This window comes from Cellulomonas sp. zg-ZUI22 (assembly GCF_017353535.1).
GTDB lineage: Bacteria > Actinomycetota > Actinomycetes > Actinomycetales > Cellulomonadaceae > Cellulomonas > Cellulomonas wangleii.
This window is the reverse complement of sequence record NZ_JAFMUZ010000001.1, coordinates 1,264,185-1,378,621: the sequence shown is the minus strand read 5'-3', so window position 1 is coordinate 1,378,621 and position 114,437 is coordinate 1,264,185. Positions and strand designations below refer to the sequence as shown.

The following is a 114,437-nucleotide window of genomic DNA, read 5'->3' as shown; positions in this document are numbered from 1 at the left end:
CCTCCAAGGACCTCGAGGAGCACGAGTACGCGGTCACGTCGGTCGCCCGCGCGCTCGCGCCCTTCTGCTCGTCGTCGAACGTGCCCGACGTGCCGTTCGTGCTGTCGCTGCCCAACGTGCTGCACCTCGCGTCCGACGTGACCGGTGTGCTCTCCGCGCCGCAGGGCGACGGTGCACACCCCTCGTCGCTGGCACTGGCCGCGGCCCTGCACCCCACCGCCGCGGTCTGCGGCACCCCGACGCAGGCGGCGCGCGCGCTCATCACCCGCATCGAGGGCATGGACCGCGGCCGGTACGCCGGTCCCGTGGGCTGGTTCGGCGCCGACGGCGACGGCGAGTGGGGCATCGCCCTGCGCTCCGCCGAGGTGGACCGCGACGACCCGCACCGGCTGCGGCTCTTCGCCGGGTGCGGCGTCGTCGCCGCCTCCGACCCCGCCGCCGAGCTCGCCGAGTCGCGCGCCAAGCTCGACCCGATGCGGTTCGCGCTGTCCTGACCCGCGCTGTCCTGACCCGCGCTGTCCCGACCCCCGCTGTCCTGACCCGCCGCACGGGGCCGCGCCGCCCGCCGGCGGGGACACCGCGGGCCCGCCGCGGGAGGGGGATCGCGGCGGGCCCGGTCGGGGGGGCGCGGCCCGGTGGGGCCGACCCGGGTCAGGGGGTGGGGCGGAGCGTCAGCCCTGGCCCCGCTGCTGCTGCTGCAGCCACTCCCAGAGCTGCTCGGGCGTCAGGCCGCCGGGCAGGGACTGGTCGCCCTGGCCCTGACCGCCCTGACCGCCCTGGCCCTGGTCGTCCTGGCGCGGCTGCGCCGAGCCGAGGTCGTCGGGCCGGGTGGCCAGCGTGACGTCCAGCTCGCGCGTCTCGCCGTCGCGCACCACCGTGACGGTCGCGTCGTCGCCCGACGACAGCGACCGGACGAGGGCCGTGAGCGCCTCCGCGCCGCCCACCGGCTTGTCGTCGACGGCGACGATGACGTCACCGGCCTGCAGGCCGGCCGCGGCGGCCGGCGAGCCCTCGTTGACCGACTCGACGACCGCACCGCGGCGCGTGACGCCGTCGGCCGTCGCGACACCGTCGGACAGCGAGACCCCGAGGAACGCGTGCTCGGCCTGGCCGTCCTCGATGAGCTGCGCGGCGACGCGCCGGGCGAGGTCGGACGGGATGGCGAACCCGAGGCCGATCGAGCCGGACTGCGCGCTCAGCGTGGCGATCGAGGACGTGATGCCGATGACCCGGCCCGTCGCGTCGAACAGCGGACCGCCGGAGTTGCCGGGGTTGACGGCCGCGTCGATCTGGATCGCGCTGGTCACCGCCGCCTCGCTGCCGCCGTCCTCCAGGGTCGAGACCGGACGGTCGACGGCCGAGACGATGCCGGTGGTCACGGTGTTGGCCAGGCCCAGCGGGTTGCCGACCGCCATGACCGGCTCACCGACCCGGACCTCGTCGGAGTTGCCGAAGGCCGCCGGCTGCAGGTCGTCGGGCGCGTCGAGCAGCTGCACGACGGCCAGGTCGGTGCTGGCGTCGGAGCCCACGACCTCACCCTCGAGGATCCGGCCGTCGGTGAGCGTCACCTGCACGTTGCCCTGGGCGCCCGAGACGACGTGGCTGTTGGTCAGCACGTGGCCCTCGTCGTCGATGATGACGCCGGACCCCTGCCCGCCGCCGGACTCCGTCTGGACCTCGATCGCGACGACGGACGCCTGCACGGCGGCCGCCACGGCCTGCCAGTCCGGGTCCTCGGCGTTCGAGCCCGAGACGGGCACCTCGTCGGTCGACGAGCGACCCACGTCGGCGAGCGAGGCGGACCGCGACGACGACCCGTCCTGGTCCAGCAGACCGGCCGCGGCGACGGAGCCGCCGCCCACCAGGAGGCCGACGACCGCTGCCGACGCGATCCACACCCACGCGCGCGACGAGCGCCGCCGCTCCTGGCCGGACCTCTCGCCCGGCTCCCCGGTCGGCGCGGCCCACGGGTCACCCGCGGGAGCGGCGGTGGTCGTCGGGGCGTAGCCGGGCGCGCCCGGGGCACCGCCGGCCTGCGCACGCTGGGCGGCCTCGTAGCGGGCCCACTCCTGCGCGGGCGACAGGCGCGGGGCGCCCTGCGGCGGCGTCGCGCCCTGCGGGGGGACTGCGCCGTGCGGGGGGACGGGCGTCGTCGGGTGGTGCTGGGGGTGGCTGCCGGGCTGCGGCTCGGGCGTAGTGGTCATGGCTGCCTCCTTCTCGACACCCATCACACCGCGTCGTCCTGGGATCGGCCTCCCAGGCGCCTGGGAACTTCCTGTGTGCCCGCCAGGAGGGACGGGGGCGCCTGCTCAGCCGCCGGACGACAGGGCCTTGTCCACCGCCGCCGCGACCTCGGCGGCGAGGCGCTCGGACAGGCCGCGGCGGTGCGTGCGGTCGACGCGGACCTCGACGACGCTCGTCCCGGTGCCGGGCGCCGCGAGCGCCGGCAGCAGGCCCTCGCTGTCGACCACGCGGGTGTGCCGCACGCCGTACGCGGCGCACAGCGCGGCGACGTCCACGCCGTGCGGGGTCGCGAACACGCGCTCGAAGACGTCGGCACGCTCGGGCGCGCCGTGCTCCAGGGTCGTGAAGACCGAGCCGCCGTCGTCGTTCGCCACGACGATCTGCAGGTCGACCGCCGGCTCGGCCGGCCCCCGCAGCAGCCCGCCCACGTCGTGCAGGAACGTGAGGTCGCCCAGGTACGCCCGCACCCGGCGCCGCGGCAGGGCGAGCGCGACACCGGTCGCGGTCGCGACCGTGCCGTCGATGCCCGCCAGCCCACGGTTCGCGAGCACCAGCGGAGCGAGGTCCCAGCGGGCGACGAGGTCGAGGTCCCGCACGGGGCTGGACGACCCGACGACCAGCACGTCGTCCGGCGCGCTGGCGCGCGCGACCGCCCGCGCCAGCGCCCAGCCGCTGACGCGCGGGCCGCTGCGGGAGCGACGGCCGTCCTCCGGGGCGTCGAGCGCACCCGCCAGCACGTCCTGCGCCGCCGCGTCGGCCGTGCGCCAGGCGTCGAGCCACCCGGCGGGCGCCCCGACGCGGCCCTGACGCATGCGCGCCGGCACGTCGAGCAGCACCTGGGAGGCGTTGCGCGCCGCGTCGGGCCAGTCCGCACCGCGGGGGGCGACCACGAGGACGTCGACGTCGGGGCGTGCCAGCAGCGCCTGCACGGGCCGCGACAGCGTGGGGCGGCCGAGCACCACGACGCGCCCCGTGCGCCCGCCGAGCCGCTCGTCGGCGAGCAGCAGGCGGTAGGCGCCGATCGCGGTGGGCCCCTGCCGCGCGCCCGACGACGGCTCGGCCAGCAGCGGCCAGCCGTTGGCCTCCGCGAGGCGGGCCGCCGCGGGACCGGCGCCGTCACCGGCGACGACCACCGTCGGCACCGGTCCGCGCGCACGCCGGGACGACCGACCGTCGCCCGGCTCGTCGAGCACGTCGACGACGACGGGCACCGCCCCCGTCAGCAGCCCGGCCGGCTCGGCGGGCAGCGCCCGTGCGGCCACGTGGGTCAGGCCCGCGTCGGACGGTGCGGGCCACGGCTCGTCACCCGGCACGAGCGGGTCGCGGAAGGCCAGGTCCAGGTGCACCGGCCCGGGGTCCTGCGTCCGCGCACCCGTCGCGGCGGCCACCGCCCGGGACACCGTGCGCCGCAGGTCGCGGTCCTCGCCGGGGCGTCCCACGGGGGCGGGCACGTCGACGGCCAGCCGCACCGCCGCGCCGAAGATCCCGACCTGCTCGGTCGTCTGGTTGGCGCCCGTGCCGCGCAGCTCGTGCGGGCGGTCGGCGGTGAGGACGACCAGGGGCAGCCCAGCATGGTGGGCCTCGAGCACCGCGGGGTGCAGGTTGGCGACCGCCGTGCCGGAGGTCGTCACGACCGCGACCGCCCGCGCCGGCACGGGACCGCGGTCGCCGGTGTGGGCCGACGCCTTGCTCAGCCCGAGCGCGAGGAAGCCCGCGTCGCGCTCGTCGATCCGCACGTGCAGCCGCAGCGCCGGGGCACCCGCGGGCCGCTCGTCGTCGGGGCGTGCGGCGTCGGCCAGCGCGTAGGCCAGCGGCGCGCTGCGGGACCCCGGCGCGAGGACGACGTCGCGCACGCCGAGCGCCGCGAGCGCCTGCACCAGCACCCGCGCGGCGGCCACCGCGGGCGCCGGCACGGCCGGGTCGCCCGCCGGCGCGGCCGCAGCCGTGCCCCGGCGCCGGCGGCGCGGTGCGGTCGGGTCCTGGGTCACGCCGGTCATCATGCCCGACCCGTCACGGCGGCGAGACGTGACTGCCAGTGCGCCACGACCTCCGGCGGCGCGGCCGCCGCCTCCAGCAGCCGCGGCGCGGGCACCGTCCGACGGACCTCGATCATCCCGTCGCGCGGCAGCAGGGGGTCCTCGACGAGGTCCTCGGCCAGCAGGGCGGCGGTCGCGAGCCCGCAGGCGTGCGGCAGGTCGGGCAGCGCGGCCGCGAGCGCCAGACCGGCGGCCAGCCCCACCGAGGACTCGAGCGCGGACGACACCACCACGGGCAGGCCCAGGCGCTCCGCCAGCTCCAGGCACGCCCGCACGCCCCCGAGCGGCTGCACCTTGAGCACCACGACGTCGGCGGCCTGCAGCCGCGCGACCGCGAGCGGGTCGTCCGACCGGCGCACGGCCTCGTCGGCCGCGAGCGGCACGTGCGTGCGACGGCGCAGGGCGGCGAGGTCCTCGACGCCCGGCACGGGCTGCTCGGCGTACTCCAGGCCGCCGGCCGCCCGGTCGAGCGCGGCGAGGCGTGCCACGGCGGTGTCGACGTCCCACGCCGCGTTGGCGTCGACGCGCACGGCCCCGTCGGGACCCAGCGCGTCACGCACCGCCTCGAGCCGGGCCTCGTCGGCACCGGCGGGCTGCCCCGGCTCGGCCACCTTGACCTTGGCCGTGCGGCAGCCGCCCGAGCCGCTGACGATGCGGTGCGCGAGCTCGGGGTCGACGGCAGGGACCGTGACGTTCACCGGGACGTGCGTGCGCACCGGCTCCGGCCAGCCCACGTCCGCGGCCTCGCGCGCCGCACGCCACCACCGGGTCGCGGCCACGTCGTCGTAGTCGCGGAACGGGCTGAACTCCCCCCAGCCGGCGTCACCCCGCACCAGGACGCCGTCGCGTCGGGTCAGCCCGCGGAACCGGGTGCGCAACGGCACGTCCCACACCACGGCCTCCGGCTGCGCGCTCACCGCCCCAGGCTACGGCGCTCGTTAGGGTGGGCCGGTGAACGACAGCGGCACCCCTGCCCCCCTGCCCGTGCGCGTCTCGCAGACGTTCGACCCGACGCGCTGGCGCGACGTCGAGGGCTTCGAGCACCTCACGGACGTGACCTACCACCGGGGACGCGCCCGCCCGACGCCCGAGCAGGCCGCCGCGGGTGCCGCCGAGCGGGACCTCCCGGTGGTGCGGATCGCCTTCCACCGGCCCGAGGTCCGCAACGCGTTCCGGCCCCACACGGTCGACGAGCTGTACGCGGTGCTCGACCACGCCCGGACCACGTCCGACGTGGGCACCGTCCTGCTCACGGGCAACGGCCCGTCGCCCAAGGACGGCGGCTGGGCGTTCTGCTCGGGCGGCGACCAGCGCATCCGGGGCCGTGACGGCTACCGGTACGCGGACGGCGAGACCGCTGCCGCGGTCGACCCGGCGCGCGCGGGACGCCTGCACATCCTGGAGGTGCAGCGGCTGATCCGGACGATGCCGAAGGTCGTCGTCGCGCTGGTGAACGGCTGGGCGGCCGGTGGGGGGCACTCCCTGCACGTGGTGGCGGACCTGACGATCGCCAGCCGGGAGCACGCCCGGTTCATGCAGACCGACGCGAACGTCGGGTCGTTCGACGGCGGGTACGGCTCCGCGCTGCTCGCGCGGCAGGTGGGGCAGAAGCGCGCGCGGGAGATCTTCTTCCTGGCCCGCGAGTACTCGGCGGACGACGCGTACGCGTGGGGTGCGGTCAACGACGTGGTCGACCACGCGGACCTCGAGGACGCCGGGCTGGAGTACGCGCGGATCGTGGCGACCAAGTCGCCCCAGGCGGTGCGGATGCTGAAGTTCGCGTTCAACCTGGCCGACGACGGCCTGGCCGGGCAGCAGGTGTTCGCGGGCGAGGCCACGCGCCTGGCCTACATGACCGACGAGGCGGTCGAGGGCCGCGACGCGTTCCTGCAGCGCCGGGAGCCGGACTGGTCGGGCTTCCCCTACGCGTACTGACGGTCGGGCGAGGGGACGGCGCACCGGGCGCCGTGAGGTGCCGGGCGCGGTGACGCGTCAGGCGCCGCCGACCCACGAGGCGAGGTCGACGAGGGTGGCGAGCATCGCACCACCACCCACGAGCAGGGCGACGAGCACGAGGCCCGAGGCGACGACCGCGACCGCCGACCGCAGGGAACGGTCCTCCGCGGCGGGACGGGGCGCACGCGCCGGACGGACGGTGACGGGGAGCGGGGTCTCTGCGGCCATGCGACCAGCCTGGCCGGGCACCCCGCACCGGCGCGTCGGACCGCAGGACCGCACGGGGCGCGGTCGCCTCGTCCCCGCGGGTGCCGCCGGTCCCCCGCAGGGACGAGGCACGTGCCCGCAGGGTCCACCCGGGGTAGCACAACCGCGGGGCCACCCGGGTGGCCGTGTCGCCCTGCCGGGACCCGGCGGGGACGGCCCGGTCGCGTCAGGAGACGGTGACCGACCCGCTGCCGGCCGGCACCAGCTCGACCCAGGTGTTGCCCGGCGCGAGGGTCGCGTCCGACCCGTCGGGCATCAGCAGCCGCAGCGGCTGGTCCTGCGCGTCCTTCTGCCAGCGCACCGGGACGGTCTTGCCGCCGGTCGCCACGACCGCGTCCCCGGAGCCGACCAGCTCGTACGTCGGGACCGGTGCACCGCCCTGCGCACCGAACCCGGTGGCGGGGTGGCCGGCGGTGATCATGACGACGTTGACCGCCGAGAGCCGGGCGCCGCTCGCCGCGACCGCCGGCTCGGCGCCCTCGGCGCGCAGCCAGGTGCCGGTCGCGGCGTCCCACGTCCACACGGGGTGCGACTGCGCGGACAGGCGCAGGTCGAGCGTGCCGGCCGGCGTGCCCGCCGTCGCGGCGGCGGCCTGCTCGGGCGTGCGGGCGAACGCGAACTGCTCGGGCGGGGCCGTACGACCCGCCTCGGCGGTCCCCCACCACGTGCTGAGCGAGCCGTAGACGTTGTGGGGCGCGCGCCGGCTGCCCACCCGGTACATGCCCGGCGCACCGGCGTCGTGGGACACGACCTGCACGCCGGACTGGTTCACCAGGTCGAGGATGCCGCCCTGCCCGCCCGAGAACGCGAACATGCCGTGCAGGGGCGCCACGATGAGGGGGTCCATCGGCCGCACGGAGCGGATCGGGCCGACCTCCTCGGGTGCCTGCGAGTGGAACACGGCGACGAACCGCGACACCTCGAACTCGACGATCGTCTCCCAGACCACGTCCGCCTGCTCGAGCCCCGACTGCGGGCGGGCCGCGGAGGTGTTCTCCACCTTCACGGCGACCGCGGGGCGCGGGTCGGGGGCGCCGGCGACGCCCGTCAGCGGCCACGTCGGCGGGACGTCCGGTACGGGGACGGCCTGCTTGTCGGCGACGACCTCGGCGCGCTCGGTCACCGTGGGAGCGGGCTCGGCGGCCGGCGACCCGCAGGCTGCCAGCGCGAGCGCGCCGAGCGCCGCCAGCGCGCCGGAGCGTGCCCGCCACCTGGGCGTCGTGCGCGTGCGTCCCACCGTCGATGCCATGCGTCCGTCTCCTGTTCCCCACCGGCGCGGCCCGCCCGTGCGCCCGTGCGCACGCCGGTGCCGGTCGCGCCCCGGGGCCCGACCACCGCGGCCGGACCGCGGGACACTCTACGACGCGCTGCCGGGTGGGCCGGTGAGGCTGTGGTCCCGCCCGTGGTGACGGCGCGTCGCACGGGCGGCCGCCCGACCACCTACGCTGTGCACGTGGACCGGCCGCTGCGCGACGTGCCCGCGCAGGCGCGGGACCTCCTCCCCGCACTGACCGCGGCGATCGAGGGCACGGGCCCCGCCGTGCGGGCGCTCGACGACGCGGAGCCGTCGCCCCGGGCGGGCACGCACGTGCCCGCGGACGTGGCGGTGGTCGTGCGCACGTCGGGATCCACCGGCCGCCCGCGCGACGTGATGCTGTCGGCCGCGGCCCTGCAGGCCTCCGCCGACGCCACCGCGGCACGGCTCGCCGGGCCGGGCAGCTGGCTCCTGGCGCTGCCCGTGCACCACGTCGCCGGCCTGCAGGTGGTGCTGCGCTCGGTGCTCGCGGGCCGGGAGCTCGCCACGCTGCCCGACGGGCCGTTCCGGGCCGCCGTCTTCACGCGTGCGGCGGGCGCCGCCACCGACGGACCGGGACCGCACTACACGTCGCTGGTCCCCACACAGCTCGTGCGGGTCCTCGACGACCCGGGAGCCACCGCCGCGGCGCGGGCCTTCGACGCGATCCTCGTGGGCGGCGCCGCGTGCCCTCCCCCGCTGCTGGCCCGCGCGCGCGCCGCCGGGCTGCGGGTGGTGACCACGTACGGCATGACGGAGACCTGCGGCGGCTGCGTGTACGACGGGCGCCCGCTCGACGGGGTGTCCGTCGCGGTGGACGCCGAGCAGCGGGTGTCGCTCACGGGACCTGTGCTGGCCACCGGCTACCTGCACCGCCCGGACCTGGACGCCACGACCTTCGTCACCACCGGCGGCCGGCGCTGGCTGCGCACGGCCGACCGGGGGCGGCTGGACGACGGCGTGCTGCACGTGCTGGGCCGGCTCGACGACGTGCTGGTCACCGGCGGCGTCAAGGTCGACCCGCTGGCCGTGGAGGAGGTGGTCGCCGGGCTGCCCGGTGTCCGCGACGTCTGCGTGGTCGGCGTGCCCGACCAGCACTGGGGCCAGTCGGTCGTGGCGGTCGTCGTCACCCGCGACGGTGCGGTCCCGCCCCTGACGGCGCTCCGCACGGCCGTCGCGTCGACGCTCGGCCCGGCGAGCGCGCCGCGGCAGGTCCTGGTGGTCGACGAGCTGCCGCTGCGCGGCCCCGGCAAGCCCGACCGACGGGCCGTCGCCCGCCTCGCCGCCCGGCGCATGTCCGAGCACCGCACCACCTGACCCGCACCGACCGACCCCGCGCGACCGGGGCGGTCCTGCCTCCGCGTCACCCGCCCCGCACCCGCCCACGAACAGGAGCACGATGGCCACCGCCTCCGACTGGCTCGCCGGTGCACGCCCCCGCACGCTGCCCGCCGCCGTCGCCCCCGTGCTCGTCGGTACCGGGGCCGCGGCCCAGGTCGACGCCGCGCACACCGGGCGGGCGCTGCTCGCCGCCGGGGTCGCGCTGGCGTTGCAGGTGGCCGTCAACTTCGCCAACGACTACTCCGACGGCGTCCGCGGCACCGACGTGGACCGGGTGGGGCCGATGCGGCTCACGGCCTCGGGTGCCGCGCCGCCGCGGCAGGTGCGCGGTGCGGCGTTCGCGGCCTTCGGGGTGGCCGGGCTGCTCGGCCTCTGGCTCGTCGCCCTGTCCGGCGCGTGGTGGCTGCTGGCCGTCGGGGCGCTGTGCGTCGTCGCCGCGTGGACCTACACCGGCGGGCGGCGGCCCTACGGCTACCTGGGCCTCGGCGAGGTCGGGGTGTTCGTGTTCTTCGGCCTGGTCGCGGTGATGGGCACCACGTACACGCAGGCGGGGACGGTCACGTGGCCGTCCGTGGTCGGGGCTGTCGCGGTGGGGCTGCTGGCGTGCGCGCTGCTCATGGCCAACAACCTGCGCGACGTGCCCACCGACGTCCTGGCCGGCAAGCGGACCCTCGCGGTGCGGCTCGGGGACCACCGGGCGCGCCGGGTGTACGCCGGCATGGTCGTGCTGCCGATCCTGCTGGGCGCGGTGTGCGCCGCCGTGGCGCCGTGGTCGCTGCTGGTGCTGCTGCTGCTCGGCCCCGCGGTGCTGCTCGCGGTGGCCGTGCTGGCCGGCGCCCGCGGCATCGCCCTGGTGCCGGTGCTCGGTGGCACCGGGCTGCTCGAGCTGGGCTTCGGGGTGCTCCTGGGGGTCGGGCTCGCGCTGTGACCCCGCGCGGCGTCAGCGCTCCGCGCCGCCGGTGCCGTGCGGCAGGACCGACGCCTCGGCGTCCTCGTCCTGGGCGTCCCGGGCCACGGTGCCGCCGGACGCCCCGCGGCGCGCGGCACGGTCGGCCAGGTGCCGTGCGGCGGCGTCGCGCTGCCGCGTGAGCAGCACGTACGACAGGGCGAACCCGATCACCGCACCGATCACCGGTGCGAGCCAGGAGCGCATCCCCACGCCCCACAGCACGCCGGTGGCGGCCAGGAAGAGGGCGATGCGCAGCAGGGAGTACGTCACGACGGGCACCCCACCAGGGTAGGCGTCCCACGGCACGCATAGGGTGGACGGGTGCTCAGGTACCTGCCGATCGTGATCGTCGTCGCACTGTCCGTCTACTGCGTCTTCGACGTGCTGGGCAGCGACGAACGCCGCCGACGCGGGCTGTCCCGGCACCTGTGGCTGCTCGTCGTCCTGGTGCCGCTGGTCGGCGCGGTCGCGTGGCTGCTGGCCGGGCGGGGATCGTCGCAGGGTGGCGTCGCACGGCGCGGCACGGGTCCGGTGGCACCGGACGACGACCCGGAGTTCCTGTTCCGGCTCGACCAGGAGCGCCGCCGCCGCCAGCAGGAGCGGGACGCGCGCGGCGACGGCGACGGCGGGAAGGGCGCCGACGACGCCCCCGGTGCGCGGGGCGGTGACGCCCCCGACGACGGCGACGGCACGGCCGACGGCACCGGGCCTGCGGCCAGCGACGACGCACCGTCCGCCTGACGGGTCGGCACGAGCGCCGTCGGTCCCGCGACACGCGAACGCCCCGCCCCGCGGCACGAGGCCGGGCGGGACGGGGCGGTCGGGCTCAGAGCCCGGAGTACGAGTGCTTGCCGTCGATGAACAGGTTGACGACCGTGAAGTTGGCGAGCACGACCGTGTAGGCGACGAACACGAGGTACGCGGCCTTGCGCCCGGACCAGCCGCGCGTGCTCCGCGCGTGCAGGTAGGCGGCGTAGACGACCCACGAGACGAACGTGCCGACCTCCTTGGGGTCCCAGCCCCAGTACCGGCCCCACGCCTCCTCCGCCCAGATGGACCCGCCGATGAGCGTCAGGGTCCACAGCACGAACCCGACGGCGTGCTGACGGAACGACGAGGCCTCGAGCCGCCGGGCGTCCGGCACCTGCTCGAGCCACGCGAACGCCGGACCGGTGACGCGTGCGCCGTGCAGCGCACGACGTACGCCGTCGAGCTGCGACCAGGGGCGGTCCAGGCGGGTGCGCCCGGTCGCCCGCGCGTCGCGCAGCACCTGCAGCGCGGTCGTCGCGAAGGCGACCGTGAAGATGCCCGTGGCGAGGATGGCGACGCCGACGTGCAGGACCAGCCAGTAGTGCTGCAGAGCGGGCTGCACGGCGTCGGCGCGCACGTGCAGGGTGTTGAGCGCGAGCACGAGCGCGAGCACCGAGATGCCGGACACCAGCACCCCGACGAACGCGATCGGGTACCGGCGCTGCACCACGACGAGCGCGGTCACGGCGCAGAACACGCCCACGATCGTGAACTCGTACATGTTGGCGGTCGGCCAGCGGCCCGCCGCGACGCCGCGCAGCACGATGGCCACGAGCAGCAGCAGCGCACCGAGGGTCAGCGTCGAGCGCGCGATGCCGGCCGCCCGGCCGCCGGCCGTGCCCGCAGCCGTGCCGTCACCGGCCACGGTCGTCCCCGCCGGGGGCGTCGCGGGGGCGCCGGCCCCCACCAGGGCGGGGGTGCGGACCTCCCGTGCCGCACGCGCGACCTCCGTGAGCCGCGTGAGGTCGACGGAGTACGCGATCAGCGCGAGCGTCAGCGCGGTCGCGGCCGACCAGACGAAGAGGTCGCTCAGCTCGGCGACGGTCATGACCTGTCCTCCTGCGGGACGTCGGGCCCGGTCGGGGGGTGCGACGGGCGGGGAGCGCCGAGCACGTCCGCGAGGACGCGGTCCAGCTCGGGCTGCAGACCGACGTCGTCGCCACGGGCGAGGCCGGCGGCCGTGACCACTGTAGCCGCGGAACCAGGACCTTCGTCCGTGGCAGCGGCGGGGGCGGCGCGCACCCAGAGCCGTCGGCGCGGGGCGAACAGCGACGCCGTGAGGCCGGCGAGGGCGAGCAGCGAGAACGTCAGCACCCACGTCAGCGACGGGTCGTGGCGCAGGTCGAGCGCGACGAACCGCGGCAGGTCGTCGAACGTGAGGGTGCCCAGCCCGTCCGGGAGCTCGACGGTCTCGCCGGGCCGCACGTAGAGGGTGACCACCTCGCCGTCCGCGTCGACGGCCTGCTCCATGCGCGACTCGTCCAGGCGGTACACGTTCTGCGGCACCCCGGTGTCCAGCCCCAGGTTGCCCGACCACACCGACAGGACCAGCAGCGGGTCGTCGGGCTGCGGGTGGACGGAGCGCCACAGCCCGGGCACGGGCTCCTGCGCGGTGGGCAGCAGGAACCCGACCAGGCCGACCTGCGGCTGGTCGCCCGACACGTCGGGCACCTTGACGACGCCCCGCGACGTGTACACGTCGTCCTGCGGCAGGAACGGCACGGGCCCGGAGAACGCGACCTCCCCCGAGGCGTCGTGCACCGTGACGGCCGGCGCGTAGCCGTTGCCCTGCAGGTACACCTTGGCCCCGCCGGCGACCGTGGGGTGGTTGACCTTGATGGTGCGCTCCTCCGGCTCACCGCCCGGCTCCGTGACCGTGACGTGCGCCGTGAAGTCGCGCGACTGCAGGGTCTCGGGGTCGAACTGCGCCTCGAAGTCGTCGAGCCGCATGGTGAACGGCACGAGGTCCGCGGGGTCGAACGCGGAGCCCCGCTCGAACGTGTCGTACGCGGCCTGCACGTTGGCGAACCCCGTGCCCTGCACGACGATGGCCTGCCCGCGGTAGTGCAGCATCTGGCCCGTCGCGATCGCGATCAGCAGCCCGACGAGCGCGAGGTGGAACACGAGGTTGCCGGTCTCGCGCAGGTACCCGCGCTCGGCGGACACCGACCAGACGCCGGCACCCTCGTCGTGCACGTCGACGCGGAAGCCGGGCACGCCCAGCCGGCGGCGACGCAGCACGGCGGCGGCGCGCGCCACGACGTCCGGCGGCGCGTCGGGGGACGTCCCGCCGCCCTGCGCGGGGAACCGCCCGAGCCGCCGCGGGGTGCGCGGCGGCCGGCCGCGCACGGCGGTCAGGTGCACGCGGGTGCGCGGCAGGATGCAGCCGATGAGGGAGACGAACAGCAGCAGGTAGATCGCCGAGAACCAGACCGACGCGTAGACGTCGAAGAACCCGAGCCGGTCGAGCCAGGGCCCCGCGGTCGGGTGGTCGGTGAGGTACGCCGACACGCCGCCGGGGTCCTGCGGGCGCTGCGGGAACATCGTGCCCGGCACGGCGGCGACGGCCAGCAGCACGAGCAGCAGCAGGGCGACGCGCATGCTCGTGAGCTGCCGCCACGCCCAGCGCAGCCAGCCCCGCAGCCCGAGGGCGGGCAGCGCGTCGGCGCGGGTCGGGGCCGTCGCCTGCTCACCGCCGTCGGTGAAGGCGTCGTCGAGACCCTCGGGCCGGTAGCCCGGGGTCGTGGTGGGGGTCGCGTCGGGGGTCACGGGGCCGCTCACAGCGCCGGCACGAACGGGTCGCCACCGGTCAGGACGCCCTGCAGCCAGGCCGCCCACGTGCCCCACGCGCCGGTGAGCAGCGCGACGCCGAGCACGACGAGGACGGCACCTCCGGTGCGCTGGACGGCGAGCCGGTGCCGCTGCAGCCAGCCCACGGCACGCTGCGAGCGCTGCAGCCCGACGCCCACCAGCACGAACGGCAGGCCCAGGCCCACGCAGAACACGGCAGCCAGCAGCGCGCCGCGCGCCGCGGACCCCCCGGTGAGGGACAGCGTGAGGATCGCGGCGAGCGTCGGGCCGATGCACGGGGTCCACCCCAGCCCGAACGCGACACCGAGCAGCGGCGCGCCCCACACGCCCGCGCGCGGCGCGAGCCGCGGCCGGCGCGCGGCCTGCAGGAAGGGCACGGCCCCGAGGAACGCCAGGCCCAGGACGACGGTGAGCGCGCCGAGCGCGCGGCTCACCGGGTCCTGCCACTGCCACAGCGCGGCGCCGAGCGTGCCGGCGAGGGTGCCGAACGCCACGAACACGAGGGTGAAGCCCGCGACGAAGAGCACCGCGCCGACCAGCAGCGTCCGGCGACCCACCGGCGCGGGCAGCGGCACCGCGGCACCGGCCGCGACGGCGGGGACCGCGGCCCCGCCGGCCGGCGGGGCCGTCGGGCGCACGTCGGCCGCGGCGGTCACGGGCACGGCGGGGGCGGCGCCCAGCCGGACGACGTCCGTGGCGTCCACGAACCCGAGCCGCGCGCCCGGCGCGCGGCGCACCCCACCGACGAGCCCGCCGAGGAGACCCAGGTAGCCCGGCACCAGCGGCAGGACGCACGGGGACGCGAAGGACACGAGGCCGGCGAGCAGCGCGACGGGCACGGCGAGCAGCAGCGAGCCGTCGACGACGGTGGTGCCGAGCCCGGCGGCGAGCGCCCCGCTCATCGCGCACCCTCCGCGGCGGGCGCCCACGCCGACGCGTCCGGCCCGCTCGACGCGCTCCCGGCGCCCTCCGCGAGCAGGTCCTCGACGAGCGCACGCAGCGTGGAGGGCTCGACGAGACCGAGGACGCGGGCGGCCACGCGACCCTCGCGGTCCAGCAGCACGGTGGTGGGGACCGCGTTGACGGGCACGACGCCCTGCAGCGTGGCGATCGCGGCACCGCTGGTGTCGTCGAGCGACGGGTAGGGCACGGCGAGCTGCCGCTGGAAGGCCTGGGCCGTGCCGGCGGCGTCCCGGCTGTTGATGCCCAGCACCCGCAGACCCTGGTCGGCGTAGTCGGTGGCGACGGCCGCGAGGTCGGGTGCCTCCGCGCGGCACGGCGGGCACGCGGCGTACCAGGTGTTGAGCAGCACGACGTCGCCGCGCCACTGCGCCAGGTCGTGCGCACCACCCTCGTAGTCGGTGCCCGTGATCGTCAGCGGCCCGACGCGGTCGTCCGGTGCCCACGTGGTGGTCGACCCGTCGCCGGACTGGTAGCCCTGGTCGACGACGTCGGGCACGTCCCCCGCGGGGTCGTCCGTGCCGCACCCGGCGAGCAGCAGGGCGAGTGCCGTGGCCACGGCCGCGGGGACGAGGGCCGCACGGTGCGGCCGGGCGGGGCGTCGGCGCACGTCAGGCCCCGGCGACGGGGGACGCTCCGGGCAGCAGGGACGCGGCGGGCTCGCCGTAGCCGACGCCTACCAGCACGTCGTCCTCGAACCGGAGGGTCGTGAGGGACGCCAGCGCGCACTGCCGGCGGCGGGGGTCGTGCCACAGGCGGCGGTTCTCGAGAGCCAGGCGCGTCACCCAGATCGGCAGCTGGTGGCTGACGAGCACGGCCTCGTGGCCGCGGGCGGCGACGCGGGCGGCGTCGACCGCGGCGAGCATGCGGTCGACCTGCTCGGCGTAGGGCTCGCCCCACGACGGGCGGAAGGGGTTGCGCAGGTAGGGCCAGTGGGCCGGGTGCCGCAGCGAGCCGTCGCCGACGCCGAACGTCATGCCCTGGAAGTGGTTGTCGGCCTCGATCAGCCGGTCGTCCGTGCCGACCGGGACGCCGAAGGCCGCGGCGAGGGGCGCGGCGGTCTCCTGCGCGCGCTGCAGCGGGGAGGACGTGACCACGACCACGTCGCGCCGTGGTGCGCCCTGCTCGCCGGCCAGCGTGGCGGCGACGAGCTCGGCCATCCGCAGCCCGCGCTCGGACAGCCGGTAGCCGGGCAGCCTGCCGTAGAGCAGACCCTCGGGGTTGTGCACCTCACCGTGCCGCAGCAGGTGGACCGTCGTGGCGACCATGTGCACAGTGTCGCAAAGTCTGCGGCGTCCCCGTGCGCGTCGGCGGGCTCAGCGTGCGGCGTCCCCGTCGGCGTCGGGCAGGCACCCCGGGCCGCGCAGGTGCGCGACGACGACGCGCATCGCCTCACCCAGCGCGGCCAGCTGGGCGTCGTCCAGCACGTCGACGAGGTGCCGCCGCACGGACTCGACGTGACCGGGCGCCGCGGCCACGAGCACCTGCCACCCGTGGTCGGTGAGCACGCAGTTCACGCCCCGGGCGTCGTCGAGCGCGGGCTCGCGGCGCACGATGCCGGCGCGCTCCATGCGGGCGACGGTGTGCGTCAGCCGGCTCCGGGAGTGCGCGAGGTCGTCCGCGAGCTCGGACATGCGCAGGGCGCGGCGCGGCGCCTCGGAGAGCCGCACGAGCACCTCGTACTCCCCGAGCGACAGCCCGCTGCCCTCGTCCAGCTCGCGCCCCAGGACGTCGAACAGCAGCGCGGTCCCGTCGCGGAACGCGCGCCAGTCGCGCTGCTGCGTGGCGGAGAGCCAGCGCACGTCGTCGGGCACGGGTGTCCTCCTCAGGGGTTGCGCTCGGCAGCCCACCGTAGTAGAAAGATCAACAACAGTTACTTGTCGAATCAACGAAATCGTTCGGCACCGAACCGCGGAGGACCCCATGACCGCTCTGCCCACCGGCCTCACCGCCGGCACCTGGAACATCGACCCGACGCACACGGACGCGTCGTTCACGGTCCGTCACGCCGGCATCTCCAAGGTCCGGGGCACGGTCGCCGTGACGTCCGGCACCCTCACGGTCGGCGAGGACCTGGAGTCCTCCGCCGTCTCGGTGACGCTCGACCCGTCCACGGTCACCACCGGTGACGCCAACCGCGACGGCCACCTCAAGAGCGCCGACTTCTTCGACGTCGAGACGTTCGGCGGGTGGACCTTCGCCTCCACCGCGATCCGTACGGACGGCGGCGACAAGCACGTCGTCGTCGGCGACCTGACGATCCACGGCGTCACGCGCGAGGTCGAGCTGGAGACCGAGTTCAACGGCACCGCGGTGGACCCGTTCGGCAACACGCGCGCCGGCTTCGAGGCGACCGTCACCATCTCCCGCAAGGACTTCGGCCTCACGTGGAACGCCGCGCTCGAGGCGGGCGGCGTCCTCGTCGCCGACAAGGTCCGCATCGACCTGGACGTGTCCGCCATCAAGGCCTGACGCTCCCCACCGGGGCACCACGCCCCGACCCCGTCCGTGAGGGCGCGACGTCCCCCGTCGCGCCCTCGCGGCACGTCCGGGCACCGTCGGCACCGACCCCGGGCGTCGCCGTTCACGACGCCCCGCCGCCGGCGCTGCGCGCGCGGTCGTGGAACGCCAGGATCTGCAGCTCGGACGCCACGTCCACCGCCCGCACGTCGACGTGCGGCGGCACGCGCAGCGCGCACGGCGCGAACGTGAGGACGCCGACCACCCCGGCGGCGACCAGCGCGTCGCACACCTGCTGCGCGACGGCGGCCGGCGTCGTCAGCACCGCGATCGTCGCCCCGGTGCGCGCCACCACCGCGGCCAGGTCGTCGGCCGGCTCGACCACGAGCCCGGCCACCGTCGTGCCCACCACCGCCGGGTCCGCGTCGACCAGCCCCACCAGCACGAAGCCCCGCTCGGCGATGCCGGCGTAGTTCGCCAGGGCGTGCCCCAGGTTGCCGACGCCCACCAGCAGCACGCGGCGCACGTCGGCCAGGCCGAGGGCCACCGTGACCTGCTCGCGCAGGTGCGCGACGTCGTAGCCCACCCCGCGACGACCGTACGAGCCGAGGTACGACAGGTCCTTGCGCAGCTGTGCCGGGGTCACGCCCGCGCGCTCCGCCAGCTCGTCGGACGACGTCAGGACGGCACCGGCCGCCGCTGTCGCCTCGAGCGCCCGCAGGTAGCCGGGCAGCCGCCCGACCGTGGCGGACGGCACGGCCTGGCCGTCACGTCCGGCGCGGCCGTCGGCCCCGCGTCGTGCTGCGCTGCGCCGACCGTCCACTGACCCTCCGCACCCGCGTCGCCGGGCACGGCCCCGGCGCCAGGATCACACGCTAGGGCCTGCCGCCCGCCGCCGCGAGAGCCCGCCGCAGGCGCGCCTCGTCGATCCGCCAGTACCCGCGCCGCACCCCGTCGACGTCGACCACCGGCACCAGCTCGCCCAGCTCGTCCGCCGGCAGCCGGCCGTCGGGTCCCGGCACGTCGACGTCGACCTCCGCCCAGGTCGCACCGACCTCGCCGCACACCCGCTCGACGAGCGCCCGCGCGTCGTCGCACAGGTGGCACCCGGTCCGTCCGTACAGCACCACCCGCGGTGCGCTCGTCCCGCTCACGGCGCCCACGCTAGCCGGGCCGCCCCGGCTCCGGGAGGCCCGCGGCGCGTGTGCGCACGTCGCGGCACGCAGCGGACCCTCCGTCGCGCGGGGCCGCGCGCTCGTTACAGTGTCCGGATGCGAACGGGCGACGGCACGGACGAGCCTGCCGTCGTCGCCGCCACCGCGCGGACGCCACGGGCGGCGGAGGTCGCCGACGGCACGCGCGTGGCCGCGTTCTTCGACGTCGACAACACGATCATCCGCGGGGCCAGCGCCTTCCATCTCGCCGTCGGCCTGTACCGGCGCGGGTTCTTCCGCAAGCTGGACCTCGTGCGCTTCGCCGGGCAGCAGGCCCGGTACCGGCTGTTCGGCGAGGACAAGGACCAGATCGACGACGTGCGCGCCCGCGCGCTCGACATCATGCGCGGGCACTCGGTGGCGGAGGTGACCGCGATCGCCGAGGACGTCTACGACGAGGTCCTCAGCCTGCGCATCTACCCGGGCACCCAGGCGCTGCTCGACGCCCACCTCGCCGACGGCCACGCGGTGTGGCTGGTCACCGCCACACCCGTGGAGATCGGCGAGCTCATCGCCCGCCGCCTGGGTGCGTCCGGGGCGCTGGGCACGGTCGCCGAGCACGTGGAGGGCTTCTACACCGGCCGGCTGGTCGGGGACCTGCTGCACGGCGAGGCCAAGGCCGCCGCCGTCCGCGCGCTCGCCGAGCGCGAGGGGTACGACCTGAGCCTCTGCCACGCCTACGGCGACTCCACGAACGACGTGCCGATCCTGTCCACGGTGGGCCGGCCGTGCGCCATCAACCCCGACCGCCGCCTGCGCCGGCACGCAGCCGAGGTCGGGTGGCCCGTGCGCGAGTTCCGCCACCGTCGCCGCCAGGCACGTCGCGGGGCGAACGCCGCGAGCCTGGCGGGTCTGACCTGGGCCGTGGCGGTCGTCGCGCGCGCCGTGCTGCGCTCGGTGCGGCGCCGGATGGGCGCCGAGTGACCGCCGCGACCGCGTGGTCCGTGCGGACGGCCGACGTGCGGGACGCCCCCGCCCTGGCGGCGCTCGCCGCCGTGACGTTCCCCCTGGCGTGCCCGCCCGGCTCGACGCTCGAGGACCAGCGCGCGTTCCTGGCCGCGCACCTGAGCGCCGAGCGGTTCGCGCGCCACGTGGTCGACCCGGCGCGCGTCGTGCTGGTCGCCGCGACCCCGGACGGTGAGCTCCTCGGCTACACCGTGCTCGTCGCCGGCGAGCCCGCGGACGAGGACGCGCGCGCCGCCGTGCACATCCGGCCCACGGTCGAGCTCTCCAAGTGCTACGTGCACCCCGACCACCACGGCGCCGGGGTCGCCTCCACGCTCCTGCGCGCGTCGTTCGACCACGGCCGCGCGCTGGGCGGCTCGGGCATGTGGCTGGGCGTGAACCAGCACAACGCCCGCGCGCAGGCGTTCTACGCCCGTGAGGGGTTCGCCGTCGTCGGCGTCAAGCACTTCCAGGTCGGCGGACGGCTCGAGGACGACTACGTCCTCGAGCGCCCGCTCTGACGACGGCCCGTCGACCCCGCGCCGCTCACCCCCGCGCCGTTCACCCCACCGCTCACCCCCGCGCCGCTCTCCCCCGCGCCGTTCACCCCCGGTCCGCGGCCTGCTCCTCGCGCGTCGTCGCCACCGGCCACCCGTCCGCGTCCCAGGCGAGCTCGCGGATGCCCAGGCGGACGTCGCCGCCGGCCGCCGCGTCGTACCAGTGGAAGGCGAGGAACCCGCGGGAGTACGACTGCCCGCCGGGCCCCACCATGTCCCCGCGGCCGGTCAGCAGGACCTCACCGCCGTCCATGGTCATGTCACGGCCCGCACGGTCGACGTACGGGCCCGTCACGTCGCGGGAGCGCCCGACCGCGATGCTGTACGTCGAGTCCGAGCCCCGGCAGCAGGTGTCCCGGGACACGAGGAGGTAGTACCAGCCGTCACGCCGGACCAGGTACGGCGCCTCGATCGCGTTGGGCGCGCCGACCCGGCTCGCGATGCGCCGCGGCGGGGCGTCGGGGTCGGCACGCAGGCCGTCCGGCCACGCCAGCTCGACCAGCTGGATGCCGCCCCAGAACGACCCGAAGGCCAGCCACGGCGTGCCGTCGACGTCGAGGACGCCGGCGTCGATGGCGTTCCAGCCGTCGCGCCCCGGCTCGGAGGACAGGACCTCCCCCCGGTCGACCCAGCCGTACGCCGGGTCGTCGGGGTCGAGCGTGGGGCTGGTCATGAGGCCGATGAGCGAGCGGTTGGAGCCGAAGGTCGACGCGGCGTAGTAGAGGTACCAGGTGCCGTCGTGCTCGACGACCTCCGGCGCCCAGAAGTTCTCGACGCCCGGGATGCGCTCCTCCACCCAGGCGGGGCGGGTCGCGGCGTCCCACACCGTCCCGACCAGCTCCCAGGTACGCCCGTCGTCCGTGGACCGCCGGACCTGCGGGGCGCCCAGCCCCACCCGCACGTCGCCGGTCGAGAACACGTACCAGGGCTCCCCCGGCTCGCCGACGACGAGGGCGGGGTCGTGCGTCCGCACGTCGCCCGCCGGGTCGAGGGCGGTGGCGGCCGGCGGCGCGGGCAGCAGCGTGCGCGGCAGCAGCACCGCGGCGCCGCCGGCGAGCAGGACCCCGACGACCGCGACGGCCGCCCACGCCCGCCGGCGGCGGACGCTCACGCGACGGGTCCCAGGCGCAGCACCGTCCACGACACGGGCGGCAGCTCGGCGCTCAGCCGACCGTCCGCGACCCGGGCCGTCGCGTTGGCCCGCGGGGCGACCGACGTGTCGTCGTCGGCCGTGGCCGACCAGGTGTGGTCGGGGTTGGCCAGCGTCGAGGCCTCGACCAGACGCAGCCCCGGCAGGGCGCGCAGGTCCACGTCGAGCGCGGCCGGCGCCCCGGTGGAGCGGTTGACCACGAACACGGCGACGTCGCCGGTCTCCTCGTCCCGCGTCGCGACCGCGTCGACGAGCGCGGCGTCGCCGTAGCGGGCCGTCTCGTACGTCGGGGACTCGACGGCCACCTGCAGCACGTCACCGCGGGCCCACCGGGCGGCGGCGGCGAACGGGTGGAAGATCGTCTGCTTCCATACCCGCCCGCCGGGCTCGGTCATGATCGGCGCGATGACGTTGACCAGCTGGGCGAGCGACGCGGCGTGCACCCGGTCGGAATGCCGCAGCAGGCTGATCAGCAGGTTGCCCACGACGACCGCGTCGGCCACGTTGTAACGGTCCTCCAGCAGCACGGGCGCCACCGGCCAGTCGTCACCGCGCGGCGGGCGGGACTCGGCACGCTTCTGGTACCAGACGTTCCACTCGTCGAACGAGATGTGGACCCGCTTGCTCCTGCGCTGGGCGGCGCGCACGGCGTCGGCCGTCGCGGTCACCGACTCCACGAAGTGGTCCATGTCGACCGCGGAGGCGAGGAACGAGCCGAGGTCGCCCTCCTCCTCCCAGTAGTAGGCGTGCGCGGAGATGTAGTCGACCTGGTCGTACGCCTCGGTGAGCACGATGCGCTCCCACTCGCCGAACGTCTCCATCACCGAGCTGGACGAGCCGCAGGCCACCAGCTCGATGCCGGGGTCGACCATGCGCATGGCACGCCCGGTCTCGGCAGCCAGGCGGCCGTACTCGTACGCGGTCTTGTGCCCGGTCTGCCACGGCCCGTCCATCTCGTTGCCGAGGCACCACATCCGCACGCGGTACGGGTCGGGCGCACCGTTGGCCCGCCGCAGGTCGGACAGCGCGGTGCCGCCCGGCACGTTGCAGTACTCCAGCAGGTCCACCGCCTCCTGCACGCCGCGGGTGCCGAGGTTCACCGCCATCATCGGCTCGACCTGCGCACGCTCGGCCCAGCGCATGAACTCGTCGACACCGACCGTGTTGGGCTCGGTGGAGTGCCATGCGAGGTCGAGGCGGCGCGGCCGCTGCTCGACAGGACCGACGCCGTCCTCCCACCGGTACCCGGACACGAAGTTGCCGCCCGGGTAGCGCACCGTGGACACCCCCAGCTCGCGGGTGAGCTCGAGGACGTCCTTGCGGAACCCGTCCTGGTCGGCCGTGGGGTGCTCCGGGTCGTGGATGCCGGTGTAGACGCAGCGCCCGAGGTGCTCGACGAACGAGCCGAACGTGCGGCGGCGGACGGGCGCGACGCGGAACGCCGGGTCGAGGGTGAGTCGGACGGGGATCATCAGGGCTCCTGTCGGTGGTGCGGGTGGTGCAGCTCCACCCACCGCACACCGTGCGGCGGGACGTCGAGGTCGATCGAGCCGAGGGGCTCGGGCGTGGTGACCACGGGGCCGGGAAGGTCGGCGCCGGACCACAGGTCGCGCACCGCCCAGGGCCCGCGGCCGGCGTCGGCGTCGCCGAGCAGCGCGGTCAGCGGCAGCCGCTCGGTGCGCGGGTGGGCTCCGGTCCAGAACACGGCGACGTAGACCGACCCGCTGCCGTCGCCGGCACGCGCGGCCCACACGACCACCTCGCCGCTGTCGTGCTCGTCCCCGGCGGGCTCGCGCAGCAGCTCGCGCCCGTCCGTGCCCGTGCGCAGCACGTGCCCCACGGCCGGTGTCGTGAGCAGGGCGATCGTCGCGGGGTCGGAGGTCGGCAGGTCGCCGCCCATCATCAGCGGCGAGCGCGCCATGACCCACAGCGTGAGCAGGGTGCGCTGCTCGTCGGGCGTGAGCCGGCTGCTGCGGTCCTCGCCCCGCTCGGCGCGGATGCCGATGCGCCCGAGCGGCAGCATGTCCGCGTCGGCCCAGCCCCCGGGCCGCTGGTGCGGCGCCCACCGCGCGAGCCGCGCGAAGTTGGCGTGCACGTCCTCCCAGCGGTCCCAGAGGTCGTCGCAGACGCGCCACATCTGCGCGTGCTCGCGCAGCACCGGCAGGTGCTCGGTGGACAGGCGCGTGCCGGGCGACAGGGACAGCACGATGTCCCGGCCGGACCGGGCGATCGCGGTGCCCCACGCCGCGACGGCGTCGGCGTGGAACGGGGCCAGCATGTCGTCGACCTTGACGAGGTCGACGCCCCAGGACGCGAGCTGCGCGACGAGCCCGTCCAGCCAGTCCTGGGCGCCCGGGTGGGTGTGGTCCAGGCCCACCATGTGCCCGTTCCACGGGCACGTGGACGTGGGGTCCGCGACGTCGGCGGTGGTCCAGCCGCCGTCACCGGGGACCGGCAGCGCGGCGGCCACCGCGCGCCGCGGCACCCCGCGCAGCACGTGGACGCCGAACCGCAGGCCCAGGGCGTGCACCTGCGCGGCGAGCGCCGTGAACCCCGTGCCGTCGGCGGCGGACGGGAACCGGCCGGGTGCCGGCTGGGGGTAGCCGTGCGCGTCGAGCACGAGCCGCGCGTCCTCGACGTAGCCGTGCGGGCGGGCGTCGGGGTCGGACCAGTCGATGTCGACGACGACCGTGTCCCACCCGGACGGCGCCAGGTGCTCGGCCATGAAGCGCGCGTTGGCGAGCACCTCGGCCTCGGTCACGGTCGTGCCGTAGCAGTCCCAGCTGTTCCACCCCATGGGGGGCGTGCGCGCCCACGTCATCGTCAGGCTCCTCGGATCGGCTCTACATCGTTGTAGGCCCACCCTGCCCGACGCCGCCGGGGGCGTCAACGCGCGGTGGCGACCTCGTGCGCGCACCGACCGCCGCGCCGCCCCGCACGCCCTTCACGCCGGCCGCAACGCCGCTCGGGCGTCGTTACGCGATCGTGGCTTGACCGGCGGCGGATCGCGTGGCACGTTGTGCAACGTTGTAGATCAACGTTGTAAGGCGACGTTTCAGACGACGTCGGAGGGTCAACGACGACCAGCAGGGGCGGACGGACGGCACGCAGGACGCAGCCTCCCCGCCCCCACCGCCGTGACCTGACCGACCCATGACAGGGAGGCAGGCAGATGAGGAAGAGCAGGCTGGCCGTCGGCATGACGTGCGCGGCGCTCGTGGGGGCCATGTCGCTCACCGCGTGCAGCGGAGGCAGCGGCGACGACGGGTCGCTGACGTTCATGTTCCGCGGCGGACCCGACGAGAAGGCGGCCTACCAGGCGGCCATCGACAAGTTCACCGAGGACACGGGCGTGAAGGTGGACGTCATCGTCACCGACGCCGACCAGTACGCGACCAAGCTGCAGGCCGCCGTCGCGGGCAACAAGGTGCCGGACGTGTTCTACATCGAGCAGGCGAACCTGCAGTCGTACGTGGCCTCGGGCGTCCTCATGGACATCACCGACCAGGTCGACGAGCTCGGCGTCGACCTCGACAACATCTGGGACTACGGCGTCGACTCCTACCGGTTCGACGGCGAGCTGCAGGGCACGCCCGAGGGACGCCTGTACGGCCTGCCCAAGGACGTCGGCCCGTTCGCGTTCGGCTACAACAAGACGATGTTCGAGGCCGCGGGCATCCCGCTGCCCGACCCCGACGTCCCCCTCACGTGGGACGAGTACGTCGCCATCTGCAAGCAGCTGACGACGGACACCGACGGCGACGGCACGGTCGACCAGTGGGGCACCGGCCCGAACGTCCAGTGGAACCTGCAGTCGCTGGTGTGGAGCAACGGCGGCGACTTCGTCAACGAGGACCGCACCGAGGTCACCGTCGACACCCCGGAGTTCGCCGAGGCGCTCCAGGAGTTCGCCGACCTCACCACGGTCGACGGCGTCACCCCGTCCGCGGCCGACGCCGCGACGCTCGACACGTACCAGCGCTGGATGGCCGGCGAGCTCGGCTTCTTCCCGGTCGGCCCCTGGGACGTCAGCGTCTACAACGACCTGGAGTTCGAGTACGACCTGATCCCCTGGCCCACCCTCGGTGACGGCGGCTCCGGCACCTGGGTGGGCTCGCTCGGCATCGGTGTCTCCGGCACCACGAACATGCCCGACGAGGCCGTGCAGCTGGTGACCTACCTGTCCGCCGACCCGACGGCGCAGCAGACGCTGGTCGACGCGAACATCCAGGTGCCCAACCTGGTCGACATGGCCGAGGAGTGGGCGGCCGAGCCCGACGCGCAGCCCGCCAACCGCAAGGAGTTCCTCGACATCGTGCAGGACTACGGCCGCGCCATGCCGGCCGCCTACACGTACGGCGCGGCCTGGTACGACGAGCTGTGGACCAACATCCAGCCGGTCCTCGACGGCGAGCGGACCGCGGCGGACTACCTCGCCGAGGTGCAGCCGCGCATGCAGGCGCTGCTCGACGAGTCCAACGTCAACGCCGAGCAGGCGTTCGCAGGCTGACCCCCGGCGCCCGGCCGCCGACCACCCGGCGGCCGGGCCCGCCTTCGCACGAGAGGAACCCTGATGTCGCGATCCGCGGCCCCCGAGGCCCCGCCGGCAGTGCCCGGCGCGCAGGGGACGGACGCCGGTGCGTCGCTGCGCACCGCCCGCCAGCGCCGGCAGCTGCACCGCAGCGAGCACCGCTGGGCGATGCTGTTCGTCGCACCACCCGTGCTCGGGTTCCTGCTGTTCACGCTCTACCCCGTGGCGTTCGCCGCCTACGCGTCGCTGACGAGCTGGAACGGGCTGGGACCGATGCGGTTCACCGGCCTGGACAACTACCGACGGCTGCTCGGTGACGAGTACTTCCACCAGTCGCTGTTCAACACGTTCTTCTACATGATCGGGATCCCGATCGGCCTGGCCCTGGCGCTGCTGCTCGCGATCGCCCTGGACCGGCGCATCCCCGGGCGGACCGCGTTCCGCACCATCTACTACGTGCCGGTGATCTCCTCGCTGGCCGCCATCGCGATCGTCTGGCAGTTCGCGTACAACGGCGACTTCGGCCTGGTCAACCAGGTGCTCGCCGTCGTCGGCGTCGACGGGCCCAACTGGCTGCAGGACACCGACACCGTCAAGCCCGCGATCATCCTCATGATGGTCTGGAAGGGCCTGGGCTACTCGATGCTCCTGTACCTGGCGGCCATCCAGTCGGTGCCCGCGTCCCTGCACGAGGCGGCCGCGCTCGACGGTGCCGGATGGTGGCAGCGGCTCTTCCACATCACGATGCCCATGGTGCGACCGGTGACGTTCTTCCTGGTGGTCACCAACATCATCGGCGGCGCGCAGCTGTTCACCGAGATCAACATCATGACGCCGAACGGCGGGCCCGAGTTCAGCTCCGCCTCCGTGGTCTGGTACATCTGGCGCCAGGCCTTCCGCTACCAGCAGATGGGGTACGCGACGGCCATGGCCATGGTCCTCGGCGTCCTCATCCTCGTCATCACCCTGATCCAGTTCCGCCTCAACCGGCGCAACAGCTTCAGCATCGACTGAGGGGCCCGCCATGACCACCATCCCCACCCTGCCCCCGCGCGACCTGGCCACCCGCGGCCGGCGCCCGTCCGGCACCGGTGCGCGCCGCGAGAGCCGCGCCGTCAACGCGCTGCTGCTCGTCGTGCTCTCGGTGTTCGCCCTGGCGATGCTCGCACCGCTGCTGTGGATGTTCACGACCGCCGTGAAGACCAAGCCCGAGGTGTTCGCGCTGCCGCCCGTGCTGTGGCCCGACTCCCCGCAGTGGGCGACGTTCGCGCGGATGTGGACCGAGGCCCCGGTGCTGTCGGGCTTCAAGAACTCGATCATCGTCGCCGGCACCGTCACCGTGATCGGCTCGGTGACGTCCTCGATCGCCGCGTTCGCGCTGTCGAAGATGCGCCTGCCGGGCAAGAACGTCATCTTCCTGGCCCTGCTGTCGGGCCTGATGATCCCCTACCCGACGCTGATGATCCCGCAGTTCGTCATGTTCTCGCGGCTGCAGTGGGTGGACACCCTGCTGCCCCTGATCGTGCCGCTGCTGTTCGGCAACATCATCATGATCTTCTTCCTGCGGCAGTACCTGGAGTCGGTCCCCGACTCGCTCATCGAGGCCGCGAAGATCGACGGCGCGTCCTACCTGACGATCTTCGGGCGGATGATCGTGCCGATGATCCGCCCCGCGATCGCGGCGCAGTTCATCCTGTGGTTCATGACGGTCTGGAACGACTACCTCGGGCCGATCCTCTACCTGAACTCCCCCGGCAAGCAGACGCTCCAGGTCGTGATCGCCAACCTCAACGTGGAGTACGCCACGCAGCGCGACTACCCGCTGATCATGGCCGCGTCCTTCGTCGCGCTGCTGCCGATCCTCGTGGTGTTCCTGGTCTTCCAGCGGCAGATCATCGAGTCCGTGGCGCTCACCGGCTCCAAGGCGTAGCGCCGTGACGACCCTCGACCCGGCCGGCAGCGTCGACACCACCGGCTGGGGGGCCGGGCACGCCCACGACCCGACCGCGGTGCGCGACGACGACGGCACGTACTGGCTGTTCTCGACGGACGCCCACGCGGACGGCCCGGTCCGCGGCGGCGTGCAGGTGCGCCGCTCGGACGACCTGGTGACGTGGACGTTCCACGGCTGGGCGCTCCCGGGCGTGCCGGCCGCCGCGGCGGCCCTCACGGGCGCGACCGGCCTGTGGGCGCCGGAGGTCGTGCGCGTGGGCGGCCGCTGGCGCATGTACTGGTCGGCGTCGTCGTTCGGCTCCCGGTGCTCGGCGATCGGTCTCGCCGAGGCCGATCACCCGGGCGGGCCGTGGCACGACCGCGGGCTGGTCGTGACGAGTGCGGCGGTGCCGCCCGACACGACCGGCTCCCCGCACGGCGACGGGCCGCCCAACGCGATCGACGCGGCCGTCGTGGTCGATGCCACGGGCGCCACCGAGCGGCACTGGATGGTCTACGGGTCGTTCTTCGGCGGGATCCACGCCCTCGAGCTCGATCCGGTCACGGGCCTGGCGCTCGACGCCCCGGCCCCCGGCGTGCCGAGCTCCGGCCCGGGCGTCCTGCTGGCGCGCCGGGCCCCCGAGGTCGAGGGGGCGGTCGAGGGCGCGTACGTCCTGCCCCGCCCCGGCGGCGGGTGGGCGATGCTCGCGTCGTGGGACTCGCTGTTCTCGACGTACCACGTGCGTGCCGCCGTCGCCGACGAGGTCACGGGCCCGTACCGCGACCGCACGGGCCGCGACCTGCGCGACCCGGCGCACGACGCGGGGACGGTGGTGCTCGCCGGGCACCGGCTCGCCGGCGGCCCGGGCCTGCGGGCGCCGGGCCACGGTGCGGTGCTCACCGAACCGGCCCGCGACGGCACGCCCGGCCGCCGGCTGCTCGTGCACCACGTGCGCGACGAGGACGACCCCACGCGCCACCGGGTGCAGGTGCGACGCCTGGTGTGGACGCACGACGGCTGGCCGCTGGTCAGCCCGCAGCCCTGGGCAGGGCAGGCCCGCGAGGTCGACGACGAGTCCCTGTGGCCGACGGACCCCGCGGTCCTCGCCGGCATCTGGGAGGTCCTCGACGTGGGCGCGGACCCGCGGACGGTCCGGCGCACGCACGAGGGCACCCTCGACCTGCTGCACGTGCGCGCGCTCGGCTCCGGGCGCTTCGCGGCGCGGCGGGCCGACGGCACCCCCGTGCAGGCGGTCGTGCTGCCCGCGTGGGACTCCGTGCGGGACGTGGCGGCGCAGGTCGCGGTGCTGCTCGACGACCACGGGCAGGTCACCGCCGCGACCCGCCCCGCCTGACGCACCTGGGAGGATCGGGGACGTGGACGCGCAGGGATGGGCCGGCGGGGTGATGACGGCCCTGCGGTGGGTCGCCCACCTGCTGGCCGTGCAGGCCCTCGTGGTCGTCGGCACCCTGGCCGGGGGCGTCGTCCTGGGACTGTTCCCCGCGCTCGACGCGGGCGGCCGCGTGCTGGCCCGCCTGCCCGCGGGCACGCCCTCGGAGCACGTGTGGCAGGACTTCTGGCACGCGTGGCGGGCAGGGTGGCGCCGGGCCGTGCTCGTCGGCGCGCCGCTGTGGCTGGTCGCGGCGGTGCTCGCGGCGGACGCCTGGGCGCTGTCGGCCGCGCAGGGACCGGTGCGCGCGGCGCTCGGCGCGGGCCTGGGCCTGGTCACGGCCTGGGCGGTCGTGGTCCTCGCGTACGCGGCCCCGGTGCTGCGGCGCTACCGCGCGCCCCTGCCGGCGACGTGGCGGTTCCTCGTCCTGGCGCCCGCCCTGGGCCCGGGCACCGCGGTGGGTGTGCTCGGCGTCGCCGCCGTGTGGGCCGCGACGTGCTGGGTCGCCCCGCCGCTCGCGGTGCTCGGCGGCGTGGCGGTGCCGTTGCTGGCCACCGGGTGGCTCGTCGACGTGCGGCTGGACCGGCTCGACGCCCGCTGACGGCCCCGCCGGCCGGGTGCCGCTCAGACGTGCGCGGCGTCGCCGATCGTGGACTCGCGCGCGACGACCGAGAAGTCGGCGACGACCTGGCGGAACGGCCGGTCGTCCTGCGCGCCGTCGATCCGGTCGACGAGCAGGTCGACCGCGGTGGCGGCGATCTGCTCGCGGCCGGGGTTCACGGTCGACAGGGTGGGTGCCGCGTAGGCCGCCTCGTCGATGTCGTCGAACCCGATGACGGCGATCTCGCCCGGCACCTCGATGCGGCGCAGGTGCAGCGTGTGCAGGGCGCCGAGCGCGAGCGCGTCGTTGAGGCCGAACACCGCGTCGATGCCGAGGTCGGCGTCCAGCAGCCGCGCCATGGTCTCGGCGCCCGTCGCGCGGTGCCACAGCCCTGCCTCGCCGACCAGCGCCGGGTCGTAGGGCAGCCCGTTCTCCTCGAGCGCCGCGACGTAGCCCTGCACGCGCAGCGCCGCCGAGCCGACCGACTCCCCCGCGTGCGCGCCCACGACGGCGATGCGCCGCCGACCCTGGTCGATCAGGTGCTGCGTCGCGGCCTTGGCGGCCTCGACGTTGCGCATCGTCACGTGGTCGGCCGGGCCGCCGAAGATGCGCTCACCGAGCAGCACCATGGGGTAGTCGACGCCCTCGAGCTCGCCCACGTCGTCGGGCCCGAGCGCGAGCGGTGAGTAGATGAGGCCGTCGGTGAACTGCCGGCGCTGACCGCGCAGCACCTCGAGCTCCCGCTCGCGCACCGCGCCGGTCTGCTCGATGAGCACCGTGAGCCCTCGCGCCTCGGCGGCCCGGATGACGGAGTCGGCCAGCTCCGCGAAGTACGGGAGCGACAGCTCGGGCACGGCCAGGCCGACGAGCCCGGTGCGCCCCCGGCGCAGGTTCCGCGCGGTGACGTTGAGCTGGTAGCCGAGCTCCGCGATCGCCTGCTCGACCTTCTCGCGGGTGCTGTCGCGGATGTAGGGGTACCCGTTGACGACGTTGGAGACGGTCTTGATCGACACCCCGGCGCGCGCCGCGACCTCGTGCATCGTCACGGCACCGCTGCGTCGTCCGTTCACCGTGTGCCCTCGCCCTCGTCGCCGCCCGCGGCCCGTGGTGTCGCCTGCCGACCCAGGGTGGCAGACGCCTTGATCCTACATCGTTGTAGATCCCCGGGGTTCCCCGGACACACGTCGGGCCCGGTCGTCCGACCGGGCCCGCGGTGCACTGCTCGCCGCGATGCGGCGTCAGCTCACTTCTTGTTACGACGCTGGTGACGCGTCTTGCGCAGCAGCTTGCGGTGCTTCTTCTTCGCCATGCGCTTGCGGCGCTTCTTGATGACGGAGCCCATGCGGTCCTCACTCTGTTTCCGGTCACGACCCGAGGGCCGTGAGTGGTGGTCGATCGACGCGCGGTGCGCATCGGGCCGACCCGAATCACCCACGCACGCAGAAGTCCGAGCACCCACCTTACGCGATCGGCCGCCGCGTCCGCGAACGGCTGCCCGCGCACCCGCGGCGGGGCGTGCTCAGGAGCTGCGCCGCTCCTCGCCGAGCCCCTCGGGCTCGACTGTCGCCGACGAGCGCAGGTAGGCGTCGAGCGCGTCCTGCGGCACCCGGAACGACCGTCCCACGCGCACCGCCGGCAGCTCACCCGCGTGCACCAGCCGGTACACGGTCATCCGCGAGACGCGCATGAGGTCGGCGACCTCGACGACCGTGAGGTACCGCACGCGGGCCGACCGCCCGCCCTGGTCCTCGCCCATGCCCCGGCCCTCCTGGATGGCCGGGCCGCGCCGGCGTCGCGCACCCGAGGTTCCGGGTGCCAGACCACCTTAGTTGCGCGTGTGACAGGTGGGAAGCACGGGACACCCGCCCGGCCCAGCGTCGCAGTCGGCCGCCGGTCAGTCGAGGTCCGGGTCCAGCCCCATCGCCGGGAAGACCGCCGTCCGGGTCGCCCGGATCGCCCGGTCCACGTCGTTCGCGGGGTCGTACCCGCCCGACCAGGGCCGGAACGTCGCCGGGGCGCCGTCGGTCATCCGCGCCACCGCCTCACGGCCGTACCGCTGCCGGACCACGGCCAGCCACTCCGCCGGCACGGGCGTGCTCGGCTCGACCGGCCGGTGCGAGGCGACGCCCAGCAGGTGCGTCCACGTGCGCGGCACCACGTCGAGGATGGCGTACCCGCCGCCGCCCAGCGCGACCCAGCGCCCGTCGCTCACCTCGTGCGCCAGGTCGTGCAGCAGGTGGGCCGCCACACGCTGGGCGTCGACCGACACCCGCAGCGTGGCCAGCGGGTCCAGGCGGTGCGTGTCGCACCCGTGCTGGGTCACCAGCACGTCGGGCGCGAACTCGCGGACCACGGCGGGCACCACGGCGTCGACGGCCCGCAGCCAGCCCGCGTCGTCCGTGCGCGAGGGCAGCGCCACGTTGACGGCCGTGCCCTCGGCGCCCCGCCCGCCGATCTCCGTCGGGTAGCCCGTGCCGGGGAACAGCGCGTGGCCCGTCTCGTGGATGGAGACCGTCAGCACGCGGGGGTCGTCCCAGAAGACGTCCTGCACGCCGTCGCCGTGGTGCGCGTCGATGTCGACGTACGCGACCCGCTGCGCCCCGGCCCCGAGCACGTCCCGGATGGCGACCGCGGCGTCGTTGTAGACGCAGAACCCCGACGCCGCCCCGGGCTGGGCGTGGTGCAGCCCTCCGCCGACGTTGACGGCGTGCTGCGTGCGCCCCTCCCAGACCGCGCGCACCGCGTCCAGGGTGCCGGCCACCACGCGGGCGGCGGCGTCGTGCATCTGCGGGAACAGCGGGTCGTCGCGCGTGCCCAGCCCGCGCGCCAGGTCCGGGACGCCGTGCTCGGCCGCCGCGTGCACCGCCCGGATGTAGGCCGGGTCGTGCACCGTGGCCAGCACCTCGTCCGACGCGGGCGCCGACCCGACGACCTCCACGTCCGGCCGGTCGAGCAGGCCGAGCTGCGCCGCGAGCGCGATCGCCAGGTCGATGCGGTCCGAGGTCATGGGGTGGCCGAACCCGAAGTCGTACCCCAGCAGCTCCGTCGACCACCCGACCCGCAGGGTCGTGGCCGCGCCGGCACCGCGCGCGGTGGGGTGGGCGTCGGTCGCGACCATGGGCCACACCGTCCCATCGCACGCCCCACGTGTCGACCCGACGTGCCGTAGCGTCCGCACCCGGTCCCGTGCGCGCGTGGGCCCCGTCCGCGCGTGCCAGAGTGTGCTGTCGGCACGATCAGCGGGAGGCGGGATGGCAGCGGGGCCCGGCCTGCTGTGGCGTGCTCGCGAGTACGTCGACCGGTCCGCGCGGCAGTCGCCGGCCCGCCTCGCCCTCGGGGTGTTCGCCCTGGTCATCGCCGGGATCACCGCCCTGCTGCAGATGCCCTTCGCGACGGCCGACGGGGAGCCGGCACCGCTCGTCGACGCCCTGTTCACCGCGACCTCGGCGACCACCGTCACCGGTCTGGTCGTCGTGCCCACGGGTGAGTACTGGTCCGGGTGGGGGCTGGCCGTCATCCTCGTCGCGATCAAGATCGGCGGCCTGGGCGTCATGACCCTGGCCTCCCTGCTGGGCATGGCCGTGTCGCGGCGCATCGGGCTCACGCAGCGCCTGCTGGTCTCCTCGGAGACCAAGGTGACCCGCCTCGGCGAGGTCGGGTCGCTGGTGCGCACGGTCATCATCACGTCCACCGTGCTCGAGGTCGCGATCGCCCTCGTGCTGTTCCCTCGCCTGCTGGTGCACGGCGAGCCCCCGGGCACCGCCGCCTGGCACGCCCTGTTCTACGCGGTCTCGGCGTTCAACAACGCCGGCTTCGTGCCCACCCCGGAGGGCCTCGCCCCGTTCGTCTCGGACTGGTGGATGCTGCTGCCGATCATCGTCGGCGTGTTCATCGGGTCCCTGGGGTTCCCGGTCATCCTCAACGTCGCCCACCACCTGCGCGCCCCCGGGCGCTGGAGCCTGCACTCCAAGCTGACGATCACCACGAGCGTCGGCCTGGTGGTGTTCGGCTCGGTCGTGGTCGCGGCGTTCGAGTGGACCAACCCCGGCACGTTCCAGCCGCTGGACGGCGGCGGGACGATCCTGGCCTCGCTGTTCGCCGGGGTGATGCCGCGCTCGGGCGGGTTCTCGACGGTCGACGTCGGGCAGATGCACGAGGGCACGTGGCTGCTGCTCGACGCCCTGATGTTCGTCGGCGGCGGGTCGGCGTCGACGGCGGGCGGCATCAAGGTGACCACGCTGGCCGTCATGCTCCTCGCGATCGTCGCCGAGGGGCGCGGCGACCGGGACGTCGAGGCGTTCGGACGCCGGATCCCGCGCGAGACGCTGCAGGTCGCCATCGCGGTCGGCTTCATCTCCGCGACCATCGTGCTGATCGCGTCCCTGCTGCTGCTCGCCATGACCGGGCTGACGCTCGACCGCGTCCTGTTCGAGGTCATCTCGGCGTTCGCGACCTGCGGACTGTCGACCGGCATCACCGCCGACCTGCCGACGCCCGCGAAGTACGTCCTCGTCGTTCTCATGTTCATCGGCCGGACCGGCACGATGACGCTTGCGGCCGCGCTCGCGCTGCGCAACCGTCGTCGTGTGATCCGCTACCCGGAGGAGAGGCCCATCATTGGCTGACAGCCTGCGTGCGGGCGGCGGCGAGCCGCGCACCGCACCGCGCACCCCGCGGAAGGGATCCGGTGTCCTGGTCATCGGGCTCGGACGGTTCGGGTCGGCCATCGCCGCGACCCTCGACCGGCTGGGGCAGGACGTGCTGGCGGTCGAGCGCAGCCCCGAGCTGATCGCCCAGTGGGCGGGTCGCGTCCCGCTGGTCGAGGCCGACGCGGTCAACCCCGAGGCGCTCGAGCAGCTCGGCGCCCGGGAGTTCCCCGTGGCCGTGGTCGGCGTCGGCTCGTACCTCGAGGCGTCGGTGCTCATCACGGGCAACCTCGTCGACATCGGCGTGCCGCAGATCTGGGCCAAGGCCATCAGCTCCGAGCACGCGCGGATCCTGCAGCGCATCGGCGCGCACCACGTGGTCCTGCCGGAGGCCGACGCCGGGTCGCGCGTCGCGCACCTCGTCAGCGGCAGGATGCTCGACTACATCGAGGTCGAGGACGGGTTCACGGTCGTCAAGATGCGCCCGCCCAAGGAGACACAGGGCTTCACGCTGGCCCAGTCCCGCGTGCGCGAGCGCTACGGCGTCACCATCATCGGGGTGAAGTCCCCCGGCATCGACTTCCAGTACGCCACCCCCGAGACCCGCATCTCGGCGAACGACCTGGTCATCGTCGGCGGTCACGCCGACCTGCTCGAGCGGTTCGCCGCCCGGCCCTGACCCGCCCACCCGCACGGCCCGCACGCCGCCCCCCGACCAGGAGACCACCATGGCGAAGAAGAAGTCCGGCACGAAGGCCTCTGAGAAGTCGTCCGACGCCAAGGGCTCCGGGAAGCCCGAGGGCAAGGCGGGCCGCAAGGCGCGCAAGAAGGCCGACGAGAAGCTGCAGAAGGCGGCCCGCAAGGTCGAGAAGGCCGAGCGCAAGGCCGCCGAGGCCGAGCAGGAGGCCGCCGCACGCGCCGCCGTCGCCCGCGACGCAGCGGTCGAGGGCCTGACCGCCCAGCGGGACACGGCGATCGAGCTGCTGCGTGCGCATCCCGGGTTCGTCCTGACCGAGCTGGACACCGCCTCCACCCCGGGCTTCGAGGGGTCCCGGGCGCAGTGCAAGGGCGCGCTCGGCGCGATCGGCAGCGACCTCGCCGACCTGCAGGAGCGTCTCTACGCCCACGGACGCACCGGTGGCGACCGGTCGGTGCTGCTGGTGCTGCAGGGCCTGGACACGTCCGGCAAGGGCGGGATGGTGCGCCACGTGCTCGGCCAGGTGGACCCGCAGGGCGTCGCCCTGCACGCGTTCGGCGTCCCGACACCCGAGGAGGCCCGGCACCACTACCTGTGGCGCATCCGGCGGGCGCTGCCCCGGCCGGGGCGGATCGGCGTGTTCGACCGCTCCCACTACGAGGACGTGCTCGTGGCGCGCGTGGACGGGCTCGTCGCGCCCGAGGTCTGGGAGCGCCGGTACGACGAGATCAACCGGTTCGAGGCGCAGGCCGCTGCGGCCGGGACCACGGTCGTCAAGGTGCTGCTGTGGGTCTCCCCCGACGAGCAGCTCCGGCGGCTGCGCAAGCGGCTGGAGCGGCCCGACAAGCACTGGAAGTACTCGCCGTCGGACGTCGACGCCCGGTCGCGGCGACCCGCGTACGAGGCGGCCTACCAGGACGTGCTCGACCGGACCAGCACGGACGCGGCCCCCTGGTACGTCGTGCCGGCCGACGACAAGTGGTACGCCCGGCTCGCGGTCAGCGCGCTGCTGCACCGGGCGCTCACGGACCTCGACCTCGGGTGGCCGGAGGCCGCGTTCGACGTCGCGGCGGAGATGGCCCGGCTCGACGCCACGCGCTGACGCAGGACGCGCGCCCGGGCGACCCGGGCGCGCTGCCGGTGCGTGCGGTCAGGATCCCGCGGAGGGCCGCCGCTGACGGGGCAGCGCGCCGTGCGGCAGCACCCGCAGGTCGGTGGGGGTGCCGGCACCGGGCGGCACCGGCGCGGGACCGTCGTGGCCGGGGCCGAGCGGGTGGGCCGTCCCGGTCCCGGCGACCGCCTGGTGGCCTGCACCCGTCCGCGGCTGCGGCGCGCGGCGCTGGGTCGGCACGAGGGGTGCGCGAGCCGCCGGACCGACGTCCGGGGCCTGCACCCGGCGGGGCCGGTGCAGGTGGACCACGGCGGTCGTCCCGGCCGCGGCCAGCAGGAGCGCACCGGGCAGGAGGTGGCCGCCGGCGCTGAGCAGGGCGCCAGCGGTGACGAGCGCGAGGCCGGCGGCGAGGCGAGCGGTCGGCAGGGTGCTGCGGAGGTAGATGTGCATGATCGACTTCCTTGCCTGGAGAACCGGGACGCCACGGGGGCGTCGGACGTCGCGCGCGGCGCGTCCGTCCGGTCAGGCAGGGATCGGCAGGACGTCGCGCTCGGGATCGGTCGGCGGCACGTCGGACGACGGGGACGTCGTCACGCGTGCGGGGACGACCGGTCGCAGGCCGGGCACCGGACCGCCGGTGGGGCCGGCACGCGGCGTGACGGCACCGGCGCCGGGGGTGCCGCCCCGGGTCGCGAGCGCCACCGGCGCGGGAGTCGTGGGCCGCTGGACCAGCACGGTCGGGACCGTGGGCGTCGTCGCGAGCGCGACCTGGCCGTGCGAGACGTGCGGCGTCGCCGTGACGACCGCCGGGGCCTCGGGCTGCGGGCCGACCGGCCCGGGTGCCGTGGGCCAGGGCGTCCGCAGGCCGGGTGACGTCGCGGTCGCCGGGGCGGGCGCGACGTCGTCGATGAGCGCCGCCGTGGTGCCGACGCTCGACGCGTCCGGCGACGGCACCGAGGGCTCGGGGCGCACCAGGGTCGCGGGACCCTGCTCGCGCGCGGAGGTGCTCAGCTCGCGCATCAGCCGGGCGGCGGCGTCCACCGCCGTGACCTCGTCAAGGGTCGCGACCACGACGACGGGGTCCAGGACGGCACGGTCGGTCGGGACGAGGGTGACCGTGGCAGGCAGCGCCGGGTCGGGGCGCAGCACAGCGGTCTCCCGGTCGATGCCGGCGACGGGTCGCACGTCCTCGAGGCCCTGGTCACCGGTCGCGGGCGGCGCGCTCCCCTCCGTCGCCGGCTCCACGGGCGGGTCGTCCACCGACGGCGCGGGGTCGACGGGCGCGGGGTCCACGGGCGTCGGGTCCACAGGCGCCGGGTCCACGGGCGTCGGGTCCACGGGCGTCGGGTCCACCGGGGTCGGGTCCACCGGGGTCGGGTCCACGGGCGCCGGGTCCGGGGGCTCGACGGCCTCCGGCGGCACGGCGGATCCGTCTGGGACCGTCGACTCCGCAGGGACCGTCGACCCGTCCGGGACCGTCGGCTCGTCCTGGCCCGACGGCTCCGCCGGGACGCCGGGATCCCCCGTGCCGGCGTGCTCGACGGCGGTGCCTCCGAGCGCAGCGACGGTGTCCGTCACCCGTGAGACCGCCACGTCCGGCAGGGCTCGGGCGTCCCCGGGGGTCCGGGCGTGGGCGGCGTCCCCCGCGGCGACCTGGATCAGGACCAGCAGCAGACCGCCCAGCGCAGCGAGCAGGACGCGGAGGACCCACGTCTCCGCTCTCCCGCGTCGCTGCGTGTCCATGCCGAGCCCTCCCCGGTGCGCGCACCGACGCACGTCCTGGACAGTATGCGACCTGAACCACCCGAATCACCATCTTTCACCCACCCCCACCGCCGGTCGCGCGGACGGGTCCGGCAGCGGCCGGGCGCCCGCGGCGGCACCTTCGGGCCGGTCGCTGTCTCCACCGGTCGGGCCGGCCGGCCGGGCCGCACGGCGCGACCGGTGCCGTGCAGGTGTCGCGACGCCGCCCTTCGGGCAGGATCGGCGCGTGCGGAGACGGCCGGGCCTCGTGGCGGTGCTCGTCGTGCTCGTGCTCCTGTCGACGCCGGTCGCGCTCGTCGGCGTCTGGGCACGCACCACGCTGCTCGACACGGACGACTGGCTCCGGCTGGTCGAGCCCCTCGCCGACGACGCCCGGCTGCAGGGTGCGGTGGCCGACCGGGTCGCCGGCGGGGTCACCGCGGCGCTCCCGCTGGACGACGTCGTCGGCCTGCTGCCCGGGACCCTGGGGGACGACGCCGCCGCGGGCGTCGAGCAGCGGGTGGCGGGCGTCGTCCGGGAGCGGTCCCTGGACGCGGTGGGGTCCGACGGGTTCGCCGCCGCGTGGGCGAGCGCGAACCGCACGTTCCACGGCCAGCTGGTCGGCACGCTGCGCGGGGGCCCCGGGGCGGCGGCCCAGGTCGACGCGCAGGGACGGCTCACCCTGGACCTGACCGGCCTGGCCGACACGGTGCGCGGTGCGGTCGTGGCCGTCGGGGTACCGGACAGGCTCGTGCCGCACGTGACCGTCGTCGTCCCGGTCCTCGACGGCGGGACGACCGCCCGGCTGCAGCAGACCGTCGGCACGGCGGAGCGCGCCGCCGGCTGGGCCCCGTGGGTCGCCGCCGCGGCCGCCGCGGGTGCCGTGGGGCTGGCCCGACGCCGGGCCCGGGCCGCCGCGTGGGTCGCCGGCGCGGTGGTGCTCGGCGCGCTCGTGGTGCTGGTGGGCGTGCGCGTGGTGCGGGCGGGGGTGCTGGCGGGTCCCGCCGCGGCGTTCCTCGGTGACCCGGCCGTCGCACTCGTCGCCGACCATGTCGCCGCCGGGCTCGTGACGACGACGTGGTGGGTCGGCGGCGCCGGCCTGGCGGTGCTCGTCGGCGCCGCGCTGGCGGACGCCGTGACCCGGCGCCCGGCTCGCGTCAGGGGTGACTGAGCACCGCGTCGACGATCACGATGAGCATGGCGCCCGTGGTGGCCAGGAGGGCGCGCAGCGCCCAGACCAGCGTGCGTGAGTGCGTCCGCACGACGACGCTCCCTTCTGCGCGTCACCGTTGACGCGCCCAGCACGTCACCGTTGACGCGCGTTCCTCCGACCGTACGTCGCGTCCCGGGCCCGCGCATCGGCAGGTCGGGTGACGTCGCACGTCAGAGGGCGAGGACGAGGCCGAGGCCGAGTCGGACGGCGGGCCTCCGGACGGTCGACGCAGGCTCTGGACACCCCGCCCCGGGGTGCGAGACCGTTCGCACGTTCCCCCACCGGTCCGGCAGCGCCGTGCCACGACGAGGAGTCCTCATGCGGATCGCCAGCACCGCCGCCAGGGTGGCCACGGTGGCTCTCCTGACTCTCACGCTGGTGGCCTGGGGTGCGGACTCCCCCGGCACCCGGGCGACCAGCACCCCGGAAGGCCCGGAAGACCGGCGAGGCGCCACGGCACCGGACGCCACAGCGGTCGGGGATGACGCAGCGTCCGGGGAGGACGCAGCGGGCCGGGTGGGAGCGGAGGGCGACTTCGCCGCGGTGCTCCACGAGTACCGGGCGACGATGGACGTCCTGACACTCCCCGCCGGGGTCACCCTGCCCGAGCCCGTGGACCCCGGGCCCGAGGAGCTTCCCGGTGCCACGTCCGCGGACGGCACGGACGAGCCCGGCCGCTTCGCCGCCGGCGCGTACGAGCCCGGCTACGGCATGACCGTCGCGCACAGGGGGTGGTTCTGCGCCTGGGAGCGGGAGTGGCTCGCCCAGCGGGGCGTCGACCCCGCGGCGGAGGCCGCGGCGCTCGCGACGCTGGAGACGATGCCCGCGACCGAGACCTGGGCCCGGTTCATGGACGAGACGACCCAGGAGAGCATCCGCGTGAACCTCGCGAAGGCCGCGGCGGGCGACCCGACGGGCGTCCAGGCCGACGTCGACAGGAACTGCCGATGACGAACGGCGGGGTCCTCGCCGAGCGGCTCGCCCGCGCCGCCGCGGACGCCGACGCGCGAGCCGGCACGGACTACGTGACGTTCACCGACCCCCGCCCGGCGTTCGAGGGCAAGGGGATCTGCGGGTCGCCGGAGAACATCCACGCGGGCGTGCTGACGCCGACGGACGGCGACATGCTCGCCATCGGGTCGCAGCAGTCCTTCCACCCCAAGGCCGAGGGTTACCTCGACTTCGCGTGGGCGATGAACCTGACGCTCAACCCACCGGTACCGTGAGTGGTCGACTGCGCACCATCGCCCTGGCTGTCGTCCTCTCCCTGGCCGGGACGACCGGGGGATGCGCACCGGGACGCGACCGCGAGGGCGAGGCCCGCGACGCCGCGCTCGACCGCGTCCGCTACCTGCGGTCGCTCCTGGGGGAGCTCCTGGAGGACGCGGGCCCGCTCCCGGACGAGGAGTTCGAGGCCTTCGTCACCACGGAGGTCGGCGACCGCTTCGAGGGATCGCTCGACCCGACCGGCTTCCACGACGGCCGGGCGACCTGGCGAGGTGCCGCGCTCGGCTCGGTCGCGGGACCGCTGAAGTCCCAGGTCGCCGCAGCCGCGTGCTTCGACGTCGAGATCGAACGGGGGACAGCGACGGTGACGTTCGACGACGCACCGTGCTCCGAGCAGGTGCAACGAACGCTCGGTGTCACTGGCAACGAGGACAACGTCGTCAGCGTCGACCTCCTGCCCACGGTCGACGACCCCACGCCATGACCGGCGGGCTCACGACCCCGGCGAGCCGCCGCTGACGGGCGAGGGCGGGCACCGGCCCAGGGCCGGTGCCCGCCCTCGTCGTGCGTGACGCGTCAGAGGCCCTGCGCGACCCGGTAGTACACCTGGTTCCACCGCACCTGGTCGGCGAAGCCGCGACGGGTCGTGGACTCGTCGATGACGAGCAGCTCGGTGCGGGCCAGCTCGGCGAAGATCTCCCACGCCTCGATGCCCACGGCCGTGCTCAGCACGGTGTGGTGCGCACCGCCGGCGGTCAGCCAGCACTCGGACGACGTGGTGAAGTCCGGGCGGGGCTCCCACACGGCACGCGCGACCGGCAGGTTCGGCAGGTCGGCCGTCGGCGGGACGATGTCCACGACGTTCGCCGTGAGGCGGAACCGCTCGCGCATGTCGGCCATCGAGACGACGACACCGGTCCCGGAGTCGGCGTTGAAGACCATGCGGACCGGGTCCTCCTTGCCGCCGATGCCCAGCGGGTGGATCTCCACGCGCGGCTTCGAGGTCGTGAGGGTCGGGCAGATCTCGAGCATGTGCGCGCCGAGGATCTTCTCCGCACCGGGCGTGAGGTCGTAGGTGTAGTCCTCCATGAGCGAGGCACCGCCGGGCAGCCCGGCGCCCATCACCTTGGCGACGCGCACGAGGACGGCCGTCTTCCAGTCGCCCTCGGCGCCGAACCCGTAGCCCTTGGCCATGAGCCGCTGCACGGCCAGGCCGGGCAGCTGGCGCAGGTCGCCCAGGTCCTCGAAGTTCGTCGTGAACGCCATGGCGCCGCGCTCGGTGAGGAAGCGCTCGAGCGCGATCTCCTGGCGGGCGGCGTAGCGCAGCGACTCGTGACGGTCGCCGCCGCGGCGCAGCTCGGGGACGACGTCGTACAGGTCCTCGTACTCCGCGACGAGCGCGTCGACGCTCGCGTCGTCGACGGCCTCGACCGCGGCGACCAGGTCGTTGACGCCCCAGGTGTTCACGGAGACACCGAGCCGGATCTCCGCCTCGGTCTTGTCGCCCTCGGTGACGGCGACGTTGCGCATGTTGTCGCCGAAGCGCACAAGGCGCAGGTCCTGCGCGGCCTGCCAGCCGGCGGCGGCGCGCACCCAGGTGCCGATGCGTGCGGTGACGGCCGGGTTCGACACGTGGCCGGACACGGTGGTGCGGGCGACGCCCAGGCGCGTGGCGATGTACGCGTACTCGCGGTCGCCGTGCGCGGCCTGGTTGAGGTTCATGAAGTCCATGTCGATGCTGTCCCACGGCAGCTCGACGTTGGCCTGCGTGTGCAGGTGCAGCAGCGGCTTGCGCAGCAGGTCCAGGCCCGTGATCCACATCTTGGCGGGGCTGAACGTGTGCATCCACGTGATGACGCCCAGCACCTTGTCGTCGCTGTTGGCGTCGAGCACCGCGCGGCGGATGGCGTCCGAGTCCTTGAGGACCGGCTTCCAGACGACCTTCGCCGGGACGTCGCCGGACGCGTCGAGCGCCGCGGCGACCTCCTGCGACTGCTCGGCGACCTGGCGCAGCGTCTCCTCGCCGTACAGGTCCTGCGAGCCGGTGAGGAACCAGATCTCCTGGTCGGGGTAGGCCTTGCTCATCGTGCATCTCCTCCGTGGGCCGGCATCAGTGCTGGCCGTAGACGTTCTGGTAGCGGGCGTACAGCGAGTCGACGTCGCTCTGCGCGATCGGCAGCGGCTCGCCGAGCTGGCGGCTGATGTGGACGGTCCGCGCGACCTCCTCGACCATGACCGCGGCCTTGACGGCGGCCTTGGCGTCCTTGCCGATCGTGAAGGGGCCGTGGTTGCGCATGAGGACCGCGGGGCTGCGGGACTCGCGCAGGGTCTCGACGATGCCGCGGCCGATGGAGTCGTCGCCGATGAGCGCGAACGGACCGATGGGGATGTCCCCGCCGAACTCGTCGGCCATCATCGTCAGCACGCACGGCACGGGCTCCGCGCGGGCCGCCCAGGCCGTGGCGTACGTCGAGTGCGTGTGCACGACCCCGCCGACGTGGGGCATGTGCGTGTAGACGTACGCGTGCGCGGCGGTGTCGGACGACGGCGCGCGGTCGCCCTCGACGAGGTTCGCCTGCAGGTCGCACACGACCATCGACTCCGGCGTCAGCTCGTCGTACGTCACGCCCGACGGCTTGATGACGAGCAGGTCGCGCTCGCTCGGGCCGGCGGGGTCGACGACGACGCGCTGCGAGACGTTGCCGGCCGTCCACACGACCAGGCCCCAGCGGGGCAGCTCGGCGTGCAGCGCGCTGACCTTCTCGCGGGCGTCCGCGACGGCCTCGCGGACGTCGGGCCCGTAGGCGTCCAGTGCTGTGGTGGTCATCCGGCCTCCTGCGTCGGTGCCCGCGGTGGCGGGCGGTGTGGTCCGGCGCGCGGGCGCCGGTGCGCGGTCGTGCCGCGCGTGGTCCGGGACGGTGCTCAGAGCACCTCGGTCGCGGTGCGCTCGACGGCCAGGCCGGCCTCGTAGCGCTCGAGCCAGGCGGCGTAGCCGGCGACGTCCGCCGGGTCCGGGTGCACGACCTCGATCTCCGCGTCCGCGAAGACGTGCGTCGTCAGGTAGTCGCCCAGGTCCTGCGTCGCGCCGCTCGCGAGGTACCCCGCCAGCACGGCGATGCCCCACGCGCCGCCCTCGCCCGCGGTGCGTCCGACGGCGACCGGGGTGTCGACGGCCGCCGCGAGCAGGCGCTGCGCGACACCGGCCGTGCGGAACAGCCCGCCGTGCGCGTACATCGCGTCGACCTCGACGCCCTCGGCCGCGAGGATCCGCATGCCCAGGCTCAGGGTGCCGAACGCGCCGTAGACCTGGGTGCGCACGAAGTTCGCCAGCGTCAGCCGGCTGTCGGGGGTCCGCACGATCAGCGGACGCCCCTCCTCCAGCCCGGTGACCGGCTCGCCGGCCAGGTAGTTGTACGCCAGCAGCCCGCCGCCGTCGGCCTCGCCCTCGAGCGCCTCACGCAGCAGGACGCCGAAGACCTCGTCCGCGCCGGCGTCGGAGCCCAGCGCGGTGGCGAACCGGCCGAACACGCCGGCCCACTCCCCCAGCTCGCTGGCGCCGTTGTTGCAGTGGACCATCGCGACCAGGTCACCGGCGGGGGTGGTCACCAGGTCGATCTCGTGGTGCACGGTCGCGAGCGGCTTCTCGAGGACGACCATCGCGAAGATGCTGGTCCCGACGCTGGTGTTGGCGGTGCGCGGGGCGACCGAGGCGGTCGCGACCATGCCGGTGCCGGCGTCACCCTCCGGCGGGCAGAGCCGGGTGCCGGCGTGCAGCGTGCCGGACGGGTCGAGCAGCGCGGCGCCCTCGTCGGTGAGGTGGCCCGCCTCCTGCCCGGCGACCAGCACCTGCGGGAGCAGGTCGGCGAGGTGGTCGACCGGCAGCCGGTCGGCCACGTGCGCGTCGAAGCGGGCGAGCAGGTCGGCGTCGTAGTCGCGGGTCGCGGGGTCGACGGGGAACATCCCGGACGCGTCGCCGACACCGATGACCTTGCGGCCCGTCAGACGCCAGTGCACGTAGCCGGCGAGCGTCGTGACGAACCGCACCTGCGGCACGTGCGGCTCCTCGTCGAGGACCGCCTGGTACAGGTGGGCGACGGACCAGCGCTGCGGGATGTTGTACCCGAGCAGCTCGGTCAGCTCGGCCGCCGCAGGCCCGGTCGACGTGTTGCGCCACGTGCGGAACGGCACGAGCAGGTCGTCGTCGGCGTCGAAGGCGAGGTAGCCGTGCATCATCGCCGAGACGCCGATCGCGGCGACGGCCGACGGCCGCACGCCGTGGCGCTGCTCGGTGTCCGCGATCAGGTCGGCGACGGCCGCGCGCAGCCCGTCCCACACCGCGTCCAGCGAGTAGGTCCAGACCCGGTCGACGAGCTGGTTCTCCCACGCGTGCCCGCCGCTGGCCAGCGGGACGTGGTCGTCGCCGACCAGGACCGCCTTGATGCGGGTCGAGCCGAGCTCGATGCCGAGGGTCACCCGCCCCTGCTCGATCGCCTCGCGGGCCCGGCCGTCACGGGTGTCGTCGTCGTGGTGCACCATCGCGCGCTGCTCCCTCTCCGGGCCGCATCGCCCGGGGTCCGTCGTGCCGTCCGGGCGATCGTGCCACGTCCGGCGCCCGATGTTAACGCTCACATGAGTCGGGGCGCCAACCCCGCGGTCAGCGCCCCTGCCACGCGCCCGACGACGCCCGCACCACCAGCTCCGGCGCGATCGACTGGTGGCCCGGGGCCCCGCCCGCCAGCGCGTCCGCGACGGCCTGCACCGCCCGCCGGCCCAGCTCGTCGAACCCCTGACGCACCGTCGTCAGCGGCGGGGTGTAGAACGCCGTGCCCGGCTCGTCGTCGAACCCGACGACCGCGACGTCGTCCGGTACCCGCGCACCGGCCTGTGCGAACGCGGCCAGCAGGCCCAGCGCCAGCTGGTCGTTCGCCGCGAAGACCGCGTCCGGCAGCCCCTCACGCAGCAGGTCCTGCCCCACGGCGAACCCGTCCGCCGCGGACCAGCCACCGCGGCGCTCGTCGGGGACCGCCGCGCCCGCGGCCTCGAGCGCCTCGCGCCAGCCGCGCAACCGGTCCCGCGCGTCGTACCACTCCTGGGGTCCCGCGACGTGGACGACCGTGCGCCGGCCCGTCGCCAGCAGGTGCTCGGTGGCCAGCCGGCCGCCGGCCACCTGGTCGACCGCCACCGTCGGCAGCCCGACGCCCTCGCGACCGGACGACACGAGCACGACCGGCACGGGCAGCCGCACCCCGCCGACGGCGTCCACCGTCCCGCTGCGCGGCGCCACGACGACCACACCGTCGACACCCTGCGCCAGGAAGTGCTCCACCGCGGCGACCACCTCGGCCCCGCTGAACTCCCGCAGCGTCGCGACCGACACGTAGAAGCCCGCGTCGCGCGCGGCCTGCTCGAACGCGACGAGGGTGCTGGTCGGGCCGAAGAGCGCCGAGGCGGGCGTGATGACGCCCAGCGTCCCCGTACGCCGCGTCACCAGGGCCCGGGCCGCGAGGTTGGGCCGGTAGCCCAGCGTGGCGATCGCCTCGAGCACGCGCTCCCGCGTCGCGGGGCGCACGCTCGGGTGGTCGTTGAGGACGCGCGACACGGTCTGGTGGCTGACGCCCGCGAGCGCCGCGACGTCGTTCATCGCCGGCGGGCGCCCGTCGCGCCGCGTGCGCGGGGACGCCGGCCGCCCGGTCGTCGCCGGCCGTGGTTCCGGAGCCACCGCTCAGCCCGCGCCGAGCTCGCGCGACCGTTCCGCCGCCGCGCGCACCCCCGCGACCAGCCCGGCCCGGACCGCGTGCGCGTCGAGCGCCGCGACGCCCGCGACCGTCGTCCCGCCGGGCGACGAGACGCGCTCGCGCAGCACGGCCGGGTGGTCACCGGTCTGCGCGACCATCGCCGCGGACCCCTCGACGGTCGCGACGGCCAGCCGCGACGCGAGGTCGCGCGGCAGCCCCAGCAGCACGCCCGCCTCGGCGAGCGCGTCGATCACGTAGAAGGCGTACGCCGGCCCCGAACCGGACAGCGCGGTGACCGCGTCGAGGTGCTTCTCGGCGACCCGCTCGACCAGGCCCGTGGCGGCGAGCATGCGCTCGACCAGCGCGAGGTGCTCCGCGTCCGCGTCCCGGCCCGGGGCGATCGCGCTCGCGCCCTTGCCGATGAGCGCCGGGGTGTTCGGCATGACCCGCACCACCGGCGTGCCCGCGGGCAGCGCCTCCTCGTACACCCGCAGCGGCACGCCGGCGGCGACGCTGACGACCAGCGCACCGGCGCGCAGGCCGGGCGCGACCTGCGCCAGCACGGCCGGCACGACGTCGGGCTTCACGGCCAGCAGGACGACGTCCGCCCCGGCGACCGCGTCGTCGTTGCCCGCCGTCCGCACGCCGTGCTCCTCGGCGAGCGCGGCCGCCCGCGCGACGTCCTGGTCGGCCACCGTGATGCGGTCCCCCGGCCAGCCGCCCGTGCGCAGCGCGGCCACGAGCGTGCCGCCCATCACCCCGCCGCCGAGCACCGCGACCGTGGGCGTCCCGCCGTGGTCCTGCGTCGTCATCGTGCCTCCTGCACTCCCGGCCGCGCCGCCGCGGCCAGGGCGAGCCTACGACCAGCGGGTACCGCGCCCGGGGCGCAGCGCCCCGGGTGGGACGCACGGTGGTCGCCCGAGGGTGGGGACGACGCGGCCCACGCCCGCGGTCGGGGCGGGCGGGGCCGGTCAGGCGGGCGTGAGCAGCCCGTCGGCGAGCAGGCCGCGGACCGTCGGCAGGACGTCGGCGGCGACGTCCGACGCGGGGACGTCGAGCAGCGCGCCCAGCGCGCCGATGATCTGCCCCGCGGTGAGCTCCCCGTCGCAGGCGCCGACGAACGCGGCCAGGGCGGTGCCGACCTGCACGGTGCGACCGAACCCGCCGCCCTGCCGCAGGAGCACGACGCGCGGGTCGGACGCACCGGGCTGGAGGTAGCGCTCCTCGGTGACGTCGGGGGCGTGCACCAGCCGCAGGTCCGCCAGCGCGGTGTCGGACAGGCCCCTGACGAGGTCGTGCGCGGCGAGACCCGCGGCGATGACGGGACCGAGCGGCTGGCGGACCGAGCCGGTGACCGACTCCAGGCGTCGCAGGGTCGGCGGCCCGTCGACCGGACGACGCAGCGTGACCACGCCGAACCCGACGGCCGCGACGTCCCGCGACGCCAGGTCGTCCAGCCACGCGCCGTAGCGGGAGGTCCACGCGTCCCGGTCGGCCGGTGTCGTGCCGCCGTCGCGGATCCACGTCTCGGCGTACTGCGCCGGGTCCTGCTCGTCACGCTGCACGACCCACGCGTCCAGCCCGGAGGCGTCGACCCAGGCGCCGATGCGCTCGTGCCACTCCTCGCCGTCGCGCACCTCCCAGTTGGCCAGCATCTGCGCGACCCCGCCGGGCGCGAGCACGGCGCCGACGCCGGTGACCAGGTCCCGCACGAGGTCGTCACCCGACCGCCCGCCGTCGCGGTAGTCGTACGCCGGCACGTCGGCGCGCCGCGGGGTGATGACGAACGGCGGGTTGCTGACGACCAGGTCGAACGCGTCGCCTGCGACCGGCTCGAGCATCGACCCGGCGCGCAGCTCGACGCGGTCCGGCCCGAGCCCCGCGAGCGCGGTGGTGAAGCGTGCGAACGCCAGCGCGCGCGCCGACAGGTCGGTGGCGACGACGTGCTGCGCGTGCCGGCTGGCGTGCAGCGCCTGCACGCCGCAGCCGGTGCCCAGGTCCAGCACCCGACGGCGGGGGTCGCGGACCGTGGCCTGGGCGAGGGTCACGGACGCCCCGCCGACGCCCAGCACGTGGTCCGTGCGCAGCGCCGCCCCGGTGGCGAGCTCGCCCAGGTCCGAGGCGACCCACCACGCGGCCTCGCCGGTGCCGTCCGTGGCGGCGTACGGGCGCAGGTCGACCGTGGCGCGCACCTCGTCGGCGGAGCCGTGGCCGGCCGCGTCGACCAGCCCCAGGCGGCGGGCACCCTCGACGCCGAGCGTCGGCAGCGCCCCGGCGAGGGCGTCGGCCCGCACCGGCGCCCCGAGCACGAAGGCCCGGGTCAGCACGGCTGCCGGGTCGCCGCCGGCGGGCGCCCCGGGGGCGGTGGCGCGCAGCGCGGGCAACGACTCGCCGCGGTCGAGGGCGCCGGACGCGACGGGTCCCAGCAGCTCGGCGACGTGCTCGACGGTGTACCCGGCCGTGGTGAGGTCGGCGCGGAGCGCGTCGAGGAGCTCGGGGACGACGACGGGGGTCTGCGGGGTGGCGCTCACGGGCTCCATCGTCCCAGGCGGCCGCACCGCTCAGGGCACGGGCAGGCGCAGGTCCACCACGAGGGGACGGTGGTCGCTGGCCACCCCGGCGCCCGCGTCGTCCGGCACGCGGGCGCCGAGCACCGCGAGCCGGGCGTCGGCCAGGACCACGTCGATGCGCAGCCGCGGGACGTCCGCCGGGTACGTGGGCGTGTCGACGCCCACGACGCTCGCGGCGTCCAGCAGCCCGCCCGCACCGAACGCGCCCCACGACGGGCCGCCGGGTCGCTCGTTGAGGTCGCCGGCGACGACGAGCGGTCCGTCGCCGCCGTGCAGCAGGCGACGCCGGACCAGGTCCACGTGCCGGGCCCGCTCCTCGGCACGCAGCCCGAGGTGCACGACGACGACCCGCACCCCGTCGACGAGCGCGGTGGCCGCGCCCCGCCGGGTGAGCCCCGGCGTCAGCGGCAGCCGCACGGCGGAGGCGCCGCGGACCGCGCGGTGCGGCACCACCAGCAGCGCGGTCGTGCGTGCACCGCGTCCGCCGACCACCACGCGCAGCCCCGTGCGGGACGCGAACCGCCGCAGCAGCCACCGGCCCCGCCACCCCCGCGGCGGCTCCTGGACGGCCAGCACGTCGGGTCGCGCGGCCCGGACGACGTCGACGAGCGCGCGGACGTCACCGCGCAGGCCACGCAGGTTGTAGGTCATCACCCGCAGGGTGCCGACGTCGCTCGCATCCACCGTCCGTCCCTCCGTCGGTCCACGGGTTGCGCGCGAGCGTACCGGCCCGCGGCGTGGCGTACGTTGGGCGCGACCGAGAACCGCTGCGCGTGCGCGCACGACGAGGGGACGGACCGTGCCACGTGCGACAGCGACGGCCCTGACCGCCGCGACCGCGCTGCTGCTGGCGGCCTGCACCGGTGGCGGCGACGCCCCGCCCGCGCCGACGACCGCGGGCGCGACCACGCAGTCCCCCGGCGCCACGGCCGCGCCCACCACCGGCGACGACTCGCCCGTCGCGGGCGACGCCGTCCAGGACTGCCTGCTCGGCACCTGGCGGCTGGACCTCGCGGCGATGCAGGACGACCTGCGCGGGATGCTGACCGCGGCGGGGAACGACCAGGACGCGGTCGAGGTCGTCGTGGGTGGCTCGTCGACGTACGAGTTCGCCGCCGGAGGACGGTTCGGCGCCACCGTGGACTCCACGTCGTCGATGACGATCGCGGCCGACGGTGCCGAGCTGTCGTCGTCGTCACGGTCCGCGGGCGACCTGACGGGCACGTGGTCGCTGGCGGACGACCAGCTGACCATCTCCGACGTCGACACCTCCGGCCTGCGGGTCACGACCACGGGCACCCTGGACGGCGAGGAGCTCGACGTCCCGGACGGCGCCGCCGAGGACGCCATCGAGGCCCTGCCGCCGACCGTGTCGACGGCGACCTGCAGCCCGAGCACGCTGACGCTGGTGTCGACGCTGCAGGCCGACGAGAGCAGCGAGCCGACCACGTTGACCTACACGCTGCGCCGCTGAGCCCGGCACCTCGCCGAGCGCGGCGCCGCCCTCCCCCGCGGCGCGGAGGAGGGCGGCGACCCGGCGCTCAGGGAACCAGCTGGACCTCGTGCTCGAGGCGACCCTCACGGTCGACGCGGGCGGCGCGCAGCCGCGAGGCGATGACCGCGCCGAACGCGATGGCCGTGGCGACCAGCGCGATGGACAGCCGCACCACGTGGTTCGCGTCGTCGCCGACCGACACGGCGACGATGGCCGGTGCGATGAGCACGGACACGAGGTTCATGACCTTGATGAGCGGGTTGATCGCCGGTCCGGCGGTGTCCTTGAACGGGTCACCGACCGTGTCGCCGATGACGGCGGCGGCGTGGGCCGGCGAGCCCTTCCCGCCGTAGCTGCCGTCCTCGATGATCTTCTTCGCGTTGTCCCAGGTGCCGCCGGAGTTGGCGAGGAACACCGCCATCAGCACGCCGGACCCGATGGCACCGGCCAGGAAGCCCGCGAGGGGCCCGACGCCGAGCCCGAAGCCGACGGCGATGGGGGCGAACGCCGCGAGGAGGCCCGGGGTCGCGAGCTCGCGCAGCGAGTCGCGGGTGCAGATGTCGACGACGCGCGCGTACTCGGGCCGCACCTCGCCGGTCATGATCCCCGGGTGCTCGCGGAACTGGCGCCGCACCTCGAACACGATGGCGCCCGCCGCGCGGGTCACGGCGTCGACGGCCAGGCCGGAGAACAGGAACACGGTCGCGCCGCCCAGGATCACCCCGACCAGCGTGATCGGGCTGATGATGTCGTACGACATCATCGCGACGACGAGGTCCCCGCCGACGTCGCCCGTGATCTGCGACAGCGCCTCGCGCACGGCGTCGGCGTAGGAGCCGAACAGCGCCGTGGCGGCCAGCACGGCCGTCGCGATCGCGATGCCCTTGGTCACCGCCTTCGTGGTGTTGCCCACGGCGTCGAGGTCCGTGAGGATCTGTGCCCCCTCGGGCGACACGTCGCCCGACATCTCCGCGATTCCCTGCGCGTTGTCGCTGACCGGGCCGAACGTGTCCATCGCGACGATGACCCCGACAGTCGTCAGCAGGCCGCAGCCCGCGAGCGCGATGAGGAACAGCGCGAGCGGCACCGAGCCGCCGGCCAGCAGGAACACGCCGCAGATGGCGGCCGCGATGATGCCCGCGGTGTACACCGCGGACTCGAAGCCCACGCCGATGCCGGACAGCACGACCGTGGCCGGGCCGGTGAGCGTCGTGCGGGCGACGTGCAGCGTCGGCTTGCTCGTCGTGCCGGTGAAGTAGCCGGTGACCCACAGGATGACGCCGGCCAGCACCACGCCGATGAGCACGGCGGCCGACGCGACGAGCCGCGGGTCGCCCGCGTGCCCCTCGAGCCCCGCGGTGCCGCCGGTGAGCGTGGCGAACGACGCCGGCAGGTACGCGTACGCGGCGACGGCGGCGAGCACGACACCGACGAGCGCCGAGACGTAGAAGCCGCGGTTGATGGCCGTCAGGCCGCTCTCGGCGCCGCGCACCTTCGTGATCGCCACGCCGAGCGCGGCGACGAGCGCCCCGACCGCGGTGACGATCAGGGGGAAGACCATGCCCTCCTCGCCGAACGCCGCACGCCCGAGGATGAGCGCGGCGACGAGCGTGACCGCGTAGGACTCGAACAGGTCGGCGGCCATGCCCGCGCAGTCGCCGACGTTGTCTCCGACGTTGTCGGCGATCGTCGCGGCGTTGCGGGGGTCGTCCTCCGGGATGTTCTGCTCGACCTTGCCGACCAGGTCGGCACCGACGTCGGCGGCCTTGGTGAAGATGCCGCCGCCGACACGCATGAACATGGCGAGCAGGGCGGCGCCGAACCCGAAGCCCTCGAGCACCGCCGGGGCGTCCCCGCGGTAGACCAGCACGACCAGCGCCGCACCGAGCAGACCGAGCCCGACGACGGCCATGCCGACGACGCCGCCGGTGCGGAACGCGATCCGGGCGCCCTCCGCGCGACCGTCCGGCCCCGACGCGGCGGCCGCGACGCGCACGTTGGCGCGCGTGGCCAGCCACATGCCGAGGAACCCGATCGCGGCGGAGAACCCGGCCCCGACGAGGAAGAAGATGGAACGCCCGAGCTTGACCCCACTGTCCCCCGGCAGCAGGAAGAGCAGGGCGCAGACGATCGCGGCGAACAGCGCGAGGGTCCGGAACTGCCGGCTCAGGTAGGCCGACGCACCCTCCTGCACCGCCTGGGCGATCTCCTGCATCGAGGCCGTGCCCTCGCCCGCCGCGAGCACCTGGCGGCGCAGCACGGCGGCGACCACGAGGGCGGCCAGTCCGACGACGGCGATCGCCGCGACGATCGTGATGCTCGTGGTACCGAGCTCCATGCATCCTCCTCGACACACCGGCGCCGCCCCCTGAGCGCGCCGGGCCGCCCGGCCCCGTTGCCGGCGAACCCGGCGAGTCTAGCGACAGGTGTGACGTAGATCGCACCTGTCGAGACGTCCGGGACGCCGGGCCTCAGGACGCGAGCGCGCCCACCAGCGTGTCGTGGATGGTGAACACCTGCGTCAGGCCGGTGATGCGGAAGACCTTGAGCAGCCGCTCGGAGTCCACGACGAGCACGAGCCGGCCGCCGAGCAGGCGCGCGCGCTTGAGGGCGCCCACCAGCAGACCCAGGCCGGTGGAGTCCATGAACGTCACGCCGGTCAGGTCGACGACCAGGTCGGTGCGGCCGTCGGACAGCAGCACGGAGACACGCTCGCGGAGCCGGTCGGCGGAGGCGACGTCGATCTCGCCCGTGACGTGCAGCACCGTGCGCACGCCGAAGTCCTCGGTGGTGACCTGCACGTCCATCGACGTCCTCCCGGCTGTGGCGTCGAGGTGCATTCAAGCACCCGCCGGGGTTCATCCCTCATCGTTCTCGTGATTCGGTGCGCGAGACCCAACGTTTCGGACGCCTCGTCCGTCACCATGGATGACGGGGCGTGCCGTGCGCTGCCGTGCCGACGACGGGAGCACCGTGACGCCCTGGCCGGATGCGCTGGACGAGCTCGTCCGCACGCGCGGCCGCGCGCTCGTCGGGTACGCGTACCTGCTGACGGGTGACGCGCGCGAGGCGGAGGACCTGGTGCAGGACGCCCTGGTCCGCACCTTCACCCGCGGCCGTGGGACGCGGGAGGTCGCGTGCGCCGAGGCGTACGTGCGCCGCGCGATCCTCACGACGTACGTCGACGGGTTCCGCCGCCGGCGGCACTGGGCCACGATCCGGCACCTCGCCGCCGTGCCCGAGCCCACGCCGCCCGACGGGCCGGACGCCGGGCCGGAGCCCGTGGTCACCACGCGCATGGCTGTGCAGCAGGCGCTCGCGCTGCTGCCGCCCCGCGAGCGCGCGTGCATCGTCCTGCGCCACTTCGAGGACATGACGGTCGCCCAGGTGGCCGACGCCCTCTCCCTGTCCGTCGGCACCGTGAAGCGGTACCTGTCGGACGCCACCCGCACGCTGGAGTCGCGCCTGGGCTCGCTCGCCGACGAGGAGCCCGCGCACCACATCGACGAGGTCCTCGTCGACGTCCGGAGGTCACGATGAGCACACGGCTGGGTCTCGCGCTGCACGACGTCGCCGACGCCGCCGCGCACGCGAGCGCCTTCGGGGACCCCGACGACGGCACGACCGTCGCCACCGTCCACCGGCTCGCGAGCCGGGTGCGCCGGCGACGGGCGACCCGCGCGGCCGGCACCGTCACGGTGGCCGCGAGCGCCGCCGGTGCGGTGGTCCTGGTGGGCCCGCAGCTGACGGCCGACCTGTCCCCCGCCGCGGACCCGGACGCCGACCCGGGCACGTGCCGGTCCTCGGTGGCGACGCTGCCGTCCGGCGCGGACGACACGCTGGGGGTCGACCTGGGGTTCGCGGCCGCCGACGGCACGGAGACGGTCGGCGGCCCGGGCAACGACGGCGGCGTCGGCACCTGGCAGGCCGACAGCATCGACCTGGTGGTGGCCGTCTCGGAGCTGCCCGCCGCGACCACGGACCCGTCCCGCCTGCGGTTCCTGGTGACGCGCAAGGAGGTCGTCGTCGCGACGGCGCAGCAGCCGGTCGACCACGCGCCGACACCCTCCGGGCAGCTGCTCGCCGAGATGTACGGCACCGACCGTCCGCCCGTGGACGACCCCGGGACGACCCTGCACGCGCTGCGGGGCAGCAAGACGTTCTGGACGCAGTCCCTGGTGGACGGCGGCCCGGGCCCGATCGCGCAGCGGACCCCGATGGGCCTGGCGGCGTGCGACGGTTCCGGTCCGCTGCTGCCGGGCGAGTACGACGTGTGGGTGACCGCCGTCGACGCCGCCGGCACCGCGCACGGCGCGGCCGGACCGTGGGAGCTGACGGTCGCCCCCGCCGAGCGGCGGCTGGACGCACGGCTGCCCGACGGCTTCCCGCGCGACGTCCCGCTGATCGGTGGGCGCCTGGTGGCCGCCCACCCGCACGGGGCCGGCTGGGCCGCGGAGGTCGCCGCCGACGGCGAGGACCGCGGCCGCGTGGCGTGGGACCTGCTGGCGGACGCGCAGGCGGAGTCGCACGACGAGCCGGTCACCGTGCCGCCCGACCCGTTGTCGGGTGCGATGCCCTGGGCCGGGTACCACGTCGACGACTGGCTGGTCGACGCGATCCCGTCGCGGACCGCCGACGGTGAGCCGTCGGTGGTCTACGTCCTGCGGCCCGGGCCCGACGTCCGACCCTGACACCCGCCTCTCAGGCCCGGTGCAGCCGCTCGCGCGGCAGCGTCGCCAGGGCCCGCCGGTACTCGTCCGTCGTCCCGTCCGGGCGGACCTGCTGCAGCACGTGGTCGCGCACCCCCAGGTCGGCCAGCAGCGTGCTGAGCTCGGCGACGTCCTCGTCCATCAGCACCGTCGGGTCGACCGTGGTGCGGACCTGCACGTCGACGCCGCTGTCGAGGACCAGCCGCAGGGACGCGAACGCCTTGTCGGCGGCCGTCGTCGGGCCGCCCGTGCGGGTGATCGCCCGGTACAGGTGGGCGGGCGCCTTGACGTCCAGCCCGACCCAGTCGACGTACGGGAGCAGCGCGGGCAGCCGCGCCGGGTACGCGCCGGCCGTGTGCAGCCCCACGAGGAACCCGGCGTCCTTGACCTGGCGCGCGGCGGCCACGACCCCCGCCTGGCGCGTGGGCTCCCCACCCGACAGGACCAGCCCGTCGAGCAGGCCGCGTCGCCGGGCCAGCAGGTCGGTGACGTCCGACCACGGCACCACACCGGGCAGGCACGGGTCGAGGATCGCGCTGTTGTGGCAGTAGGTGCAGCGCCAGGGGCAGCCCTGCAGGAACGCCGTGGCGACCAGCCGGCCCGGCCAGTCGACCGTGGACAGCGGCACCAGACCAGCGATCTGCAGGGTGTCGGCACCCGCGTCGGGGGCTGCGTCGGGGGCCGACGGGTGGGGACGCGCCGGTCCGGGCGCACCCCGCACGGTGCGCCCGGACCCGGTGTCGTCGGGTGTCACGCCCGCGCCCCCGCGGGCTCGCGGAACGGCACGCGCTCGGCGTGCTCGCCCTGCTTGCCGATGTTGAAGGAGCTCACGGGCCGGTGGTAGCCCATGACCCGCGTCCACACCTCGCAGGTCGTGGTGACGCCGTCCTCCTCGCACGTGGGACACACGTGGTGCTCACCGGCCAGGTACCCGTGGGCCGGGCAGATCGAGAACGTCGGGGTGACGGTCAGGTACGGCAGCCGGAACCGCGTCAGGGCCCGCCGCACCAGCTCGCGGCACGCCTCCGGCGTGGAGATGCGCTCCGACATGTACAGGTGCAGCACGGTCCCGCCGGTGTACCGCGTCTGCAGCTCGTCCTGACGCTCGAGGGCCTCGAACGGGTCGTCGGTGAAGCCCACCGGCAGCTGCGAGGAGTTGGTGTAGTACGGGTGGTCCGGCGTCCCGGCCTGCAGGATCGTCGGGAAGCGCTTCTTGTCCTCCTTGGCGAAGCGGTACGTCGTGCCCTCCGCCGGGGTCGCCTCCAGGTTGTAGAGGTTGCCCGTCTCCTCCTGGAACTCGACCATGCGCGCGCGCACGTGGTCGAGCACGCGCAGCGCCATGGCGTGGCCGCGCTCGTCGGTGATGTCGTACAGGTCACCGGTGTAGTTGCGGATCATCTCGTTCAGGCCGTTGACGCCGATGGTCGAGAAGTGGCTGTCCAGCGAGCCGAGGTAGCGCCGCGAGTACGGGAACAGGCCGTCGTCCATGAGCCGCTGGATGGTGGTGCGCTTGAGCTCCAGGGAGGTGCGCGCCAGGCCCAGCAGCCGGTCCAGGTCGGCCAGCAGGCCCTCCTCGTCACCGGGGTGCGTGAAGCCCAGGCGCGCGCAGTTGATGGTGACGACGCCGATCGAGCCGGTCTGCTCACCCGACCCGAACAGGCCGTTGCCGCGCTTGAGCAGCTCCCGCAGGTCCAGCTGCAGGCGGCAGCACATCGAGCGCACGTCGCCGGGCTCCATGTCGGAGTTGATGAAGTTCTGGAAGTACGGCAGCCCGTACTTGGCCGTCATCGCCCACAGCCGCTGCGCGTTCTCGGACTCCCAGGGGAAGTCCTTCGTGATGTTGTACGTCGGGATCGGGAAGGTGAAGACCCGGCCCGACGCGTCACCCTCGGTCATGACCTCCATGTAGGCGCGGTTGATCATGTCCATCTCGGCCTGCAGGTCGCCGTACGTGAAGTCGCACGGCTCGTCCGCGACGAACGGCGTCTGGTCGGCCAGGTCCGCCGGGCACGTCCAGTCGAACGTGAGGTTGGTGAACGGCGTCTGCGTGCCCCAGCGCGACGGCACGTTCAGGTTGTAGATCAGCTCCTGGATGCCCTGGCGGACCTCGGTGTAGGTCAGGGCGTCGAGCCGCACGTACGGCGCCATGAACGTGTCGAAGCTGCTGAACGCCTGCGCCCCGGCCCACTCGTTCTGCATCGTCCCGAGGAAGTTGACGATCTGGCCGATCGCGGCGCTGAAGTGCTTCGGCGGGCGCGCCTCGACCTTGCCGGGGACGCCGTTGAGGCCCTCCTGCAGCAGCGTGCGCAGCGACCAGCCGGCGCAGTAGCCGGAGAGCATGTCGAGGTCGTGGATGTGCAGGTCGCCGTCCCGGTGCGCCTGGCCGACCTCCGCCGGGTAGATCTCGCTCAGCCAGTAGTTGGCGACGACCTTCCCCGCGGTGTTGAGGATCATGCCGCCGAGGGAGTACCCCTGGTTGGCGTTCGCGTTCACCCGCCAGTCGCTGCGGTCGAGGTACTCGCCGACGGTCGACCCGACCTCGACGACGACCGGAGTGCCGGTACGGCCCTGCTGCGACATGCGTGCGCTCCTTCGGTGTGCTGCTGCGTCCCTCTGAGTGGAACACCAGCCAACGCCGAACGACACAACATGTTGTGGTCCAACACGCGCGACACGCCCACATGTGCGGTCCTGAGTGGTCTCGCGCGGCCGCTCAGCAGGACGTAGGTCCCGCCGGCGAGGTGATTCCGGCGACGCGCGTCGGGTCGGCGGCGCCGTCGCACGGGTCCGGCGGCAGCAACCGCGTGAGCCCGTCGAGCATCCCCGGCCACCACCACGCCCAGTCGTGCCCGCCCGTGACCTCGACGACGTGCGGCGACCGGCCGTCCGCCACGAGCGCGGCCGCCAGCTCGCGCGTGCCGCGCAGCACCTCCGGCTCGTGGACCCCGGCCTGCAGCGCCACCCGCACGTGCCGGGGAGCGGCACGCAGCACGTCCCGCAGGTCGAACCGCCACAGCGACGGGGACTGCGCCAGCGCCGCGCCCACCCGGTCGCCGCCCAGGGCCACCAGCCACAGCGCGCCCAGCCCGCCGAAGCTCGCGCCGGTCGCCACGACGCGCGTGGGGTCGGCCGGCAGCGCCCAGCGTCCGGCCAGCACGGGCAGCAGGTCGTCGAGGACGAACCGCGTCGTCCCGCCCGGCACCCCCAGCTCGTCCCAGCGCGTGGCCACCGTGCCGGAGTCGACGAGCACCGCCCGCAGGGGCGGCAGGGCGCCGTCCGCGACCGCTGCGTCGAGCGACGCGGCCAGCGGCACGGACCGCGCCCACACCTGGCCGTCGTGGACGACCAGCAGCGGCGCCTCACGGTCGTCCGGCAGGCCCGGCGTGGTGTGCAGCCAGACGCGCCGGGCCCGCCGGTGCGCCGTCGCCGGCAGGACGAGCTCGGCCGGCGGTGTCGGGCGGCCCGGCACCCACCAGCGGTGCGGCGGGGCCGCAGGGCCCTGCGCCACGGACACCGCCGCATCGTGCATGGTCCCCATGACCCGGGGGTTGGCGGGGTCGGGCCGGCCGGCCATCGCGGCCAGCCGGACCGCGCGCCGGTCGTCCGCGGTGCGCCACGGCGGCGGTCCCTCACCCCGGTGCGTCGTCAGCACGTACGACCCGCGCCAGTCGCTCGGCAGCCGGTACGTGATCGTCCAGACGTCGCTGCCCCGCAGGGGCACCAGCTCGCTCGCCCCGACGTCCCGGTGGTCCAGCAGCCCGTTCGCCGCCAGCACCACGGCCCGGGCGTCCCCGTCCTCGTACCACCACGTCAGCGTGCACGTGCCGCCCTCGTCGACGACGACCGGCGAGCCCGCGGCGCGCAGCCGGGCCAGCAGGTCCCGGCGCCCGTCGTGGTCGGCACCGGCCCACGCACGCTCGACCGGGCCCACCACGCGCGGCACCGGCACCCCGGGCGGGGCGACCGGGTGCCGCTCGTCGAACCGCCAGCCGGCGGCCTCGTGCACACGCGGGGCCGGACGCTCAGCGGGGCGGGTCACGGCGTGCGGGGTCACGGCGTCCGGGGTCACGGCGTCACGGCCGGGCCGCCGCGGCCTCGACCTCGAGCTCGCCGTCCACCCGGTCGTGGTCCGACTCCACCGCGTACCCGACCTCGCTCAGCCCGCGGTGCCAGTACCCGATGACGAGCTGGCGTCGCCGGTCGAAGCCCAGGTCACGCAGGTGCCCGCGCGCGAACCGCACCACCTGCGACTCCGCGGACACCCACACCCGCGCACCACCGTCGCCCGGGAGGTCCACGTCAGCCATCGCGTCCTGCAGCAGCGTCGTCGTGCCCGGCTGCGCGCCGTCGCGGTGCAGCCAGCGCACCTGCACACCCGACGGTCCGGCGAGCACCTGCTCCTCGGCGGCGTCGGCGACCTCGAGCAGCGCGACGCCGCGCGTCGTGCCGGGCAGCGCCTCGAGGATGGCCGCAGCGGCCGGCAGCCCCGTCTCGTCCGCCACCAGCAGCAGCCAGTCGCACAGGCCGGGCACCAGGCCGCCGCCGCCCAGCAGCCCCAGCCGGTCACCGACACGCACCCGCTCCACCCACGCGGACGCCACGCCCGCGTCCCCGTGGCGGACCAGGTCCACGTCGATCGCGGACCCGTCGGGGTGCACGCGGCGCACCGTGTAGGTGCGCACCCGCTCGCGCTGCCCCGGCTGCCAGGTGTACCGGTGGCCGGCACGCTCGGGCAGGTCCAGCTCACCGTCCGGCCGGGGGAAGTACAGCTTGACGTTGGGCACCGACCGGCCGGACAGGTAGGCCTCGACCTCCGGCCCGGCGAAGGTGACACGGCGCATGCGCGGCGTGAGGTCGGTGACGGCCACGACACGCGCGGCGACGGGCAGGTGGGAGCGGTCGTGGTCGGTCATGCGGTCCGTCCGGGGAGGCGGGTGGGTGGTCCGTCGGCGAGGGCGCCGGCGGGGACGTCGTCGGGGAGCTCATGGTCCGGGTCGACCGGGACGACGACGGGTCGTCCCGTGACCGGGTCGGGCAGGCACAGGCAGCGGATGTCGTAGACCTCCCCGACCAGCTCGGCGGTCGCGACCTCCTCGACCGGGCCGGAGGCGACCACGCGCCCGTCCTTCATGGCGATGACGTGGTCGGCGTACCGGAACGCCATCGTCAGGTCGTGCAGCACCGCGACGATCGTGTAGCGCCCGGTCGCGTGCAGGCGACGGCACAGGCCGAGGACCTCCATCTGGTGCGCCACGTCGAGGAACGTCGTGGGCTCGTCCAGCAGCAGCAGCGGCGTCTGCTGCGCGAGCACCAGCGCCAGCCAGACCCGCTGCCGCTGGCCGCCGGAGAGCTGGTCGACGGGCACGTCCGCGAGCTCGGCGACACCGGTGGCGGCCATCGCCTCGCGCACGGCCCGCTCGTCGTCGGGCGACCACTGCCGCAGGAAGGACTGGTGCGGGAACCGCCCGCGGCCCACGAGGTCGGCGACCGTGATGCCGTCGGGGGCGAGCGACGACTGCGGCAGCAGACCCAGGCGACGCGCCACGTCCCGCGTCGAGTACTCGCGGATCTCCCGGCCGTCGAGCACGACCCGGCCGGCCGTGGGCGCGAGCAGGCGCGACAGGGCGCGCAGCAGCGTGGACTTGCCGCAGGCGTTGGGGCCGATGATCGCCGTGAACGATCCGTCCGGGATCTCGACGTCGAGGTCGGTCGAGACGGTCCGGCCGTCGTAGCCGAGCGTCACGCCGCGGGCCGCGAGCGTGGTCATGGGGTCCTCTCGTCGGGCGGCACGGGTCAGATCCTCCCCGGCCGGGTCAGCAGCCACAGCAGGTACACGCCGCCGAGCAGGCCGGTCATCAGCCCGATCGGCACGGCGGCCGCGAACGGCAGCCGCTGGGTCACCAGGTCGGTGGCGACGAGCAGGACCGCTCCCAGCAGACCCGCCGAGAGCACGGGCACCCGCGGGGAGCGCGTCAGGCGCAGCACCAGCTGCGGTGCCCCCAGCGCGACGAACGCGATGGGACCGGCCGCAGCGGTCGCGGCCGCCGCGAGGGTCACGGACGCCAGCACCAGCACCAGGCGGGTGCGCTCCACCCGTGCACCGAGCTGCTGGGCGGTGTCGTCGCCCATGGCCAGGAGGTCGAGGTGCCGGGCGTGCGCCAGCACCACGGGCAGCACGAGCACGAGGGCGACGGCCACGGTGGTGACGTGGTCCCAGGTGCGCCCGTTCACCGAGCCGGCGAGCCAGACCTGCGCACCGGCCACGTCGTCGATGTCACCGCGGGACATCACCAGGCTCGTCACGGCCTCGAGGACGGCGCCGACCCCGATGCCCACCAGGACGATGCGCGACGACCCGCTCACGCGACGGCGGACCGACAGCCCGTACACGACGAGCGCGGTGAGCACGCCCGCGCCGACCGCGGCGGCCGCCGTGGCTCCCGGCCCCGCGCCCACCAGGACGATCTGCACGACCGCACCGGTCGCCGCGCCCGCGGTGAACCCGATGACGTCCGGGGAGCCCAGCGGGTTGCGCGACAGCGACTGCAGCACCGCACCGGCGACGCCCAGGCAGGCGCCGACCAGGATCCCGGTCAGCACGCGCGGCGCACGGATGCGGGTGACGACCGTGCTCGCCGTCGTGTCCCCGCGCCCCAGCAGGACGTCCACGACGCGCGCCGGGGACAGCGCGAGCGAGCCGGTGCCCAGGGCCAGGACCGCGACGACCAGCAGCAGCACGCCGAGCAGCACGCACACGGTCACGGTGCGCGGGTGCAGGCGCCAGGACAGAGGGCCGCGGCGCAGGGTGACCGACGGCGCGGCGACGGTGCCCGTGCCGGCCGGGGCGGGCGTGGCGGTCACAGGCGCACGAACCTGCGTCGGCGCGCCAGCGCGACGAACACGGGCCCGCCGACGAGGGCTGCCATGACCCCGGCCCCGACCTCCTGCGGGTGGTCCACCAGGCGCCCGGCGACGTCGGCCACCAGCAGCAGGACCGTGGCCGCCAGGGCCGACGCCGGCAGGACGCGCCGCTGGTCGGGGCCCACGACGAGGCGCGCCGCGTGGGGTGCCGCCAGGCCGAGGAACGCGACCGGGCCCGCCGCTGCCGTCGCCGCCCCGGCGAGCACCAGCACCGCGACGGTGGCGAGCACGACGGTGCGACGCAGGTCGAGCCCGAGCGCGGTCGCGAGGTCCTGGCCCAGGCTCATCGCGTTGAGCCCGGGCGCGACCGCGACGCACACGAGCGCGCCGAGCAGCACGGCCCCGGCGACCACGGGCACCACCTCGGCCCCGCGACCCTGGAACGACCCCGTCATCCACTGCCGCAGCGCCTGCAGCACGCGGTCGCCGGTGTTCAGCACGACGAGCTGGGTCAGCGCGGCCAGGACGATCGACAACGCGGCGCCGGCCAGCACCAGCCGCACCGGGTTGGTGCCGGCGTCGTGCGCGCGGCCCAGCAGGAACACGGCGACCGCCGCGGCGCCGGCGCCGGCGAACCCGAACCAGACGTAGCCCGCGACCGTCGTCGCACCGAAGAAGGCGATGCCCACGACGATCGCGGCCGCGGCGCCGCCGCTCACCCCCAGCAGCCCGGGCTCCGCCAACGGGTTGCGCGTGACCGCCTGCAGGACCGCACCCGACAGCCCCAGGGCCACGCCGACCAGCAGCACCAGCGCGGTGCGCGGCACCCGCAGCTCCCGTACGACCAGGTGCAGGTCGTTGGTCGCGTCGTACGCCGTGAACGCCGTCCACGTCTCGTGCAGCGGGACGGTGCGGGACCCCAGGGCCAGGCTCGCCGCGGTGAGCACCAGCAGGAGGGCACCCGTGAGCACCAGCGCGGCCCGGCGCCGACCGGTGGTCGGCGCCGGGCTCGTGCGCTGCGGTGCGTCGGACGCGACGGGCACGGGTCGGTCAGCCCAGGTGCCCGACGACCGTGTCCACCAGCGCGGTCGCGCTGTAGTAGTCGAGGCGGAACGAGGTCGGACCCAGCTCGAACACCTGGCCGGTGGTCACCGCCTCCAGGTTCTGCAGGGTCGGCTCCGCGGTGAGCTCGGCGACGTCGTCGGGGGTGCCGGACAGCAGCCACACCTGCGTACCCGTGATCGCCGCGGTGAGGTTCTCGAAGGAGACCCACGCGACGTCCTGACGCACCTGCTCCGAGGTGTCGAGCTCGTCGGGGGCGCCGACGACCTCGAGGCCCAGGTCACCCAGGATGCCCGCCCAGGGGGACGTCTCCTTGGCGATCGCCGAGTCGTCGGTGGGGCCGTTGTAGGAGACGACGGACACCGGACCGTCCGGCAGGGTCAGGGATTCGGCCGCCTCGGCGACGTACGCGTCGAAGTCGGCGATCGCGTCGGCCGCGCCGTCCTCGTGACCGGTGATCTCCCCGAGGTCGGTGGCCAGGTCCTGCCACGACTTGTCCGAGTAGTTGACGACGACCGTCGGGAACAGCTCGGCGATCTGCTCGTACTGGTCGAGCACGGAGTCGGCACCCGAGGTGGAGACCACGACCAGGTCGGGCTCCGCGCTGATGATCGCCTCGAGGTCGAGCTCGAGATTCGGGTAGAGCACCTCGACGCCGCGCTCGCGCGCCACGTCGCCCCACTGGCGGAAGAACCCGTCCTCGTCCGCGACGGCCGTGCCCGGCGCTGTCGCGGCGCTCGCCACGACCGGGGCGCCGATCGCCAGGAGCGTGCCGGTCGCCGACGGCGTCGTCGACACGATCCGCTGCGGCGCGGCGTCGAGCGTGAGCTCGCCCTGCTCGTGGGTGACCGTGCGGGGCCACGACGCGTCCTCGGTGGCGTCGCTCGCCGGCGCCGATGCGGCCGGCGCCGCGGAGGACGACGCGCTGCACCCCGACAGGGCGAGCGCGACGGTCGCCGCGAGCGCGGCCAGGACGGTGCGGGGACGGACGTGCTTCACCTGTGCTCCTCGGGAGGGGGACGACGGCGGACGAGCCGCGGCAGGCGAGAACTTAGCACAGCCTTACCTACGCTCCGCGAGCGGTCCGGCGACGTCGTCGCTGGTCACGAGGGATGGATCGGCGGGACGTCAGTTCTGGTCAGGCGCACGCGCTGCCCGGGGCGCAGCTGTGCCGCGCGCGCCCGGCCCTCGCGCGTCAGCACGGCGACCACCGGGTAGCCACCGGTCACGGGGTGGTCCGCGCCGAACACCACCGGCTGACCGTCGGGCGGCACTTGGACCGCCCCGGCGACCAGGCCCTCGGACGGCAGCTCCCCGAGCGCCCGGCGCATCAGCGGCGCGCCCGCCAGCCGCACGGCGACCCGGTTGCTCGCGGGCGACACGTCCCAGACCGTCGCCCACAGGGCCGCGCGGCCGCGGGCGTCGAGGTGGTCCAGCCGAGGACCGTCCGACGCCGGGAGCAGGACGTGGCCGGGGACCTCGACATCAGGGCCCGCGACGCCCGGGACCGCGACGCCCGGGATCGCGACACCGTGGACCTCGACACCGTGGACCTCGACGGCAGGGACGGGACCGTCCGGCAGCGCCGGCTCCGGCAGGCCGTCGACGTCGTCCCCCAGCGGCAGCACGTCCCCCTGTCGCACCGCCGCCGGCCCGAGCCCCGACAGGACGTCGGCGGAGCGCGACCCGAGCACGCTCGGCACGGCGAGGCCCCCACGCACCGCCACCCAGGTGCGCAGGCCCTCCGGCGGCGACCCGAGCCGCAGCACGGCACCCGCGGGGGCGCGGATCGCAGCACCGTGCGGCACCGCCGCACCGTCGAGGTCCGCGGCCACCGGCGCACCGGTCAGGGCGAGGGCCGTGGTCGCCGTGCACCGCAGCACCAGGCCGCCCAGCACGACCTCGAGCCCCGCCGCGGAGGGCCGGTTGCCGACGAGCCGGTTCGCACGCCGCAGCGCGTCCGGGTCGGCGGCGCCGGAGCGCGGCACCCCGACCGCCGCCAGGCCCGGTCTGCCGAGGTCCTGCAGCAACAGCAGCGGCCCGGTGGCGAGCACCGTCACCGCCCGCGCGCCCGCGTGCGGGGCGACGGGTGGGGACGGGGCGACGGGTGAGGGCGGGGCGACGGGTGGGGACGGGGCGACGGGTGAGGGCGGGGCGACGGGTGGGGACGGGGCGACGGGTGAGGGCGGGGCGACGGGGCTGTCCGGGGCGACTTGGCTGTCCGGGTCGATGGGGCTGCCCGGGGCGACGGTGTTGTCCGGGGCGACGGTGCTGTCCTGTGCGACGGTGCGGCCCGGGGCGTGTGGTGCGGCCGACGGTGGCGCTGCGCGTGGCGCCGCGACCGCCCGCGGGACGGCCGGCGCGGGCACGAACCGCACGACGTCACCCGGCCTCAGCAGGGCCGCCGCGTCCCGCCCGCGGCCGACGTCGAACATCGCGACGGACGTCGTGCCCAGCAGCTGCCAGCCGCCGGGTGACGCCGCCGGGTAGACCGCGGTGTAGTCGCCCGCGAGGGCGACCGCGCCCGCCGGCACGCGGGTGCGGGGCGTCGCGAGCCGTGGGACGTGCAACCGCGGGTCGACACCCACCACGTACGCGAACCCGGGGGCGAACCCGCCGAACGCGACGCGGTACCCGCCGGGACCGCCTGCGAGGTGCCGCGCCACCACCTCCTCGACGGACAGGCCCGTCGCACGGGCGACCTGCGCCAGGTCGGGCCCGTCGTAGACGACCGGGATGTCGACGACCCGACCGGTCGGCCGGTCGCCCGCGGCGGGTCCGTCGGCGGCAGGTCCGGCGACGGCGGCGCGGGTCACGGCCGCCAGCCACACCGCGCGACGCCGCACGTCCCCACGCACGAGGACCGTGCGCGCCGCGGGCACGACGTCGACCACGCCGGGCGGAGGGTCGGTCCGGAGCACGTCCGCGAGGGCGGACACCCCGTCGAGGTCCGCGAGCTCGACGAGGACCGCGTCCTCACCGCACGGCAGGACCCGGGGCGTGCGGCCTCTCGCGTCCGTCCCGGGCGCGTCCGTCCCGGCGGCACCGCTCACCGAGCTGGTCCCTCGCCGCGCGCTCCATCACGCGGCGCCCGAGCCTCGCCGGGTCGGTCCGTCGCGGCATCGCCCGCGTCCAGCACGGCGTCGCGCGGGTCGGGCGCCGGGAGGTCGTCGGGACGTACGCGGGGCGCCGGGAGGTCGTCGGGGCGCACGCGGGGCGCGGCGACGTCGTCAGGGCGCACCCGCTGCGCACCGCCGGTGCGGGGTTGCGCCGCGCCGCCCGGCAGCAGCGGCACCTCGCCCGCCGTGCGGAACGGCCGGACCTCGACGCCCGCGGCGTCCAGCGCGGCGCGCACGGCGGTCGCTATGGCCACGGCCCCGGGGGTGTCGGAGTGCAGGCAGAGCGACAGCGCGTCGACCCGGACGACCGTGCCGTCGACGGCCGTGACGGTCCCGTGCACCGCCATCTGCACGGCGCGGGCGGCAGCCGCCTGAGGGTCCGTGACCAGGGCACCGGGCCGGTCACGCGGGACCAGCGTGCCGTCGGGCGCGTAGCCGCGGTCGACGAAGGCCTCGGCGACGATGCGCAGGCCGGCGGCCCGGGCCACCGCGAGCACGCGGGACCCCGGCAGACCCAGCACGGCCAGTGCGGGGTCGACCGCGAGGACCGCCTCGACGACGGCGCGGGCCTGCACCTCGTCGTGCACCACCGCGTTGTAGAGCGCGCCGTGCGGCTTGACGTGCGTCACGCGTGCACCGACCGACCGGGCCACCGCAGCGAGCGCGCCGAGCTGGTGCGCGACCTGGGCGCGCAGCAGCTCGGGTCGGACGTCGAGACGCCGTCGGCCGAACCCCTCGCGGTCGTCGTACGACGGGTGCGCCCCCACGGCGACACCGCGCTGAAGCGCCGCCGCGCAGGTCGCGGCCATCGTCGCGGAGTCACCGCCGTGGAACCCCGCGGCGACGTTCGCGCTCGAGACGAGGGTCAGCAGCGCGTCGTCCGCCGACGGCTCGAGACGCCACGGGCCGTCCCCCTCGCCGAGGTCCGCGTTCAGGTCGATGACACGCACCCCGCGATCCTCCCCCACCTGGCCTCCGACGACGCCCCACCCCACCGGCGGGTGCGCCATCCAGCCGTCACATGCCAGGTCAGGAGGGGCGCGGGCCGGGCCGCACTCTCTCGGGGGACGCGGGTGCGAGGGCGCTGCCGGTGCGGGCGAGGGTGGTGGGAGGATCGGGGGGTGGGGCCGGGCGAGCTGTTCGACGTGCTGCTCGCCGGTGGCCGGCGGGCGGACCGAGCGACCCACGTGCGGCACCTCCCGGCCCGGGAGGGCCGCCGCGCGGACTGGCCCGACTGGGCGGACCCGGACCTGGTGCGTGGCTACCGGGCCCTCGGTGTCGAGCGGCCGTGGGAGCACCAGGTCGACGCGGCGGACGCGGCGTGGTCGGGGCGTCACACGGTCCTGGCGACGTCGACCGGGTCGGGCAAGTCGCTCGCCTTCTGGTTGCCGGGGCTGTCGGCCGTGCGTCGCGGGGCCGCCGGGACGCTCCTCGACCCGGGGCGCATCGAGACGGTCCGTCGCCGACCCACCGTGCTCTACCTCAGCCCCACCAAGGCTCTCGCGGCCGACCAGCTCGCGGGTCTGGAGCGGCTGCTCACCGCTGCCGGGACGCGGGACGTGCGCGTCGCGACGTGCGACGGCGACACGTCGCGCGACGAGCGGCGCTGGGTGCGGGAGCACGCGGACGTCGTCCTCACCAACCCGGACTTCCTGCACTTCGCGATGCTCCCTGCGCACTCGCAGTGGTCGCGCCTGCTGTCGTCGCTCGCGTACGTGGTGGTCGACGAGTGCCACGCGTTCCGTGGTGTGTTCGGTGCGCACGTGGCGCTCGTGCTGCGGCGGCTGCGGCGGCTCGCCGCGGCGTACGGCGCGGCGCCGGTGATGGTCCTCGCGTCGGCGACGACGTCCGACCCCGCCGCGAGCGCCGCACGACTCCTGGGCGTGGCCGCGCAGGACGTCCACGCCGTCACGGTCGACACGTCGCCGGCGGGCCGCAAGACGTTCGTGCTGTGGCAGCCGCCGGAGCTCCCGGGCGGCGGCGGGCCGTGGGCGTCGCTGCTGCCCGACGAGGACCCCTGGGCGACGGTCGTCCCCGTGCCACGGCGCGACCTGCACGCGGCAGACCCCGGGGACGACGACGCCACGGATGACGTCCCGACGTCCGGCGGCGCGACCCCGCCGGACGTCACCGCGGCGCAACCGGCCGCGCCCGAGGCGGGCGAGGGCTCGGGGCCGTTGGGCACCGGTGAGGACCTCGTCGCGCTGCCGCAGGACAACCCGCGGCGGACGGCCACCGCCGAGGTGGCGGACCTGCTCGCCGACCTGGTCGCGGCGGGCGCCCGAGTGCTGGCGTTCACGCGGTCGCGGCGCGGTGCGGAGTCGGTGGCCGCGGCGACCCGCGACCACCTGGCTGCCGTCGACCCGACCCTGCCGTCGTTGGTGTCGTCGTACCGCGGCGGCTACCTGCCGGAGGAGCGCCGCGCCCTCGAGCGGGCCATCCGGGCGGGTCATCTCCGGGCGCTGGCGACCACCAACGCCCTCGAGCTCGGTGTCGACATCTCCGGTCTCGACGCCGTGCTGATCGCCGGCTGGCCGGGCACGCGCGTGTCGCTGTGGCAGCAGGCGGGCCGCGCCGGCCGCGCCGGCGCCGAGGGGCTCGTCGTCCTGGTCGCCCGGGAGGACCCGCTGGACACCTACCTCGTGCACCACCCGGAGGCGGCGCTCGACGCCCCGGTCGAGGCCACCGTGTTCGACCCCGGCAACCCCTACGTCCTCGCGCCGCACCTGTGCGCCGCCGCGGCGGAGCGCCCGTTGCGCACGGAGGAGCTGGAGCTGTTCGGTGACCGCGCCCTCGGGCTGCTCACGGAGCTCACCGAGCGCGGCATCCTGCGTCGACGCGTCTCGGGGTGGTACTGGACGCACGCCGAGCCCGCCAGCCGCATGACCGACCTGCGCGGCGCGGGTGGCCAGCCGGTGCGCGTGGTGGAGACGGCGACGGGACGTCTGCTGGGTACGGTCGACGCGGCCTCGGCCGATGCCACCGTCCACCCCGGCGCGGTGTACGTGCACCTCGGGGCGACCTACGTGGTGGACGAGCTGCACCTCGACGACGGTGTCGCCCTGGCGACCCGGCGGGACGTCGACCACGGCACGTGGGCACGGTGGATCACCTCGACGGCCGTGGTCGACGTCGAGCGCGAGGTCGTCTGGGGGCCCGTCACGTGGTGCTACGGACAGGTCGACGTCACCACGCAGGTCGTGGGCTACCAGCGACGACGGATCCCGGACCTGCAGGTGCTGTCCACGCACGAGCTCGACCTGCCGGCACGGACGCTGCGGACCACGGCGGTGTGGTGGACCGCCCCACCGGAGGTCATGGCTGCCGCGGGGGTGACCCTGGAGGCCGCGCCGGGCGCGCTGCACGCCGCCGAGCACGCGTCGATCGGGCTGCTCCCCCTGCTGGCGACGTGCGACCGCTGGGACCTGGGTGGCCTGTCGACACTGGTGCACCCCGACACCGGCCACGCCACGGTGTTCGTCCACGACGGGCATCCCGGTGGGGCGGGTTTCGCGGAGCGGGGGTTCGGGCTCGGGCCGGTGTGGTTGGCCGCGACGCGTGACGCGATCGCCGCCTGCCCGTGCGCGACCGGCTGCCCGGCCTGCGTGCAGTCGCCCAAGTGCGGCAACGGCAACGAGCCGCTGGACAAGGCCGCGGCCCTCCGCCTGCTCACCACCGTGCTGTCCCACGCCGTGGGCACGCCCTCGTGACCCGCGTCGCCCGGCTGCGGTCGCCCCGCGCGGCCCGGCCCGGGCGACCTGGTGCGCGGACCCGAGCACGGCCGGTACCTGCACCTCGACGGTGACCGCACCGTGCGGTCCGACCGCGCACGCGACCATGCTCGCCCCGTTCCTGCCGGCTGCCTCCGCCGCCCGGTCGCACGCGTCGGTCCCGCCGTCCGCGAGCAGCTGCGCGCCGGCCAGCGCCGCCAGGTCCGCCCCGGCCGCTGCCCGGGCCGCCGCGACGTGGGCCGACCCCACGAGCCCGGCACCCCCGGCCAGCGCGACCGCGACGGCGACCACCGCGAGCAGGAGCACGGACCCCGAGCCCGCGTCGCGGGCGAGGGCGGCTCGCGTGCTCACGGTTCCGCCCGTGCGGTCGCGCTGGCACGCGCCTGCATCCCGCCCGGCCACCCGGTGAACGGGACACTCACGTCGACCGTCACCCACCCGTCCTCCCGAGTCAGGCCCACCCGTCCCTCACGGGCGCCGAGGACGCGGCGCGCTGCGGCACTCACCTCCGCGTCGGACTCACCGAGGGCAGCGACCCGTGCACCCGTGCGGGCGGCGTCCACGCAGGCCATCCGCGTGATCGTCGCCGCACCCGTGGCGAGGACGGCGAGCAGGACCACCGCCACGGCGACCAGACCCACGGCCAGCTCGGCGGTGACGGCGCCGCGGTCACCGCCGACGACCGCGGCACCGGCGGCCGGGCCGGCACCGCGGCGCCGCCGCGTCATCCGCCGAGCGCCTGCCGCACGATCCCCGTGAGCAGGCCCTTCACCTCGTTCCCCTTCAGCACGACCACCAGCACCCCCGCGAACCCGACGGCCGCCAGCGTCGCGATCGCGTACTCGGCGGTCGCCATGCCCGCGTCGCCCGCCCGCGCGTGCACGCCCCGCAGGCGCTCCACGGTCGACACCACCACCGAGCTCCGACCCACCGCGGCCCGTGCCCGCACCGCCGGCGCCCTGCCCGGGTGACCGGGCACCTGCCTCATCGTCCGTCCCATGCCGCACTGCTCCTTCGTCCTGGACCGGGCCCGCGACGCGGGCCGGGAGCCGGTCGGCTCCTGCGGCGAGCGTGCTCGGGCGGCACCTCACCGCGTGCGTCGACCGGGTGCACCGGTGGACGGCGCGCCACCACGGGTGGCTGTGGGTGGGTGAGCGGGGTGCGGCCCGCCCCTCCCGCCCGGCCGTCACCGACCACCGCCGAGCAGGTCACCGGCCAGGCCGACCACCACCGGGACGAGCCCGAGCAGGACGAACGCCGGCAGGAAGCACAGCCCCAGCGGCAGGGTGAGGCGCACGCCCAGCGCACCGGCGGCGACGCGCACGCGCGCACGGCGCTCACGTCGCAGGCGGGCGGCCGCGGCCCGCAGCTGCGGCCCGGGCGACGCACCCACCCCGCGGCCCGCGTCGAGCGCCCTTCCGAGCGCCGCGACGGACGGCGGCACCCCCGCCCACGCGGACTGCCAGGACGCCCCGAGTCCGAGCGCGGTCCCCACGTGCACGAGCGCCTGCCCCTCGGCGCCGGGCAGGTGGCGCCCGGTCGCCACGAGCGCGGTCGGCACGGCCGCACCGCCCCGCACGGCGGCGGCGCACAGGTTGAGGACGAACGCCGGGTCGAGGACGTCCGCGTCGAGCCGGCCGACGCGGCGACGGTGCACGCGACCGGCGGGGTGGGACCGGGCACCGGCCGACCACCGCCGGGCTGCGACGTCGGCGCCCCGCCACGCCGCGGCCCCGCCCGCGACCCGGCGCGGCGCACGCGCGACGACCCACGGCGACCCCGCCAGCAGCACGGCGACCGCGACGACCAGCCCGACCATGGGCGGGCTCACGATGCACCCGCCCGACGCACGAGGGCGGCGACCCAGCCGCGCCCCGCGGCGAGCAGCAGCACGCCGGTCACCGCCAGCCCGCTGCCCAGCCGGCCGTCCAGCAGGACCCGCCACGGCTGCGCGCCCATGGCCGTCCCGACCACCAGGCCGATCACCGGGAGCAGGGTGAGCACCCGGGCGGTGGCACGCGGGCCGGCGAGGGCGGCCTCCAGGTCGCCGGCGAGCTCCGCGTCCGCGGCCACCGCGTCGGCGAGGTCCGCCAGCACGTCGGCCAGCGGCGCGCCGGTCTCGGACGCGACACGGGCCCCGGCGACGACGGCGCGAGCGCGCGATCGCTCCCCGCGCGCACCGGTCGACCCGATCAGCACGTCGACGTCGGGAACCTGCCCGTCGACCGCCGTGCCCAGCACGTGCGCCCAGGCGGCAGAGGGCGGGGCACCGGCACGGAGCTGTGCCGCGACGGCGTGCAGGAGCCCGGCCAGGTCGGTGTCGGGCCCGGACGGTGCGCCGCGTCGGCGCCACGGCCCCCACCCGCCCCGCAGCCGTGCCGTCAGCCGGCCCCGCGGACCGCGGGCACGACCTCGGCGCGCCTCGGGCGGGCGCCGCACGGGCGGGCCCCCCGCGGCGACGACCGCGAGCGCCACGAGCACGGCGACGAGGCCGCTCACGGGCCGGCACCGACGCGGTCGGCACGGACCGCCGGTGTGCCGAGGCACGCCCTCACGGCTCGGACCCGATCCGCTCGGACAGACGCCGCGCGCCCGGGCCCGTCCGGGTGGTCCCGTCCTCCCCCACCACGACGGCCGGTGTGACGCGCAGCCCGCCGTCCGTCCCGCGGTCGACCACCGCCACCTCCGCGAGGTACCGGCGCCCGGCGTCCGCCCCGCGCCGGACGCGTCGCACGTGGAGCACCGCGTCGACCGCGCTGGCGGCCTGCGCGGCCACCGCCGCACGGTCGAGGCCCGCGAGCGCCGCCAGCGCCTCGAGCCGCGCGGGGACGTCCGCCGCGGTGTTGGCGTGCAGCGTGGCGCAGCCTCCCTCGTGGCCGGTGTTGAGCGCGGCGAGGACCTCGCGCACCTCCGCGCCCCGGCACTCGCCCAGCACGATGCGGTCCGGCCGCATGCGCAGCGCCTGTCGCACGAGGTCCGCAAGGCCGACCCCGCCGGCACCGTCGACGTTCGCCGGCCTGCTCGTGAGGCGGACGACGTGCGGGTGGTCGGCGACCAGCTCACCCGCCTCCTCGACCAGCACGATGCGCTCGTCGTGCGGCACCAGGGACAGCAGCGCGGCGAGCAGCGTCGTCTTGCCCGCGCCGGTGGCGCCGGACACGAGCACGTTGCTGCGGGACCGGACCAGCCCTTCGAGCAACGGCACGAGCGGTGGCACGACGGCCCGCGCCGCCACCAGGTCCGGGAGCGTGAAGCCACGCGGCCGCACGACACGCAGGCTCAGCACCGTGCACGCCTCGGCCAGCGGCGGCAGCACCGCGTGCAGCCGGGTGCCGTCGGGCAGCCGGGCGTCGACGGTCGGCGCCGCGTCGTCGAGGCGGCGCCCCGCGGCGGCCGCGAGGCGCACGGCCAACTCCCGGACGTCTGCCGGCGTGCCCAGGTCGACCGGGACGCGCACCAGCGCCCCGGCGCGCTCCACCCACACCTCCTGCGGCGCGTTGACCAGCACGTCGGTGACGAGAGGGTCGTCGAGCCAGGGCTGCAGCGCACCGGCACCGACCAGCTCGTCGGCCACCGCGCGGACCGTCTCCGCGAGCGGCACCGGCCCCAGGAGCGTGCCGTGGGCCCGCAGCGCCTCGTCCACCAGCACCGCGAGGTCCGCGGATCCCGCCGGACGTACCCGCAGGTCGGCGCGGACCCGGTCCAGGACGGCGACGGGCGGGGCACGCCGTGCGGGTGCGCTGCTCCGGGCAGCCGTCGCACCCGCCCCGCGCCCGCTCGGCACCACGCTCATGCGGTGAGCCCGAGCCGACGGACCACGGTGTCGGCGGTCCGCGCGGCGCGACCGCGGCCACCGGGCCCGACTCGCTCGGCCCGCGCCGCGAGGGCACGGTCCGCGCGCCCCAGGTGCCAGACCTCCAACCCGCTCGCCTCGGCCAGGTCCGCGGCACCCAGGCCCGCCGCCCCCTGGACGACGAGCCCGCACCGGGTCCCCGCCGCGTGCAGCCGCGGGCGCAGCGCGAGCGTGCCCGCGACGCTGCGCAGGTCGGGGCGTGCGACCACGACCACCGCGTCGCACGCGGCGAGCGGCGCGTCCCCGTCCACGACGCCCGCGCGGTCGAGGTCGAGCACGAGCGCCCCGACCTCGCACGCGAGCGCGTGCAGGACGTCGAGCCGAACCCCCGCGTCGACGGGTGCCGACCGCGTCCGGTCGCCTGACAGCACGGCGCACGCGCCCCAGCGGGGCAGCAGCGCGACGACGTCGACGCCGACCACGACGTCGAGACCGCCGCCGCCCCGGTCGAGGTCCACGAGCACCGTCGACGTGCTCCGTGACAGCCGCCGCGCGAGCAGCGCCGCGTGCGTCGACGCCCCGACCCCGCCGGCCGCGCCGACCACCCCCACCACCGTCGCCGTGCGTACCCGTTCCACCGTGCCTCCCTCCGCCACCGGTCCCAGGTCGGGCGTCCGTCGAGCCTGCTGCCCGGGGTGTGCCGGCACCGCACCCGGCGGGCACATCCGTGGACGACCCCTCCGACAGCCGGACGTGTGGTCGGGTCGACGCGGGATCAGGTGCCGCCTACCGGCCGGTCCGGGGCCCCGTCCACAGCCCTGTGGCACCGCGCAACATGCCGGACACCGACGCCGCCTACAGTCCGGCGCATGCTGCTCGACCCCGGTACCGGCCCCGTGCGCGCCGCCACCTACCTGCCGTCCACCCCCGAGAACGTGCTGTGGGGCCGGCTGCCGTGCGCGGGCGACGCCCCGGTCCTCACGGTGGACCCCGGCACCGAGGTCACGGTCGACACGCTCAGCCACGAGGGGCTGCTGGAGGACCAGGGCCGCGACCCCCGCGCGTACTTCGGCGCCCACGGGCTCACGGACGTGCTGTCCGACGCCGTCGCGCTCGCCGCGTCCGCGCACCCGCACGACCCCGTGCACGACGGCCCGCACGTCGTGACCGGGCCGATCGCCGTGCGCGGGGCGCGTCCCGGCGACGTCCTGGCCATCACGGTGCTCGAGACGCTGCCCCGCGTGCCCTACGGCGTGATCTCGAACCGGCACGGGCGCGGCGCCCTGCCGGGCGAGATGCCCGAGGGGGGCGCCGACGTCGTCAGCGTCCTCGCCCACCTGGACGCGTCCGGGACCCGCGCCGTCATGCCGCGCGCCGCCGGCAGCCCGCGCACCGTCTCGTTCCCCGTCGCCGCCTTCCCCGGCATCCTCGGGGTCGCGGTCGCGGGCGACGAGCGCCCGCACTCCGTGCCGCCCGGCGCGCACGGCGGCAACCTCGACATCAACCTCCTGCAGGCCGGTGCCACGCTGTACCTGCCGGTGCAGGTGAACGACGCCCTCGCCTACGTCGGCGACCCGCACTTCGCCCAGGGCGACGGCGAGGTCGCCCTCACGGCGCTCGAGGCCTCCCTGCGCGTCACGCTGCGGTTCGACCTGCTGCCGCGCGCGGACGCCGTCGCCGCCTTGGGCCCCCTGAGCGGTCCCCTGGTGCGCACGGCGGACCACCTGGTGCCCACCGGGCTCGACGTCGACCTGGACGAGGCGCTGCGCAAGTGCGTGCGTGCGGCGCTCGACCTCCTGCAGGCCCGGTTCGGCATGGACCGCGCCCACGCCCTGGCGTACCTGTCGGCGGCGACGGACTTCGACGTGTCGCAGGTCGTCGACCGCGTCACCGGGGTGCACGCCCGGATCCGCCTCGCGGACCTGGCGGAGCCCGCGAGCGGGGACACCCCCGAGGGCGGGCCGAGCACCGGGGTCGGCGCATGAGGACGGACCCGCCCGCCGGCCTGCTCGAGGCCTTCCGCGCCTACGAGCGGGCGTTGGGCACCGACGACCTCGACGCCCTCGACCGGCTCTTCGCGCCCGGCCCGGACACGCTGCGCGGCGACCCGACGGGGCTCCTGGTGGGGCACGACAGCATCGCGGCCTTCCGCGGGGCACGCGGCGGCGCCCCGGCGCGCCGCCTGGTGGAGGTGCACGTGCGCACCGTGGACGACGAGCACGCCCTCGTCGTCGCCGTCACCGAGCTGCTGCGTGGCGGGCGCGGTCAGCAGACCCAGCTGTGGGAGCGGGGACCCACCGGCTGGGTGGTCGTCGCCGCGCACGTGCACACGTCCGCGGCGGCTGCCGACACCCGCGTGTGGCGCGTCCTGGGCGACCCGCTGGTCGCGGGAGCCGCGGTCGGCCCCCTGGCGAGGCGGGCGGTCGCGGTGAAGGACCTGTTCGCGGTCGCAGGTCAGCGCGTCGGAGCCGGCAACCCGGAGTGGTTGGCCGACGCGGACGTCGAGGGGTCGCACGCGACGGCGGTCGCACGCCTGCTCGCCGCCGGTGCGGACGTGCGCGGCGTGGCCCGCACCGACGAGCTGGCCTACTCGCTCGCGGGCACGAACGCGCACTCGGGCACACCGCCCAACCCCCGGGCGCCGGGCCGGGTGCCGGGGGGCTCGTCGTCGGGCTCCGGCGCCGCCGTCGCGCTCGGGCAGGCGGACATCGGCCTGGGGACCGACACCGGCGGGTCGATCCGTGTGCCCGCGTCGTACCAGGGCCTGTTCGGGGTGCGGACGACGCACGGCGCCGTCACCACGACGGGTTTGGTACCTCTCGCGCCGACGTTCGACACGGTGGGGTGGCTCACCCGCGACGCGGACCTGCTCGCCGAGGTCGGCGACGTGCTGCTGCCCACCGGGACCACGGGGACCTGGTCGGGGCGGCTCGTCGTGAGCGACGCCCTGCTCGCCGCCGCCCAGGACGACGTGGCCACGCGGGTCGCCGCGTTCGCGGACGCGGCCGGTGCCACCCCGACCGACCGGTGGGACGACGTCGACCTCGGCGCGTGGGCCGAGGTGTTCCGGGTGCTCCAGGCGTGGGAGGCCTGGCGTGCCCACGGTGACTGGGTGCGCGCGCACCCCGGTGCCCTCGGGGCGGACGTCGCCGGTCGGTTCGCCGTCGCGTCCACGGTGACGGACGCCGCGGGCCGGGCCGCGGGTGCGGCGCGCGAGTCCATCCGCGACCGGATCGTCGACCTCGTCGGTGACGACGTGCTGGTCGTCCCCGCGACGCCGTCCGTCGCGCCGCGTCCCGCCCCCGCCGAGCTCGACGCCGTGCGGGCGGCCACGCTGCGGCTGACGTGCGTCGCCGGGCTCGGCGGCCTGCCGGCGGTGGTGCTGCCCGCACGGCGAGGGACGGGACCGGGCGATCTCCCCCCGGTCGGACGGCGGGCGCCGCTGCCCGTCGGCGTGTGCCTCGTCGCGGCACCCGGACGGGACCGCGACCTGCTGGCGCTCGCCCGCGACCTCGCCGGCACCGGCTGACCCGACGGGCACCGGCACCGGCCACACGTATTCACGCTGCTGAAACAACCGTTTCCCTCGGGGACACATCCAGCGCCTACGGTCGGCGCGGGCGAGAGGACACGGGATGCTGCTGCAGGAGTTCAACGCGTTGCCGGTGGCGGACGCGCAGGCCGTCGTGGGCGCCTGCGCCGACGTGCCGTGGTGGGTGGCGACCGTCGTCGCGGCGCGTCCGTACCGATCGGTCGGCGACCTCCGGGCCCACGCCGCCGAGCAGGCACTGGCCTGGGCGCACGTCGACGTCGACGGGGCGCTGGCCGACCACCCCCGCATCGGCGAGCGGCACCGCGGCGACGGCCCGACGGCCGCGATGTCGACGCACGAGCAGTCCGGTGTGGACGCCTCCGACGCGGACGTCGCCGCGCGGCTCGCCGCCGGCAACGCCCGGTACGAGCGGCGCTTCGGGCGCGTCTACCTGGTGCGCGCCGCGGGACGCAGCAGCGCGGAGATCCTCGCGCTGCTCGAGCAGCGTCTCACGCACGACGACCTCACCGAGGCCGAGGTCACCGCGCAGCAGCTCCGCGAGATCGCCCTCCTGCGCCTGACGTCGCTCGTGACGGACGCCCCGGCGCCCCGTGCCCCGCACGACGCCCCGCCGCGCGCCACGTCCGCGGACGCCGCACGCACGGTCCCCGCCGCCCCCGCGGCCGTCCCGGCGGGGGGCCCGGTCGCATGACGACCTGCTCCACGCACGTCCTCGACGCCGTCGCCGGCCGCCCGGCCGTCGGCCTCGCCGTGACCCTGCTGGCGGGCGACGGCACGCCCCTGGAGGCGGCTCGCACCGACGCCGACGGACGGCTGCGCTGGGACACGGTCCTGGGCACCGGCCGGTACGGCCTGCGGTTCGACACGGCGGCGTGGTTCGCGACCGCCGGCGTCCCGACGGTCCACGCCGCCGTCCACCTGGAGGTGCTGGTCGACGCCGACCAGCCGCACTACCACCTGGCTCTGCTGCTGAGCCCGTTCGCCTACACCACGTACCGAGGGAGCTGACGATGGCCGTGGGAGACGTGGTCCTGGGGACCAACCAGTACGGGAAGGCCGAGGTGCGGCTCGTGCGCGTCACGCGCGACACCGCGGTGCACGAGATCGAGGACCTCACGGTCACCACGCAGCTGCGCGGCGACTTCACCGCCTGCCACACCACCGGCGACAACGCCCACGTCGTGGCCACCGACACGCAGAAGAACACCGTGTACGCGTTCGCGAAGGAGCACGGCGTCGGCTCCCCCGAGCAGTTCCTGCTGCGGCTGGGTCGGCACTTCGTCCAGGAGTTCGCGCAGGTCACCGGCGGACGGTTCGCCGCCGACGTGCACGCCTGGGACCGCATCGCTGTCGACGGTGAGCCGCACGACCACGCGTTCGTCCGCACGGGGCGCGAGACCCGGCGCACCGTCGTGCAGCTGGGCGGCGACGGGGCGCACGTCGTCTCCGGGTTCACGGGGGCCACGGTGCTCAAGACGACGGGCTCGGAGTTCTGGGGCTTCCCCCGCGACCGGTACACCACGCTCGGGGAGACGAAGGACCGCGTGCTGGCGACGTCGGTGACCGCCTGGTGGCGGTGGCGGACCGCGGACGTGGACTTCGAGACCCGCTACCCGATCGTGCGCGACCTGCTGCTCTCGACCTTCGCGCAGGTGCACTCCCTCGCGCTGCAGCACACCATCTTCGAGATGGGCCGCGCCGTCCTCGAGGCGTGCGACGACGTGGCCGAGGTGCGGCTGTCGTGCCCCAACAAGCACCACTTCCTGGTCGACCTCGAGCCGTTCGGGCTGGAGAACGACAACGAGGTGTTCTACGCCGCCGACCGCCCGTACGGACTGATCGAGGCGGCCGTGCACCGCGAGGGCGACGCCCCGGTGCCGCACGTGTGGGCCTGCGTCCCCGGGTTCGTCTGAGGGCCGCGCCGTGACGACCACCGCACCCGACGACGACACGCGTCCCGCGACGCCGGGGCCCGGCACCGCCGTCCGCCTGGCCGCACCCGCCCCCGGCGACCTCGTCGCCGGCGTCCGCGGCCGCCAGGTCCTCGTGGACGGGACCCTGCGCGCCGCGACCCTGCACGTCGCGGACGGCCGCATCACAGCGGTCGACGCGTACGACGCCCCGGTCGACGGGCCCGTGCTCACGGCCCCGGACCACGCCTACGTGCTGCCGGGCGTCGTGGACACGCACGTGCACGTCAACGAGCCGGGCCGCACGGCGTGGGAGGGGTTCGCCACGGCGACGCGCGCCGCGGCGCTGGGCGGTGTCACGACCCTCGTGGACATGCCGCTCAACAGCATCCCGCCCACCACCACGACGTCCGGCCTGGCCGCCAAGCGGCGCGCGGCGACGGGTCAGCTCTCGGTCGACGTGGCGCTGTGGGGCGGCGCGGTGCCCGGCAACCTGGACGACCTGCGCCCCCTGTGGGACGCGGGCGTGATGGGCTTCAAGTGCTTCCTGTCACCGTCGGGCGTCGACGAGTTCCCGCCCCTGGGACCGGCGGCGTTCGACGCCGCGCTGCGGACCGTCGCGGCGTTCGACGGGCTCGTCATCGTCCACGCCGAGGACCCGGCGGTGCTGGCGGACGCGCCCGTGCGCCCCGGCGGTGCCTACCGGGACTTCCTCGCGTCGCGTCCGCACGAGGCGGAGACCGCCGCGATCGCGCGGGTCGTCGCGGGCGCCCGGACGACCGGCTGCCGCGTGCACGTGCTGCACCTGTCGAGCGCCCGCGCGCTGGACCTGCTCGCCGACGCCCGCGCCGAGGGGCTGCCCGTGACCGTGGAGACGTGCCCGCACTACCTGACGTTCGACGCCGAGGCGATCCCCGACGCGTCGCCGGCGCACAAGTGCTGCCCGCCGATCCGTGACGCCGGCAACCGGGAGGCCCTGTGGGACGGCCTGCTCGACGGGATCATCGACGTGGTCGTCACGGACCACTCCCCCGCGACGGCGCAGGAGAAGCTGCGTGGTGACGGGGACCTGCAGCAGGCGTGGGGCGGGGTCGCCGGGCTGCAGGTCGGCTTCCAGGCGGTCGCCCACGGCGCCGCGGCCCGGGGCATCGACGTCGCCCGTGTCAGCGGCTGGATGGCCACGGGGACCGCGGACCTCGTCGGGCTGCCCCACAAGGGCCGCCTCGCACCGGGTGCCGATGCGGACGTCCTCGTGCTCGACCCGCGGGTCCCGCTGCACGTGGACGCGCACGCGCTGGCCCACCGCAACCCCATCAGCGCGTACGACGGGGTCGAGCTCTCCGCGTCGGTCACGGGCACGGTCCTGCGCGGGCGCGTCGTGGTGCGCGACGGGGCGGTGACCGCGGGCACGGGCCGCCTCCTGGGGCGTCCGTGACCCGCGGCGCACCTGGCCGAAACCTCGGTGAAACGGCCGTTTCGTAGCGTGCCGCCCATGACCCTGAACCCCCCGCACCGCCTGCTCATGGGGCCGGGCCCGATCAGCGCCGACCCGCGCGTGCTGCGCGCGATGTCCGCCCCGCTGGTCGGGCAGTTCGACCCGGTGATGACGGGGTACATGAACGCGACGCAGTACGTGTACCGCCAGGTGTTCCGCACCGCCAACGACGCGACGCTGCTGGTCGACGGCACGGCCCGCGCGGCGATCGAGGCGGCGGTCGTGTCGCTCGTCGAGCCCAGGGACCGCGTGCTCGTCCCGGTGTTCGGGCGGTTCGGCCACCTGCTCGTCGAGATCGCCCGGCGTGCGGGGGCGGTGGTCGAGACCGTCGAGGCGCCGTGGGGGCAGGTCGTCGACCCGCAGCGCATCGCCGACGCCGTGCGCGCCCACCGGCCACGCCTCGTCGCGGTCGTCCACGGAGACACCTCCACGACGATGCGTCAGCCGTTGGCCGACCTCGGCGCCGTGTGCGCCGAGCACGACGCCCTGCTGTACGTCGACGCGACCGCGTCCCTGGGCGGCAACGACCTGCGCACGGACGACTGGGGCCTCGACGTCGTCACGGCCGGGCTGCAGAAGTGCCTGGGCGGACCGTCGGGCAGTGCACCGGCCACGCTGTCGGACCGCGCGCGGGACGTCGTGCAGGCCCGACGTCACGTCGAGGAGGGCCTGCGCACGGACGACGACGAGCCGCGCGGCGCGGTCATCCGCTCGAACTACCTCGACCTCGCGCAGCTCCTCGACTACTGGGGCCCGCGGCGTCTCAACCACCACACCGAGGCCACGTCGATGCTGTACGCCGCGCACGAGTGCGCGCGCATCGTCGTCGAGGACGGGCTCGACGCGACGATCGAGCGCCACCGCGTCGCCGGGGCGGCGATGCTCGCGGGCGTGCAGGGCCTCGGGCTCGGCGTGTTCGGCGACGTCGCGCACAGGATGCACAACGTCGTCGCGGTGGAGGTCCCGCAGGGCGTCGTCGCCGACGCGGTGCGCGCCTCGATGCTCGACGACTTCGCGATCGAGATCGGCACGTCCTTCGGCCCGCTGCACGGGCGGGTGTGGCGCATCGGGACCATGGGCGTCAACGCGCGCAAGGACGCGGTGCTGACCACGCTCGCGGCGCTCGAGCACGTGCTGCGCACGCAGGGCGTGGCCGTCCCGACGGGTGGCGGCGTGACCGCCGCGCAGGAGGTGTACGCCGCGTGACGTCCGCCGCCGAGGTGCTGCGCCGCTGCGACGCGCTCGCCGCGTGCAGCGAGCACGCGGAGCACCTCGACCGCGCGCACCTGACGCCCGCGCTCGCCGCGGCGCAGGGCCTGGTCGAGGGCTGGATGGCCGCGGCCGGGCTGCGCACGTGGCGCGACCAGGCCGGCAACCTGTGCGGACGCGCCGAGGGACGCGAGCCGGGCCTGCCGGCGCTGCTGCTCGGCTCGCACCTCGACACGGTGCCCGACGCGGGCCGGTACGACGGCATGCTCGGCGTCCTGCTGGCCGTCGCCGCTGCCGAGCGGCTGCGCGACGAGGTCCCCGCGTGGCCGTGCGCGCTGGAGGTCGTCGGGTTCACCGACGAGGAGGGCGCACGCTTCGGCACCGCGCTGCTGGGGTCCCGCGCGCTCGCCGGCACCTGGGACGACGCGTGGTGGGCGCTGCGCGACGCGCACGGCACGACGCTCGAGCAGGCCGCCCGCGACTTCGGGCTCGACCCGGCGCTGGTCGGCACGGCCGCGCGTCGGCCCGACGAGCTGGTGGCCTACCTCGAGGCGCACATCGAGCAGGGCCCGCTGCTGGAGGAGGCGGACCGCTCGCTGGGCGTGGTCACGACCATCGCGGGTGCGCAGCGGTTCCGCGTCGAGGTCGTCGGGGAGGCACGGCACGCGGGTGGGACGCCGTACCCCCGGCGACGCGACGCCCTCGTCGGGGCCGCCGAGGCGATCGTGCTGATCGAGCGGACGGTGCGCGACTCGGGGGCGATCGCGACGGTCGGGCAGGTCGCCGTGGAGCCCGGCGCCGTCAACGTCATCCCGGGCCGCGCCGTGTTCTCCGTCGACCTGCGGGCCGCGACCGACGGTGAGCGCGACGCGATGCGCGCGACCCTGCTGGCCGGGATCGCCGACGTCTGCGCGGCGCGCAGCCTGACGATGCGCGTGACCGACGTGTACGAGGCCCCCGCCACCCCGTGCGCCGGCTGGTTGCGCGACGCCCTGCGCGACGGCGTCGCGACGACCGGTGACACCGACCCCCTCGACGTGTGGAGCCGGGCGGGGCATGACGGCATGGCCGTGTCCGCCGTGACGGACGTCGGCATGCTCTTCCTGCGCTGCGGCGACGGCATCAGCCACCACCCCGATGAGTCGGTGCGCGAGGTCGACGTCGCGGCAGCGCTGGACGCGCTGACGGCCGCGGCGCGGACCGTCGCGACGCGGACCGACGCAGCAGCGGCCCACGCCGCACAGGCGGACGCCGCACAGGCCGACGCCGCCCGGGCCGACGCGGAGGCACCCGCGTGACGACGACGGTCCCCGCCGTCACACCGGCACCACCCGCACCCGCCGTGCCGGCCGCGCCGCCCGCACCCGAGCTCGACGGTCTGCGCCTCGACGAGCGCGTCGTCGCCCGCTACGCGGACCTGCCGCCCCAGGAGCGCAAGGGGGCCGACGTGCTGCTCGAGCACTTCGGCGACCTCGCGACGTACTCGGCCGCCGAGCTCGCGACCCTCGCGGGGGTATCGAAGGCGACCATGAGCCGCCTGTTCCGCAGCCTGGGCTTCGACGACTTCACGCAGGTGCGCGACCACCTGCGGCGCCTGCGCGGCCACGGCCTGCCGGTGACGCTCGGTGCCGCGCCGGACCTCGACGCGCACGCCGACGCCGAGAGCGCCGCCGTGCGCGTGGCCGCGGCGAGCCTCGCGGTGCACGTGGACGCGGTCGCCGACCTGCTCGCGCACGCGCCGCGCGTCGTCGTCGTGGGCCTGCGCAACAGCTACCCCGTCGCGCTGCACCTGCGTCAGCAGCTCACGCAGGTGCGCCCGCACGTCACGCTGCTCCCGCAGCCCGGGCAGTCGTGGTCGGAGGACGTCGTCGACCTGTCCGGGCAGGACGCCGTCGTCCTGGTCGCGTTCCGCCGCCGCCCGCCGGGCGTGCGCGCGCTCGCCGAGCGGCTGCACGCCGCGGGCACCCCCGTGGTGCTGCTCGCCGACCCCACCGCGCGAGCCCTGGCGGCCCACGCGACGTGGTGGCTGGAGTGCCCGGTGCAGGCCCGCGGTGCGTTCGACTCGTACGCGGCCGCGTCGTCCGTCGTCGCCGCGCTCGCCGACGCGGTCCTGGCCCGGCGCGGACGCACGGGTGAGCAGCGCGTCGCCGCGATCGACTCGGCGTACCGCACGCTCGGAGAGGTCGAGGCACGCTGATGGACCTCGCCGTGGAGTCCCTGCGGGCCGCCCGCACGCGTGCCGACCTGCGCCTGGCGCCCGGTGAGCGCCTGCTCGCCGGCGGCACCTGGCTGTTCTCCGAGCCGCAGCCCGGGGTCACGGGCCTCGTCGACCTGACGACGCTCGGGTGGGAGCCGCTGGAGCGCACCGCCGACGGCCTGCGCGTCGCCGCGACGTGCACGGTCGAGCAGCTCGCCGCGCACGTGCCCGACCCCGCGTGGGCCGCGTGGCCGCTCGTCGGTGCCTGCGCGGACGCCCTGCTGATGTCGTTCAAGGTCCAGGGGCAGGCGACGGTCGGCGGCAACGTCGCGATGGCGCTGCCCGCCGGTGCCATGACGGCGCTGCTGGTGGCCCTCGACGCGGTCGCCGTGGTCTGGACGCCGGACGGTGGTGAGCGCCGCTCGGCCGTCGCCGACCTCGTCGTCGGCCCCGGCTGCACGACGCTGGCGCCCGGTGAGGTGCTGCGCGCGTTCGACGTGCCCGGCTACGCGCTGCGGGCGCGGGCGGCGGTGCGGCAGGTGTCGCTGACGGCCGTGGGCCGCTCGGCGTCGCTGGTCGTCGCGCGGCGCGACGCCGACGGTGGCGTGACGCTCACGGTGACCGCCGCGACGCCCCGCCCGGCCCGGTTCCGGTTCCCGTCCGTGCCGACGTCGTCGCAGGTCAGCAGGGTCCTGGAGGGGATCACGTGGTACGACGACGTGCACGGCGCCCCGGACTGGCGGCGCGCCGTGACGACCCTGCTCGCGCACGAGGTCGTCGAGGAGGTGACCGCATGAGGGTCGACGGCCAGGACGTCACCGCGACGCCCGCACCGGGCCAGTGCCTGCGCACGTTCCTGCGCCAGGAGGGGCACGTCGCGGTGAAGAAGGGCTGCGACTCCGGGGACTGCGGCGCGTGCACGGTCCTCGTCGACGGGCAGGCGCGCCACTCCTGCCTCGTGCCGGCGGCCCGCGCGCTCGACTCCGAGGTCACGACGGCCGCCGGCCTCGGCACCCCCGACGCGCTGAGCCCCGTGCAGGAGGCGTTCGTCGAGGCCCAGGGCTTCCAGTGCGGGTTCTGCACGGCCGGCATGGTCGTCACCGCGACGGCGCTGGCCGACGACGCCGGCCACGTGCACCTCGACGAGGACGGGCTGGTCCGCCGGTTCAAGGGCAACCTGTGCCGGTGCACGGGGTACCGGTCGGTGCGCGACGCGCTGGCGGGCAAGGCGAACGTCGTGCGCGACGGCGGCGTCGGGGACCCGGTGGCCGTGCCCGCGGGGCGGCGGATCGTGTGCGGGCGCGAGCCGTTCACGCTCGACGAGGTGCCGACCGGCCTCCTGCACCTGGCCGTGCTGGGCTCACCGCACGTGCACGCGCGCGTCGTCGCGATCGACACGAGCCGCGCCGAGGCGCTGCCGGGCGTGCACCTCGTGCTGACGCACCGCGACTCCCCCGACGTGCTGTTCTCGACCGGCCGCCACCAGCACCGCACGGACGACCCGGACGACACGCGCGTGCTCGACGACGTCGTGCGGTTCCACGGGCAGCGCGTCGCGGCCGTCGTCGCGGACTCGGTGGCGCTCGCCCGGGCGGCCTGCGCGCTGATCGACGTGGAGTACGAGCCGCTGCCCGCCGTCCTCGACCCGGAGGAGGCCCGCCGCCCCGGGGCCCCGCTGGTGCACGGTGACAAGGACGCCGCGGCGTCCCGCATCGCCGACCCGGCCCGCAACGTGGTGGCCGCGAGCCACGGCGAGGTCGGCGACGTGGCGGCCGCGCTGGCGGCGTCGGCGCACGTCGTGCGGGGCACGTGGCGCACGGCCCGCGTGTCGCACACGGCGCTGGAGACGCACGCGGCGGTGGGCTGGCTCGACGACGACGGCCGGCTCGTGGTCCGCACCAGCACGCAGGTGCCGTTCCTGGTGCGCGAGGAGCTGTGCCACGTGTTCGGGCTCGACCGCGAGCGCGTGCGGGTCGTCGCGGCGCGCGTCGGCGGCGGGTTCGGCGGCAAGCAGGAGGTGCTCACCGAGGACCTCGTGACCCTCGCCGTGCTGCGCACCGGACGGCCCGTGCAGTACGAGATGACCCGCGAGGACGAGCTCGCCCTGGCGCCCTGCCGGCACCCGATGCGCGTCGAGGTCACGCTGGGCGCCGACGCCGACGGGCGCCTGACCGCGATGCACCTGGACGTGCTCTCGGACACCGGCGCGTACGGCAACCACGCGCCGGGCGTGCTGTTCCACGGCATCCACGAGTCGGTCGCGCAGTACCGGTGCCCGGCCAAGCGCGTGGACGCCGAGGCCGTGTACACCCACCAGCTGCCGTCCGGCGCGTTCCGCGGGTACGGGCTGGGGCAGGTGATGTTCGGGCTGGAGTCGGCGGTCGACGAGCTGGCGCGCGAGGTGGGGATCGACCCGTTCGAGATGCGGCGGCGCAACGTCGTGCGCCCCGGCGACGTGTTCCTCGTCAACCACGCCGACACGACGACGGACCTGGGGTACGGGCTGGTCGAGCCGGGCGACGACACCCCGTCCTACGGGCTCACGCAGTGCCTCGACCTGGTTGAGGACGCACTGGCGACGACGCGGGCCGGCGACGCCGCGCTGGTGCCCATGGGTGAGCGGTGGCGCGTGGGCGAGGGCATGGCCGTCGCCATGATCGCGACCATCCCGCCGCGCGGTCACCACTCGACAGCGACCGTCTCGGTCGACGCGGACGGGCGCTACGAGGTCGCGGTCGGCACCGCCGAGTTCGGCAACGGCACGTCGACCGTGCACGTGCAGCTCGTCGCCACGGCCCTGGGCACCACGCCGGACAGGGTGCGGCTGCGGCAGTCGGACACCGACCGCGCGGGGTACGACACGGGGGCGTACGGGTCGACGGGATCGGTCGTCGCGGGGCGCGCGGTCGCGCAGGCGGCGGCGCTGCTGCGCGAGGACCTGGTGGCGGCGGCGCGCGGGATCGTCGAGGGCGCCCACGAGGCAGGGGTCGCGGCGGGTCGCGCACCGACGTCGCACGACGCCCCCGTCGTCGGACCGGACGGCGTGCGCGTCGGTGACCGGCTCGTGACGTTCGCCGAGCTCGGCCCACGATCCGCCGAGGGGTCGCACCACGGCAGCCCGCGGTCGGTCGCGTTCAACGTCCACGGGTTCCGCGTCGCCGTCGACACCGCGACGGGCACCGTGCGGGTCCTGCAGTCGGTGCAGGCCGCCGACGCCGGCGTCGTGCTGAATCCCGAGCAGCTGCGCGGCCAGATCGAGGGCGGCGTCGCGCAGGGCATCGGCTCGGCCCTGCTGGAGGAGACGGTGCTGCGCGACGGGGTCGTAATCACGCGCGCGCTCCGCGGCTACCGCGTCCCGCAGATGGCCGACGTCCCCCCGACCCGTGTCCTGCTCGCCCGCACCCGCGACGGGCTCGGCCCGCACGGTGCGAAGTCCATGAGCGAGGCCCCGTACAACCCCGTCGCACCCGCGCTGGCCAACGCGGTGCGCGATGCGCTGGGCGTGCGCCCGCACGAGATCCCGATGACGAAGGACCGGGTCTGGCGGCTGGCGCAGGGGGCATCGGCGAGGTGAGCCCCATCGGCGAGCCGGTGCGCTGAGGTCCACCCGACCTGGGCAATGCCCCTAGTTGCCGGTCCACCCTCTCGACGCGCTCGTTCATCGCGCCGTGCCGGGCCGGCATCGGCGATGGCTGCGTAACATGGCATGCCTGGCACACGGAGGAGGCGGCCATGGAGCGTCGAGTCGTCGACAAGAACGCGGTCAAGCGTTCCGCCGAGCGTTCCACCCGAGCCTCCGCCAAGCTCGAGGGCCGAGTCGTCCCGCAGGAGTTCGTTCGCTCCCCCAAGGTCGAGAAGTTCGTCGCCGCGCGCACCCGCCGCGCTTCGTGACACCGCTCGAACCCGGCTACGGCGAGACACCTCTCGACTGGGACGAGCTTGCGGCCCTCCTCCCGGACGCTCGTGACGCGCTGCCCGACCCCCCGACCAAGGCCGACGTCTACGACCTCGAACAAGCGGTCCAGACAGCCGTCACCGAGGACCTCGTCAGCACTGTCCTCGATGGGACCGTCAGCGTGGCGGACGTCATCACCGATCGCTTCCTTCGAGACCTGCACGCCCGGCTCTACGGAGACATCTGGACGTGGGGCGGCAGGCTTCGGCGATACGAGCTCAACCTTGGTGTCGCCCCGGAACAGATCGCCATGGACCTGCGGGGCTCGCTCGACGGGATCCTGTACCGGTGGCAGCGCACCTCGGACTGGAGCGCCCATCAGCTAGGGATCGCTGTCCACGCGGAGACGGTCCGGATCCACCCCTTCGCGGACGGAAACGGTCGCTCGACCCGTCTGCTGGCGGACCTCACCCTTCTCGCCGCCCAACGTGCCGATGAACCACCGGCAACCTACGACTGGGACGTCGACAAGGAGCGGTACATCGAGGCGTTGCGGCGCTACGACCAGCATCGCGATCCGACCGAACTGGCGACCATCGTCCTGAGCCGACCCATCGGCGGGTAGCCCTCCTCGCCCTCACCACCGGCCTGGGCAAGGCGACTCTGGTACCGCCACCCGACCCCAGCGCGCAGCACGTCACCGTGAAGACCGCACCCTCCGACCCAGTGCCCGCCGACCCGACCGCCCTGGTGACGAGAAGTCGAGACGATCCCGTCTCGCTGCGGCCGTCGTGACGGGCATCTGCGCACGAGAATCGTTCTGAGCATCTGCGCAGGTCAGCGGGGACAGAACTACAGTCTGCCGGGCTCCGGGGCTACGGTTCGTCGGGCTGGACGTGGTCACATGATCCGGTCGCGGACGCGGAGGTGCCCACCGTGAAGGTCGACCTCGTCAAGCAGACGCCCACGTACCGCGCGACGCGCGGCCGGTTCGACGTCGTCACGGTCCCGCCCCTGCGGTACCTCATGGTCGACGGGCACGGCGACCCGAACACGTCCGACGCGTACCGCGACGCCCTGACGTCGATCTACCCGCTCGCGTACACCCTGAAGTTCCTCAGCAAGCGTGAGCTCGACCGCGACTACGGGGTCCCGCCGCTCGAGGGCCTGTGGTGGTCCGACGACATGGCCGCGTTCACCGACCGACGCGACAAGTCCCGGTGGGACTGGACCCTGCTCAGCCTGGTGCCCGACTGGATCACCGCCGAGCACGTCGAGACCGCCCGTGCCGCCGTGGCCCGCAAGGGCAGCGCACCCCTCATCGAGGCGATCCGTGTGGACGCGCTCGACGAGGGGCTCGCGGTGCAGACCCTGCACGTCGGCCCCTACGACGCCGAGGCCCCGGTGCTCGACGCGATGCACCACGAGTTCCTCCCCGCCCACGGCCTACGCCCGACGGGCACGCACCACGAGATCTACCTGAGCGACGCCCGCCGCACCGCACCCGAACGCCTGCGCACGATCCTGCGTCAGCCGGTCGCACCGGTCGAGGCATCGTGACGGAGCCGTCGACGCCCCCGGCGACCGTCCCCCACGTCCGCGACGCCCGGCCCGCGGACGTCGCGGCGATCTGCGCGTTCGGCCAGGAGCACGTCCGCGCGCACTACGCGCCGCTCATCGGCGACGAGGCGGCCGACGCGCAGGTCCGCGACTGGTGGAACCCGAGCTACGTCGCCGCCGGGGTCGAGGCCAGCTGCGTGGTGGTCGCCGACGTCGGCGGTGCGTGCGTGGGCGTCGGCCAGCGCGGGCGGTACGGTGCCGACCACGTCGTGTACAAGCTGTACGTCGACCCGGCGTTCCGGGGCCACGGGCTCGGGCCACGGCTCATCGACGGCCTCGTCCGCCGGCTGCCACCCGAAGTCACCGACCTGTGCGTCGAGCACGTCGCCGCGAACGCCCGGGCGGCGGCCTTCTACGAGCGCGAGGGCTTCACGGTGGAGCGCATCGACCCGAACCCGTCGGGCAACCGGGCCCTCGACGTCGTCTGGCGCCGCCGCCGCCTGACAGCCGACCCCTTGCGCTGAGCCCGGTCCCGCGGGCGGCACGGCGGGTCAGCGGCCGTGGACCGGACCGGTCGTCGTCGACAAGGACCGGCCGGTCGCGCCGTGCCGGGTCATCACGACCTCCGCCAGGATCGACAGCGCCGTCTCTTCCGGCGTCGACCCGCCCAGGTCCAGGCCGATCGGCGAGCGGAGCCGCGCGAGCGCCGCACCGCGCACCCCGGCCGTCCGCAGCGCGTCGACGCGTCGGGCGTGCGTCGTGCGCGAGCCCATCGCCCCGACGTACCGGGCCGGCGAGGCCAACGCCGTCGCCAGCGTCGGGACGTCGACGCGCTGGTCGTGGGTCAGGACGACGACCGCGTGCGTGGACGTCAGCGGGTGCGCCGCGAGCCAGCGGTCGGGCCAGTCGCGGACGACGGCGTACGCGTCGGGGAAGCGTTCCTTGGTCGCGAACAACGGGCGCTGGTCGAGCACGGTCACGGCGTACCCGCACGCCGCGGCGAGGTGCGTGAGCGCGACGGCGTGCTCGCCCGCGCCGACGACGAGGAGCGGCTGCGCGGCCGGCGTCCGCAGCGTGACCAGCGGCTCGGCGGTCGCGGCACGGCCGTCGTCAGCAGGCTCCGGGCACCCCACCTCGGCGGTCCACGCGTCGCCGTCGGCGTCGAGCGCGATCCACGCGTCCAGGCCCTCGGCGGCCCGGCGCACCTGGTGCAGCGCACCGGCCGGCAGCGCGGACACCTCGTGGACCAGCACGGTGATCGTGCCGCCGCACATGATCCCCGGCTCCCCCAGGTCGTCGCCGATCCCGTACGACGTGACGTGGGCGGGTCCGCCGTCGAGCACCGCCCGGCACCGCTCGACGAGGTCCGCCTCCACGCACCCGCCCGACACGCTGCCCGCCACGGTGCCGTCCGACCCGACGACGAACGAGGCGCCCACGGCCCGCGGTGCGCTGCCCTCGACGCGCACGAGCGTCGCCGCCGCGACGCGCTGACCGGCGTCGAGGCGGCGGCAGATCTCCGCGGCCTGGTCGAGCATGCCCGCGACGCTACGAAATGAATGTTTCGAGAACCGGCGCGCGGGGGTAACGGCACCGAAACAGCCGAGTCGGACGATCGGCGCAGGACAACGAGAGGACCTGCCATGTCGATCGTCGTGGACCCCGTCGCCGGCACCGCGCACCACGCCGCCTCTCCTCCGGGAGTCGACGCGCGGACCGACGCCGACGCCCGCTGGCTGGCGCGCGCCGTCGAGCTCGCCACCGCGAACGTCTCCGAGGGCGGTGGCCCGTTCGGTGCTGTCGTCGTGGCCGACGGCGTCGAGGTCGCCGTCGGGCAGAACCGGGTGACCCGGGACCTGGACCCCACCGCGCACGCCGAGGTCCAGGCCATCAGGGCCGCGTGCCGGGCCACGGGGACGTTCGCGCTGGACGGCATGACGCTCTACACGTCGTGCGAGCCGTGCCCCCTGTGCCTGGCGGCGTGCCTGTGGGCCCGGCTCGACCGCGTCGTCTTCAGCGCGGACCGCCAGGACGCCGCCCGGGGCGGGTTCGACGACTCCGCGTTCTACGAGCTGTTCGCCCGCGACCGCGCGACCTGGGACCGCACCCGGGTCGTCGCCCGGCGCGTGCCCGGGTCCACCGACCCCTTCGACGCGTGGCTGGCGCACACGGCACGCACGGCGTACTGAGCGCTGCGTACCGCGCGCCGGGCCGGGGCGAGAGCCCGAGACCGAACCGTGACCCCGGGCGGGTGCACGTTTACACCCGGGACACAGGGCCGCACCCGGCGCGACACGACCCGTCCGTAGCGTCACGGCCCGCAACGTCTGTTTCACAACGTCTGCTTCACGACCTCTGCTTCACGACGTCCGTCCCACGGCGTCGGCTTCACCGCTCGTCCCCCGCCGTGCCGGCGAGCAGCGATCGCACGGTGCCACTGCGCGAACCCCCTCGCGCCCGTTCCCGATGGAGTGCCGATGACCCTCCCCCTGCGCCCCCGCCGCACCCGCGGTGCCCGCCTGGCCGCCGCCGGCGCCGCCCTCGCGCTCGTGCTGGCCGCCTGCTCCTCGGGCGCCGACGCCGAGCCGGCCGACGACGACGAGAGCACCGACCTCGGCGCGATCACGGTCCAGCTCTCCTGGATCAAGAACGCCGAGTTCGCCGGTGAGTTCTTCGCCGACAGCAAGGGCTACTTCGCCGACGCCGGCTTCTCCTCGGTCACGCTCAACGCGGGTCCGGGCGCGACCGAGTCGATCGTGCTGTCGGGCGGGGCGGACTTCGGGCTGTCCAACGCCGTGTCGGTGGGCCAGGTCGTCGCGGAGGAGGACGCACCGCTGAAGATCGTCGGGACGACGTTCCAGAAGAACCCGTTCACGATCCTGTCCCTGAAGGACGGCGGCGACATCGCGACGCCGGACGACCTCAAGGGCAAGCGGATCGGCGTCCAGGCCGGGCCGAACGAGGCGCTGTTCGACGCCCTGCTCGCGATCAACGAGATCGACCCGTCGGAGGTCACCAAGGTCCCCGTCGAGTACGACCCGTCCCCGCTCGTCAACGGGGAGGTCGACGGCTTCCTGGCCTACGTCACCAACGAGTCGATCACGGTCGAGTCCGAGGGCCACCCGGTGACCAACCTGCTCTTCGCGGACAACGGCCTGCCGTTCGTCGCCGAGTCCGTCGTGACGACCGACGAGATGATCGCGAACGAGCCGGAGAAGGTGAAGGCGTTCCTCGAGGCCGAGATCCGGGGCTGGAAGGACGCCGTCGCCGACCCGGAGGAGGGCGCGCGCCTGGCTGTCGAGGAGTACGGCGCCGACCTCGAGCTCGACCTGGAGAAGGAGATCGCGCAGGCGACGATCCAGATCGACCTCATCGTCACCGACGAGACGAAGAAGAACGGGCTCTTCACCATCTCCGACGACCTGATCGCGCAGAACCTCACGACGCTCGCCGCGGCCGGCATCGAGCTGGAGGCCGAGGACCTGTTCGACCTGTCCCTGCTGACGGAGCTGCTCGAGGAGCAGCCCGACCTCGCGAAGTGAGGCGTCCGTGACGGATGTGCAGCACGACGCCGGTGCCCGGCGGACCCCCGCGGGTTCGCTGGGCACCGGTGTGCGCCTCGACGGCCTGGGCAAGACGTTCACGTCCGGCCGTCGCCACGTCACCGCGCTGCAGGACACGACCCTGTTCACCGACAAGGGCAGCTTCCTGTCGCTGCTCGGGCCGTCGGGCTGCGGCAAGTCGACGATCCTGCGGATCCTGGCCGGGCTGGAGGAGCCCACGACGGGCTCCGCGCTCGTCGAGGGGCGCACCCCGGTGGAGCTGCGCGCGGAGCACGCGCTCGGCATCGCGTTCCAGGACTCCGCGCTGCTGCCGTGGCGCAGCGTGGTGGCCAACATCCGGCTGCCGTTCGAGGTCGCCGGCACCCCCGTGGACGACGCCCTGGTCGCCGATCTCGTGCGGCTGGTGGGCCTCGAGGGCTTCGAGAAGGCCAAGCCCGCGCAGCTCTCGGGGGGCATGCGCCAGCGCGTGTCCATCGCCCGGGCGCTGGTGGTGCAGCCCTCGGTGCTGCTGCTCGACGAACCGTTCGGGGCGCTGGACGACATGACCCGCCAGCGCCTCAACCTCGAGCTGCTGCGCATCTGGACCGAGAAGCCTGCGACCACGCTCATGGTCACCCACGGCATCGGCGAGGCGATCTTCCTGTCCGACCAGGTCGCGGTCATGAGCCCGCGACCTGGCCGGGTCAAGGAGGTCCTGCAGGTCGACCTGCCCCGACCGCGCACGCCGGAGATGATGCGGACGCCGGAGTTCCACGCCCTGCACGACCACGCGTCCGAGCTGCTGTTCGGCGGTGCCGCGGCGCCGGAGGGCGCGGCGTGAGCGCCGCCGCGGACGTCGCACCCGGTGACGCGGGGGGCGGCACGACGACCGGCACCGTCCCGGGTGGCGCACCCGCCGCCGGCACCGGTGCGCGGCGGCTCGCGGGCCTCGGCCGCCGGGCCGCCCCCGGCGCGGCCGGCGTCCTCGGCATCGTCGCAGTCTGGTGGCTCGCCGCCGTCACCGTGCTCGCCGACAGCACCCTGCCCACGCCGGTGGGCGTGCTGCAGGGCTTCGCGGCGGACGGCGTGGGCTTCTACGTGACGCACCTGTCCGTCACGCTCCAGGAGGCCGTGCGGGGCTTCGCGGTCGGCAACGGCCTGGCCCTCTTCCTCGCGTCGCTGGTGCTCCTCGTGCCCGCGCTCGAGCGGCTGATCATGCAGGTCGCGGTCATCAGCTACTGCCTGCCGCTCGTCGCGATCACCCCGATCCTCTACATCGTCATCGGCCCGCCACCGTCCGGTGAGCCGTCCGGCACCGCCGTCGTGCTCGCCGCGCTGTCGGTCTTCTTCACCACCGTCGTGGGCGCCGTGCTCGGCTTCCGGTCCGCGGACCCCGCGAGCCTCGACGTCGTCACCGTCTTCGGCGGTGGGCGCTGGCAGCAGCTGGTCCGCGTGCGTCTGGTCGCGGCGCTGCCCGGCATCATCGGCGCCCTGCAGATCGCCGCCCCCGCGGCACTGCTCGGCGCGATCCTCGGCGAGTACATCGGCGGTGTGGACCGCGGCGTCGGACCGGCGCTCGTCAACGCCGGTCAGTCGCTGAACGCCGAGCGCGCCTGGGGCATCGCCCTGGTGTGCGGCCTGGTTGCCGGGGCGGGCTACGGCCTGTTCGCGCTGCTCGCTCGCCTCGTCACGCCCTGGGCCGGGGGACGCGACGGGGGTGCGTCGTGAGCGCCCCGGTCACCGCGCCCGTGGCGCCCGAGCAGCCGGTGCGGGCCGGTGCCCACCCGGCGTGGCGCCGCGCGGGCCGCGTGCTGCTCGACGCGACCGCGACCACCGTCGTCGTGCTGGTCGCGTGGGTGGCGCTGCTGACGGTGCTCAACGTGTCGCCGTACGTCGGCAAGGGGCCTGCGGAGGTGTGGGAGTACCTGGTGAGCGACCCCGACGCGCTCGAGAGCCGCACCGAGGTGCTGGCGCTCCTGGGGCGCACGCTCACCGACGCGTCGATCGGCTTCGTCACCGGCATGACCGCCGCGCTCCTGCTGGCCGCCGCCATGGTGCTCTCGCGCACGGCGGAGGGCGCGATCATGCCCGTCGCGATGCTCTTCCGGTCGGTGCCGCTGATCGCGCTGGCGCCGGTGATCGTCCTGCTCGTCGGGCGGGGCGTGGCGTCGGTCGCGGTCATGAGCGGCATCGTCGTGCTCTTCCCGGCGCTCGTGACGATCGTGCTGGGGCTGCGCTCGGCGTCGCCGCAGATGCGTGACGTCGTGACGGTGCTGGGCGGTGGCCCGCGCACGGTGCTGCGGCTCGTGCAGCTGCCCGCGGCACTGCCGGCCGTGTTCGCGGCCGTGCGGATCTCCGTGCCCGGGGCGATCACCGGTGCCCTGATCGCCGAGTGGCTGGCCACGGGCGGGGGCATCGGCTACGGCGTCGTGTCGGCGGTCGGCCGGGCGCAGAACACCAAGGTGTGGGCGCTGGTGGTCGTCGTGACCGTCGCGTCGCTGGTGCTCTACACGCTCGCCCAGCTGCTGGAGCAGTGGGTCCTGTCGCGGTTCGGACCGGCGGCGGGGCGTGCCTGAGCACCTGCTCGGGCTCGTCCTGGCCGCCGGGGCCGGCACCCGCATGGGCCGGCCCAAGGCGCTGTGCGCCACCGACGGCGTGCCGTGGCTGCACCGGGCCGCGGACGCGCTGCGCGGTGGCGGGTGCGCGGGCGTGCGCGTCGTGCTCGGGGCGGCCGCCGACGAGGCCCGCGCGCTCGTGCCGACGGGCACCGACGCCGTCGTCGCCGACGACTGGGCGCGCGGCATGGGGGCGTCGCTCGCCGCGGGGCTGGCCGGCCTGGACGACTCCCCCGCCACGGCGGTCGTCGTCACCCTGGTCGACCTGCCGGACCTCGACGCGCGCGCCGTGTCCCGGGTGGCCGCCGGACCCGTCGGTCCGGGCGACCTGCGTCGCGCCACCTTCGCGGGCGCACCCGGGCACCCGGTGCTCCTCGGTCGGGACCACTGGGCGGCCCTGCGCCAGGCGCTCGACGGCGACACCGGTGCCCGCGACTACCTGCGCACCCATCCGCCGGTGGCGGTCGACTGCACGGGCCTGCCCGGCGGGACGGACCGCGACACCCCCGACTGAGCGCGCGACCGGCGCCTGTCGGTCCCTCCCGCTACGCTCGCGCAGGTCAGGGTCCTCGTCCCCGAGCCGCGGAGCGTCATGGCCGACCAGCAGCCCGCCGACCCGTCGCGCGGCGCGCCGCCACGCAGCGGGCAGCCGCGCGCGCAGCACGCACGGCCGGCCGCCTTCTTCGACCTCGACAAGACGATCATCGCGACGTCGTCGGCGACGGCCTTCTCCCGCGGCTTCCTCGCCGAGGGTCTGCTGACGCGCCGCTCGGTCGTCGCGTCGGCGTACGCGCAGCTCGCGTACCTGCTGGGCGGTGCCGACGAGGCCGCGACGGAGCGCCTGCGGGCGCAGCTGTCGCGCACCGTGGTGGGCTGGGACGTGGACCTCGTGTCGGCGGTGGTGCGCCAGACCCTGCACGAGTCCATCGACCCCACGGTGTACGCGGAGGCGGTCGAGCTCATCAACGCCCACCGGGCCGCCGGGCGCGACGTCGTCGTCGTGTCGGCATCCGGCGCCGAGGTCGTCGAGCCGATCGCCGAGATGCTCGGTGCGGACGCCGTCGTCGCGACGCGCATGGCCGTGGCCGACGGCCGGTACACCGGGGAGATCGACTTCTACGCCTACGGCGAGAACAAGGCCGTCGCGATCCGGGAGCTGGCGGCGACCCGGGGCTACGACCTGACCACGAGCTTCGCGTACTCGGACTCGGTGACGGACGTCCCCATGCTCGCGGCCGTCGGGCGGGCGCACGTCGTCAACCCCGACCGCGCGCTGCGCCGGATCGCCGAGGAGCGCGGCTGGGAGGTGCTCGCCTTCCGCCGCCCCGTGCCGCTGCGCCGGCTCGACACGCAGGTGCGCGTGACCACCGGCGCCGTCCTCACGGTGCTCGCGGCGGCCGCCGTCACGGTGTGGTGGTGGCGCCGACGACGGCGTCCCGCGTGACGGTCCGCCGTTCTCACCATGCGACCCGGAAGCACCGATGACCTGCGAGGACACCCGTGGGAGTTGCAGCGGCTCCGTGCGCGGGTATAGGACACCACCTGCAGGGCCGCGGGAGCACCCACGCGCAGGAACGCCCCCCTAGGGCGGGTCGACCGGGCTGGTCCCGGAGCGACCGAGAGGTTGCACGCATGATCACTCCCGCGGTCCTCGCTCACGGCGACGGACCCGCCGCCCCCGACGTCGCTCAGGGGCCCGACGGACCCGCCGCCCGGCGCCCCGCCAGCACCTCGTCCGCGACGCCCCGCGCGACCTGCGCGCCCCGCACCACGGCCCCGGCGTACGCCACGACCCAGGCCGCGACCGCATCGGGGTCGCCCGCCGCGTAGCGCGCCGCACCTGCGAGGTACACCGGCGGCGCCTCCTGCCACACCACCTCCGGCAGCACCGTCCCCGTGGGGTCCAGGCCCGTGCGCACGGCCAGCAGTCGCGCCGCCGCGCGAGCGACCACGCCGTTGGCCGCGGCGAACGGCCGGACGGCCAGCAGCTCGCCGTGCACGACCGCCACCACCACGAGCGCGGGCGCCCGGGTGGCACCGGCGTCGGCGAGCACGGCGGCGGTCCGGGCCACCGCCTGGTCCGCCGACGGCGCCGTGCCCAGACCGCGCAGGTCGCCCGGGGGTCCGGTGCGCGGCCTGCCCACCAGGTCCGCCGGCAGCAGGTCCGCCGCCGCGGCGGCGTGCAGCCGCGCGAGCAGCTGCGGCAGGGGCGCGCCCGGGGCACCGCCGCGGGCCCCCAGCGCGGGCAGCTGCGACTCCACGACACCCTGCGCCCGCAACGCACCCGCGGCGACAGCCTCCGCGCCGCCCGTCGGCGCCGCCGTCCCGGTGGCCCACGCCCGCACGGCCTCCACGCCGACCGGCGCACCGTCCAGCGCCGCCGACGCCGCCGCGGCACGCAGACCGGCCTCGGCCCGCACCTCGCGCCACCGCCGCCGGAAGGCCTCGTGCCAGCGCAGCTCCTCGCACGCCGCGCGCGCCGCGGCCACGGCGTCGGTCACGCCGGGCAGGTCGACCAGGCCCGCGAGCGGGTCGCCCCCCGGACGGCTCACGCCGTGAACTCGGCCTCGCCCCGCGCCGGCAGCGCCGCCGCCACACGCGAGACCATGTCCGGCGCCATGGGCGGCAGGTCGTCCAGGTCGAACCAGCGCGCGTCCGTGTTCTCACCGTCCGCGGGGAACGGCTCGCCCGACACCCAGCGGCAGCGGAACGTCAGGTCGAGGTACTGCGACCGGTCACCGTTCTCGTACACCACCGGCCCCACGACGCTGACCTGCGCGAGCCGCTGCGCCGTGGCCACGACGTCGGCCTCCTCGAGCACCTCGCGCACGGCCGCGGCCGCGGGCTCCTCACCCGGGTCGACGATGCCCGTCACGGGCGTCCACTCACCGGTGTCGGCGCGCCGCACCAGCAGGAGGCGGGGGCGGGGGCCGTCCTCCCGCAGCACCACGGCGGTGGCCCCGGGCAGCCAGAGCAGCTGGTGCCCGACGCGTTCACGCAGGGCCAGGACGAACGGCGGGGTCGGCACGCGACGATGCTAGCGGCGTGGCGACCCGGCACGGTCCGGCGTGGCCGGAGGCGCTGCGGGCACCTGCACGTCCACAATGTCCGCATGGTCCTCGCGCCCTCCGTCTCGTCGTCCATCACCGCCCGTCTGGAGGTCCGCGCCCGCCCGACGGCGGTCTCCGACCTCACCACCGCGATCGAGCGCTCCGGGGGGATCGTCACCGCGCTGGACGTCACGGCGTCCTTCCACGAGACGATGACCGTCGACGTCACGTGCGCCACCCGCGACGCCGACCACGCCGCGGACGTCGTCCAGGCTCTCGACGAGCTCGAGGGCGTGGTGGTGCAGCGGGTGTCCGACCGCACGTTCCTCATGCACCTGGGCGGCAAGCTGTCGATCGAGTCCAAGGTGCCGCTGCGCAACCGCGACGACCTGTCGATGGCGTACACGCCCGGCGTCGCGCGCGTGTGCCGCGCGATCGCGGACCACCCCGAGGACGCCCGGCGCCTGACCATCAAGCGCAACACCATCGCGGTGGTCACCGACGGCACCGCCGTGCTCGGCCTCGGCGACATCGGCCCGCTGGCGGCGCTGCCCGTGATGGAGGGCAAGGCCGTGCTGTTCAAGCGGTTCGCCGGCATCGACGCGTTCCCGATCTGCCTCGACACGACCGACGTGGACCGCATCGTGGAGACGGTGGTGGCGATCGCGCCCGCCTTCGCCGGCATCAACCTCGAGGACATCTCCGCACCGCGGTGCTTCGAGATCGAGCGCCGCCTGCGTGAGCGCCTGGACATCCCGGTCTTCCACGACGACCAGCACGGCACGGCCATCGTCGTCGTCGCCGCGCTGCACAACGCGCTGCAGGTGGTCGGCAAGCGGATCGGTGAGGTCCGCGTGGTCATGTCCGGCGCGGGCGCGGCGGGCACGGCCGTCCTGCGGCTGCTGCTGGCCGCCGGGGTGCGCGACGTCGTCGTCGCCGACGTCGACGGGGTCGTGCATCACGCCCGCCCCGGGCTGAGCCCGTCGCTGCGCTGGACCGCGGAGGCCACCAACCACCGGGGCCTGACCGGCGCGCTGCGTGACGCGGTCGTCGGCGCCGACGTCTTCATCGGCCTGTCGGCGCCCGACGTCATCACCGGGGACGACGTGGCTCGCATGGCCCGCGACGCCATCGTGTTCGCGCTGGCCAACCCCCGCCCCGAGGTGGACCCCGACGACGCGGCACGCCACGCGGCCGTCGTCGGCACGGGCCGCTCCGACTTCGCCAACCAGATCAACAACGTGCTGGCGTTCCCCGGCGTCTTCCGCGGCCTGCTCGACGCGCAGTCCCGCACCGTCACGGAGTCGATGCTGCTCGCCGCGGCGTACGCGCTGGCGTCGGTCGTCCACCCGGACGAGCTCAACCCCACGTACATCGTTCCCAGCGTCTTCAACGCCGAGGCGACCTCGGCCGTGGCGGCGGCGGTGCGGCAGGCGGCAGAGGCGGAGCAGGGGCACGCCGGCCCGCGTCCCGAGACCGGTGAGATCGCCGCGGTCCGCCTGCGCACGACCTGACGGGAGCCGCGGCCCGCGCGCCCCGGGCACGCGGACGGGCCCCGCTCCGGTCGTCCGGAGCGGGGCCCGCCGTCGTCGGTCAGCCCTTGACGGAGCCGAGCATGATGCCGGACACGAAGTACCGCTGCACGAACGGGTAGATGCACAGCACGGGGATGATCGTGAGGATCATCGTGACCGCCTGGATGTTCGCCGCGATCTCCGACGTGCTGGACCCGGAGGCCGCCGCGCCCTGGGAGGCGGTCGACGAGGCACCCGCAATCATGTTGCGCAGGTACAGCGTCACCGGGAACAGCTCCTGCTTGTCGAGGTACAGGAAGGCCGCGAACCAGTCGTTCCAGATCGCCACCGAGTAGAAGAGGATCATCGTCGCGATGACCGCCTTCGACAGCGGCAGCACGATCCGCCGGAAGATCCCCCACCAGCCGAGCCCGTCGATCTGCGCGGCCTCCTCGAGCTCCGTGGGCATGTTCTCGAAGAACGACTTCATGACGAGGAGGTTGAACACCGAGATCGCTCCCGGGAGCACCACCGCCCACATCGTGTTCTTCAGCCCGAGGGTCTGGATGAGCACGTAGTTCGGGATGAGCCCGCCGTTGAAGAACATCGTGAACACGGCGATGCCGATGAGGATGTTCCGCCCGCGCAGTGCCCGCCTCGCGAGCACGTAGGCGAGCAGCGTCGTCAGCACCATGGCGATCGTCGTGCCGACGAGCGTGTAGACGACGGTGTTCTTGTACGACGACCAGAACAGGTCGTTCGCGATGACCACCTTGTAGGTGGTCAGGTTGAAGCCGACGGGCCAGACGTTGACCATGCCGGCCTTGACCGCGCCGGCACTGCTGAACGACTGCGCCAGCACCGTGACGAACGGGTACAGCATGAACCCGCACAGCACCACGAGGAACGTGCCGTTGAACCACGTGAACGCCTTGTAGCTCTTCGAGTCGCGCGGCCCGACGGACACACCGCCGCCGGCCGACGGCGTCGACGTGAGTGCGCTCTGGGTCACCACAGGCTTGCTCCTACCACTCGGCGCGACACGAAGTTCGCGGTGAGGATCATCACGAGGCCGATGATCGCCTGGAACAGTCCGATGGCCGTCGCGTAGCTGAAGTTGTTGGCAACCAGACCCACGCGGTAGAGGTACGTCGAGACGACGTCACCCGTGGCGTAGGTCAGCGGGTTGTACAGGAGCAGGACCTTCTCGAACCCGACGTTGAGGAACAGCCCGATGTTGAGGATGAGCAGCGTGATCATCGTCGGGCGGATGCCCGGCAGCGTGATGTGCCAGGTCTGGCGCCACCGGTTGGCGCCGTCGATCCGGGCCGCCTCGTAGAGCGAGGCGTCGACCGTGGTGAGGGCCGCGAGGTAGAGGATCGTGCCCCAGCCGACGGTCTGCCAGACCTCGGAGGTGACGTACACGGTGCGGAACCACTCGGCACGCTGCAGGAACGGGATGGCCTCCCCGCCCATCGCCTCGATGATCTGGTTGACCGTGCCCTGCAGCGACAGGAGCTGCATGAGCATGCCGACCACGATGACGACAGAGAGGAAGTGCGGCAGGTAGGAGATCGACTGGATGACTCGCTTGAACGCCTTCTTGCGCACCTCGTTGAGCAGGAGCGCGAGGACGATCGGCAGGGGGAAGCAGAAGATCAGGGTGAGCCCACCGAGGATCACCGTGTTGCCGAAGACGTTCCAGAAGTTGGGGTCGTTGAGGAACAGCTCGACGTAGCGCATCCCGACCCATTCGTCGCCGAAGATGCTGCCACCCGCCCGGAACCGCCGGAAGGCGATGATGTTGCCGAACATCGGCACGTACCGGAACACCAGCAGGAACAGCACCGGTACCAGCGCCATCGCGTAGAGCACCCAGTCGCGGCGCATGGTGTGCCGCCACCCGATCTTCCGCACGGGAGGCCGTGCGTCCTTCTTGCCGGGGTCCTGACCGTCCCTCGACGGGGAGGTCGTCCCCGAGGGTGGCACCGGGACCGTGGTCGCGAGTGCGTCACCCGTCGCGTGAGCAGCGCTCATCTCTCACTCCTTCGTGAGCGGTTCGGTGGTACGGCGGGCCGGCCCCGTGAGGGACCGGCCCGCCGCACCTCGTCGAGCGTCGGTCAGCTGTTCTCGGCGCGCTCACGAGCGCCGTTGATCAGGTCCATGTAGCCCGACAGGCCCTGGCCCTCGAGCCCGGACACGTAGGCGTCCCACTCCGAGAGGTCCTTCTGGCCGAGGATGAACCCGAGGGTCGCCGTGTCCACCGTGTCCTTGAGCGGGGTGCTCAGCAGCGAGGCCTGCTCGAGCTCGACCTCGTCGAGCGGGTGCGGCGGGAACGGGTCCCGCGGCGTGCGCGTCGACTGCACCGAGTCGATGTACTCGACGAACGCCGGGACGTTGTAGGACTCCTTGAGCGCGCGCGACTCGGTCGACCCGGCGAAGACGTCGTTGGCGTAACCGAGGTCCTTCTTGAGGTCGATCGTGCCGGACGGGTTCAGGTTGAGGTTCGTGAGCTTGAAGTCGGGCTCGAGGGTGTACTTGCCCTCGGCGTCCTTGGTGTAGTGCTCGCCCTCGACACCCCACTGGATGAGCTCGCGCGCCTCCGGGTTGTAGTAGAGCCAGTCCGTGAACGCGAGCAGGTCGCAGAAGTTCGGGTCGTTCACCGCGTCCTTGGTGAGCATGAACCCGTTCCAGAAGTTGCGCGGCTCGACGAAGTCGCCGGCCGGACCGGCCGGGGGCGCGATCTGGACGAGCTCGTAGTCCGTGACACCTGCGGCGTCGAGCGCCGTCGCGAACTCCTGGACGGTCCACGAGCCACCCGAAGCCGCGAAGACCTTCTCCTCCGCGAACTTCTCGGTCACCGTGCCGCCGCCGTCGTCGGCAGCCGTGAAGGACTCGCTGTCGAGCAGCCCGGCCTCGTTGAGCCCGGCGAAGTACGTGACCATGTCCTTGTAGCCGTCGGTCGTGGCGGCGTACACGAACTCGCCCTTGTCCTCGTCCCACCAGGCGCCGTCGCCGAAGCCCCAGCCACCGACCGTGCCGAAGGCGTGGGCCGCGTAGTTGATCATCGACTGGCCCTCGAAGCCGTCGGCCAGCGGCGTGCTGTCCGGGTACTTGGCCTTGATGAGCTCCATGCCCTTCTGGAGGTCCTCCCAGGTCTCGGGCGCCGGGGCGCCGACCTCGTCGAAGACGTCCTTGCGGATGATCAGCGTGAAGGTCGGGACGGAGACCTCCTGGAGACCCGGCGTCATGTAGTACTTGCCGTCCTCCTGCCGGAGGTCGTCGACCATGTCGCGCAGGTCCCACTCGTCCACGTACTTCTGGAAGTTGGGCATGTAGTCGGCGTAGTCGCTCAGCGGCACCACGGCGCCGGAGGCCGCGAACTGGCGCTCCTCACCCGTGTACACGAGCGGGATGATCTGGGGCGCGTCACCGGCGCTGATCAGGAGGCTGCGCTTCTCGGTCGCGTCGCTGAACGGGATGTTCGTCAGGTTGAGCTTGACGTTCGTCCGCTCCTCGATCTCGTCGAAGAACTCCCAGCTGTCCGTGATCGGGAAGTCGGCCCAGTCGGTCCAGAGCAGCGAGAACTCGCGCGGCTCCGCGGCCTTCCACGGCTTGTCCGCGACCGCCTCGGTCGAGCACTCGAGGTCCTTGGCCTCACCGTCGGCGGTGGCCTCCCCGCCGTCCCCGCTGCCGCAGGCGGCGAGCGCGAGCGCACCCACCAGCGTCAGCGCACCGGCCGCACGCGCCGATCGCGTCCGCCGTCCTGCCATATGTCCCGCACGTGCCATCAGGGCTCTCCTCTTCGAGATCCGGTCCCAGGCGACGACCCGGGCGTTGGAGCAGGGAAAAACGACACCGCTGACGCGTGCGGTCCGCCGCGTCACGCCACCGGCCCGACGCCCCGTCGGCGTCGTCGCCGGGGTACATCGGATGTATCGCCAGAAGTAGAGTATTAACGATACATCTGCCGATGTGCCGGACGCTATGCGCCCCCGTGGCCGCTGGTCAAGTGACCTCTGCGGTCGTTACCGGATCGACGCCGAGCGCGTGTTCCGGACGGGTGCTTTCGTCCCACCCAGGGCCTCTGACCGGGGGGGACGATGGTGCCGTGCTCACGATCACCGAAGCCGTCGCCGCGCACGCCGACGCCGCCACGCACAAGGTCGACCTGACCCGGTCACCGGGTCTGTTCCTGGTCCGGACGATGCTGGCCGGTGCCTACATCGGCATCGGCGTCCTCATCATGGTCACCGCCGGCGGTCCCCTGACCGTCGCCGGCTCGCCGTGGGCGCCGCTCGTCAACGGCGCCGTGTTCGGCATCGCGCTGACCATCGTGCTGGTGGCCGGCGGCGAGCTCGCCACCAGCGCCATGATGATCCTCACCCAGGGTGCGATGACACGCCGCATCACGTGGGGCCGGGCCGGCCTGACGCTGCTCGCCTGCCTGGGCGGCAACCTGCTCGGCGCGATGGCCTTCGCCGGGCTCCTGCACGCGTCGGGGGTGCTGGCGCCCGGGACCGCCGGCGGGGAGGCGATCGCCGGGATGATCGCCCACAAGGCGGAGGCGACGACGGCACAGCTCGTCGTGCGCGGTGTGCTGTGCAACCTGCTCGTCTGCCTGGCCGTGTGGTGCTGGGCCCGGCTCACGAGCGAGAGCGCCCGGATCGTCGCCGTCTTCGCCTGCGTGCTGGTCTTCATCACCTCCGGCTTCGAGCACGTCGTCGCCAACATGACGACGTTCTCGCTGGGCCTGTACGCCGGGCTGCCCGAGGCGACGGTCGCCGAGTTCGCCCGCAACCTCGTGGCGGTGGGTGTCGGCAACACCATCGGCGGTGCGCTGCTGGTGGGTGCGGCCTACGCGTACGGCGCGCGCGTGCCCGCGCTGCCGGGCGACGTCCAGGCGCCCGTCGCGACCGCCCCCGCACCGCACGCCTCCCCCGCGGACGACGGCCGCACCCCCGTCCGGGCGGCGGACGCGGACGCCTCGGCCCACGACGCGGTCGCCCCGGCACCGCCGCAGCCCGTCGGCCGCGGCTGACGCGCCGCCGCGGGCCGTGCGCCGCGCGCCGACCGGCGAGCGGCGCACGCGCGCAATAGCGTGGCCTCGCAGGGCGTCGCACGACGCGCCACCCCGACCCGAGGAGCACGCGTGAGCACCACGGACCCCGAGCGCCCGGGCGACCGCCCGACCACGGGCGGCACGCCGGGTGCGACCCCCGCCGACGCGAGCGAGACGGACACCGGCCGCCACGCGGTGCAGCGGCCCGCCCCCACGCCGCCCGACGCCGACGCCCCGGACCCCGTGCGCGCCCCGACGCCCACCGCCGGACGGCCCGCGCCGGCCGCCTCCCCCGCCGGTGAGGCACCGGAGGCCCGGACCGCACCCGACCCCGACGGCACCGACCACGCCGAGCGCGGCGCCCGGACGCGCACGGACCGCTCGACCGCGGACGACGAGCTCTTCCCCGACCCGAACGCCCCGCGCACACCCCGCACGGGCACGCACGTGCTCGGCGTGCTGGTCGGCCTCCTGCTGGCACCCGCCGCGCTCGGTCTGCTGCTGCTGGGCCAGAGCCGCATCCTGCGCGTCCAGGCCGACGGTTGGGACGCCTCGCTCGAGCTGCTGGGCATCGTGCTGGTCAGTGCGGGCGCCGTGCTCCTCGCGGCGCTGCTGCTGCTGGGCCTGTGGACCGCGGCCGTCCCCGTGACGGCGGGCCTCGTGCTGGGCGTCGTCGGCGGGGTGCAGCTGTACGCGCCGGGCATCGCCCGCTCCACCACGCTCGAGGTCGTGGGGTCCGACGCGTGGCACCTCACCGCGTCGCAGGTGACCGTCGCCGGCACGTCGGGGACGTCGATCGCGGCCGGTGTGCTGCTGCTGACCGGCGGCGTCACGGTCGCGCTCGCCCGACGCCACGGGGTGCGGCTCGGCGCCTTCCGCGAGCGCAACCGGGCGGCCTGAGGTCACGGTCGGCGCCGCGAGGCGGTGCGCGCGGACGGCTCCCGGGACTAAGGTCCGGGGACGAGGACCGCACTGGTCAGACCCACCATCGCACCGAAGCCGCTGCGTAGGAGACACCGTGACCGAACCGTCTGCCCCCCCGACGAACCCCCCGCCGCCGACTGCGGAGCCCTCCGCGGGGCTGGAGAACCTGCTGTCCGAGGAGCGTCGCTTCCCGCCCTCGGCCGAGTTCGCCGCCCAGGCCAACGCGACCGCCGACGTGTACGCGTGGGCCAACGCGGACCGGCCCGGCTTCTGGGCGGACCAGGCGCGCGAGCTGCTCACCTGGTCGACGCCGTTCACGCAGACGCTCGACTGGTCCGACGCCCCGTTCGCCCGCTGGTTCGCCGACGGTCGGCTGAACGCCGCGTACAACGCGGTGGACCGGCACGTCGAGGAGGGGCGCGGCGACCGTGTCGCCCTGCACTTCGAGGGCGAGGGCGGCGACACCCGGACGCTGACGTACGCGGACCTGCAGCGCGAGGTCTCCAAGGCGGCCAACGCGATCACGGCCCTGGGCGTGGGCACGGGCGACCGGGTCGCGATCTACCTGCCGCTGATCCCCGAGGCGGTCGTGACGATGCTCGCGTGCGCCCGCATCGGTGCCCCCCACTCCGTGGTGTTCGGCGGGTTCTCGGCCGAGGCGCTGAGCTCGCGGATCCTGGACGCCGAGGCCAAGCTCGTCGTCACGTCCGACGGCGGGTTCCGCCGCGGCAAGCCGTCCGCGCTGAAGCCCGCGGTGGACGAGGCGCTCGCCAAGGGCGCCCCCACCGTCGCGCACGTGCTCGTGGTGCGGCGCACCGGCCAGCCCGTGGAGTGGACGCAGGGCCGCGACGTCTGGTGGCACGACGCGGTCGAGGCGGCGTCCTCGCAGCACACGCCCGTGGACGTGGAGGCGGAGCACCCGCTGTTCATCCTCTACACCTCCGGCACGACCGGGAAGCCCAAGGGCATCTTCCACACGACCGGCGGCTACCTCACGCAGGCGGCGTACACGCACCTCAACGTCTTCGACCTGAAGCCGGAGACCGACGTGTACTGGTGCACGGCGGACGTCGGCTGGATCACGGGGCACACGTACGTCGTGTACGGGCCGCTGCTCAACGGCGCCACGCAGGTCATCTACGAGGGCACGCCGGACACGCCGCACCGCGGCCGCTGGTGGGAGATCGTCCAGAAGTACGGCGTGACGATCCTCTACACCGCCCCCACCGCCATCCGCACCTGCATGAAGTGGGGCGAGGAGATCCCCGGGGAGTTCGACCTGTCCTCCCTGCGCGTGCTCGGGTCGGTCGGTGAGCCCATCAACCCCGAGGCGTGGATGTGGTACCGCCGGGTCATCGGCGGCGACCGCACACCGATCGTCGACACGTGGTGGCAGACGGAGACGGGCGCGATCATGATCAGCCCCCTGCCCGGCGTCACCGGGACCAAGCCGGGGTCCGCGCAGGTGCCGCTGCCGGGCATCGCGGCGGACGTCGTGGACGACGACGCGAAGCCTGTGCCGAACGGGGGTGGCGGGTACCTCGTCGTCACCGAGCCGTGGCCCGCGATGCTCCGCGGGATCTGGGGCGACCCCGAGCGGTACAAGGACACGTACTGGTCGCGCTTCACCGACCTCTACTTCGCCGGCGACGGCGCCAAGAAGGACGCCGACGGGGACATCTGGCTGCTGGGCCGCGTGGACGACGTGATGAACGTGTCCGGCCACCGGCTGTCGACCACGGAGATCGAGTCGGCGCTCGTGTCGCACCCGTGGGTGGCGGAGGCCGCCGTGGTGGGGGCGACGGACGAGACGACGGGCCAGGCGGTCGTCGCGTTCGTCATCCTGCGCGGCGACGCCACGGAGGCTGCCGACGCCGAGGCCGCGGCCGTGCAGGAGACGCTGCGCACCCACGTGGCCAAGGAGATCGGCCCGATCGCCAAGCCGCGCCAGATCCTCGTGGTCGCCGAGCTGCCGAAGACCCGCTCCGGCAAGATCATGCGGCGCCTGCTGCGGGACGTCGCCGAGCACCGGCAGGTCGGTGACGCGACCACCCTCGCGGACTCCTCGGTCATGGACCTCATCGCCCAGGGACTCGCGAAGCCGGCCGCCGCGGCCGCGGACTGACCCACGCCCGCATCGTGTGAGGACGGCCCCGGGGCACTGCCCCGGGGCCGTTCTCGTGCCGGGTCACGGGCGCACGACGGGCGTCGTTGAAGCGGTTCCGCGCGATGCCGCGGCGAAACGCTTCACCGATGGAGTGGCCCCAGGGCTGCTGGTTGTCTGACGGCCGCGCCCGCCGCCGCACCACCACCGGCGACGAACAGCGCGCCCCGGACACCTTCGCGGAACGAGGACGTCGATGAAGAGCACCTCCCTGCGCGCAGCCGCTGCCTGCGGCACCGCGCTCCTGGCACTCGGCGGGCTGACCGTCGCGGCCACCACCGCCACCGCGGCCGACCCCGTCGGCCTGCACATCTCGGGCACGCAGCTGGTCGAGCAGGACGGCACGCCGTTCGTCGCCCGCGGCGTCAGCCACGCCCACACCTGGTACCCCCACGAGACCGACCGGGCGATCCCGGCGATCCGCGCCGCGGGCGCCAACGCGCTGCGGGTCGTCCTGTCCGACGGCGGGCGGTGGACGCAGAACGACGCCGCCGACGTCGCCGACGTGATCGCGCAGTGCCGCGCCAACCAGCTGGTCTGCATGCTGGAGGTGCACGACACCACCGGTTACGGCGAGCAGTCGGGCGCCGTCACCCTCGACGCGGCCGCCGACTACTGGGTGTCCCTGAAGCCCGTGCTCCAGGGCACCGAGGACTTCGTCCAGGTCAACATCGGCAACGAGCCGTACGGCAACGACGACGCCGTGTCGGCCGGCTGGGCCGCCGACACGGCGGCCGCGGTGAAGAAGCTGCGCGCCGCGGGCCTGCGCCACAACATCGTCGTCGACGCGCCGATGTGGGGGCAGGACTGGAAGGGCATCATGCGCGACCAGGCGCAGACCGTCGCCGCCGCCGACCCCGACGGCAACACCCTGTTCTCCGTGCACATGTACGGCGTGTACGCGCAGGCGTCGACCATCACCTCGTACCTCGACGCGTTCGAGGCGAAGGGCCTGCCGCTGGTCATCGGGGAGTTCGGGTACGACCACTCCGACGGCAACCCCGACGAGGCGACGATCATGCGCGAGGCCGTCGAGCGCGGCATCGGGTACTACGGCTGGTCGTGGTCCGGCAACGGTGGCGGCGTCGAGTACCTCGACATGGTCACCGCCTTCGACCCGGCGCGGAAGACCACGTGGGGCACGCTGATCTTCGACGGCGTGAACGGCATCGAGCAGACGGCCCGGACGGCGACGTTCTTCTCCGGCGCGACGCCCACGCCGACGGCCAGCCCGACGGTGACGCCCACCCCGACCGTGACCCCGACGGTGACGCCCACCCCGACCGTCACGCCGACCGTCACGCCGACGCCCGGCACGGGCACCGCCTGCACGGCGCGGCTCACGGTCGCCAACGCGTGGCCCGGCGGATTCCAGGGCACCGTCGACGTCACGGCGGGCTCGCGGGCGCTCGAGGGCTGGACGACGACGTTCACCCTGCCGGGCGGCGCGGGGGTCGCGCAGGGCTGGAGCGCCACGTTCAGCACGACCGGCACGACGGTGACCGCCACCAACGCCGCGTGGAACGGCTCCCTGGGCGCCGGCCGGACCGTCACCTACGGGTTCATCGGGTCGGGCACCGCCCCGACCGGGACCGTCCCGGTCACCTGCCGCTGACCACCCCCTGACCGGGCGTGCGCCGCGCGCACGCCCACCCCGTCGGCCCCGCCCCCTCCCCCCCGGGGCGGGGTCGACGGGCGTACCGGCGGCGTGCGGCTCAGGCCGGGCGGGTCCGGCTCACCAGCGCAGCTCGCGCCGCAGCCGGCGCGCCGCCTCCCGGCCTGCACGGTTGGCACCGACGGTCGACGCGCTCGGCCCGTACCCGACGAGCTGGAGGCGGGGCTCGGCCACGACCTGGGTGCCGTCCATCGCGATGCCGCCGCCCGGGGATCGCAGCCCCAGAGGTGCCAGGTGGTCGAGCGAGGCCCGGAACCCGGTCGCCCACAGGATCGTGCGCGCCTCGACGAAGGGCGGGCCCGGCACCCAGCCGCCGGTCCCCGACCGTCCGTCCGCCGCGGGGGTCGGCTCCGCCGCGCCCGCGGTCTCCCACACCACGCCGTCGCCGACGAGGCGCGTGAACACCGGGCGCGCGCGCAGCACACCGGCCTCGATCCCCGCGCGGTACGCAGGGGTCAGCGGCAGACCGGTGACGGAGACGACCGACTCGGGCACCAGCCCGGCGCGTACGCGGTCGTCCACCCGGGCCACGGCGTCGCGGCCCAGCTCCGGTGTGAAGTCCTCGTCGACCCACGCGGGCGGGCGGCGGGTCACCCAGGTGGTCGAGGTGACCTGCGCGACCTGCAGCAGCAGCTGCACGGCCGAGGTGCCGCCGCCGACCACCACCACGTGCCCGTCCGCCAGGTCGGCGGCGCTGCGGAAGTCGCGGGCGTGCAGCTGCCGACCCCGGAACGCACCGCGTCCGGGGTACGCCGGCCAGAACGGCTTGCCCCAGGTGCCGGACGCGTTGACGACCCCGCGTGCCGACCACACGACGACGGCGTCGGGGTGGTCGACGTGCCGCGTCGTGACGAGGAACCGGGGCTCGTCACCGTCCGGTGCCCGGTCGACGCGCTCGACCCGCACGGGACGCTGCACGTTGAGGCCGAACGCCTCCTCGTACTGGGCGAAGTAGTAGGGCACCGCGTCGGCCGCCGCCTCGGCCGGGTCGGCGACCGCCAGCGGCATCCCCGGCAGGTCGTGCACGTGGTGCGCGTCCGCCATGGTCAGCGAGCGCCAGCGGTGCTGCCAGGCGCCCCCGGCGCGGTGGTTCGCGTCCAGCACCACGAACGTGCCGCGCGCCCGCTCCCAGCCGCCCGACCCGACCGCGACGAGCCCCGTGCGGGCCAGGTGGTACGCAGCGGAGAGCCCCGCCTGCCCCGCCCCCACGACGACGACGTCGACGTCGACCACCCGCGGGGCCAGCGGCGCACGGAGCGCACGACGGCCACCGGCAGCGGGCGCGGCGACGGGGGGCTGAGGCATGGCGCGACCACGCTACCGGCAGATCCTGGACGTCGGTCCATACCCGTCCGGGCCCGTCGCGCGCCCGGCACCACGGGGCGCACGGCACGTGGTGGGATGGACGCATGGCCCCCGGCACCGAGGTCCCGACGATCACCGCCGTCACCGGAGCGCTGCCGCCCGCTCGGGCGGCAGCGGTACGCACGCTCCACCAGGACGCCGCCCGCGCCGACGGCGTGGCCCCCCTGTCCGAGCAGCCGCTGCTGTGGCTGCTCGACCCGCAGGCCCCGGTCGTCCACCTCCTCGTGGCGGACGACGGCGCCGACCCCGACGGGCCCGTCACCGGCTACGCCCAGCTCGACGTGGGCAGCAGCAGCACGGTGCGCGCCGAGCTGGTCGTCGCCCCCGCGCACCGGCGCCGCGGCGTCGCCCGTGCACTGCTGGCGCGCGCGGCCCAGGAGGCCGCGACGGTGCCCGGACGTCGGCTGCACGTGTGGGCGCACGGCGACCTGCCGGCCGCGCGTGCGACGGCACGCAGCGCGGGCATGGTCGTCGTGCGGGAGCTGTGGCGCATGGCGACGGACGTCGTGGGCACCCCACCACCGGGCGCGGCGCTGCCGCCCGGCGTGCAGGTCCGCGCGTTCGTCCCCGGGCAGGACGAGGACGCGTGGCGGCGGGTCAACGCCCGGGCGTTCGCCCACCACCCCGAGCAGGGCCGCATGACGTCCGCCGACCTGCGCGCCCGCGAGGGCGAGGCCTGGTTCGACCCGGCAGGGTTCCTGCTGGCCGAGCGTGACGGGCAGCTGCTCGGGTCCGTGTGGACCAAGGTGCACCCGGCCGGCGAGGCCCCGGACGGCGCGCCCGGTGAGGAGGTCGGCGAGATCTACGTGGTCGGCGTCGACCCGGACGCGCAGGGCCTGGGCATGGGACGCGCGCTCACGGCGCTCGGCCTGGCGCACCTGCGCGACCGCGGGCTGCGCACCGTCATCCTGTACACGGGCGCGGAGAACACCGTCGCGGTGCACACGTACGAGCGGGCCGGGTTCACCCGCACGGCCGTGGACGTCATGTACGGGCCGCCGCCCACTGGTACCCCGTCGGGGGACGTCGTCACGGTGCGCGCGTCGGACGACACGACGACGCCCCGCGGCGATGCCACGATGGGTTCATGACCGACGCCCCTGCGATCGATCCTGCCCTGGCCGAGCGGATCGCCGAGCACGTGGAGACCGCTGCCGAGCCGCTGACCACGGGCACCGGCGCCCTGCCCGACGACCGGTTCCTCGACCGCGAGCTGTCCTGGCTCGCCTTCAACCAGCGCGTCCTGGAGCTGGCGGAGGACGAGAGCCTGCCCCTGCTCGAGCGCGTGCGCTTCCTCGCCATCTTCGCGTCCAACCTCGACGAGTTCTTCATGGTCCGCGTGGCGGGGCTCAAGCGCCGCATCGCGACGGGCATCGCCGTCACGGCGGCGTCCGGACTGTCGCCGCGCCAGGTGCTCGAGGCGATCAGCGAGCGCGCGCACGCCCTGATGGAGCGTCACGCGCGCGTGCTGTCGACCGACGTGCAGCCCGCGCTGGCGGCCGAGGGCATCACGATCGTGCGCTGGGACGACCTGGGCGACGCCGAGCAGGACCGCCTGCACAAGTTCTTCCGTCGCCAGATCTTCCCGGTCCTCACCCCCCTCGCGGTGGACCCGGCGCACCCGTTCCCGTACATCTCGGGGCTGTCGCTCAACCTGGCGGTCAGCGTGGTGAACCCCGCCAGCGGCAAGGAGCACTTCGCGCGCGTGAAGGTGCCGCCGCTGCTGCCGCGGTACATCGCCGTCGACGCGGCCGGCCGGCCCTCGGCCCCGGTCCCCCAGACGGCGGCACCCGAGCGCGGACCGATGTCGTTCGTGCCGGTCGAGGACGTCATCGCCCAGCACCTCGACATGCTCTTCCCCGGCATGGAGGTCCGCGAGTTCCACACGTTCCGCATCACGCGCAACGAGGACGTGGAGGTCGAGGAGGACGACGCCGAGAACCTGCTCAAGGCGATGGAGAAGGAGCTGCTGCGCCGCCGCTTCGGCCCTCCGGTGCGTCTGGAGCTCGCGGAGGGCATCAGCCCGCGCGTCCGCAAGCTCCTGGTGCGCGAGCTCGGCATGTCCGAGGACGACGTCTACGAGCTGCCCGCCCCGCTCGACCACACGGGTCTGAACCTCATCGCCGACCTGGACCGTCCCGAGCTGCAGTTCCCCCGGTTCGTGCCGGCGACGCACCGCCAGCTCGCGGAGGTGGAGTCCGCGACCCCGACGAACGTCTTCGCGGCCATCCGCACCCGCGACATCCTGCTGCACCACCCGTACGACTCGTTCTCGACGTCGGTGCAGACGTTCCTCGAGCAGGCGGCCGCGGACCCGGCCGTGCTGGCGATCAAGCAGACCCTGTACCGCACGTCGGGCGACTCGCCGATCGTCGACGCCCTGATCGACGCCGCGCAGGCCGGCAAGCAGGTCCTGGCGCTCGTGGAGATCAAGGCGCGGTTCGACGAGCAGAACAACATCTCGTGGGCCCGCAAGCTCGAGCAGGCCGGCGTGCACGTGGTGTACGGCATCGTCGGGCTGAAGACGCACTGCAAGCTCTCGCTGGTGGTGCGCCAGGAGGCCGACGGCCTGCGGCGCTACAGCCACGTGGGTACGGGCAACTACCACCCGCGGACCGCCCGGCTGTACACCGACCTGGGCCTGCTGACCGCGGACCCCGACGTCGGCCAGGACCTCACGCGCCTGTTCAACCAGCTGTCCGGCTACGCGCCGAAGTCGCGGTTCCACCGCCTGCTGGTGGCGCCGCGCTCGGTGCGCACCGGGCTGGTCGAGCGCATCGAGCGGGAGGCCGCGGCGGCCCGCCGCGGGGAGCCCGCCTGGATCAAGATCAAGGTCAACTCGATGGTCGACGAGACCACGATCGACGCCCTGTACCGCGCGTCGCAGGCCGGCGTCCCGGTGGACATCAACGTGCGCGGGATCTGCGCGCTGCGCCCCGGCGTGCCGGGGCTGTCGGAGAACATCCGGGTGCGCTCGATCCTGGGCCGGTTCCTGGAGCACTCCCGCGTCTTCGCGTTCGCCCACGCCACCCCCGACGACGGCGACGGCTTCGAGGGCCCCGAGGTCTTCATCGGGTCGGCCGACCTCATGCACCGCAACCTCGACCGCCGGGTGGAGGCGCTGGTGCGGGTGGCCGACCCGGCCCAGATCACCGAGCTCGTCGAGTACCTGGACGAGACGATGGACGACGGCACGTCGTCCTGGCACCTGGGCACCGACGGCGAGTGGGTCCGTCACACGCAGGGCGCGGACGGGCCGCTGGCGGACCTGCAGGAGGTCCTCATCCACCGGCAGAGGCGGCGGCCGGGCGCCGCACGGTGAAGGCCGTCGCCGCGGGTCCGGTCGAGGCGGCCGGCGCGCTCGTGTGGCGGGAGCGGGCCGGGCGGCTGCAGGTCGCGCTCGTGCACCGCCCGCGCTACCACGACTGGTCCTGGCCGAAGGGCAAGCTGGACCCGGGCGAGCTGCCGCCGGTCGCGGCGGTGCGCGAGGTCGAGGAGGAGACCGGGCTGGCGGTCGTCCTGGGGCTGCCTCTGCCCGGCCTGGAG

General features: G+C 75.2%; 109 protein-coding genes and 1 pseudogene (2 of these 110 cut by a window edge). 54 read left to right on the top strand and 56 right to left on the bottom strand.

Features of this window, described 5'->3' with window-relative positions:
* Positions 1-494, top strand: partial view of an isochorismate synthase MenF gene (locus J1G43_RS06305; protein WP_207339101.1) — the 3' portion only. The gene continues 835 nt to the left of window position 1, outside the view; 494 of the gene's 1,329 nt are visible here — the last part of the coding sequence; its start codon lies beyond the left edge, outside the window; it ends in the stop codon at positions 492-494.
* A 177-nt stretch (positions 495-671) separates the two neighbouring features.
* On the opposite strand, the gene J1G43_RS06300 is transcribed toward J1G43_RS06305, so the two are convergent.
* From J1G43_RS06300 to J1G43_RS06290, 3 genes are all read right to left on the bottom strand, one after another.
* Complete coding sequence (locus J1G43_RS06300) at positions 672-2,204, bottom strand: S1C family serine protease (protein WP_242635218.1); 1,533 nt, start codon at positions 2,202-2,204, stop codon at positions 672-674.
* A gap of 105 nt (positions 2,205-2,309) precedes the next feature.
* The gene (gene menD / locus J1G43_RS06295) at positions 2,310-4,241 is read right to left on the bottom strand and encodes a 2-succinyl-5-enolpyruvyl-6-hydroxy-3-cyclohexene-1-carboxylic-acid synthase (RefSeq protein ID WP_242635217.1); all 1,932 of its coding nucleotides are present in this window, start codon (positions 4,239-4,241) and stop codon (positions 2,310-2,312) included.
* Entirely contained in the window at positions 4,241-5,197 is a 957-nt protein-coding gene (locus J1G43_RS06290) for an o-succinylbenzoate synthase (RefSeq protein ID WP_207339104.1), read from the bottom strand. Before J1G43_RS06290 ends, menD begins: the two co-directional genes overlap by 1 nt.
* Positions 5,198-5,231: 34 nt before the next feature.
* Between J1G43_RS06290 and J1G43_RS06285 the strand changes: the two genes are divergently transcribed.
* Positions 5,232-6,215, top strand: a complete 984-nt coding sequence (locus J1G43_RS06285; RefSeq protein ID WP_207339105.1) for a 1,4-dihydroxy-2-naphthoyl-CoA synthase — start codon at positions 5,232-5,234, stop codon at positions 6,213-6,215.
* A gap of 57 nt (positions 6,216-6,272) precedes the next feature.
* Here J1G43_RS06285 and J1G43_RS06280 read toward each other — a convergent pair whose 3' ends face one another.
* Together J1G43_RS06280 and J1G43_RS06275 are read right to left on the bottom strand one after the other, a co-directional pair.
* Positions 6,273-6,464, bottom strand: coding sequence for a hypothetical protein (locus J1G43_RS06280; protein ID WP_207339936.1), 192 nt, complete (start codon positions 6,462-6,464; stop codon positions 6,273-6,275).
* 205 nt (positions 6,465-6,669) lie between these two features.
* Positions 6,670-7,752 (bottom strand): DUF3048 domain-containing protein, encoded by a 1,083-nt coding sequence (locus tag J1G43_RS06275; protein WP_207339106.1) that lies wholly within the window; start codon positions 7,750-7,752, stop codon positions 6,670-6,672.
* A 204-nt stretch (positions 7,753-7,956) separates the two neighbouring features.
* Between J1G43_RS06275 and menE the strand changes: the two genes are divergently transcribed.
* A complete protein-coding gene (gene menE / locus J1G43_RS06270; protein ID WP_207378162.1) occupies positions 7,957-9,114 on the top strand; it encodes an o-succinylbenzoate--CoA ligase in 1,158 nt (385 codons plus the stop codon).
* Between the two features lie 82 nt (positions 9,115-9,196).
* Entirely contained in the window at positions 9,197-10,066 is an 870-nt protein-coding gene (locus J1G43_RS06265) for a 1,4-dihydroxy-2-naphthoate polyprenyltransferase (RefSeq protein WP_207339108.1), read from the top strand.
* A gap of 12 nt (positions 10,067-10,078) precedes the next feature.
* Here J1G43_RS06265 and J1G43_RS06260 read toward each other — a convergent pair whose 3' ends face one another.
* Entirely contained in the window at positions 10,079-10,366 is a 288-nt protein-coding gene (locus J1G43_RS06260; protein WP_207339109.1) for a DUF4229 domain-containing protein, read from the bottom strand.
* A 42-nt stretch (positions 10,367-10,408) separates the two neighbouring features.
* On the opposite strand from J1G43_RS06260, the gene J1G43_RS06255 reads away from it, so the two are divergent.
* On the top strand, positions 10,409-10,828 hold the full coding sequence (locus J1G43_RS06255) for a PLDc N-terminal domain-containing protein (RefSeq protein WP_207339110.1): 420 nt from the start codon (positions 10,409-10,411) through the stop codon (positions 10,826-10,828).
* 85 nt (positions 10,829-10,913) lie between these two features.
* Here the strand turns inward: J1G43_RS06255 and ccsB are convergent, their stop codons facing one another.
* From ccsB to J1G43_RS06225, 6 genes are read right to left on the bottom strand one after another with little or no spacing between them, the layout of a single operon-like run.
* Positions 10,914-11,945: a c-type cytochrome biogenesis protein CcsB gene (gene ccsB / locus J1G43_RS06250; protein ID WP_207378161.1), complete on the bottom strand. Its 1,032-nt coding sequence runs from the start codon at positions 11,943-11,945 to the stop codon at positions 10,914-10,916.
* A complete protein-coding gene (locus J1G43_RS06245; protein ID WP_207370353.1) occupies positions 11,942-13,666 on the bottom strand; it encodes a cytochrome c biogenesis protein ResB in 1,725 nt (574 codons plus the stop codon). The genes ccsB and J1G43_RS06245 overlap by 4 nt, the downstream gene beginning before the upstream one ends.
* 8 nt (positions 13,667-13,674) lie before the next feature.
* Positions 13,675-14,610, bottom strand: coding sequence for a cytochrome c biogenesis CcdA family protein (locus tag J1G43_RS06240; RefSeq protein ID WP_207378160.1), 936 nt, complete (start codon positions 14,608-14,610; stop codon positions 13,675-13,677).
* Positions 14,607-15,227 carry a TlpA disulfide reductase family protein gene (locus J1G43_RS06235; protein WP_207339854.1) on the bottom strand — a complete coding sequence of 207 codons (621 nt, stop codon included), beginning with the start codon at positions 15,225-15,227 and terminating at the stop codon, positions 14,607-14,609. Before J1G43_RS06235 ends, J1G43_RS06240 begins: the two co-directional genes overlap by 4 nt.
* A gap of 52 nt (positions 15,228-15,279) precedes the next feature.
* On the bottom strand, positions 15,280-15,936 hold the full coding sequence (locus J1G43_RS06230) for a histidine phosphatase family protein (RefSeq protein WP_207370255.1): 657 nt from the start codon (positions 15,934-15,936) through the stop codon (positions 15,280-15,282).
* Between the two features lie 48 nt (positions 15,937-15,984).
* On the bottom strand, positions 15,985-16,482 hold the full coding sequence (locus J1G43_RS06225) for a MarR family winged helix-turn-helix transcriptional regulator (RefSeq protein ID WP_307859499.1): 498 nt from the start codon (positions 16,480-16,482) through the stop codon (positions 15,985-15,987).
* A 109-nt stretch (positions 16,483-16,591) separates the two neighbouring features.
* Between J1G43_RS06225 and J1G43_RS06220 the strand changes: the two genes are divergently transcribed.
* The gene (locus J1G43_RS06220) at positions 16,592-17,140 is read left to right on the top strand and encodes a YceI family protein (RefSeq protein WP_207339116.1); all 549 of its coding nucleotides are present in this window, start codon (positions 16,592-16,594) and stop codon (positions 17,138-17,140) included.
* 112 nt (positions 17,141-17,252) lie between these two features.
* Here the strand turns inward: J1G43_RS06220 and J1G43_RS06215 are convergent, their stop codons facing one another.
* Positions 17,253-17,951, bottom strand: coding sequence for a redox-sensing transcriptional repressor Rex (locus J1G43_RS06215; protein WP_207339117.1), 699 nt, complete (start codon positions 17,949-17,951; stop codon positions 17,253-17,255).
* Positions 17,952-18,003: 52 nt separating this feature from the next.
* Complete coding sequence (locus J1G43_RS06210; protein WP_207339118.1) at positions 18,004-18,291, bottom strand: glutaredoxin family protein; 288 nt, start codon at positions 18,289-18,291, stop codon at positions 18,004-18,006.
* A 108-nt stretch (positions 18,292-18,399) separates the two neighbouring features.
* Here J1G43_RS06210 and J1G43_RS06205 point away from each other — a divergent pair, with 108 nt between their 5' ends.
* Together J1G43_RS06205 and J1G43_RS06200 are read left to right on the top strand one after the other, a co-directional pair.
* Positions 18,400-19,266 carry an HAD family phosphatase gene (locus J1G43_RS06205; protein ID WP_207339119.1) on the top strand — a complete coding sequence of 289 codons (867 nt, stop codon included), beginning with the start codon at positions 18,400-18,402 and terminating at the stop codon, positions 19,264-19,266.
* Positions 19,263-19,808: a GNAT family N-acetyltransferase gene (locus J1G43_RS06200; protein WP_207378159.1), complete on the top strand. Its 546-nt coding sequence runs from the start codon at positions 19,263-19,265 to the stop codon at positions 19,806-19,808. The genes J1G43_RS06205 and J1G43_RS06200 overlap by 4 nt, the downstream gene beginning before the upstream one ends.
* Positions 19,809-19,890: 82 nt before the next feature.
* On the opposite strand, the gene J1G43_RS06195 is transcribed toward J1G43_RS06200, so the two are convergent.
* The 3 genes from J1G43_RS06195 to J1G43_RS06185 are packed head-to-tail and all read right to left on the bottom strand — an operon-like array spanning position 19,891 to position 23,815.
* Entirely contained in the window at positions 19,891-20,955 is a 1,065-nt protein-coding gene (locus J1G43_RS06195) for an arabinan endo-1,5-alpha-L-arabinosidase (protein ID WP_307859498.1), read from the bottom strand.
* The gene (locus J1G43_RS06190) at positions 20,952-22,466 is read right to left on the bottom strand and encodes an alpha-N-arabinofuranosidase (RefSeq protein ID WP_207339122.1); all 1,515 of its coding nucleotides are present in this window, start codon (positions 22,464-22,466) and stop codon (positions 20,952-20,954) included. The genes J1G43_RS06195 and J1G43_RS06190 overlap by 4 nt, the downstream gene beginning before the upstream one ends.
* A complete protein-coding gene (locus J1G43_RS06185) occupies positions 22,466-23,815 on the bottom strand; it encodes a glycoside hydrolase family 27 protein (protein WP_207370251.1) in 1,350 nt (449 codons plus the stop codon). The genes J1G43_RS06190 and J1G43_RS06185 overlap by 1 nt, the downstream gene beginning before the upstream one ends.
* 351 nt (positions 23,816-24,166) lie before the next feature.
* On the opposite strand from J1G43_RS06185, the gene J1G43_RS06180 reads away from it, so the two are divergent.
* The 5 genes from J1G43_RS06180 (at position 24,167) to J1G43_RS06160 (ending at position 29,449) form a co-directional block, all read left to right on the top strand.
* Positions 24,167-25,504: a sugar ABC transporter substrate-binding protein gene (locus tag J1G43_RS06180; protein ID WP_207370250.1), complete on the top strand. Its 1,338-nt coding sequence runs from the start codon at positions 24,167-24,169 to the stop codon at positions 25,502-25,504.
* A gap of 63 nt (positions 25,505-25,567) precedes the next feature.
* Positions 25,568-26,539: a carbohydrate ABC transporter permease gene (locus tag J1G43_RS06175; protein ID WP_207370249.1), complete on the top strand. Its 972-nt coding sequence runs from the start codon at positions 25,568-25,570 to the stop codon at positions 26,537-26,539.
* 10 nt (positions 26,540-26,549) lie between these two features.
* A complete protein-coding gene (locus J1G43_RS06170) occupies positions 26,550-27,455 on the top strand; it encodes a carbohydrate ABC transporter permease (RefSeq protein WP_207339126.1) in 906 nt (301 codons plus the stop codon).
* A gap of 4 nt (positions 27,456-27,459) precedes the next feature.
* Entirely contained in the window at positions 27,460-28,812 is a 1,353-nt protein-coding gene (locus tag J1G43_RS06165) for an arabinan endo-1,5-alpha-L-arabinosidase (protein WP_207370248.1), read from the top strand.
* Between the two features lie 22 nt (positions 28,813-28,834).
* Positions 28,835-29,449 carry a YesL family protein gene (locus J1G43_RS06160; RefSeq protein ID WP_207339128.1) on the top strand — a complete coding sequence of 205 codons (615 nt, stop codon included), beginning with the start codon at positions 28,835-28,837 and terminating at the stop codon, positions 29,447-29,449.
* Between the two features lie 23 nt (positions 29,450-29,472).
* Here J1G43_RS06160 and J1G43_RS06155 read toward each other — a convergent pair whose 3' ends face one another.
* The 4 genes from J1G43_RS06155 to J1G43_RS06140 all read right to left on the bottom strand — a co-directional run bounded on the left by J1G43_RS06155 (position 29,473) and on the right by J1G43_RS06140 (position 32,567).
* Positions 29,473-30,489 carry a LacI family DNA-binding transcriptional regulator gene (locus tag J1G43_RS06155; protein ID WP_207339855.1) on the bottom strand — a complete coding sequence of 339 codons (1,017 nt, stop codon included), beginning with the start codon at positions 30,487-30,489 and terminating at the stop codon, positions 29,473-29,475.
* Positions 30,490-30,692: 203 nt separating this feature from the next.
* Positions 30,693-30,791, bottom strand: a complete 99-nt coding sequence (locus tag J1G43_RS06150) for a 30S ribosomal protein bS22 (RefSeq protein WP_003792170.1) — start codon at positions 30,789-30,791, stop codon at positions 30,693-30,695.
* Positions 30,792-30,968: 177 nt separating this feature from the next.
* Positions 30,969-31,205 (bottom strand): helix-turn-helix domain-containing protein, encoded by a 237-nt coding sequence (locus tag J1G43_RS06145; RefSeq protein ID WP_207378158.1) that lies wholly within the window; start codon positions 31,203-31,205, stop codon positions 30,969-30,971.
* A gap of 138 nt (positions 31,206-31,343) precedes the next feature.
* Positions 31,344-32,567, bottom strand: coding sequence for an acetoin utilization protein AcuC (locus J1G43_RS06140; protein WP_207339130.1), 1,224 nt, complete (start codon positions 32,565-32,567; stop codon positions 31,344-31,346).
* 133 nt (positions 32,568-32,700) lie between these two features.
* Between J1G43_RS06140 and J1G43_RS06135 the strand changes: the two genes are divergently transcribed.
* The 3 genes from J1G43_RS06135 to J1G43_RS06125 are packed head-to-tail and all read left to right on the top strand — an operon-like array spanning position 32,701 to position 35,894.
* Positions 32,701-34,074 carry a TrkH family potassium uptake protein gene (locus tag J1G43_RS06135; RefSeq protein WP_207339131.1) on the top strand — a complete coding sequence of 458 codons (1,374 nt, stop codon included), beginning with the start codon at positions 32,701-32,703 and terminating at the stop codon, positions 34,072-34,074.
* A gap of 4 nt (positions 34,075-34,078) precedes the next feature.
* On the top strand, positions 34,079-34,774 hold the full coding sequence (locus tag J1G43_RS06130) for a TrkA family potassium uptake protein (protein WP_207378296.1): 696 nt from the start codon (positions 34,079-34,081) through the stop codon (positions 34,772-34,774).
* A 49-nt stretch (positions 34,775-34,823) separates the two neighbouring features.
* Entirely contained in the window at positions 34,824-35,894 is a 1,071-nt protein-coding gene (locus tag J1G43_RS06125) for a PPK2 family polyphosphate kinase (protein WP_207378157.1), read from the top strand.
* 48 nt (positions 35,895-35,942) lie between these two features.
* Here the strand turns inward: J1G43_RS06125 and J1G43_RS06120 are convergent, their stop codons facing one another.
* Both J1G43_RS06120 and J1G43_RS06115 read right to left on the bottom strand, forming a co-directional pair.
* Positions 35,943-36,353, bottom strand: coding sequence for a hypothetical protein (locus J1G43_RS06120; protein WP_207339133.1), 411 nt, complete (start codon positions 36,351-36,353; stop codon positions 35,943-35,945).
* Positions 36,354-36,425: 72 nt separating this feature from the next.
* On the bottom strand, positions 36,426-37,646 hold the full coding sequence (locus J1G43_RS06115) for a hypothetical protein (protein ID WP_207378156.1): 1,221 nt from the start codon (positions 37,644-37,646) through the stop codon (positions 36,426-36,428).
* A 247-nt stretch (positions 37,647-37,893) separates the two neighbouring features.
* On the opposite strand from J1G43_RS06115, the gene J1G43_RS06110 reads away from it, so the two are divergent.
* From J1G43_RS06110 to J1G43_RS06095, 4 genes are all read left to right on the top strand, one after another.
* Positions 37,894-38,817: a hypothetical protein gene (locus J1G43_RS06110; protein WP_207378155.1), complete on the top strand. Its 924-nt coding sequence runs from the start codon at positions 37,894-37,896 to the stop codon at positions 38,815-38,817.
* Between the two features lie 558 nt (positions 38,818-39,375).
* On the top strand, positions 39,376-39,810 hold the full coding sequence (locus tag J1G43_RS06105; RefSeq protein WP_207339136.1) for a hypothetical protein: 435 nt from the start codon (positions 39,376-39,378) through the stop codon (positions 39,808-39,810).
* Entirely contained in the window at positions 39,807-40,085 is a 279-nt protein-coding gene (locus tag J1G43_RS06100) for a hypothetical protein (protein ID WP_207339137.1), read from the top strand. Before J1G43_RS06105 ends, J1G43_RS06100 begins: the two co-directional genes overlap by 4 nt.
* Complete coding sequence (locus J1G43_RS06095; RefSeq protein ID WP_207378154.1) at positions 40,082-40,570, top strand: hypothetical protein; 489 nt, start codon at positions 40,082-40,084, stop codon at positions 40,568-40,570. Before J1G43_RS06100 ends, J1G43_RS06095 begins: the two co-directional genes overlap by 4 nt.
* A gap of 92 nt (positions 40,571-40,662) precedes the next feature.
* On the opposite strand, the gene araA is transcribed toward J1G43_RS06095, so the two are convergent.
* The 7 genes from araA to J1G43_RS06060 all read right to left on the bottom strand — a co-directional run bounded on the left by araA (position 40,663) and on the right by J1G43_RS06060 (position 49,075).
* Positions 40,663-42,171: an L-arabinose isomerase gene (araA, locus tag J1G43_RS06090; protein WP_207378153.1), complete on the bottom strand. Its 1,509-nt coding sequence runs from the start codon at positions 42,169-42,171 to the stop codon at positions 40,663-40,665.
* A gap of 25 nt (positions 42,172-42,196) precedes the next feature.
* Entirely contained in the window at positions 42,197-42,913 is a 717-nt protein-coding gene (locus tag J1G43_RS06085; RefSeq protein ID WP_207370244.1) for an L-ribulose-5-phosphate 4-epimerase, read from the bottom strand.
* 95 nt (positions 42,914-43,008) lie between these two features.
* Complete coding sequence (locus J1G43_RS06080) at positions 43,009-44,622, bottom strand: xylulokinase (protein ID WP_207370243.1); 1,614 nt, start codon at positions 44,620-44,622, stop codon at positions 43,009-43,011.
* 118 nt (positions 44,623-44,740) lie between these two features.
* Entirely contained in the window at positions 44,741-45,727 is a 987-nt protein-coding gene (locus tag J1G43_RS06075) for a LacI family DNA-binding transcriptional regulator (protein ID WP_207378152.1), read from the bottom strand.
* Between the two features lie 81 nt (positions 45,728-45,808).
* Positions 45,809-46,633 (bottom strand): pyrroline-5-carboxylate reductase, encoded by an 825-nt coding sequence (proC, locus tag J1G43_RS06070; protein WP_207370241.1) that lies wholly within the window; start codon positions 46,631-46,633, stop codon positions 45,809-45,811.
* Positions 46,634-46,792: 159 nt separating this feature from the next.
* Positions 46,793-48,361 (bottom strand): methyltransferase, encoded by a 1,569-nt coding sequence (locus J1G43_RS06065; RefSeq protein ID WP_207378151.1) that lies wholly within the window; start codon positions 48,359-48,361, stop codon positions 46,793-46,795.
* A gap of 21 nt (positions 48,362-48,382) precedes the next feature.
* The gene (locus J1G43_RS06060; RefSeq protein ID WP_207378150.1) at positions 48,383-49,075 is read right to left on the bottom strand and encodes an endonuclease/exonuclease/phosphatase family protein; all 693 of its coding nucleotides are present in this window, start codon (positions 49,073-49,075) and stop codon (positions 48,383-48,385) included.
* A 115-nt stretch (positions 49,076-49,190) separates the two neighbouring features.
* Here J1G43_RS06060 and J1G43_RS06055 point away from each other — a divergent pair, with 115 nt between their 5' ends.
* Positions 49,191-49,865 (top strand): hypothetical protein, encoded by a 675-nt coding sequence (locus tag J1G43_RS06055; RefSeq protein ID WP_207370238.1) that lies wholly within the window; start codon positions 49,191-49,193, stop codon positions 49,863-49,865.
* 67 nt (positions 49,866-49,932) lie between these two features.
* On the opposite strand, the gene J1G43_RS06050 is transcribed toward J1G43_RS06055, so the two are convergent.
* Complete coding sequence (locus tag J1G43_RS06050; protein ID WP_207339147.1) at positions 49,933-52,224, bottom strand: sodium-translocating pyrophosphatase; 2,292 nt, start codon at positions 52,222-52,224, stop codon at positions 49,933-49,935.
* Positions 52,225-52,357: 133 nt separating this feature from the next.
* Entirely contained in the window at positions 52,358-52,693 is a 336-nt protein-coding gene (locus J1G43_RS06045; protein ID WP_207370236.1) for an STAS domain-containing protein, read from the bottom strand.
* A gap of 166 nt (positions 52,694-52,859) precedes the next feature.
* On the opposite strand from J1G43_RS06045, the gene J1G43_RS06040 reads away from it, so the two are divergent.
* Together J1G43_RS06040 and J1G43_RS06035 are read left to right on the top strand one after the other, a co-directional pair.
* On the top strand, positions 52,860-53,426 hold the full coding sequence (locus J1G43_RS06040) for a SigE family RNA polymerase sigma factor (RefSeq protein ID WP_307859496.1): 567 nt from the start codon (positions 52,860-52,862) through the stop codon (positions 53,424-53,426).
* Complete coding sequence (locus J1G43_RS06035) at positions 53,423-54,577, top strand: hypothetical protein (RefSeq protein WP_207370234.1); 1,155 nt, start codon at positions 53,423-53,425, stop codon at positions 54,575-54,577. Before J1G43_RS06040 ends, J1G43_RS06035 begins: the two co-directional genes overlap by 4 nt.
* Positions 54,578-54,587: 10 nt before the next feature.
* Here J1G43_RS06035 and J1G43_RS06030 read toward each other — a convergent pair whose 3' ends face one another.
* From J1G43_RS06030 to J1G43_RS05985, 10 genes are all read right to left on the bottom strand, one after another.
* The gene (locus tag J1G43_RS06030) at positions 54,588-55,349 is read right to left on the bottom strand and encodes an anaerobic ribonucleoside-triphosphate reductase activating protein (RefSeq protein ID WP_307859495.1); all 762 of its coding nucleotides are present in this window, start codon (positions 55,347-55,349) and stop codon (positions 54,588-54,590) included.
* Complete coding sequence (locus J1G43_RS06025) at positions 55,346-57,175, bottom strand: ribonucleoside triphosphate reductase (protein ID WP_207370233.1); 1,830 nt, start codon at positions 57,173-57,175, stop codon at positions 55,346-55,348. The genes J1G43_RS06030 and J1G43_RS06025 overlap by 4 nt, the downstream gene beginning before the upstream one ends.
* Positions 57,176-57,308: 133 nt before the next feature.
* Entirely contained in the window at positions 57,309-58,664 is a 1,356-nt protein-coding gene (locus J1G43_RS06020; protein ID WP_207370232.1) for an enterochelin esterase domain-containing protein, read from the bottom strand.
* Between the two features lie 4 nt (positions 58,665-58,668).
* Positions 58,669-59,508, bottom strand: a complete 840-nt coding sequence (locus J1G43_RS06015; RefSeq protein ID WP_207370231.1) for a siderophore-interacting protein — start codon at positions 59,506-59,508, stop codon at positions 58,669-58,671.
* The gene (locus tag J1G43_RS06010; protein WP_207370230.1) at positions 59,505-60,362 is read right to left on the bottom strand and encodes an ABC transporter ATP-binding protein; all 858 of its coding nucleotides are present in this window, start codon (positions 60,360-60,362) and stop codon (positions 59,505-59,507) included. The genes J1G43_RS06015 and J1G43_RS06010 overlap by 4 nt, the downstream gene beginning before the upstream one ends.
* Before the next feature lie 26 nt (positions 60,363-60,388).
* On the bottom strand, positions 60,389-61,456 hold the full coding sequence (locus tag J1G43_RS06005; RefSeq protein WP_207339155.1) for an iron chelate uptake ABC transporter family permease subunit: 1,068 nt from the start codon (positions 61,454-61,456) through the stop codon (positions 60,389-60,391).
* Positions 61,453-62,499, bottom strand: a complete 1,047-nt coding sequence (locus tag J1G43_RS06000) for an iron ABC transporter permease (protein ID WP_307859494.1) — start codon at positions 62,497-62,499, stop codon at positions 61,453-61,455. Before J1G43_RS06000 ends, J1G43_RS06005 begins: the two co-directional genes overlap by 4 nt.
* A gap of 7 nt (positions 62,500-62,506) precedes the next feature.
* Positions 62,507-63,517 (bottom strand): Fe2+-enterobactin ABC transporter substrate-binding protein, encoded by a 1,011-nt coding sequence (gene fepB, locus J1G43_RS05995; RefSeq protein WP_207378149.1) that lies wholly within the window; start codon positions 63,515-63,517, stop codon positions 62,507-62,509.
* 104 nt (positions 63,518-63,621) lie between these two features.
* A complete protein-coding gene (locus tag J1G43_RS05990; RefSeq protein ID WP_207378148.1) occupies positions 63,622-65,571 on the bottom strand; it encodes a carboxyltransferase domain-containing protein in 1,950 nt (649 codons plus the stop codon).
* Positions 65,568-66,587, bottom strand: a complete 1,020-nt coding sequence (locus tag J1G43_RS05985; RefSeq protein WP_307859493.1) for a 5-oxoprolinase subunit PxpA — start codon at positions 66,585-66,587, stop codon at positions 65,568-65,570. Before J1G43_RS05985 ends, J1G43_RS05990 begins: the two co-directional genes overlap by 4 nt.
* 171 nt (positions 66,588-66,758) lie before the next feature.
* Here J1G43_RS05985 and J1G43_RS05980 point away from each other — a divergent pair, with 171 nt between their 5' ends.
* Positions 66,759-69,347: a DEAD/DEAH box helicase gene (locus J1G43_RS05980; RefSeq protein WP_207378147.1), complete on the top strand. Its 2,589-nt coding sequence runs from the start codon at positions 66,759-66,761 to the stop codon at positions 69,345-69,347.
* Between the two features lie 42 nt (positions 69,348-69,389).
* On the opposite strand, the pseudogene J1G43_RS19780 reads toward J1G43_RS05980, so the two are convergent.
* The 7 genes and pseudogenes from J1G43_RS19780 to J1G43_RS05945 form a co-directional block, all read right to left on the bottom strand.
* Positions 69,390-69,719, bottom strand: a pseudogene (locus tag J1G43_RS19780) (Rv3654c family TadE-like protein); the annotation flags it as partial.
* Positions 69,716-70,096, bottom strand: coding sequence for a TadE family type IV pilus minor pilin (locus tag J1G43_RS05970; protein WP_207339159.1), 381 nt, complete (start codon positions 70,094-70,096; stop codon positions 69,716-69,718). The pseudogene J1G43_RS19780 and the gene J1G43_RS05970, both read right to left, overlap by 4 nt.
* The gene (locus J1G43_RS18955; protein ID WP_307859492.1) at positions 70,093-70,269 is read right to left on the bottom strand and encodes a DUF4244 domain-containing protein; all 177 of its coding nucleotides are present in this window, start codon (positions 70,267-70,269) and stop codon (positions 70,093-70,095) included. Before J1G43_RS18955 ends, J1G43_RS05970 begins: the two co-directional genes overlap by 4 nt.
* Before the next feature lie 285 nt (positions 70,270-70,554).
* Positions 70,555-71,199 (bottom strand): type II secretion system F family protein, encoded by a 645-nt coding sequence (locus J1G43_RS05960; protein ID WP_307859491.1) that lies wholly within the window; start codon positions 71,197-71,199, stop codon positions 70,555-70,557.
* Positions 71,196-71,867 carry a type II secretion system F family protein gene (locus J1G43_RS05955; protein ID WP_207378146.1) on the bottom strand — a complete coding sequence of 224 codons (672 nt, stop codon included), beginning with the start codon at positions 71,865-71,867 and terminating at the stop codon, positions 71,196-71,198. Before J1G43_RS05955 ends, J1G43_RS05960 begins: the two co-directional genes overlap by 4 nt.
* Before the next feature lie 52 nt (positions 71,868-71,919).
* The gene (locus J1G43_RS05950; protein WP_207339162.1) at positions 71,920-73,161 is read right to left on the bottom strand and encodes a TadA family conjugal transfer-associated ATPase; all 1,242 of its coding nucleotides are present in this window, start codon (positions 73,159-73,161) and stop codon (positions 71,920-71,922) included.
* Positions 73,158-73,799 carry a pilus assembly protein FlpE gene (locus J1G43_RS05945; protein WP_307859490.1) on the bottom strand — a complete coding sequence of 214 codons (642 nt, stop codon included), beginning with the start codon at positions 73,797-73,799 and terminating at the stop codon, positions 73,158-73,160. Before J1G43_RS05945 ends, J1G43_RS05950 begins: the two co-directional genes overlap by 4 nt.
* Positions 73,800-74,030: 231 nt before the next feature.
* Between J1G43_RS05945 and J1G43_RS05940 the strand changes: the two genes are divergently transcribed.
* The 15 genes from J1G43_RS05940 to J1G43_RS19585 all read left to right on the top strand — a co-directional run bounded on the left by J1G43_RS05940 (position 74,031) and on the right by J1G43_RS19585 (position 89,504).
* Entirely contained in the window at positions 74,031-75,146 is a 1,116-nt protein-coding gene (locus J1G43_RS05940; protein WP_207378145.1) for an acetamidase/formamidase family protein, read from the top strand.
* Positions 75,143-76,690 carry an AtzH-like domain-containing protein gene (locus tag J1G43_RS05935; RefSeq protein ID WP_207378144.1) on the top strand — a complete coding sequence of 516 codons (1,548 nt, stop codon included), beginning with the start codon at positions 75,143-75,145 and terminating at the stop codon, positions 76,688-76,690. Before J1G43_RS05940 ends, J1G43_RS05935 begins: the two co-directional genes overlap by 4 nt.
* A 106-nt stretch (positions 76,691-76,796) precedes the next feature.
* On the top strand, positions 76,797-77,405 hold the full coding sequence (gene uraD / locus J1G43_RS05930) for a 2-oxo-4-hydroxy-4-carboxy-5-ureidoimidazoline decarboxylase (protein ID WP_207378143.1): 609 nt from the start codon (positions 76,797-76,799) through the stop codon (positions 77,403-77,405).
* Complete coding sequence (uraH, locus tag J1G43_RS05925) at positions 77,402-77,722, top strand: hydroxyisourate hydrolase (protein WP_207378142.1); 321 nt, start codon at positions 77,402-77,404, stop codon at positions 77,720-77,722. The genes uraD and uraH overlap by 4 nt, the downstream gene beginning before the upstream one ends.
* A gap of 2 nt (positions 77,723-77,724) precedes the next feature.
* Positions 77,725-78,627: a factor-independent urate hydroxylase gene (gene pucL, locus J1G43_RS05920; RefSeq protein WP_207339167.1), complete on the top strand. Its 903-nt coding sequence runs from the start codon at positions 77,725-77,727 to the stop codon at positions 78,625-78,627.
* Between the two features lie 76 nt (positions 78,628-78,703).
* Positions 78,704-80,059 (top strand): allantoinase AllB, encoded by a 1,356-nt coding sequence (gene allB / locus J1G43_RS05915; RefSeq protein WP_207378291.1) that lies wholly within the window; start codon positions 78,704-78,706, stop codon positions 80,057-80,059.
* A 57-nt stretch (positions 80,060-80,116) separates the two neighbouring features.
* Positions 80,117-81,325: an alanine--glyoxylate aminotransferase family protein gene (locus J1G43_RS05910; RefSeq protein WP_242635216.1), complete on the top strand. Its 1,209-nt coding sequence runs from the start codon at positions 80,117-80,119 to the stop codon at positions 81,323-81,325.
* The gene (locus J1G43_RS05905) at positions 81,322-82,626 is read left to right on the top strand and encodes an allantoate amidohydrolase (RefSeq protein WP_207378141.1); all 1,305 of its coding nucleotides are present in this window, start codon (positions 81,322-81,324) and stop codon (positions 82,624-82,626) included. The genes J1G43_RS05910 and J1G43_RS05905 overlap by 4 nt, the downstream gene beginning before the upstream one ends.
* A complete protein-coding gene (locus J1G43_RS05900; protein ID WP_307859488.1) occupies positions 82,623-83,525 on the top strand; it encodes a MurR/RpiR family transcriptional regulator in 903 nt (300 codons plus the stop codon). The genes J1G43_RS05905 and J1G43_RS05900 overlap by 4 nt, the downstream gene beginning before the upstream one ends.
* Positions 83,525-84,322, top strand: coding sequence for an FAD binding domain-containing protein (locus J1G43_RS05895; RefSeq protein WP_207378140.1), 798 nt, complete (start codon positions 83,525-83,527; stop codon positions 84,320-84,322). Before J1G43_RS05900 ends, J1G43_RS05895 begins: the two co-directional genes overlap by 1 nt.
* The gene (locus J1G43_RS05890) at positions 84,319-87,099 is read left to right on the top strand and encodes a molybdopterin-dependent oxidoreductase (RefSeq protein WP_207378139.1); all 2,781 of its coding nucleotides are present in this window, start codon (positions 84,319-84,321) and stop codon (positions 87,097-87,099) included. Before J1G43_RS05895 ends, J1G43_RS05890 begins: the two co-directional genes overlap by 4 nt.
* A 158-nt stretch (positions 87,100-87,257) precedes the next feature.
* Positions 87,258-87,416 (top strand): hypothetical protein, encoded by a 159-nt coding sequence (locus J1G43_RS05885; RefSeq protein ID WP_207370206.1) that lies wholly within the window; start codon positions 87,258-87,260, stop codon positions 87,414-87,416.
* Positions 87,413-88,045, top strand: coding sequence for a Fic family protein (locus J1G43_RS05880; RefSeq protein ID WP_207370205.1), 633 nt, complete (start codon positions 87,413-87,415; stop codon positions 88,043-88,045). Before J1G43_RS05885 ends, J1G43_RS05880 begins: the two co-directional genes overlap by 4 nt.
* Before the next feature lie 311 nt (positions 88,046-88,356).
* Positions 88,357-88,980 (top strand): GyrI-like domain-containing protein, encoded by a 624-nt coding sequence (locus J1G43_RS05875; RefSeq protein WP_207378138.1) that lies wholly within the window; start codon positions 88,357-88,359, stop codon positions 88,978-88,980.
* On the top strand, positions 88,977-89,504 hold the full coding sequence (locus tag J1G43_RS19585; RefSeq protein ID WP_207378137.1) for a GNAT family N-acetyltransferase: 528 nt from the start codon (positions 88,977-88,979) through the stop codon (positions 89,502-89,504). The genes J1G43_RS05875 and J1G43_RS19585 overlap by 4 nt, the downstream gene beginning before the upstream one ends.
* 27 nt (positions 89,505-89,531) lie before the next feature.
* Here J1G43_RS19585 and J1G43_RS05865 read toward each other — a convergent pair whose 3' ends face one another.
* Complete coding sequence (locus tag J1G43_RS05865) at positions 89,532-90,518, bottom strand: XdhC family protein (protein ID WP_207378136.1); 987 nt, start codon at positions 90,516-90,518, stop codon at positions 89,532-89,534.
* A 105-nt stretch (positions 90,519-90,623) separates the two neighbouring features.
* On the opposite strand from J1G43_RS05865, the gene J1G43_RS05860 reads away from it, so the two are divergent.
* The 7 genes from J1G43_RS05860 to J1G43_RS05830 all read left to right on the top strand — a co-directional run bounded on the left by J1G43_RS05860 (position 90,624) and on the right by J1G43_RS05830 (position 96,581).
* Positions 90,624-91,169, top strand: a complete 546-nt coding sequence (locus J1G43_RS05860) for a nucleoside deaminase (protein WP_207339174.1) — start codon at positions 90,624-90,626, stop codon at positions 91,167-91,169.
* A 288-nt stretch (positions 91,170-91,457) separates the two neighbouring features.
* Entirely contained in the window at positions 91,458-92,522 is a 1,065-nt protein-coding gene (locus J1G43_RS05855; RefSeq protein WP_207339175.1) for an ABC transporter substrate-binding protein, read from the top strand.
* 7 nt (positions 92,523-92,529) lie between these two features.
* Positions 92,530-93,363 (top strand): ABC transporter ATP-binding protein, encoded by an 834-nt coding sequence (locus J1G43_RS05850; protein ID WP_207339176.1) that lies wholly within the window; start codon positions 92,530-92,532, stop codon positions 93,361-93,363.
* Entirely contained in the window at positions 93,360-94,250 is an 891-nt protein-coding gene (locus J1G43_RS19580; protein WP_207339177.1) for an ABC transporter permease, read from the top strand. Before J1G43_RS05850 ends, J1G43_RS19580 begins: the two co-directional genes overlap by 4 nt.
* Entirely contained in the window at positions 94,247-95,098 is an 852-nt protein-coding gene (locus J1G43_RS05840; protein ID WP_249670604.1) for an ABC transporter permease, read from the top strand. Before J1G43_RS19580 ends, J1G43_RS05840 begins: the two co-directional genes overlap by 4 nt.
* Complete coding sequence (locus J1G43_RS05835; RefSeq protein WP_207378135.1) at positions 95,091-95,651, top strand: NTP transferase domain-containing protein; 561 nt, start codon at positions 95,091-95,093, stop codon at positions 95,649-95,651. Before J1G43_RS05840 ends, J1G43_RS05835 begins: the two co-directional genes overlap by 8 nt.
* Before the next feature lie 78 nt (positions 95,652-95,729).
* Entirely contained in the window at positions 95,730-96,581 is an 852-nt protein-coding gene (locus tag J1G43_RS05830; RefSeq protein WP_207339179.1) for an HAD family phosphatase, read from the top strand.
* A gap of 244 nt (positions 96,582-96,825) precedes the next feature.
* On the opposite strand, the gene J1G43_RS05825 is transcribed toward J1G43_RS05830, so the two are convergent.
* Together J1G43_RS05825 and J1G43_RS05820 are read right to left on the bottom strand one after the other, a co-directional pair.
* Positions 96,826-97,689 carry a Fic family protein gene (locus tag J1G43_RS05825; protein ID WP_207378134.1) on the bottom strand — a complete coding sequence of 288 codons (864 nt, stop codon included), beginning with the start codon at positions 97,687-97,689 and terminating at the stop codon, positions 96,826-96,828.
* Positions 97,686-98,165: an NUDIX domain-containing protein gene (locus J1G43_RS05820; RefSeq protein WP_207339181.1), complete on the bottom strand. Its 480-nt coding sequence runs from the start codon at positions 98,163-98,165 to the stop codon at positions 97,686-97,688. The genes J1G43_RS05825 and J1G43_RS05820 overlap by 4 nt, the downstream gene beginning before the upstream one ends.
* Positions 98,166-98,249: 84 nt before the next feature.
* Between J1G43_RS05820 and J1G43_RS05815 the strand changes: the two genes are divergently transcribed.
* Positions 98,250-99,701, top strand: a complete 1,452-nt coding sequence (locus J1G43_RS05815) for an NAD-dependent malic enzyme (RefSeq protein WP_207378133.1) — start codon at positions 98,250-98,252, stop codon at positions 99,699-99,701.
* Positions 99,702-99,780: 79 nt separating this feature from the next.
* Here the strand turns inward: J1G43_RS05815 and J1G43_RS05810 are convergent, their stop codons facing one another.
* The 3 genes from J1G43_RS05810 to J1G43_RS05800 all read right to left on the bottom strand — a co-directional run bounded on the left by J1G43_RS05810 (position 99,781) and on the right by J1G43_RS05800 (position 103,474).
* Positions 99,781-100,713: a carbohydrate ABC transporter permease gene (locus J1G43_RS05810; RefSeq protein ID WP_207339183.1), complete on the bottom strand. Its 933-nt coding sequence runs from the start codon at positions 100,711-100,713 to the stop codon at positions 99,781-99,783.
* Complete coding sequence (locus J1G43_RS05805; protein ID WP_207339184.1) at positions 100,710-101,738, bottom strand: sugar ABC transporter permease; 1,029 nt, start codon at positions 101,736-101,738, stop codon at positions 100,710-100,712. Before J1G43_RS05805 ends, J1G43_RS05810 begins: the two co-directional genes overlap by 4 nt.
* 83 nt (positions 101,739-101,821) lie before the next feature.
* Positions 101,822-103,474, bottom strand: coding sequence for an extracellular solute-binding protein (locus tag J1G43_RS05800; protein ID WP_242635215.1), 1,653 nt, complete (start codon positions 103,472-103,474; stop codon positions 101,822-101,824).
* A gap of 338 nt (positions 103,475-103,812) precedes the next feature.
* On the opposite strand from J1G43_RS05800, the gene J1G43_RS05795 reads away from it, so the two are divergent.
* The 4 genes from J1G43_RS05795 to J1G43_RS05780 all read left to right on the top strand — a co-directional run bounded on the left by J1G43_RS05795 (position 103,813) and on the right by J1G43_RS05780 (position 109,466).
* Positions 103,813-104,742, top strand: a complete 930-nt coding sequence (locus tag J1G43_RS05795; protein WP_207339186.1) for a formate/nitrite transporter family protein — start codon at positions 103,813-103,815, stop codon at positions 104,740-104,742.
* A 111-nt stretch (positions 104,743-104,853) separates the two neighbouring features.
* A complete protein-coding gene (locus tag J1G43_RS05790; RefSeq protein ID WP_207370200.1) occupies positions 104,854-105,663 on the top strand; it encodes a hypothetical protein in 810 nt (269 codons plus the stop codon).
* A gap of 118 nt (positions 105,664-105,781) precedes the next feature.
* Entirely contained in the window at positions 105,782-107,812 is a 2,031-nt protein-coding gene (gene acs / locus J1G43_RS05785; protein ID WP_372437900.1) for an acetate--CoA ligase, read from the top strand.
* A 235-nt stretch (positions 107,813-108,047) separates the two neighbouring features.
* Entirely contained in the window at positions 108,048-109,466 is a 1,419-nt protein-coding gene (locus J1G43_RS05780) for a cellulase family glycosylhydrolase (protein ID WP_207339188.1), read from the top strand.
* Positions 109,467-109,586: 120 nt separating this feature from the next.
* On the opposite strand, the gene J1G43_RS05775 is transcribed toward J1G43_RS05780, so the two are convergent.
* Entirely contained in the window at positions 109,587-110,831 is a 1,245-nt protein-coding gene (locus J1G43_RS05775) for an NAD(P)-binding domain-containing protein (protein ID WP_207378132.1), read from the bottom strand.
* Between the two features lie 104 nt (positions 110,832-110,935).
* Between J1G43_RS05775 and mshD the strand changes: the two genes are divergently transcribed.
* The 3 genes in view from mshD to J1G43_RS19355 are tightly spaced (each overlapping or abutting the next) and all read left to right on the top strand, a layout consistent with a single transcriptional unit that may run on beyond the window.
* A complete protein-coding gene (gene mshD / locus J1G43_RS05770; protein WP_207378131.1) occupies positions 110,936-111,982 on the top strand; it encodes a mycothiol synthase in 1,047 nt (348 codons plus the stop codon).
* Positions 111,979-114,213 (top strand): RNA degradosome polyphosphate kinase, encoded by a 2,235-nt coding sequence (locus J1G43_RS05765; protein ID WP_207378130.1) that lies wholly within the window; start codon positions 111,979-111,981, stop codon positions 114,211-114,213. The genes mshD and J1G43_RS05765 overlap by 4 nt, the downstream gene beginning before the upstream one ends.
* Positions 114,210-114,437, top strand: partial view of an NUDIX hydrolase gene (locus J1G43_RS19355; protein ID WP_207370195.1) — the beginning only. Its footprint extends 753 nt past the window's final position; only the first 228 of its 981 coding nucleotides appear in the window; the start codon lies at positions 114,210-114,212; the stop codon falls past the right edge of the window. Before J1G43_RS05765 ends, J1G43_RS19355 begins: the two co-directional genes overlap by 4 nt.

Bases quoted from the DNA above. Each gene is read 5' to 3' on its own strand.
- J1G43_RS06300 (WP_242635218.1), bottom strand. From the start codon at position 2,204: ATGACCACTACGCCCGAGCCGCAGCCCGGCAGCCACCCCCAGCACCAC.
- menD (WP_242635217.1), bottom strand. From the start codon at position 4,241: ATGACCGGCGTGACCCAGGACCCGACCGCACCGCGCCGCCGGCGCCGG.
- J1G43_RS06280 (WP_207339936.1), bottom strand. From the start codon at position 6,464: ATGGCCGCAGAGACCCCGCTCCCCGTCACCGTCCGTCCGGCGCGTGCG.
- J1G43_RS06275 (WP_207339106.1), bottom strand. From the start codon at position 7,752: ATGGCATCGACGGTGGGACGCACGCGCACGACGCCCAGGTGGCGGGCA.
- J1G43_RS06265 (WP_207339108.1), top strand. From the start codon at position 9,197: ATGGCCACCGCCTCCGACTGGCTCGCCGGTGCACGCCCCCGCACGCTG.
- ccsB (WP_207378161.1), bottom strand. From the start codon at position 11,945: ATGACCGTCGCCGAGCTGAGCGACCTCTTCGTCTGGTCGGCCGCGACC.
- J1G43_RS06240 (WP_207378160.1), bottom strand. From the start codon at position 14,610: ATGAGCGGGGCGCTCGCCGCCGGGCTCGGCACCACCGTCGTCGACGGC.
- J1G43_RS06230 (WP_207370255.1), bottom strand. From the start codon at position 15,936: ATGGTCGCCACGACGGTCCACCTGCTGCGGCACGGTGAGGTGCACAAC.
- J1G43_RS06220 (WP_207339116.1), top strand. From the start codon at position 16,592: ATGACCGCTCTGCCCACCGGCCTCACCGCCGGCACCTGGAACATCGAC.
- J1G43_RS06205 (WP_207339119.1), top strand. From the start codon at position 18,400: ATGCGAACGGGCGACGGCACGGACGAGCCTGCCGTCGTCGCCGCCACC.
- J1G43_RS06190 (WP_207339122.1), bottom strand. From the start codon at position 22,466: ATGATCCCCGTCCGACTCACCCTCGACCCGGCGTTCCGCGTCGCGCCC.
- J1G43_RS06185 (WP_207370251.1), bottom strand. From the start codon at position 23,815: ATGACGTGGGCGCGCACGCCCCCCATGGGGTGGAACAGCTGGGACTGC.
- J1G43_RS06180 (WP_207370250.1), top strand. From the start codon at position 24,167: ATGAGGAAGAGCAGGCTGGCCGTCGGCATGACGTGCGCGGCGCTCGTG.
- J1G43_RS06175 (WP_207370249.1), top strand. From the start codon at position 25,568: ATGTCGCGATCCGCGGCCCCCGAGGCCCCGCCGGCAGTGCCCGGCGCG.
- J1G43_RS06170 (WP_207339126.1), top strand. From the start codon at position 26,550: ATGACCACCATCCCCACCCTGCCCCCGCGCGACCTGGCCACCCGCGGC.
- J1G43_RS06155 (WP_207339855.1), bottom strand. From the start codon at position 30,489: ATGCACGAGGTCGCGGCGCGCGCCGGGGTGTCGATCAAGACCGTCTCC.
- J1G43_RS06150 (WP_003792170.1), bottom strand. From the start codon at position 30,791: ATGGGCTCCGTCATCAAGAAGCGCCGCAAGCGCATGGCGAAGAAGAAG.
- J1G43_RS06145 (WP_207378158.1), bottom strand. From the start codon at position 31,205: ATGGGCGAGGACCAGGGCGGGCGGTCGGCCCGCGTGCGGTACCTCACG.
- J1G43_RS06140 (WP_207339130.1), bottom strand. From the start codon at position 32,567: ATGGTCGCGACCGACGCCCACCCCACCGCGCGCGGTGCCGGCGCGGCC.
- J1G43_RS06135 (WP_207339131.1), top strand. From the start codon at position 32,701: ATGGCAGCGGGGCCCGGCCTGCTGTGGCGTGCTCGCGAGTACGTCGAC.
- J1G43_RS06125 (WP_207378157.1), top strand. From the start codon at position 34,824: ATGGCGAAGAAGAAGTCCGGCACGAAGGCCTCTGAGAAGTCGTCCGAC.
- J1G43_RS06120 (WP_207339133.1), bottom strand. From the start codon at position 36,353: ATGCACATCTACCTCCGCAGCACCCTGCCGACCGCTCGCCTCGCCGCC.
- J1G43_RS06115 (WP_207378156.1), bottom strand. From the start codon at position 37,646: ATGGACACGCAGCGACGCGGGAGAGCGGAGACGTGGGTCCTCCGCGTC.
- J1G43_RS06100 (WP_207339137.1), top strand. From the start codon at position 39,807: ATGACGAACGGCGGGGTCCTCGCCGAGCGGCTCGCCCGCGCCGCCGCG.
- araA (WP_207378153.1), bottom strand. From the start codon at position 42,171: ATGAGCAAGGCCTACCCCGACCAGGAGATCTGGTTCCTCACCGGCTCG.
- J1G43_RS06085 (WP_207370244.1), bottom strand. From the start codon at position 42,913: ATGACCACCACAGCACTGGACGCCTACGGGCCCGACGTCCGCGAGGCC.
- J1G43_RS06080 (WP_207370243.1), bottom strand. From the start codon at position 44,622: ATGGTGCACCACGACGACGACACCCGTGACGGCCGGGCCCGCGAGGCG.
- J1G43_RS06075 (WP_207378152.1), bottom strand. From the start codon at position 45,727: ATGAACGACGTCGCGGCGCTCGCGGGCGTCAGCCACCAGACCGTGTCG.
- proC (WP_207370241.1), bottom strand. From the start codon at position 46,633: ATGACGACGCAGGACCACGGCGGGACGCCCACGGTCGCGGTGCTCGGC.
- J1G43_RS06065 (WP_207378151.1), bottom strand. From the start codon at position 48,361: ATGGAGCCCGTGAGCGCCACCCCGCAGACCCCCGTCGTCGTCCCCGAG.
- J1G43_RS06050 (WP_207339147.1), bottom strand. From the start codon at position 52,224: ATGGAGCTCGGTACCACGAGCATCACGATCGTCGCGGCGATCGCCGTC.
- J1G43_RS06045 (WP_207370236.1), bottom strand. From the start codon at position 52,693: ATGGACGTGCAGGTCACCACCGAGGACTTCGGCGTGCGCACGGTGCTG.
- J1G43_RS06035 (WP_207370234.1), top strand. From the start codon at position 53,423: ATGAGCACACGGCTGGGTCTCGCGCTGCACGACGTCGCCGACGCCGCC.
- J1G43_RS06025 (WP_207370233.1), bottom strand. From the start codon at position 57,175: ATGTCGCAGCAGGGCCGTACCGGCACTCCGGTCGTCGTCGAGGTCGGG.
- J1G43_RS06015 (WP_207370231.1), bottom strand. From the start codon at position 59,508: ATGACCGACCACGACCGCTCCCACCTGCCCGTCGCCGCGCGTGTCGTG.
- J1G43_RS06010 (WP_207370230.1), bottom strand. From the start codon at position 60,362: ATGACCACGCTCGCGGCCCGCGGCGTGACGCTCGGCTACGACGGCCGG.
- J1G43_RS05970 (WP_207339159.1), bottom strand. From the start codon at position 70,096: ATGACGCGGCGGCGCCGCGGTGCCGGCCCGGCCGCCGGTGCCGCGGTC.
- J1G43_RS05950 (WP_207339162.1), bottom strand. From the start codon at position 73,161: ATGAGCGTGGTGCCGAGCGGGCGCGGGGCGGGTGCGACGGCTGCCCGG.
- J1G43_RS05940 (WP_207378145.1), top strand. From the start codon at position 74,031: ATGCTGCTCGACCCCGGTACCGGCCCCGTGCGCGCCGCCACCTACCTG.
- J1G43_RS05935 (WP_207378144.1), top strand. From the start codon at position 75,143: ATGAGGACGGACCCGCCCGCCGGCCTGCTCGAGGCCTTCCGCGCCTAC.
- uraD (WP_207378143.1), top strand. From the start codon at position 76,797: ATGCTGCTGCAGGAGTTCAACGCGTTGCCGGTGGCGGACGCGCAGGCC.
- uraH (WP_207378142.1), top strand. From the start codon at position 77,402: ATGACGACCTGCTCCACGCACGTCCTCGACGCCGTCGCCGGCCGCCCG.
- pucL (WP_207339167.1), top strand. From the start codon at position 77,725: ATGGCCGTGGGAGACGTGGTCCTGGGGACCAACCAGTACGGGAAGGCC.
- J1G43_RS05910 (WP_242635216.1), top strand. From the start codon at position 80,117: ATGACCCTGAACCCCCCGCACCGCCTGCTCATGGGGCCGGGCCCGATC.
- J1G43_RS05895 (WP_207378140.1), top strand. From the start codon at position 83,525: ATGGACCTCGCCGTGGAGTCCCTGCGGGCCGCCCGCACGCGTGCCGAC.
- J1G43_RS05890 (WP_207378139.1), top strand. From the start codon at position 84,319: ATGAGGGTCGACGGCCAGGACGTCACCGCGACGCCCGCACCGGGCCAG.
- J1G43_RS05885 (WP_207370206.1), top strand. From the start codon at position 87,258: ATGGAGCGTCGAGTCGTCGACAAGAACGCGGTCAAGCGTTCCGCCGAG.
- J1G43_RS05865 (WP_207378136.1), bottom strand. From the start codon at position 90,518: ATGCTCGACCAGGCCGCGGAGATCTGCCGCCGCCTCGACGCCGGTCAG.
- J1G43_RS05860 (WP_207339174.1), top strand. From the start codon at position 90,624: ATGTCGATCGTCGTGGACCCCGTCGCCGGCACCGCGCACCACGCCGCC.
- J1G43_RS05855 (WP_207339175.1), top strand. From the start codon at position 91,458: ATGACCCTCCCCCTGCGCCCCCGCCGCACCCGCGGTGCCCGCCTGGCC.
- J1G43_RS05830 (WP_207339179.1), top strand. From the start codon at position 95,730: ATGGCCGACCAGCAGCCCGCCGACCCGTCGCGCGGCGCGCCGCCACGC.
- J1G43_RS05815 (WP_207378133.1), top strand. From the start codon at position 98,250: ATGGTCCTCGCGCCCTCCGTCTCGTCGTCCATCACCGCCCGTCTGGAG.
- J1G43_RS05805 (WP_207339184.1), bottom strand. From the start codon at position 101,738: ATGAGCGCTGCTCACGCGACGGGTGACGCACTCGCGACCACGGTCCCG.
- J1G43_RS05800 (WP_242635215.1), bottom strand. From the start codon at position 103,474: ATGGCAGGACGGCGGACGCGATCGGCGCGTGCGGCCGGTGCGCTGACG.
- J1G43_RS05780 (WP_207339188.1), top strand. From the start codon at position 108,048: ATGAAGAGCACCTCCCTGCGCGCAGCCGCTGCCTGCGGCACCGCGCTC.
- J1G43_RS05775 (WP_207378132.1), bottom strand. From the start codon at position 110,831: ATGCCTCAGCCCCCCGTCGCCGCGCCCGCTGCCGGTGGCCGTCGTGCG.
- mshD (WP_207378131.1), top strand. From the start codon at position 110,936: ATGGCCCCCGGCACCGAGGTCCCGACGATCACCGCCGTCACCGGAGCG.
- J1G43_RS05765 (WP_207378130.1), top strand. From the start codon at position 111,979: ATGACCGACGCCCCTGCGATCGATCCTGCCCTGGCCGAGCGGATCGCC.